General features: G+C 42.9%; 97 protein-coding genes and 2 riboswitches (2 of these 99 running past the window's edge). Of the genes, 42 read left to right on the top strand and 55 right to left on the bottom strand.

The genetic code is table 11. From position 1 onward, the window contains the following. Positions 1-647, top strand: partial view of a TRAP transporter permease gene (locus tag SJY28_RS12735; protein WP_238050775.1) — the end only. The gene continues 1,357 nt to the left of window position 1, outside the view; the window shows 647 of its 2,004 coding nt (coding positions 1,358-2,004); its start codon lies beyond the left edge, outside the window; the stop codon is at positions 645-647. Between the two features lie 144 nt (positions 648-791). On the opposite strand, the gene lipA is transcribed toward SJY28_RS12735, so the two are convergent. Further along, complete coding sequence (gene lipA, locus SJY28_RS12730; RefSeq protein ID WP_057760861.1) at positions 792-1,835, bottom strand: lipoyl synthase; 1,044 nt, start codon at positions 1,833-1,835, stop codon at positions 792-794. 148 nt (positions 1,836-1,983) lie between these two features. After that, positions 1,984-2,394 carry a carboxymuconolactone decarboxylase family protein gene (locus tag SJY28_RS12725; protein ID WP_379544741.1) on the bottom strand — a complete coding sequence of 137 codons (411 nt, stop codon included), beginning with the start codon at positions 2,392-2,394 and terminating at the stop codon, positions 1,984-1,986. A gap of 420 nt (positions 2,395-2,814) precedes the next feature. Here SJY28_RS12725 and acnB point away from each other — a divergent pair, with 420 nt between their 5' ends. The 3 genes from acnB to SJY28_RS12710 all read left to right on the top strand — a co-directional run bounded on the left by acnB (position 2,815) and on the right by SJY28_RS12710 (position 7,346). Next, a complete protein-coding gene (gene acnB, locus SJY28_RS12720) occupies positions 2,815-5,418 on the top strand; it encodes a bifunctional aconitate hydratase 2/2-methylisocitrate dehydratase (RefSeq protein WP_379544740.1) in 2,604 nt (867 codons plus the stop codon). A gap of 178 nt (positions 5,419-5,596) precedes the next feature. Next, on the top strand, positions 5,597-6,613 hold the full coding sequence (locus tag SJY28_RS12715; RefSeq protein ID WP_379544739.1) for a hypothetical protein: 1,017 nt from the start codon (positions 5,597-5,599) through the stop codon (positions 6,611-6,613). Between the two features lie 289 nt (positions 6,614-6,902). Next, positions 6,903-7,346 (top strand): PACE efflux transporter, encoded by a 444-nt coding sequence (locus tag SJY28_RS12710; protein ID WP_379544737.1) that lies wholly within the window; start codon positions 6,903-6,905, stop codon positions 7,344-7,346. Positions 7,347-7,465: 119 nt separating this feature from the next. On the opposite strand, the gene SJY28_RS12705 is transcribed toward SJY28_RS12710, so the two are convergent. Further along, the gene (locus SJY28_RS12705) at positions 7,466-8,263 is read right to left on the bottom strand and encodes an enoyl-CoA hydratase/isomerase family protein (RefSeq protein WP_379544736.1); all 798 of its coding nucleotides are present in this window, start codon (positions 8,261-8,263) and stop codon (positions 7,466-7,468) included. 339 nt (positions 8,264-8,602) lie between these two features. Here SJY28_RS12705 and SJY28_RS12700 point away from each other — a divergent pair, with 339 nt between their 5' ends. Beyond that, the gene (locus SJY28_RS12700) at positions 8,603-9,415 is read left to right on the top strand and encodes an alpha/beta fold hydrolase (RefSeq protein ID WP_379544735.1); all 813 of its coding nucleotides are present in this window, start codon (positions 8,603-8,605) and stop codon (positions 9,413-9,415) included. Positions 9,416-9,569: 154 nt separating this feature from the next. On the opposite strand, the gene SJY28_RS12695 is transcribed toward SJY28_RS12700, so the two are convergent. The 5 genes from SJY28_RS12695 to SJY28_RS12675 all read right to left on the bottom strand — a co-directional run bounded on the left by SJY28_RS12695 (position 9,570) and on the right by SJY28_RS12675 (position 15,390). Then, positions 9,570-10,634, bottom strand: a complete 1,065-nt coding sequence (locus SJY28_RS12695) for an HpcH/HpaI aldolase/citrate lyase family protein (protein WP_379544734.1) — start codon at positions 10,632-10,634, stop codon at positions 9,570-9,572. 65 nt (positions 10,635-10,699) lie between these two features. Further along, entirely contained in the window at positions 10,700-11,881 is a 1,182-nt protein-coding gene (locus SJY28_RS12690) for a cysteine protease StiP domain-containing protein (protein WP_379544732.1), read from the bottom strand. A 65-nt stretch (positions 11,882-11,946) separates the two neighbouring features. Continuing rightward, positions 11,947-12,777, bottom strand: a complete 831-nt coding sequence (locus SJY28_RS12685; protein WP_379544730.1) for an HAD hydrolase family protein — start codon at positions 12,775-12,777, stop codon at positions 11,947-11,949. Positions 12,778-12,819: 42 nt separating this feature from the next. After that, on the bottom strand, positions 12,820-14,121 hold the full coding sequence (locus tag SJY28_RS12680) for a phosphoribosyltransferase domain-containing protein (protein WP_379544729.1): 1,302 nt from the start codon (positions 14,119-14,121) through the stop codon (positions 12,820-12,822). A gap of 42 nt (positions 14,122-14,163) precedes the next feature. Beyond that, positions 14,164-15,390, bottom strand: coding sequence for a serine protease (locus tag SJY28_RS12675; protein WP_379544728.1), 1,227 nt, complete (start codon positions 15,388-15,390; stop codon positions 14,164-14,166). 724 nt (positions 15,391-16,114) lie between these two features. On the opposite strand from SJY28_RS12675, the gene SJY28_RS12670 reads away from it, so the two are divergent. Together SJY28_RS12670 and SJY28_RS12665 are read left to right on the top strand one after the other, a co-directional pair. Further along, complete coding sequence (locus tag SJY28_RS12670; protein ID WP_296211579.1) at positions 16,115-16,822, top strand: hypothetical protein; 708 nt, start codon at positions 16,115-16,117, stop codon at positions 16,820-16,822. A gap of 124 nt (positions 16,823-16,946) precedes the next feature. Further along, positions 16,947-17,687 (top strand): MHYT domain-containing protein, encoded by a 741-nt coding sequence (locus SJY28_RS12665; protein ID WP_379544726.1) that lies wholly within the window; start codon positions 16,947-16,949, stop codon positions 17,685-17,687. Between the two features lie 130 nt (positions 17,688-17,817). Here the strand turns inward: SJY28_RS12665 and SJY28_RS12660 are convergent, their stop codons facing one another. Beyond that, positions 17,818-18,969, bottom strand: a complete 1,152-nt coding sequence (locus tag SJY28_RS12660) for an ATP-grasp domain-containing protein (RefSeq protein ID WP_379544724.1) — start codon at positions 18,967-18,969, stop codon at positions 17,818-17,820. A gap of 288 nt (positions 18,970-19,257) precedes the next feature. Between SJY28_RS12660 and SJY28_RS12655 the strand changes: the two genes are divergently transcribed. Continuing rightward, entirely contained in the window at positions 19,258-20,532 is a 1,275-nt protein-coding gene (locus SJY28_RS12655) for a TerD family protein (protein WP_379544722.1), read from the top strand. 121 nt (positions 20,533-20,653) lie between these two features. On the opposite strand, the gene SJY28_RS12650 is transcribed toward SJY28_RS12655, so the two are convergent. The 12 genes from SJY28_RS12650 to queC form a co-directional block, all read right to left on the bottom strand. Continuing rightward, on the bottom strand, positions 20,654-21,262 hold the full coding sequence (locus SJY28_RS12650; RefSeq protein ID WP_057760836.1) for a TerD family protein: 609 nt from the start codon (positions 21,260-21,262) through the stop codon (positions 20,654-20,656). 76 nt (positions 21,263-21,338) lie between these two features. Further along, the gene (locus SJY28_RS12645) at positions 21,339-22,091 is read right to left on the bottom strand and encodes a TIGR00266 family protein (protein WP_379544720.1); all 753 of its coding nucleotides are present in this window, start codon (positions 22,089-22,091) and stop codon (positions 21,339-21,341) included. 206 nt (positions 22,092-22,297) lie between these two features. After that, the gene (locus tag SJY28_RS12640; RefSeq protein WP_057760832.1) at positions 22,298-22,873 is read right to left on the bottom strand and encodes a TerD family protein; all 576 of its coding nucleotides are present in this window, start codon (positions 22,871-22,873) and stop codon (positions 22,298-22,300) included. Positions 22,874-23,327: 454 nt separating this feature from the next. After that, the gene (locus SJY28_RS12635) at positions 23,328-24,248 is read right to left on the bottom strand and encodes a glutaminase (RefSeq protein ID WP_165596804.1); all 921 of its coding nucleotides are present in this window, start codon (positions 24,246-24,248) and stop codon (positions 23,328-23,330) included. Between the two features lie 296 nt (positions 24,249-24,544). Then, a complete protein-coding gene (locus SJY28_RS12630) occupies positions 24,545-25,612 on the bottom strand; it encodes a DUF475 domain-containing protein (RefSeq protein ID WP_379544718.1) in 1,068 nt (355 codons plus the stop codon). A gap of 227 nt (positions 25,613-25,839) precedes the next feature. After that, positions 25,840-26,415 carry a TerD family protein gene (locus tag SJY28_RS12625; RefSeq protein WP_057760825.1) on the bottom strand — a complete coding sequence of 192 codons (576 nt, stop codon included), beginning with the start codon at positions 26,413-26,415 and terminating at the stop codon, positions 25,840-25,842. A gap of 279 nt (positions 26,416-26,694) precedes the next feature. Beyond that, entirely contained in the window at positions 26,695-29,001 is a 2,307-nt protein-coding gene (gene rlmKL / locus SJY28_RS12620) for a bifunctional 23S rRNA (guanine(2069)-N(7))-methyltransferase RlmK/23S rRNA (guanine(2445)-N(2))-methyltransferase RlmL (RefSeq protein WP_379544717.1), read from the bottom strand. 148 nt (positions 29,002-29,149) lie between these two features. Further along, positions 29,150-30,334 carry a mechanosensitive ion channel family protein gene (locus SJY28_RS12615; protein WP_227673188.1) on the bottom strand — a complete coding sequence of 395 codons (1,185 nt, stop codon included), beginning with the start codon at positions 30,332-30,334 and terminating at the stop codon, positions 29,150-29,152. 161 nt (positions 30,335-30,495) lie between these two features. Further along, the gene (locus tag SJY28_RS12610) at positions 30,496-31,986 is read right to left on the bottom strand and encodes a dihydrolipoyl dehydrogenase (protein WP_379544715.1); all 1,491 of its coding nucleotides are present in this window, start codon (positions 31,984-31,986) and stop codon (positions 30,496-30,498) included. Between the two features lie 118 nt (positions 31,987-32,104). After that, complete coding sequence (locus SJY28_RS12605) at positions 32,105-32,602, bottom strand: peroxiredoxin (protein WP_379544714.1); 498 nt, start codon at positions 32,600-32,602, stop codon at positions 32,105-32,107. A gap of 176 nt (positions 32,603-32,778) precedes the next feature. Beyond that, on the bottom strand, positions 32,779-33,108 hold the full coding sequence (locus SJY28_RS12600) for a hypothetical protein (protein WP_057760815.1): 330 nt from the start codon (positions 33,106-33,108) through the stop codon (positions 32,779-32,781). A 343-nt stretch (positions 33,109-33,451) separates the two neighbouring features. After that, positions 33,452-34,228 (bottom strand): 7-cyano-7-deazaguanine synthase QueC, encoded by a 777-nt coding sequence (gene queC, locus SJY28_RS12595; RefSeq protein WP_114700304.1) that lies wholly within the window; start codon positions 34,226-34,228, stop codon positions 33,452-33,454. 434 nt (positions 34,229-34,662) lie between these two features. Between queC and ttcA the strand changes: the two genes are divergently transcribed. After that, positions 34,663-35,685: a tRNA 2-thiocytidine(32) synthetase TtcA gene (ttcA, locus tag SJY28_RS12590; protein WP_379545000.1), complete on the top strand. Its 1,023-nt coding sequence runs from the start codon at positions 34,663-34,665 to the stop codon at positions 35,683-35,685. A 125-nt stretch (positions 35,686-35,810) separates the two neighbouring features. Here ttcA and SJY28_RS12585 read toward each other — a convergent pair whose 3' ends face one another. The 6 genes from SJY28_RS12585 to ccoN form a co-directional block, all read right to left on the bottom strand. After that, positions 35,811-36,392: a FixH family protein gene (locus tag SJY28_RS12585; RefSeq protein ID WP_379544711.1), complete on the bottom strand. Its 582-nt coding sequence runs from the start codon at positions 36,390-36,392 to the stop codon at positions 35,811-35,813. A 214-nt stretch (positions 36,393-36,606) separates the two neighbouring features. After that, positions 36,607-38,016, bottom strand: a complete 1,410-nt coding sequence (gene ccoG, locus SJY28_RS12580) for a cytochrome c oxidase accessory protein CcoG (protein WP_191113888.1) — start codon at positions 38,014-38,016, stop codon at positions 36,607-36,609. A gap of 525 nt (positions 38,017-38,541) precedes the next feature. Beyond that, the gene (locus tag SJY28_RS12575) at positions 38,542-39,687 is read right to left on the bottom strand and encodes a c-type cytochrome (protein ID WP_201568027.1); all 1,146 of its coding nucleotides are present in this window, start codon (positions 39,685-39,687) and stop codon (positions 38,542-38,544) included. Next, on the bottom strand, positions 39,687-39,866 hold the full coding sequence (locus SJY28_RS12570) for a CcoQ/FixQ family Cbb3-type cytochrome c oxidase assembly chaperone (RefSeq protein ID WP_057760804.1): 180 nt from the start codon (positions 39,864-39,866) through the stop codon (positions 39,687-39,689). Before SJY28_RS12570 ends, SJY28_RS12575 begins: the two co-directional genes overlap by 1 nt. Further along, positions 39,866-40,504: a cytochrome-c oxidase, cbb3-type subunit II gene (ccoO, locus tag SJY28_RS12565; RefSeq protein WP_057760802.1), complete on the bottom strand. Its 639-nt coding sequence runs from the start codon at positions 40,502-40,504 to the stop codon at positions 39,866-39,868. The genes SJY28_RS12570 and ccoO overlap by 1 nt, the downstream gene beginning before the upstream one ends. A gap of 9 nt (positions 40,505-40,513) precedes the next feature. Further along, positions 40,514-41,995 (bottom strand): cytochrome-c oxidase, cbb3-type subunit I, encoded by a 1,482-nt coding sequence (gene ccoN, locus SJY28_RS12560; RefSeq protein ID WP_201567458.1) that lies wholly within the window; start codon positions 41,993-41,995, stop codon positions 40,514-40,516. Positions 41,996-42,860: 865 nt separating this feature from the next. Here ccoN and SJY28_RS12555 point away from each other — a divergent pair. Next, a complete protein-coding gene (locus SJY28_RS12555) occupies positions 42,861-43,250 on the top strand; it encodes an SCP2 sterol-binding domain-containing protein (protein WP_057760797.1) in 390 nt (129 codons plus the stop codon). A gap of 148 nt (positions 43,251-43,398) precedes the next feature. On the opposite strand, the gene SJY28_RS12550 is transcribed toward SJY28_RS12555, so the two are convergent. Beyond that, positions 43,399-44,373 (bottom strand): hypothetical protein, encoded by a 975-nt coding sequence (locus tag SJY28_RS12550; RefSeq protein WP_379544708.1) that lies wholly within the window; start codon positions 44,371-44,373, stop codon positions 43,399-43,401. Between the two features lie 443 nt (positions 44,374-44,816). Between SJY28_RS12550 and SJY28_RS12545 the strand changes: the two genes are divergently transcribed. The 3 genes from SJY28_RS12545 (at position 44,817) to SJY28_RS12535 (ending at position 47,265) form a co-directional block, all read left to right on the top strand. Then, complete coding sequence (locus SJY28_RS12545) at positions 44,817-46,052, top strand: lipoprotein-releasing ABC transporter permease subunit (protein WP_102092330.1); 1,236 nt, start codon at positions 44,817-44,819, stop codon at positions 46,050-46,052. A gap of 57 nt (positions 46,053-46,109) precedes the next feature. Then, positions 46,110-46,790 (top strand): lipoprotein-releasing ABC transporter ATP-binding protein LolD, encoded by a 681-nt coding sequence (gene lolD, locus SJY28_RS12540; RefSeq protein WP_057760792.1) that lies wholly within the window; start codon positions 46,110-46,112, stop codon positions 46,788-46,790. Between the two features lie 169 nt (positions 46,791-46,959). Continuing rightward, positions 46,960-47,265, top strand: a complete 306-nt coding sequence (locus tag SJY28_RS12535) for a hypothetical protein (RefSeq protein ID WP_379544706.1) — start codon at positions 46,960-46,962, stop codon at positions 47,263-47,265. A 58-nt stretch (positions 47,266-47,323) separates the two neighbouring features. On the opposite strand, the gene SJY28_RS12530 is transcribed toward SJY28_RS12535, so the two are convergent. Then, on the bottom strand, positions 47,324-47,899 hold the full coding sequence (locus SJY28_RS12530; protein ID WP_227522947.1) for a DUF2062 domain-containing protein: 576 nt from the start codon (positions 47,897-47,899) through the stop codon (positions 47,324-47,326). Positions 47,900-48,144: 245 nt separating this feature from the next. On the opposite strand from SJY28_RS12530, the gene SJY28_RS12525 reads away from it, so the two are divergent. The 4 genes from SJY28_RS12525 (at position 48,145) to SJY28_RS12510 (ending at position 54,416) form a co-directional block, all read left to right on the top strand. Next, positions 48,145-51,060 carry a ComEC/Rec2 family competence protein gene (locus SJY28_RS12525; protein WP_379544705.1) on the top strand — a complete coding sequence of 972 codons (2,916 nt, stop codon included), beginning with the start codon at positions 48,145-48,147 and terminating at the stop codon, positions 51,058-51,060. Positions 51,061-51,344: 284 nt separating this feature from the next. Next, positions 51,345-52,397, top strand: coding sequence for a signal peptide peptidase SppA (sppA, locus tag SJY28_RS12520; RefSeq protein WP_201547820.1), 1,053 nt, complete (start codon positions 51,345-51,347; stop codon positions 52,395-52,397). 271 nt (positions 52,398-52,668) lie between these two features. After that, the gene (locus tag SJY28_RS12515; protein ID WP_379544704.1) at positions 52,669-53,559 is read left to right on the top strand and encodes an alpha/beta fold hydrolase; all 891 of its coding nucleotides are present in this window, start codon (positions 52,669-52,671) and stop codon (positions 53,557-53,559) included. Positions 53,560-53,627: 68 nt separating this feature from the next. Then, positions 53,628-54,416 (top strand): CPBP family intramembrane glutamic endopeptidase, encoded by a 789-nt coding sequence (locus SJY28_RS12510; protein ID WP_379544702.1) that lies wholly within the window; start codon positions 53,628-53,630, stop codon positions 54,414-54,416. Between the two features lie 81 nt (positions 54,417-54,497). Here the strand turns inward: SJY28_RS12510 and dusA are convergent, their stop codons facing one another. The 3 genes from dusA to SJY28_RS12495 form a co-directional block, all read right to left on the bottom strand. Next, the gene (dusA, locus tag SJY28_RS12505) at positions 54,498-55,481 is read right to left on the bottom strand and encodes a tRNA dihydrouridine(20/20a) synthase DusA (RefSeq protein ID WP_379544700.1); all 984 of its coding nucleotides are present in this window, start codon (positions 55,479-55,481) and stop codon (positions 54,498-54,500) included. Between the two features lie 131 nt (positions 55,482-55,612). Further along, on the bottom strand, positions 55,613-56,920 hold the full coding sequence (locus SJY28_RS12500) for an MFS transporter (protein ID WP_379544698.1): 1,308 nt from the start codon (positions 56,918-56,920) through the stop codon (positions 55,613-55,615). 230 nt (positions 56,921-57,150) lie between these two features. Then, the gene (locus tag SJY28_RS12495; protein ID WP_379544696.1) at positions 57,151-58,785 is read right to left on the bottom strand and encodes a phospholipase D family protein; all 1,635 of its coding nucleotides are present in this window, start codon (positions 58,783-58,785) and stop codon (positions 57,151-57,153) included. 446 nt (positions 58,786-59,231) lie between these two features. Between SJY28_RS12495 and SJY28_RS12490 the strand changes: the two genes are divergently transcribed. The 4 genes from SJY28_RS12490 to SJY28_RS12475 all read left to right on the top strand — a co-directional run bounded on the left by SJY28_RS12490 (position 59,232) and on the right by SJY28_RS12475 (position 63,134). Next, positions 59,232-60,506: an O-succinylhomoserine sulfhydrylase gene (locus SJY28_RS12490; protein ID WP_379544695.1), complete on the top strand. Its 1,275-nt coding sequence runs from the start codon at positions 59,232-59,234 to the stop codon at positions 60,504-60,506. Between the two features lie 111 nt (positions 60,507-60,617). Next, positions 60,618-60,947 carry a YbaB/EbfC family nucleoid-associated protein gene (locus SJY28_RS12485; protein WP_045445429.1) on the top strand — a complete coding sequence of 110 codons (330 nt, stop codon included), beginning with the start codon at positions 60,618-60,620 and terminating at the stop codon, positions 60,945-60,947. A gap of 117 nt (positions 60,948-61,064) precedes the next feature. Beyond that, complete coding sequence (gene recR / locus SJY28_RS12480) at positions 61,065-61,658, top strand: recombination mediator RecR (RefSeq protein ID WP_057760773.1); 594 nt, start codon at positions 61,065-61,067, stop codon at positions 61,656-61,658. Between the two features lie 135 nt (positions 61,659-61,793). Continuing rightward, complete coding sequence (locus tag SJY28_RS12475; protein ID WP_379544694.1) at positions 61,794-63,134, top strand: ribonuclease D; 1,341 nt, start codon at positions 61,794-61,796, stop codon at positions 63,132-63,134. An 80-nt stretch (positions 63,135-63,214) separates the two neighbouring features. Here the strand turns inward: SJY28_RS12475 and SJY28_RS12470 are convergent, their stop codons facing one another. The 5 genes from SJY28_RS12470 to gcvT all read right to left on the bottom strand — a co-directional run bounded on the left by SJY28_RS12470 (position 63,215) and on the right by gcvT (position 69,867). Beyond that, on the bottom strand, positions 63,215-63,904 hold the full coding sequence (locus tag SJY28_RS12470; RefSeq protein WP_379544693.1) for an esterase/lipase family protein: 690 nt from the start codon (positions 63,902-63,904) through the stop codon (positions 63,215-63,217). Between the two features lie 209 nt (positions 63,905-64,113). Next, positions 64,114-67,011: an aminomethyl-transferring glycine dehydrogenase gene (gene gcvP, locus SJY28_RS12465; protein WP_379544692.1), complete on the bottom strand. Its 2,898-nt coding sequence runs from the start codon at positions 67,009-67,011 to the stop codon at positions 64,114-64,116. 64 nt (positions 67,012-67,075) lie between these two features. Beyond that, positions 67,076-67,834 carry a nitroreductase family protein gene (locus tag SJY28_RS12460; RefSeq protein ID WP_201547807.1) on the bottom strand — a complete coding sequence of 253 codons (759 nt, stop codon included), beginning with the start codon at positions 67,832-67,834 and terminating at the stop codon, positions 67,076-67,078. 353 nt (positions 67,835-68,187) lie between these two features. After that, complete coding sequence (gene gcvH / locus SJY28_RS12455) at positions 68,188-68,568, bottom strand: glycine cleavage system protein GcvH (protein ID WP_057760766.1); 381 nt, start codon at positions 68,566-68,568, stop codon at positions 68,188-68,190. A gap of 117 nt (positions 68,569-68,685) precedes the next feature. Then, entirely contained in the window at positions 68,686-69,867 is a 1,182-nt protein-coding gene (gene gcvT / locus SJY28_RS12450; protein WP_379544691.1) for a glycine cleavage system aminomethyltransferase GcvT, read from the bottom strand. Positions 69,868-70,035: 168 nt separating this feature from the next. Beyond that, positions 70,036-70,184: riboswitch (glycine riboswitch) on the bottom strand. Between the two features lie 66 nt (positions 70,185-70,250). Further along, a riboswitch (glycine riboswitch) is annotated at positions 70,251-70,390 on the bottom strand. Positions 70,391-70,639: 249 nt separating this feature from the next. Between gcvT and SJY28_RS12445 the strand changes: the two genes are divergently transcribed. The 6 genes from SJY28_RS12445 to SJY28_RS12420 all read left to right on the top strand — a co-directional run bounded on the left by SJY28_RS12445 (position 70,640) and on the right by SJY28_RS12420 (position 77,881). Next, positions 70,640-70,960 carry a YcgL domain-containing protein gene (locus SJY28_RS12445; RefSeq protein ID WP_102092317.1) on the top strand — a complete coding sequence of 107 codons (321 nt, stop codon included), beginning with the start codon at positions 70,640-70,642 and terminating at the stop codon, positions 70,958-70,960. Positions 70,961-71,221: 261 nt separating this feature from the next. Beyond that, complete coding sequence (locus tag SJY28_RS12440) at positions 71,222-71,818, top strand: hypothetical protein (protein ID WP_379544689.1); 597 nt, start codon at positions 71,222-71,224, stop codon at positions 71,816-71,818. Positions 71,819-72,119: 301 nt separating this feature from the next. Continuing rightward, positions 72,120-72,983 (top strand): MoxR family ATPase, encoded by an 864-nt coding sequence (locus SJY28_RS12435; protein ID WP_057760758.1) that lies wholly within the window; start codon positions 72,120-72,122, stop codon positions 72,981-72,983. A 13-nt stretch (positions 72,984-72,996) separates the two neighbouring features. Beyond that, on the top strand, positions 72,997-75,126 hold the full coding sequence (locus SJY28_RS12430; protein ID WP_379544688.1) for a nuclease-related domain-containing protein: 2,130 nt from the start codon (positions 72,997-72,999) through the stop codon (positions 75,124-75,126). A gap of 2 nt (positions 75,127-75,128) precedes the next feature. After that, positions 75,129-76,352 (top strand): VWA domain-containing protein, encoded by a 1,224-nt coding sequence (locus SJY28_RS12425; RefSeq protein ID WP_379544687.1) that lies wholly within the window; start codon positions 75,129-75,131, stop codon positions 76,350-76,352. A 311-nt stretch (positions 76,353-76,663) separates the two neighbouring features. After that, positions 76,664-77,881 carry a globin domain-containing protein gene (locus tag SJY28_RS12420; RefSeq protein ID WP_379544686.1) on the top strand — a complete coding sequence of 406 codons (1,218 nt, stop codon included), beginning with the start codon at positions 76,664-76,666 and terminating at the stop codon, positions 77,879-77,881. Between the two features lie 215 nt (positions 77,882-78,096). Here the strand turns inward: SJY28_RS12420 and SJY28_RS12415 are convergent, their stop codons facing one another. From SJY28_RS12415 to SJY28_RS12385, 7 genes are all read right to left on the bottom strand, one after another. Further along, positions 78,097-78,909 carry a phosphodiester glycosidase family protein gene (locus SJY28_RS12415; RefSeq protein ID WP_379544684.1) on the bottom strand — a complete coding sequence of 271 codons (813 nt, stop codon included), beginning with the start codon at positions 78,907-78,909 and terminating at the stop codon, positions 78,097-78,099. 106 nt (positions 78,910-79,015) lie between these two features. After that, positions 79,016-80,830, bottom strand: coding sequence for an FMN-binding glutamate synthase family protein (locus SJY28_RS12410; RefSeq protein ID WP_379544683.1), 1,815 nt, complete (start codon positions 80,828-80,830; stop codon positions 79,016-79,018). Positions 80,831-81,034: 204 nt separating this feature from the next. After that, positions 81,035-82,168, bottom strand: a complete 1,134-nt coding sequence (rtcA, locus tag SJY28_RS12405) for an RNA 3'-terminal phosphate cyclase (protein ID WP_379544682.1) — start codon at positions 82,166-82,168, stop codon at positions 81,035-81,037. Positions 82,169-82,332: 164 nt separating this feature from the next. Beyond that, the gene (locus tag SJY28_RS12400; RefSeq protein ID WP_379544681.1) at positions 82,333-82,557 is read right to left on the bottom strand and encodes a hypothetical protein; all 225 of its coding nucleotides are present in this window, start codon (positions 82,555-82,557) and stop codon (positions 82,333-82,335) included. 222 nt (positions 82,558-82,779) lie between these two features. After that, positions 82,780-83,355, bottom strand: coding sequence for a hypothetical protein (locus SJY28_RS12395; protein ID WP_379544680.1), 576 nt, complete (start codon positions 83,353-83,355; stop codon positions 82,780-82,782). 66 nt (positions 83,356-83,421) lie between these two features. Beyond that, a complete protein-coding gene (locus SJY28_RS12390) occupies positions 83,422-84,009 on the bottom strand; it encodes a hypothetical protein (RefSeq protein ID WP_197100070.1) in 588 nt (195 codons plus the stop codon). A 20-nt stretch (positions 84,010-84,029) separates the two neighbouring features. Beyond that, positions 84,030-85,262, bottom strand: coding sequence for an RtcB family protein (locus SJY28_RS12385; protein ID WP_379544679.1), 1,233 nt, complete (start codon positions 85,260-85,262; stop codon positions 84,030-84,032). Between the two features lie 235 nt (positions 85,263-85,497). On the opposite strand from SJY28_RS12385, the gene SJY28_RS12380 reads away from it, so the two are divergent. From SJY28_RS12380 to SJY28_RS12355, 6 genes are read left to right on the top strand one after another with little or no spacing between them, the layout of a single operon-like run. Beyond that, a complete protein-coding gene (locus SJY28_RS12380; RefSeq protein ID WP_379544678.1) occupies positions 85,498-86,502 on the top strand; it encodes a DUF4062 domain-containing protein in 1,005 nt (334 codons plus the stop codon). Further along, a complete protein-coding gene (rtcR, locus tag SJY28_RS12375; protein WP_379544677.1) occupies positions 86,492-88,165 on the top strand; it encodes an RNA repair transcriptional activator RtcR in 1,674 nt (557 codons plus the stop codon). The genes SJY28_RS12380 and rtcR overlap by 11 nt, the downstream gene beginning before the upstream one ends. 18 nt (positions 88,166-88,183) lie before the next feature. Further along, positions 88,184-88,990 (top strand): polymorphic toxin-type HINT domain-containing protein, encoded by an 807-nt coding sequence (locus tag SJY28_RS12370; RefSeq protein WP_379544676.1) that lies wholly within the window; start codon positions 88,184-88,186, stop codon positions 88,988-88,990. A gap of 33 nt (positions 88,991-89,023) precedes the next feature. After that, positions 89,024-89,845 (top strand): hypothetical protein, encoded by an 822-nt coding sequence (locus SJY28_RS12365; RefSeq protein WP_379544675.1) that lies wholly within the window; start codon positions 89,024-89,026, stop codon positions 89,843-89,845. Positions 89,846-89,880: 35 nt separating this feature from the next. Then, on the top strand, positions 89,881-90,693 hold the full coding sequence (locus SJY28_RS12360) for a Hint domain-containing protein (RefSeq protein ID WP_379544674.1): 813 nt from the start codon (positions 89,881-89,883) through the stop codon (positions 90,691-90,693). An 18-nt stretch (positions 90,694-90,711) separates the two neighbouring features. Further along, positions 90,712-91,710: a hypothetical protein gene (locus tag SJY28_RS12355; RefSeq protein WP_379544673.1), complete on the top strand. Its 999-nt coding sequence runs from the start codon at positions 90,712-90,714 to the stop codon at positions 91,708-91,710. 73 nt (positions 91,711-91,783) lie between these two features. Here SJY28_RS12355 and SJY28_RS12350 read toward each other — a convergent pair whose 3' ends face one another. Continuing rightward, on the bottom strand, positions 91,784-92,611 hold the full coding sequence (locus tag SJY28_RS12350; protein ID WP_379544672.1) for an IclR family transcriptional regulator: 828 nt from the start codon (positions 92,609-92,611) through the stop codon (positions 91,784-91,786). Positions 92,612-92,787: 176 nt separating this feature from the next. On the opposite strand from SJY28_RS12350, the gene SJY28_RS12345 reads away from it, so the two are divergent. From SJY28_RS12345 to SJY28_RS12335, 3 genes are all read left to right on the top strand, one after another. Next, on the top strand, positions 92,788-93,972 hold the full coding sequence (locus SJY28_RS12345) for an acyl-CoA dehydrogenase (RefSeq protein ID WP_298807265.1): 1,185 nt from the start codon (positions 92,788-92,790) through the stop codon (positions 93,970-93,972). A 197-nt stretch (positions 93,973-94,169) separates the two neighbouring features. Continuing rightward, positions 94,170-95,378, top strand: coding sequence for a CaiB/BaiF CoA transferase family protein (locus SJY28_RS12340; protein ID WP_379544998.1), 1,209 nt, complete (start codon positions 94,170-94,172; stop codon positions 95,376-95,378). 117 nt (positions 95,379-95,495) lie between these two features. Further along, positions 95,496-96,566, top strand: a complete 1,071-nt coding sequence (locus SJY28_RS12335; RefSeq protein WP_379544671.1) for a histone deacetylase family protein — start codon at positions 95,496-95,498, stop codon at positions 96,564-96,566. Between the two features lie 81 nt (positions 96,567-96,647). Here SJY28_RS12335 and SJY28_RS12330 read toward each other — a convergent pair whose 3' ends face one another. Further along, positions 96,648-97,409, bottom strand: a complete 762-nt coding sequence (locus SJY28_RS12330) for an IclR family transcriptional regulator (protein WP_201570037.1) — start codon at positions 97,407-97,409, stop codon at positions 96,648-96,650. A gap of 220 nt (positions 97,410-97,629) precedes the next feature. Between SJY28_RS12330 and SJY28_RS12325 the strand changes: the two genes are divergently transcribed. The 4 genes from SJY28_RS12325 to SJY28_RS12310 all read left to right on the top strand — a co-directional run bounded on the left by SJY28_RS12325 (position 97,630) and on the right by SJY28_RS12310 (position 102,324). Beyond that, the gene (locus SJY28_RS12325; protein WP_379544670.1) at positions 97,630-99,093 is read left to right on the top strand and encodes an NAD-dependent succinate-semialdehyde dehydrogenase; all 1,464 of its coding nucleotides are present in this window, start codon (positions 97,630-97,632) and stop codon (positions 99,091-99,093) included. Positions 99,094-99,294: 201 nt separating this feature from the next. Beyond that, positions 99,295-100,557, top strand: a complete 1,263-nt coding sequence (gabT, locus tag SJY28_RS12320) for a 4-aminobutyrate--2-oxoglutarate transaminase (RefSeq protein ID WP_379544669.1) — start codon at positions 99,295-99,297, stop codon at positions 100,555-100,557. 114 nt (positions 100,558-100,671) lie between these two features. After that, on the top strand, positions 100,672-100,821 hold the full coding sequence (locus SJY28_RS12315) for a hypothetical protein (RefSeq protein WP_379544668.1): 150 nt from the start codon (positions 100,672-100,674) through the stop codon (positions 100,819-100,821). 60 nt (positions 100,822-100,881) lie between these two features. Next, positions 100,882-102,324 (top strand): APC family permease, encoded by a 1,443-nt coding sequence (locus SJY28_RS12310; RefSeq protein WP_101205684.1) that lies wholly within the window; start codon positions 100,882-100,884, stop codon positions 102,322-102,324. A 79-nt stretch (positions 102,325-102,403) separates the two neighbouring features. On the opposite strand, the gene SJY28_RS12305 is transcribed toward SJY28_RS12310, so the two are convergent. From SJY28_RS12305 to SJY28_RS12280, 6 genes are all read right to left on the bottom strand, one after another. Then, positions 102,404-103,777 carry an NAD-dependent succinate-semialdehyde dehydrogenase gene (locus SJY28_RS12305; protein ID WP_379544667.1) on the bottom strand — a complete coding sequence of 458 codons (1,374 nt, stop codon included), beginning with the start codon at positions 103,775-103,777 and terminating at the stop codon, positions 102,404-102,406. Between the two features lie 97 nt (positions 103,778-103,874). After that, entirely contained in the window at positions 103,875-104,990 is a 1,116-nt protein-coding gene (gene aguA / locus SJY28_RS12300; RefSeq protein WP_379544666.1) for an agmatine deiminase, read from the bottom strand. A 68-nt stretch (positions 104,991-105,058) separates the two neighbouring features. Further along, a complete protein-coding gene (gene aguB / locus SJY28_RS12295; protein ID WP_379544997.1) occupies positions 105,059-105,931 on the bottom strand; it encodes an N-carbamoylputrescine amidase in 873 nt (290 codons plus the stop codon). Between the two features lie 132 nt (positions 105,932-106,063). Next, entirely contained in the window at positions 106,064-107,557 is a 1,494-nt protein-coding gene (locus SJY28_RS12290) for a Na+/H+ antiporter NhaC family protein (RefSeq protein ID WP_101205679.1), read from the bottom strand. 198 nt (positions 107,558-107,755) lie between these two features. Continuing rightward, the gene (locus SJY28_RS12285; protein WP_379544665.1) at positions 107,756-109,132 is read right to left on the bottom strand and encodes an NAD(P)/FAD-dependent oxidoreductase; all 1,377 of its coding nucleotides are present in this window, start codon (positions 109,130-109,132) and stop codon (positions 107,756-107,758) included. Position 109,133: 1 nt separating this feature from the next. After that, complete coding sequence (locus tag SJY28_RS12280; protein ID WP_379544664.1) at positions 109,134-110,477, bottom strand: glutamine synthetase family protein; 1,344 nt, start codon at positions 110,475-110,477, stop codon at positions 109,134-109,136. Positions 110,478-110,981: 504 nt separating this feature from the next. Between SJY28_RS12280 and SJY28_RS12275 the strand changes: the two genes are divergently transcribed. Both SJY28_RS12275 and SJY28_RS12270 read left to right on the top strand, forming a co-directional pair. After that, a complete protein-coding gene (locus SJY28_RS12275; protein WP_379544663.1) occupies positions 110,982-111,722 on the top strand; it encodes a gamma-glutamyl-gamma-aminobutyrate hydrolase family protein in 741 nt (246 codons plus the stop codon). After that, positions 111,697-112,449, top strand: coding sequence for a cupin domain-containing protein (locus SJY28_RS12270; RefSeq protein WP_379544662.1), 753 nt, complete (start codon positions 111,697-111,699; stop codon positions 112,447-112,449). Before SJY28_RS12275 ends, SJY28_RS12270 begins: the two co-directional genes overlap by 26 nt. Before the next feature lie 122 nt (positions 112,450-112,571). Here SJY28_RS12270 and SJY28_RS12265 read toward each other — a convergent pair whose 3' ends face one another. From SJY28_RS12265 to SJY28_RS12255, 3 genes are all read right to left on the bottom strand, one after another. Beyond that, complete coding sequence (locus SJY28_RS12265; protein WP_379544661.1) at positions 112,572-113,903, bottom strand: glycosyltransferase family 4 protein; 1,332 nt, start codon at positions 113,901-113,903, stop codon at positions 112,572-112,574. Positions 113,904-114,053: 150 nt separating this feature from the next. Continuing rightward, a complete protein-coding gene (locus SJY28_RS12260; protein ID WP_379544660.1) occupies positions 114,054-114,926 on the bottom strand; it encodes a TIGR03915 family putative DNA repair protein in 873 nt (290 codons plus the stop codon). Positions 114,927-115,002: 76 nt separating this feature from the next. Beyond that, on the bottom strand, positions 115,003-115,343 hold the end of the coding sequence (locus tag SJY28_RS12255; protein ID WP_057760729.1) for a putative DNA modification/repair radical SAM protein. Its footprint extends 928 nt past the window's final position; the window shows 341 of its 1,269 coding nt (coding positions 929-1,269); the start codon falls outside the window, past its right edge; the stop codon is at positions 115,003-115,005.

The raw sequence follows: 115,343 nt of genomic DNA, 5'->3' as shown, positions 1-115,343 counted from the left end.
CATCCTCTATCGTTACGCTAGGTGCAGGATCATTATTCTTTACGCTTATCTTAACGATGTTGGCATCAATGGTTTTGGGCATGGGACTACCCTCTATTCCTGCCTATATCATTACGGCGACGATGGCTGCGCCAGCATTGGCCGGTTTTGATATTCCAATCTTATCAGCGCACATGTTTGTTTTTTATTTTGGTATCTTTGCCAATATTACACCGCCTGTGTGTCTTGCAGCCTTTGCGGGTGCAGGTATATCCGGTGGAGATCCGATGAAAACAGGGTTCTTGTCCCTCAAGCTTGCCCTCGCAGGATTCATCGTGCCGTTTATGTTTATCTATAATCCAACGATGTTGATGATAGATCCAACCGGTTTAGCAGTTACGGCAAAAGATTTCCCGCTGCCACCTATTGTAGATATCATTACAGTGGTAGTGACTTCGGTGACGGGTGTCATTGCGCTGAGCTCAGCACTTGAAGGCTACTTCAGAGGCGGTATGAATACGGTGACTCGTGTCATCTTAGCTATTGGTGCTTTACTATTGATTTATCCTGAGATTACGACTGGTATTGCAGGTGGTATTATTGTCCTTGGTATTGCTGCATTCAATATAAAAACAGCTGGAAAGCCAACGCCAACTTTAACCGTGTAAAGCGTTAGGTTTAATCATTCTTAAATCTAACAAAGCTCAAAAAAAGGGTGAATAACAAATTTGTTATTCACCCTTTTTAATATTCTTAAGAAATGTTTTAGCGACTGCTGTTCGCAACTACTTTCACATCACTTTATTGCTAAATTAGCAGCCGAGTTTACCTTCAGCTTCTAATGCTTTTTTGCTACGGATAGGTGCTGGGCAGTCTTCGCCGTAGTACTGACGATCTGCAAAGTAGCTTGAGCGTACCATTGGACCTGCCCAAATGCTAAAGAAGCCAATCTTTTTACCGTAGTCCATATAGCGTTGGAACTCGTCTGGATGGACATAACGATCGACAGGCGCGTGGTTTTTACTAGGCTGTAGATACTGACCGATAGTAATCATATCTACATCATGAGCTTTTAGATCATCGAGTAGGGCATAGATCTCTTCTTCTGTCTCGCCAAGGCCAACCATAAAGCCGCACTTAGTGGCGATATCAGGACGACGCTCTTTATAAATCTTAAGCAAATCTAGCGAATGCTGATAGTCAGAACCTGGACGGAAGGCTTTGTATAGACGTGGCACGGTTTCGATGTTGTGGTTAAACACATCTGGTGCAGTCTCTGTCAGTAAATCCAATGCGATATCCATACGGCCACGGAAATCTGGTACTAGGATTTCAATCAAGCAGTTTGGGCTAAGTGCTCTTGATTCGTTTAGCACTTCTACAAAATGTCCAGCACCGCCGTCTTTTAGATCGTCACGATCGACAGAGGTGATTACGGCATATTTAAGCTGTAGACCTTGAATCGTCTCAGCAGTATGACGCGGCTCATCTTTGTCTAGCTCATTAGGACGACCATGGCCTACATCACAGAACGGACAGCGACGCGTACAGATATCACCCATAATCATAAAGGTGGCTGTACCATCAGCGAAGCACTGTGGCAGGTTAGGGCAGGCCGCTTCTTCACAAACGGTATAAAGCTTTTGCTCACGCAAGGTTGCTTTGATACGAGCGACTTCAGCAGGCGAGGACATTTTCACCCGAATCCAATCAGGCTTTTTCTTTGCCTCGACAGTCGGGATCACCTTAATTGGGATACGGGCAACTTTGTCATAGCCACGCAGCTTTTCGCCTTGGATGGCTTTTTTTGGTTTGGCCTTAGCAGCAGGTACATGTGTTTGTACGGCAGTTGTCATAATGGAGTTATCTCTTAACCCTTTATATTATAAGGGTTTATGGAATTATCAGAATGTTTTATGAGTGCAGATATTATAGCAGAAATTTGGTCGTCAATTTTTAAACAATATTGTTAAGATTACTATGATTGCTCGGACGACCATAGTTTTAAATATCTATATCGATTTCCAACTCATTCAGTATATCTATGGCGGCGCGAAACGCTTCTTGAGTGGCAGGTGCACCGCAGTACGGCAAGCTATGCATGAGCACTTCTCTAATCTCGGCGACACTAGCCCCGTTGTTAATGGCACCGCGTATATGACCTTTCAACTCATTTGGGCTTTTTTGGGCAATTAAAAAGGCAATAGTGATTAACGAGCGATACTTACGCGGTAATACTGAGTCATCTTGCCAAGTGCTGCCCCAAGCGTGTTCAATAATCCAGTCTTGCAGTGGCTGGGTAAATCCTGTGGCAGCATCAAGCGAGCGTTTGACATGCTGCTCACCCATGACCTCAGTGCGTACCTTGAGACCATTGCCATAGTTAGGATTGTTGTCCGTATTGCCATCAGTCATATCGTCGTCCTTAATATTTTTACCAAAATGTTTTCACCAAATCGACTACTAATCAATCGACTATTAATAAATCTAAGTTGCTACATTTTTTTAAGCGAGATTTTATCGAAGTTGTTTCTTACAAAAGCGTATATCAGTCATATGGTGTCTGCTCAGTCATAAAGCAAGTACTTATTGATAAGCGTATTCAGGCAAATGCCAGTTATAATGAGCGCTACAATCATATTATTGATGACACTATTTTTATAATAAATGTTCAATATGGCCTTACTATGCGCCTTTTCAGAGCTGAGCCATTAACATTTAAAGCGTTTTAAGCTATGATTGCACGGATAATTATTTCATATAGTATATAGACGCAGGCAGTCATGCTGACTACCCACGTAATGTGCTACACCCCAACTGACGAGGACGACTATTGTGTTAGAAGCTTATCGTAAACATGTCGAAGAACGTGCTGAGCTAGGAACTGTACCCCTACCACTAAATGAAAAACAAGTAGTAGAGTTGGTTGAATTATTAAAGAACCCGCCTGCAGGCGAAGATGCGTTCTTGATGAACCTATTAGAAAACCGTATCCCTGCTGGTGTTGACCAAGCAGCATACGTTAAAGCGGCATTTTTGGCTGCTATCTTAAAGGGTGAAACATCATCACCACTTATCAGCAAGCAAAAAGCCGTTGAAATTCTAGGCACTATGCAAGGTGGCTACAACGTTCAGCCATTAGTTGCTGCACTAGATGATAGCGAAGTTGCACAAGACGCTGCTGAAGCATTAAAGAAAACTTTGCTAGTATTTGACGCGTTCAATGACGTGACTGAAAAAGCAGAAGCTGGCAACACTATTGCTAAAGAAGTGATTCAGTCTTGGGCTGACGCAGAATGGTTCTTGAACCGTGCTGAAGTACCAAAGAAAACCACTTACACGACGTTCAAAGTAACTGGCGAAACCAACACGGATGACTTGTCACCTGCGCAAGACGCATGGAGCCGTCCTGATATCCCATTGCATTCACTAGCCATGCACAAAAACTCTCGCGACGGTATCAATGCTGACGAAGAGGGCGTTGTTGGCCCAATGAAGCAAATCGAAGCACTGAAAGAAAAAGGCCATCCGCTAGCCTATGTTGGTGATGTTGTTGGTACTGGTTCTAGCCGTAAGTCTGCAACCAACTCAGTATTGTGGTTGATGGGTGAAGATATCCCTAACGTGCCAAACAAACGTGGCGGCGGTTTAGTACTTGGTAACAATATCGCTCCTATCTTCTTCAACACGATGGAAGATTCTGGCGCATTGCCAATCGAAAAAGTGGCAGTTGATAACCTAAACATGGGTGATGTGTTTGACATCTATCCGTACGAAGGCAAAATCACTAAGCATGACTCTGATGAAGTACTATCAACGTTCTCACTAAACTCACCAACATTGCTTGATGAAGTTCGTGCTGGCGGCCGTATTCCATTAATCGTTGGTCGTGGTTTGACTAACCGTGCTCGTGAATACATGGGTCTTGGTCATTCAGACATCTTTGCTAAGCCAGAAGAGCCAGCTGATACTGGTAAAGGCTTTACGCTTGCCCAGAAAATGGTTGGTAAAGCTTGTGGCCTGACAGGCGTACGTCCAGGTATGTACTGTGAGCCTAAAATGACTACGGTCGGCTCTCAGGATACGACTGGTCCGATGACGCGTGATGAGCTAAAAGACTTGGCATGTTTGGGCTTCCAAGCGGATCTCGTGATGCAGTCATTCTGTCATACTGCTGCTTATCCAAAGCCAGTTGACGTTGAGACTCAGCACACACTACCTGACTTTATTATGAATCGTGGCGGCGTAAGCTTACGTCCAGGTGATGGTATCATTCACTCATGGTTGAACCGTATGCTACTTCCAGATACCGTTGGTACTGGTGGTGACTCGCATACTCGTTTCCCAATGGGTATCTCGTTCCCAGCGGGTTCTGGTCTAGTTGCTTTCGCAGCTGCAACTGGTGTAATGCCACTTGATATGCCTGAATCTGTCCGTGTTCGTTTTGTTGGTGAGCGTCAGCCTGGTATCACCCTACGTGACCTAGTACATGCTATCCCTTATCAAGCGATCAAAGAAGGTTATTTGACGGTTGATAAGAAAGGTAAAATCAACGAGTTCAACGGCCGTATTCTTGAAATCGAAGGTCTAGAAGATTTGACCGCTGAGCAAGCGTTTGAATTGTCTGATGCCTCAGCTGAGCGTAGTGCTGCTGGTTGTACCATCACTTTGTCTGAAGCGTCAGTGACTGAGTACCTAAACTCAAACATCACGCTGCTTAAGTGGATGATCTCAGAAGGCTATGGCGATGCACGTACGATCAGCCGCCGTGTTGAGCAAATGCAAGAGTGGTTGGCTAACCCAAGCCTCATGCGTGCTGACGACGATGCTGAATACGCGATCGACATCACTATCGATATGAGCGAAATCAAAGAGCCTATCCTTTGCTGCCCGAACGATCCAGATGATGCAAAAACGCTAGCAGACGTGGCTGGTGATACGATTGATGAAGTATTCATTGGCTCATGTATGACCAACATCGGTCACTTCCGTGCCGCTGGTAAATTGCTACAAGACGTACCAGCAGGTAGCCTGAAGACTCGTCTATGGATTGCGCCACCTACTAAGATGGATGCACGTCAGTTGATGGAAGAAGGTTACTACAACATCTATGCACAAGCCGGCGCTCGTACTGAAATGCCAGGTTGTTCACTATGTATGGGTAACCAAGCACGTATCGCACCGAAATCTACTGCGGTATCGACCTCAACTCGTAACTTCCCGAACCGTCTAGGTCAAGGCGCTAACGTATACCTAGCTTCTGCAGAGCTTGCAGCAGTCGCAGCGGTACTTGGTAAGTTGCCGACTAACGATGAGTATCAGCAGTATGCTGGCATGCTAAACAGCATGGGCGATGAAGTCTATCAATACATGAACTTCGATCGTATGGAAGACTATACTGAAGAAGCAGACAAGATCAATGTTGCTCAATTGAGCTAGTCTTGGTTGATGCTTAAGCCAAACGTTTTTGAATAAATAAAAACCCCGTATCGTGATGATGCGGGGTTTTTGTTTAAATTTTCTTCACGACATTTAGTGTCGTTTACCGACGGATGTTGGATTGTAACCCTTCTTATATTAATTGATAATTAACAAAATTAATTTTGGGGGAAGTGATATGGCGGATTCGAATGGTAGTGACAAAGAAAATGAAAAGTCAGAAATTAGTGACAAAAATATAAACGATAGTCTAGAAGATTATAAAGTCACCAATACTCATATTATTGGTATAGTGCATCATTATTTTTGCATATTTCATTCATGGTTGCCCGGTGATAAAGATATTAAAGGTAAATTCATATTTGAGCTAATAAAATTATTATTCTGTTCAACTTTAATGTATTTCTTGTTATTCATGCTCAATAACGCGACTAAAATTTTTATTGATTTTGATGTCACTCTATTTCTTCTAATATCAGCAGTAATTAGCTGGCTTTTTCAGATAGTTGCTCTATTTATCGGTTTCTTATTACTATCACCAAAAAAAATTGAAACTATACAAAATAGAATGAAGGCTGAGCTAAATATAGATACCAGTCACCTTGCTAACCTAAAAAGTAAAAATTTTTTCGTAGCTAGGTTTGAGCTTGAGAAAATTTGGCTTGAAATTGTTTTAACTGATAATGATATTGAAGGTCTAATTGAAAAAGTAGAGTCTAATATTAACAATAGAAAGCCTTCTACTAGAGATATAGATTCGATAATATTTTCGATCGTCAAAAATCCTATCCTCATAAGTTTTACAGCGGGGATTTTAGTTGCATTTGTGACTTTATTTTCTAAAGTTATTACGTCTTCTACAGAGAAATTAGTTACTAATGTAAATTCGGTTGGTGCAACACTATTTTTAATTTGGCTTACAGTTATACTGATAATTCTTGGCACAAAAACTTTGTTTATGACTTTTGTATGGTCTATTGAGAATAGCACTAAGAATAAAATGTTAGTTATATGGCGATATGAAATTTTTAGAGATATGCTAGCTAGACACCAAACAGTTATCATAAAAAAACCTAGAATACGTTATGTGCCAGTTCTAGAGAGCAAGAAGGAACAAGAAAAAATAGAGAATGAAAGTGAAGTTAAGGTTGTGATAGATATTGCAGAAAAAGTTGAATCCAGAAATAACAGATGAGCATTTTTCCTTTTATTAATTTCAAACTATTTTACGTTTATAAAAGTGAGTGGTGAAATAGCTATTTGAAAATAAAATAAACATAAATCTTATTAACTACTCCCTCTGAGAAACCAGTTTATGCTTCTCAATATAAGCACTAGCTGATTTTCTCAGTTATCTTCTGTATAATATAATTGCAGGCGGAAACCGTGGCTCTGCATTTCATCTCTCTTTTTTATCTCGGGACGGACCGATACTTTGATATGCACTTTGCTGTTTAAATACAGGTGCTTTGGAGTCTTGGTTGATGATTACATTATCACCGTTTAAACGTCGTATTGTCTACGTAATTGTTTTTGAGATTGTTGCAATTATTTCCTCTACCTTTGTATTGATGAAGCTCAGCAATAGCGATGCGTCAGAATCATTGCCCGTTGCGATGATGGTATCGCTGGCTGCCATCATTTGGAACTTTGTATATAACACCGCTTTTGAGACGTGGGAGGAGCGCAGGCAAATAGCAGAGCGTACGCTGCTTATTCGTAGTGTCCATGCGTTGATATTTGAAGTTGGTTTGGTTTTGATTTGCTTACCGTTATACATGGTCTGGTATCACGTTGGCTTGCTGCAAGCGTTTATGATGGAAGCCGCCTTACTGGTGTTTTTCTTAATTTATAATTTCGTATTTACCTTTATTTTTGACAAGATATTTACCTTACCGTATCACTATAAGTCAGCGTCTGCTTCTTAACCGTAGACATAAACGAAAAGAGGGCTACCTCATTGGCAGCCCTTTTTTTGATACTATAAATAGCGAATTATCTGGTTAGGAATACATTTAGCCGTCAAATCAACCAGCCTACTACCCAATTATTTACCTTGATATACAGGCTTACGCTTTGCTATAAAGGCGCTAACCCCTTCGATAAAGTCATCGGTTTTTGCCATTACGGTCTGCTGTTCTACTTCCGTATCTAACGCCGCGCTCAAACCAGCGAAGGCGTGTACGTTGAAGCTCTCTTTCATAGCGGCCAATGCTTTGCCTGGCAGTTGGCTCAATCGTAGCGCCAATGCTTGGACGGTGGCGTCTAGTTCTTCAGCACTAACCACGTTGTTCACTAGATTTAAGCGCGCCATATCTTCGGCTTTTAGTTTATCTCCTAGCATCACAAGCTCAGTGGCTTTTGCTGCACCAACCAATTGGTTTAATAAGTAAATACCACCTGCATCTGGAACTAGGCCGATATTAACGAACGCTTGTACAAACTTCGCATTGTCTGCGGCAATTCGGAAGTCACAAGTAAGCGCCAAGTTCATGCCAGCACCTGCCACAGCACCTTCTAATTTGGCAATAATCGGCTTATGGATATGACGTAATTTTAAGCTGACTTCGCCTGCACCTTCTACCATGCCTCTTAATTTGTTTGAAACAATATCCTTGTCTAATCCTTCAGACAACATCTCTTTTATATCGCCGCCGCTTGAGAAGTTACCACCAGCCCCTTGTAAAATAATCACCCGTACTTGATCATCTGCGGCCGCTTTATCTAGCGCTATCAAGACTTGGTTTTTTAAGGGTGTGCCAAAGGCATTTAAGCTTTTTGGATCGTTAAAGGTAATAGTAGCAATGTGCTCTTCAACTTGATAATCGACGAGAGACTGTGACATTTGAGATTTCCTTATATTAAATGACTGTTTTAATATTCTGTATCAATGACAATACTTTGAGATAAAGGTAAAAATGGTTCAATACTGATTACTATAGCAGCTTGCTATGATTATAAAAGCGTGTTTTTTGGGCGCTTAAGACACATCTATATACTGGTAAACTTTACTATTCTATCGTAAAAGCTGATGCTAGCTAATGGGACAAAACGACTGGCTCGTAAAAAGGCTATGACCTAAGGGGCTAATGGATTATGCTAATATGCCAGGTTGAGCGTAAAAGAGTCGTAAAAGACACAAGGGTACGCTCGAACTTTTCATTGATCAAACAAGGACGTGGTTATGCCAACTATCACTGTAAATAACGCTGATATTTATTACGAAGACAGCGCACCGAATGACACACAAAAGCCTGTTATCGTATTTGCTCATGGTCTACTGTGGAGCTCACAGATGTATGATAAGCAAGTAGAGCACTTTCAAACAGACTACCGTTGTATTGCTTTTGATTTTCGCGGGCAAGGTCAGTCGCAGGTTACTAAGTCTGGCTATGATATGGAGACGTTGACAGAAGATACGCTGAGCTTACTTGCAGCGCTTGGTATTGATAAATGTCATTTTGTTGGGCTATCTATGGGCGGGTTCGTGGCTCAACGTATCGCGCTCAAACGTCCTGAGTTATTGTTGTCATTAACGCTGTTAGAAACCTCTGCTGACCCTGAAGATCCAAAAAACATACCTCAGTATCGCAAGCTGGTCAAAGCGATTCGCTGGCTAGGTATGAAGCGTGTGAGTAATAAGGTGATGCCGATTATGTTTGGCAGTACGTTTTTGGCAGACAAACTGCGCAAATCTGACCGTAAGCAGTGGCTAACGATGCTACAAAGCAATCGCAAAGGCGGCGTGGTCAAAGCAACAATGGGCGTGATTGAGCGTACCGGTACTTATGAGCAGTTGGGTGAGATTACAACGCCGACACTTATTATGGTTGGTGATGAAGATGCCGCCACGCCTTATGCCAAATCTGAACGCATGCATTTTGCTATCGCTGGGTCCAAGCTTGCTATTATTAAAGGTGCGGGTCATACATCGACAGTAGAAGAGCCAGATCAGGTGAACCAAGTACTTCGTCAGTTTTTGGAAAGTTGTGCTTAATATATGTACTGTTCGAAAGCTTTGAAGCCTCATATCTATACAGAACCCTAAGCAAATATCTATATAAAAAAGCCGCTACCTATTATTTGATAGCGGCTTTTTGTATGGTGCAAGTTGTTAAACGGCAGATAGCTAGCTATGTCAGCGATAACAGTTACATTCGTGAGCTATACTGGCTATGTCCGTCATCAATGGTTCCAAAGGCTTCTGCACGATTGACAATTTCAGTCGCCCAAGCACGGTGCGTCGCAGGCTCTAGCATCGTATTATTGTACTTAAATACTGCTTTGGCCTCAGTGTGAAGGATCGCTTGTGCTTCATCCAGTGTACTCAGTGGCACACAGTAAGCTTGCTGTACTAGGGCGATTTGGCTTGGATGAATGACAGTTTTGCCCACCATCCCTAAGCTGACATCTCGGTTCAGCTCTTGCATAAACAGCGTCGGCTGATCTAAATACTCAAATACTGGCGCGGTAAGATAAAAACCATGCGGCACAAAACAGCCCAGCATTTGATAAGCCAACGTACCGATAGGTGAATCGTAAACAATACTGTTTTTTGGGCGACGTAAGCGCAATGCTGCGAATAAGTCATTGCCACCGATACGCAATGCAAAAACTGGCTGGCTAAACGCTTCTTTAAAAGCGATGGCAAGCTCCTGATTGTGATGCGGATTAAACAGCGCGGCGGTTTCGAGCGTCGGCATAAGTAGTTGATCTACTTTTAGGTTCTGACAAGCCATGCGCCAGTTAGATAAGCTATACATATCAACTTTCGGCATAACAAAACCATCGATGAGGTCAATATGGGTATAGTCAGCCAGTTGCTGTAGCATCATCGGGCTACGTGGACGTATAAAGACTAGTGGACGTGTCGGATGCTGAGCATGAATCTTTGCCGATTTAGATGGCGCATTGATGCTATTCACATGCTCAGCCCAAGTATCCAGTAGAGTGTGCAAACGCTCAAGCGCCAACTCTACATCCTGCTGACTGACCGCATCCTCTAGACAGATAATAATACTATTGATCGTCGGTAGTTTATCTCGCTTGATAACTTGCCAAATATCTTGGCGAGTCGCAGGCATGTACAAGCTAGCACCGAGCTGATATGGATGGTGCGTGTGCGGTTTGACCATCGCATGACGCTCAGTGATCAGATGCGCATAAGATTGGGTATCATTGTAAAGGTCTGACTCGGTTTTTAGCATATCTGACATAATTGGCATCATAAGTAGAGAGTATAAGAGAACGAAAAAGAAAGTACTTAATACCGTTAAATGTATTAAGTGTCTTGGGAGCGCTGCTTGATAAGCGTGATGGCTTGATAAGGCAGTATTTTATCACCTAATACACTGATAGTGATGTTTCGTTGCGCACATAAATGGCGTAGCAGTATGGTATCAGGGTGCTCAGCAGTGGCGAGCAATATACGCTCGGGATCACGGCGTAATATGGCACGTGTTGCCTCGGCAATAGTCGGCTTAATACGGTTGCGATTGACGATATGATAATCTGCTGCCAGCGTCTCTATCAGCGCCGCAGTCTGGTAGCGTGGCTGCTGGTAAGTCGGTAAACGGGCTGGAGTAGTAGCCAATGATCGTCTCACGGCATCGATATGATCGATAAATGCCAAGCTGTGATCTACCTCAATTAAATCATCATAAAAGACACTGCGATGCAGGCCTGATGACGGCTCTGTATATAAGCTACGTGAAATTAATCCCGATACGGTGCTATTCAACAAACCAGATGGTATTAACCAGTCTTCTTCACTTGCCGCGAGCCAAGCAACGCCAGCCGGATCAGCAAGGGTCAGTAACGGAATGACGTCAGCTCCTTGATGAAAAATGTTGGCAAAATTAACATGAGTAGAATCACTAAACGTCTCTAGACTGCGAGCCAACTCTTGATAAATAGCGCCTTTACCTGTCCAACCATCGACGAATACAATCGGACTATTTGGATAAGCCTCCAGTAGCATTTGCAGAACCACTGGATCAAGACCACGATCGCGAATGATACTGATGCCATAATGTACACTTGGCAGGTGATAGCTACTGTCTGTATCCGATAGCGCACGCTGCAATAACACCCCAATTGGCAGACCAGCTCGCACCAAGCTGACCAAAATCAGTGGATGTTCATCACTCACATTTTGCTGAAAAACATGATATAGCGTATGAGATAAATGAGCGATATCGGTCGCGGTTCTTGTTGACCCTTGCTCTAATGCCTGCTTGTATAGCTGCTCATGCATTGCAGTAGGTGCTTGCTCTAAAGTCAGCATGTCAGAGTAATGGCGTTGGCCGCTTTGGATAAGGGCTTCTTTTTGACTGACGGGCACATCGGCAACCGCGTCCTTATCCACCATATCGAGTAGGACAGTGACATCGCTTGCAAGATAGCTGCCTGAGCCATAGTTTTGCAGAGCAGCTCTTTTTGTCTGTATATTAGGTAAAGTCATAGTATGAATAATAGCACTCTTAATGATAACAGTGGATTTGCGTGGCTGCAGTTTAAACTGATGGTTTAGCCTGACAATTTAGACTGGTATTGCTCATGCAGTTGGCCATGATTGGGCATACCGTACCAGTCCAATAACTGCAAGAAAGGCAGGTCAGCTAAGCTATCACCAAAGCCAAAACTGGGACGCTGATGGTCTAAATGATGCTCTAATAAAAACTGTACCGCATGACGCTTGTGAACCGCATGGGGCAATATCGCTAGGTTATTAGCATTCACATGTACATAGAAATCTTGATCAAAATCACGTATCAGAGTGGGTAGTTTCTCAGCTAAATCTACGAGCGCTTGATGGTCTTTCTGCGCATGTTTGATAGCCAGATAAATGGTTAGCTCTTCATCATCAGAACCATTATTAAAGCTATCGATATGCGGTGTAAATAATAAATGACTTTGCTCGCTTTGACTATGACTGGTAAACAATTGACTTAACTGGTTAAGCTTATCTTGCAATGGCGCAAGCTTACTATACATATGCTGCTGCCAACTGTTCAGCAGTGCTCCGTCAGACGTTAAAATAATCGCTCCATGGGTTAATACTTGCCAACTGTCAAATGGCAGCTTAACGCGTTTGATTTCACTACGATCCCGCGCCGTTACTACGATTAATTCGGTGCTAGCTAACAACCAATTAAAAAAGTTTGCTTGGCGCTGGCTCATAAAACTCAAAGGCTCGTCTTGTTTATTGACCGTCGCACATACCAAAGATTCAGGTTCAGTAGTGGGTAAGTCCCATGCGTCAATTTTACGCTGGGTTTGGAATAACGTGTCATCCAAATCCATCAAGGCATAAGGCTGAATGATGTCTGGGCTAGCTTTAAAGAATGAGGTAGTCATGGCGTCGTCCGTAAATAATAGGTTTGAAAATTAGAGAGCAGTTTAATGACTAGGGCTCACCACCAGCACATTATCCAAACCTCGCCACATAGCATCCACACTATCAGCTGATGTTTCTATACACAACACAATCAAATCCCAATCACTAGGCTCAACGTTATAAGCAAAATTGGTCATACCAAGCCCGTAATTATCGCTAAAGCTCAGCATCGTGTTAATCGCTCCACCAAGCGCAATTGGTGAACGTGTTAATGCGCTAAAATTAACCATGGTAGCTGTATTTCCGCTCAGTTTTTTAGACTCTACTTCAAGCCATTCAGCCAATAGAAATGGTAACCACACAAACTCATTGCTACCCAAGACTAAGATTCTTTTTGGTAGCTGAGCAACATCAAAGTTTTCTTGATCATTGAAGCATGTGAATGTAGCCTGAAACCTCGAAAGATAGTTAGCAAACCCTTCTGTGCTGTCTAGTGTTGGAAACCTACCCCAATTACCCGTATCATCGAGCGCTTGACTACCAGCAGCAGTAGTATCAACTGATGGCATTATAATGGGTTCAGGATTAGGAGCATCTGTCCATTGCCATGCACCAGACAGTAAATGATGGCGATGAAACTCAATACCAGCGAGACGATCCGCCATACGTGCAGGCTTAGCATCTGACTGTGGATTAGGTTTTTCTTGATCTAATGACCAGTCGACCAATGTTGTTAGATGCACTTGCTCTAACTGGTTCAACCCTGATTCACGCAGCGCAGTGACGACATTAACGCAGGTATTACCCGTTGAGGCTTCATCATCGACCATAATCAGTGTTTTACTAACCAGTAGCTGCGCTTGAGTAACGCTATCTTTGCTCTGATAAATCAAATGCTGGCTAGCATGACTGTGGTCTTCACAAAATGTCGTCAGCAAGGAGTCAGTACCATTTGCATCACTACTTTCATCGTGCTGTGCATGACGCGTAGAGTTTAATAGCAGAGCTTGAGGATAGCGCGTTTGTAGTGCCTGATGGACGCCAGCAGATAGACCAACAGCGGTCTCTGCCATACCGATGACTAGTACTGGCTCAGGCAAGTCATTAGGCACTAAGTCAGCCAAATCAGTAAATGCGTTTCGCATAGTGCTTGGCGCAACGGGAATATGACGACCTAGCACTTTTGAGACAAACAAAAACGCCCGTTTTGGATTAATACGCTGTGCAAATCCTAGCAAATCTTCTAATTGATAACGGTCGCGTTGTTCTACGCCATTTTTATTGGTGGCTGAGTTGGTTTGATAAGTTAGATCTAGCGTACCACGGGGTAGGGTGATGGTCGTACTGTGTTGCTCATTTAACATTCATATTCCTTGGCGCTTTTAATTATATGTCGTCGTAGATTTTTAACCCTGACAGCCAACCAGCCATAAGGCACTGCGACTTTGCTTGCTTAGCTGAGGTGTTGTAAGAGGCGTAGTACTGGTCAAATCAGTCGTGTGCTCCAAACTGATGCCAGCGCTCGCCAGTAGGGCAGATAATAACTGAAATTTCACTGCATAGTTCATATTTTGTGCATGTTCATGAACCAGACTTGATGTGACCATACCGACTACCTCTCCAGTCGGCAATAATAAAGGACTACCACTAGATCCAGGCTGAATGGGTGCGGTGAATTGCATATGACGGATATCGTTATTTAAACCTGTCAATCCTGATATACAGCCTTGAGTGACTTGCAGTTGGCTACTCAGTCCTGACAACGGAAACCCCAGTGTGGTAATGGTCTCACCCAATATATCAACACACTGCTGCGCCAATGGAAGGTAGCTAGGCAAAGGATCACTAACTCTAATAATAGCTGAGTCGCTTCCGATATCGCTGAGTACGACTTGTGCCTCGCGATCAGGCTGACCTTGCTGACGTACGCCAACCATCGCTGCTGACTCAATCACATGATAGCAGGTGAGCAAATGATAGGGATCAATAGCAAACGCTGTTCCTGTCCAAGTTTCGCCTGCTCGTACATGACGAGGAGGGCGAGCTTCGTTGTTTGGTTGAGTACGCTGCTGCTGTTGCGCTTCTTGAATAAGCGTATGTGTGCTAGGTGGACGAACATCCAGACTAACCTGTACATGATGTTCAAGGCTCGCCAAGCCTTGCGTTGATGCCTCACCAAGCGCTCGACATTTAAACTGTCCATTACGCTGATATATTTCTAATATAATCGCCGCTTTGACATGCCGCTCGTTTGTTGTGAAGTTATAGAGAATATCTCCATTATTGAGCGTGAGGCTTACGTCATTTAACTCTACCGCTGGCAAGTTTAGGCTTGGCTCATGATAAACATAAGCAATCAGTTGTAAGAAACTAACATTATTTTTATCAAATAACTGGGGTAAATCTAACTGCCATGTGCTTGGATTGTCTTTGGTCTTGAGCTGAGCCCAGTCTTTAGACTCATGTAAATAAGCAGGACTACAAACTGCTTTACGATTGGCATCTAATGGCAACCACAATAGCCCAAGCTGCTGTCCGAACTCTAATGGTTTAGTAGTAGAAAATGCGATCGAACATTTGGTGTTTTCGATAACCGTATTGGCTCCTAGCACTAATTCGACTTGCTTCGACATCACATTTCCTTAGTTTATTTGCGCGATTATGTTTATTGTTATTATTTAATGATTCTATCCTTGAGACTAAAGTCTGACTACACAGAGGATTTTTATTTTGGACCTATTATTCTACAAAGAGAAAACAGTAATAGGTGTTTTAATAAATAGTTAAGGTTAATTGCATAATAGAAATATTAAGATAGATAGATATAAATAGGTGTCAAGATTTTTTAAATAATACATTATTTTTATAGAACAACGATGTGGCACTATATTCTAGCCATTTGTCGGCTAATGTAGCCATTTATCGGACAATACCTTATAGTGTATTGCTACAAAACAAAATTCCAGTAATAATACAATCAAAATCTATTGCTATTTAGTAACTTCACTGTGGGTAAGTGTTATCATAAGAATTTAAGAATAGTAGTTTATTTAAACATATTTATCTCAATCTTGTTTTCAAGCTCATTACTGCTTTAAGATTAATGAATTTCTAGTTGTTAAATCGTTTATATGCTTAATAACTATAAAATTGAAGTTTCATCTACTGAATATATTTCATTTCTTATAATATAAAAGATATACAAAAACTATTGTGTGGTTGATGTCTGAATATTTTTTATATTGTGAGAAAGTCAGTTGGCCGGATCTTTAAAACGTTATTCATATTTGTTAATTACTTTATGTAGAGAGCTTGATAGAAGAAAGCGTAGCAGTATTTTAAGAAAAGGAGTGCTCTATGAAATTCTCTTGTGCATTAGAAACGTCTTCTGAACGTATTCGTTTGGTCAATGTTATTTCGCCGCTTATCAAAGCAGGTTATCAGCTAGTCTCCCAAAGACAGGAGGCTTCAGAGAATGGTGGTAACATCATTCACGTGATCGCAAGAAGTCTGGGGTCTAAAACGCAGGAAGATTTAATCGATGACTTATCTTCGATCGAAGGATGTACGCTTTTTAATCTAGAAATAGATGATGAGGGTGGCTCGTCAGCTGCCCCCGCAAAAAAGACATTGGATGAGAAGAGCGTTCTATCAGCCATCGGCGCGTACTACCCTAAAATAGCAGATATTGTCGGTCAGTATGAAGATAGTTTGCCTAGTGATCAACGCATGACTGCATTGCACGAGTTGGGCCGTAAGGTTGGTGGCGGAATTTACCAACGTGATTATTCACTTGGTAGTCCGTTAAAGATGCCTACTACGATTACTCGCGAACTTGTGCCAGCACTAAAGGGACTTTCTAAAGTTAAAGCAAAGAACAATGTAATTTATTTAATCAAATGTCCATTTTGTAAATCGTCAGACCATAATCACTCAGGATGCCATTTTATTGTAGGTTATATAGAAGGCTTTTTAGCAAGCAATCCTGCTGTCGATATGGTTCAGGTTAAAGAAACTAATTGTGGTGCGGGCAGTACCAACATTTGCGAATTTACCATTGGGTAAAAATATTATGCATAGATAATCTAATGTCTGTGTAAAACAAATACTAATGAGCGAATGACGCACTGTGTTGTGATTGAAGTAACGTTATTTGGCTCAGTTTTTATGATAGATAAAAGGCAAAAAAATGATTGAAGTTGAATATAACTTACTTTTGGTGTTGGTCTCATACGCCATTGCAGTGTTTGGTTCTTATGTCGGCCTAAACCTAGCCATTCGAGTTCCTTCTGCCAAGCCAGGAACAGATTTATATTTTTGGGTTGCGCTATCTTCGATTGCAATCGGGGGTGCGATTTGGTCTATGCACTATATCGGTATGATGGCAGTTGATATGAAAATGCCTGTTACCTATGATCTAGGGTTAACGATTGTCTCAATGCTACTTGCAATTTGTTTCGTTGCTGTCGGTGTCCTTATCGTAGGTCGCGGTGATTCAAGCATTGGTAAACTGATCGGCGGTGGCGTGCTTACTGGACTTGGTGTCGCAGCTATGCATTATACGGGTATGGCCTCTATGCAAATGGACGCTACCATGTCATACAATATACCGTTATTAATGGTATCAATTGTGATTGCTATTGCAGCCGCTATCGCTGCACTATGGTTGGCATTTAATTTGCGTGGTTCATTACAGCGTTTTGGTAGTGCGTTTATCATGGGTCTTGCCGTTTGTGGTATGCATTACACTGGTATAGCCGCGATGGAAATGACAATGACTGATCATGTGATGCCGATGGACTATACACATGCAGGTGCCATTTCTTCATCTATTATGATTTTCATCGGTTCAGCCGTTGTATTGAGCTTGTTATGGTTCATTGCTTCTAAAAATGCACCTAAGCAAACAACACTAGCGTTTGGTGAATAATTCAAAGCGTTCGTTTTTAATACTTTTCAAGAATGAAGATAATAAAAAAGGTTTTTAGATATTAATCTAAAAACCTTTTTTTGTGCCTATTCAAATCATTTGCTAACCACGTGCATGCTTAGCGGACTATTTATTCATTATCCTTTTCAATTTTGACACTCATCATAATAGAGCGTACTTGGCATGGTTCAATATGCTGAATATTGGTCTCTAAGTTAGGTCTCTCTGATAATCCCAGCCAATAAGAAAATCCAACTTGCGTCAAATCAATTCCACTATGAGAAGTATAACCAATACCACCTGATGGGCGGCTATTAATCTCAAGAACTCGGTGCTGACCACTATCGTCAGCTTTGGTCTGTACACTGACGATACCATCACAGCCAAAAGCCCTAATCAATGGGATTACGACATCCATGACAGACTGCTCATAACCAACGTGTTGTATCTTCCCTGTTTTATGACGAGTGACAGCAGCTAGAACTTCGCCATATTCACAGACTACATCGATAGAGTACTCTTGCCCTGATAGATAAGGCATAAGCAACATTGGAATAGGGCGCTCGTGTACCATTTGACTGTTAGTATAGGCATTCACAAACTGAGCTGTATTTATCTTTTTCTCTTCAGTGAAGTATAAGTGCTCAAAGCTATCGTACGCAGTACTATCTGCTTTACCCGTGTCTAGTCGCCAAAACCCTTGGGCAAAAATACCGACAACAGGTTTGACGCATAGGGGTTGGTCACCATGCTCGGTGAGTAAAGCCTCAAGCTCCGCCGTATTGTCAAAACGCCATGCGTCTGCCACTGGGATATTATGAGTGTGACAATGCTGCATAAAAGCAAATTTATCATCGATTGATTCTAGTGCCGCTACGCTGGTTGCGCCCGTCAATAAGCGAATACCCGCAGCGTCAAATTTCTCACGATGCAATTCATAATCAATACCATTGCGTCCAGTCAGCAGTACTTTTACGTTATGCTTTTGAGCTTGTTCCAATACGAATTGCCAGCGTGGTATAGCAGTTTCATCAGTCATTTGGATATCAGTATCTACAATCGAGTCAGATGGCTCGCGATAAACCATATCGGCAAATTCGAAAATCTCAGGTCTATCATGACGGTGTGAGGCAATAACTTGAAAAGGGTTGTTTGAAGGAATGCTTGATTTGCTCTTTAGATTTTGTAAGCTCTCTAACATATCACGCTGGCTAGATTGGCCTTCAGCTAACCATGCCGCTACTGGTATTGAAGGGTTACTATTGTCAGCAAGATTATTCATAATTCTCTCAGCGTTATCGTTAGGTATCGGGGAATGGGCAAGTCAATATTGCTACTGTAAATCTAGTAGTAGTATTAGCAAAGGTATACGGTTCAATAGGACGTATTATATACAAATGATATGCGTTATAAACGCCTCTGATAAAATAGTCATAGGGATTTGTAAGGATGACTTTATCGCTTATATCTCGATTGTCTGGTTCAAAACTTCCATAATATCCATGCTACTATATGATGATAGTCGGCATGACAATGACAACAGCATAATAAATAATCTAAAGGACGTATGATGAGTCAAAACCAACCTCAAAAACTAATTGCAGGTGCCAATGCGCCACTACCAACTGACAATATTAGCATTCGTATTTTAAGCCAAAACGCCATTGATTGTGCCGCTTATCGCCTGACTACTGACGGCAAAGTACGCGGTGATGGAGACATGATATTTTATGGTCAAACACGTAGCGATGATGGTAGCGTTAGCTTTCGCGGTCATGACAGTGATGGGTTTTTTGATGTCAATTTGTCTGCACAGCCTGCAAGTATTGAGAAAATTGCCCTAGCGTTCTCTAGTGCGCAAACATTGTCACAAGTTGGCGATGTGGACATTCAAGTCTTACAGGGTAGCCAGGTGCTGATGACCTGTCAGCTGAGTAGCGCAGGTCGTAATGAAAAAGCCATTATATTGGCTGAATGCTATCGCAGACAAGGAAACTGGAAATTTCGTTTTATCGCCCAAGGATTTGAGGGAGGGTTAAAACCTTTATCTGAGCATTTTGGTGTGGAAATCGCTGATGACACACCTGCCCAAAATCATAACCCTGCACAAAGCCAGTCTCAACCTATCAACACTCAGCGACCAATCAATACGCAAAAAGTAGGCAGCAACTCTCAAACTAATAATCCGCCACCAATTCCTGCCAATCCTTCGATTAACTTAAGTAAAATAACCTTAACTAAAAACCAATCTAGCATTAATCTTAAAAAACGTGATGACTTTGGCAAAATTTCGGTCAATTTAGATTGGAACCAACGCCCGCAAAGTGATAAAGCAGCGCCCAAGAAAGGCATACTGGGAGATCTGTTTAAGCAGCATCAATCAAGTGGCATCGATCTAGATGTCGGCGCTATGATTCATCTAAAAAATGGTGAAAAAACCCTTATTCAAGCGCTAGGTAATCGCTTTGGTAGCTTGCAATCAGCGCCTTATGTTTGCCTACGTGCGGATGATAGAACGGGGCAAGTAAGTGGCGGTGAATGGCTGGATATTAATGGTCAACAATGGTCACAGATTGAAGAAGTATTTATCTTTGCGTTTATTTACGAAGGCGCACCTAACTGGGAAAAAACCGATGGGGTTGTGACTATCCATGTGCCAGAGCAATCACCGATTGAGACACGTTTGACCGAAGGGGCAGGTAATCTACCAATGTGTGCCATTGCGCGTTTGGTCAATCAGCAAGGCAGTATCAATGTTGAGCGTATCAACCAATACTTCAAAGGTCATCAAGAGATGGACAAAGCGTTTAATTGGGGCTTTAGCTGGAAACGTGGACGTAAATAGTATTCTTAAGTATAGATAATAAGCATAAAAGAGCAGCCCAGCTATTGATAGATGGGCTGCTCTTTTTTTAAATAAACTATTTAACTAGATTGGTAATAATCCAGTTAAAGTCTCAAGTCCATTATGCATGCGGTGTGATGGCAGGCATTAAATCGTGGAAGGTGCGGCCAGAAGCTGTCTCGCCAATCGCATGCATTTTCCACTCATTATTATGACGATAGACCTTTGCCATTACCATCGCTGTGTGTCCACCTTGCGCAGACAAGTTATAACGTGCTACTTCGCTATTATTATTGGCATTAACGATACGGCAAAACGCATTTTCTACGGTTTCAAACGTTTGACCAGTAAAGCTATTGACCGTAAATACCAATGAAACCACATTAGCAGGTACTCTTGAGAGATCGACGTTGATGACTTCATCATCACCATCACCGTCGCCAGTACGGTTATCGCCAGTATGCACGATACTGCCATCTTTCGATTTTAGCTGACTGAACCAAATGGCATCGACCGCTTGCTTATTGGCATCAAACATAATGCATGAAGCATCTAAATCGATAGAGTCGCCGCCAGAACCGCCGCCGAATAATTTTCCTAAGAAACCACCTTTTTTATCCTGTGGCCCTTGAGCGACATCCCAACCTAGACCCAATTTAACTTGTGTCAGCTCGCCACCCGCTTCTTTGCTTAGGGAGATTTTTTGACCTTTTTGAAGACTAACTGCCATGTGAGTATCCTTATAATAATTGTGAGTAAAACCGTTGAAAAATAACGCTAAAGAGTGTTATAAATTGCGAAAGGTGCTATAAGATATTGTCTAAAAAGCCGCCACTGCCGCCACGTCCGCCTGAGCTACTACCTAGGACGCTTTGTATCCAACCTTGATAACTGTCACGATTGCGCGAGCAAATAATGACTTTGCCACTTCCTGAGAAATTTAGGACCATCCCTTCGCCACTAGTGACAGAGTTGATAATATTGCTCATGATGCCTTTTTTCTTGCTGGTCGAAACGGACAGTTTGTATTCAAGATTTGAGTCCCAGCAGACCACATGACCGTTATCAATAATGACGTCTTTATCTGGTGTGACATCAATCTCAAACAACGAGCCAAAACCAGATACCACGACTTGGCCTTGGCCTTGAGTCTGCATCACCATAAAGCCGCCTGTATCACCAAACACTGCACCGCCTAAATTGCGCTGAATATTGGCTCTGATATCGACGCCAGTTTGGGCCGCGACAAACGCACCATCACTCAATGTATACTGCTGCTTGCCAACTTCTATGATTTGCATATCACCATCGAGCGTGGGCGCAAGCAGACAGTCGCCTTCACCATTAACCGCCTCAATCTGCTGTTGAAACAACGATTCATCGTTTGCAAAGCGGCGCATCAGTGACTGCATTAGGCCACCTTGTAGCTTACCTTTTAGCTCAAGATTGGACTCCATCATCACCATTGCATTGGCTTCACAATAAATTGAATCGCCTTTTTTAAGATTACAATGCAAAAAAGGTTCAATAGTACCGATTAAACTGAATGTTGCGGCCATGGCTTGCAAATCCTTATTCTAATATCTTTGTTAAATGCTCTTAATGTATGCGTGTGCTTTTAGATGCTTTATAGCTTTTAATGATAAGCCAATTAAATTTAAAGCCATCAAATGCGTTAAAGGGGCACACTTGATGGCTCATTGGATCATAACCAGACGTCTGATTATGATAATTGGCTTGCTAAAGGTTTACGTTGGTTTTAACGTTAAACATTTACGCCATAAGAGGCTGCTAATGGTCCAAGACCACCGCTGAAGCCTTGACCGACCGCACGGAATTTCCAATCACCGCTGTGACGATACAATTCACCGAAAATCATCGCTGTTTCAGTGCTACCATCTTCTGATAAGTCGTAACGAGCGATTTCAGATTCGCCATTGTCGTTTACAACGCGGATATAAGCATCACCAACTTGACCGAAGTTTTGGTTACGTGCTTGGCCTTCATAGATGATAGCGCAGATAGCTACTTTGTTGACATCAGCTGGAATGCTCGCAAGATTGATTTTGATTTTCTCATCATCGCCATCGCCTTCGCCAGTACGGTTATCACCAGTATGCTCAACAGCGCCGTTGTCTGATTTTAGGTTATTGAAAAAGATAAAATCTTGGTCGTTACGGACTTTGCCTGCTTCGTTAATCAAGAAGCCGATTGCATCTAAATCAAACTCTTGGCCGTCAGTGGCACGTGGATCCCAGCCTAGACCGACTGTAATGTTAGTTAAACCTGGCGCTTCTTTTGATAAGTTTACGTTGCCGCCTTTTGTTAAGCTAATAGCCATACAAATATCCTTTGGATTAATAGTTAAGTGGATTGAGTGATAAAAAATAAACTAAAAGTTGTGCAGTGACTGATATCTCAGAGCAAATAATAAAAACTTACCTGTACGCTATGCCCTGCATATCATTAGGTTTTACTATACTAAGCGTTTGCTCACTAAGCAAGGCGTATTTTGTGCGCTTACTATATGCTTACTAAGGGACATAATACTTCTGTATCTTTGATAATTTCTAATCAACTTAGCAATAGTCGTTAAGATATTGTTATGAAAAGTAATGTTTCATACAAAAGGGATTTAGCACAAAGGTAGCTTAGATAAAACAATCGCTTTAAAAAGCACCGACTGACTATATGGGCTTAGAATAAACCAACTCATGGCTTAGGTATGCTTCGCAACTAGTATGAGAGCATGGCATTATATAAAAAACCTATTTAGATAAATATACATGTATCTCTTATTCTGCAAAAACCGACCAGCCAGTTTTTTGTACGAAGCGCTCTAGTGCTTTTAGTCCAAGCTTAGAGTTACCTACATGGTCAAGCCCTGGTGACCAGACCGCGATAGAACCTTTACCGGGTGCTATCGTCAAAATACCGCCACCAACACCACTTTTGCCTGGTAAGCCCACACGGTAAGCAAATTCGCCAGAACCATCATAATGACCACACATCATCATCAATGAGTTAATACGGCGTGCTCTTTTTTCATTGATTACACGTACTCCTGAGTGCTTATCAACTCCGTTAGACACTAAATAAAGACCGGCACTGGCCAGCTGTTGGCAGTTCATTGCAATTGAGCACTGATGAAAATACGTACCTAATACATTATCCACATCGTGTCGTAAACGACCAAAGGATTTCATAAAGTGCGCCAGAGAGGCATTTCGGTCCTTGTGCGCCATCTCAGAAGCCGCTACTTTATGATCAAAGCGAATTGACTCATCATCTGCAATGAGGTGAACAAACTGTAGGATTTCACCCAGTGTTTCTTTGGGTTTATGTCCCATCATAATAGCATCCACCACGGCAATGGCACCAGCATTGATAAATGGGTTGCGCGGTCGGCCAGATTCATGCTCGAGCATCACAATTGAATTAAAAGGATCGCCAGATGGTTCGCGTCCGACGTGTGTCCAAAGTGTATCGCCTAGTTTGCCAAGACCAATGGTTAAGGTAAATACCTTGGAGATACTTTGGATGGAAAACAGAGTGCTTGCATCACCTGCTGCATACATATGCCCATCAGGAGTCGCTACGGCTATACCGAACTGATTAGGATCAATATGAGCCAATTGAGGGATATAATCTGCGACTTTACCGCGGTCAGTTTCTCTTGCCATCTCTGCGGCAATATCATCAAGAATTTTTTGCATATCGTTTATAGGGTCTTATTTCGACAAGTTATTTAAGGATGAAGATTTTAACTGAAGATAGGGTAATAGTAACAGGGCAAACGTAATTTTAACCATTGATTGTCTCAATTATTGGTTATTTCGATATTTTTGGGACTTCGATATTTTTGGGACTTCGATATGACCTGATAGGGTGGCAAAAATAGTATGACAAAAACAGTATGACAAAAAAACAGGCCATACCTGATGATATGACCTGCTTAGATGTATAACTAGATACAGACTACACTGAATACAGACTACATTGAGAACATGGCTTAGTTTAAGCTGGCTTTCTCAGCTTTACGATGCTGAAGTGACGCTAGCAGCGCCCAACCAATAAAGGCAATACCAATCAGACCAGTGATAATCTCTGGCACATGGAATTTTACTGACAATAGCATAATCAGTGCCAATGCACCGATGGCATAATGTGCACCATGCTCAAGATAGATGAACTCGTCAAGCGTGCCTTTGTCTACCAAGAAGATAGTCATAGAACGTACGAACATCGCACCAATTGCAAGACCTAACATGATAACAATCACGTCATTGGTAATTGCAAATGCGCCAATCACACCATCGAAACTGAATGAAGCATCTAGGACTTCTAAGTATAAGAAACCAATGATACCGCCCTTCATAATGGCACTGGTCGCCGCAGCGCCCGAACCATTTTCTTCGTTTTCTAGGTCTTCTTCCAGATCGCCCTCGAGCATACCTGATACAACCTGTACGCCAAGATAAACCAAGATACCCCAAACACCTGCGATTAGGACAGCGCTTGACTGCTCTGCATTGGCCCACGATACCGCAATCATCAAGACGATAAGCGCTACAAATACGCTCATGGCATCGACTTTGCCTAGCTTGGCTAAACGGCTCTCAAGCCAGTCAAACCAATGTACTTCTTTGTCATCAAAAATAAAGTTCAAGAATACCAATAGTAAGAAAATACCACCAAATGCTGAGATTTCTGCATGGTGTGCCATCAGTCTTGCTGAGTACTCTTCAGGGCTATATAAAGCCAAGTTGATAACTTCCATCATACCAAGGTCGGCAGTAACCGCGACGATGACAATAGGGAAGACCAATCGCATACCGAATACAGCGATTAGGATACCAACGGTTAAAAATATCTTTTTCCAAAATTCGTCCCAGCCCTTAAGGACTGAAGCATTGACCACCGCATTATCAAAAGATAATGAAATCTCCATGACGGCCAAAATAGCGGTAATAGAAAGAGTGGTTATCATGCCACCCATACCGCCATGTGAATATCCCCACCATGCTGCTATTGCCAAAGCAATTGCGGTAAAGATAAAGTCTAAATAAAAATGTCTCATGACACATCCTGTATGGTTGCGTAAAGCTAAGGTCTACCTAGTATAGGCATGAACCGCAAAAAAGCGGTTATTACTAACCACTTTTTATGCATAATTTTAAACGAAACGTAAAGCATTACTAGTCATTTGGCCATTAAAAATTGTGACTATTTGCAACGATGGCGGTTTGCTATTTTGGACGTGATGACAGTGACTAATAACTGACTAAATACCAGTAAATAATGGTTTTAGATATCGACACCGTATTGCTGACACATCGCTTGCAAGCCGCCTGAATAGCCTTGACCAACAGCACGGAATTTCCATTCGCCGTTGTGACGATATACTTCGCCAAACACCATTGCTGTCTCAACAGAATAGTCTTCTGCTAAATCAAAACGTACCACTTCAGTACCTGTTTCTTCATTAACGACACGGATAAAGGCATTGGCGACCTGACCAAAGTTCTGGCTGCGAGCAGCAGCGTCATGGATAGTCACTGTCACGACTACTTTATCTACATCAGCAGGTACTTGAGTGAGATTTACTTTAATAACCTCATCATCACCGTCGCCTTCGCCAGTACGGTTGTCGCCAGTATGCTCGACAGCACCATTGTCAGACTTCAGCTGATTATAAAAGATAAAGTCGTGATCGCCGCGCACTTTACCTGCGCCATTTAGCAAAAACACGCTAGCATCAAGGTCGAACTCAGCACCAGAAGTGGCACGCTCATCCCAGCCAAGACCGATAAGTAGCTTGGTTAAATTTGGGTCGGTTTTCGTTAGCGATAAATTACCGCCTTTATTAAGTGATAAAGCCATGGTGTTATCCTTTTTATTAGACGTTAGTGGTTTTATAAGGTCATCGAAAAAAGGCGATGCTTACGCAATAACTGCGCAAATCCATCGCCTAGTAACGCTCTATCATAGCAACAAAAAATGGCCCAATCAAAGCTGATTGGGCCATTGTTATATTTCATATACATTCGGCAAAAAACAGGAGTTTCAGGTACTTATATTGCCCTTATAAATCTACAACTTTATTTATCAAAATCCTGTTTACGGACTTTAGATTCTAAGCTTCAAATTTAAAACTTCGAATTATAGACTTTGACGATGACGAATCTCAAAGCTTTGATGAATCGGCTTTTTGATATTGAAATCAAAGCCAATGGTTTTTTGCGTGATATCAATGATGTCATAACGCTGAGTCAACTGCTCATCTAACTCAAAACGCGTAAAGTTGTTAGAGAAGTATAAGACGCCATCAGAGGTGAGGCGGTTCATGGCACGATTAATCAGTGCAGTATGGTCACGTTGTACATCAAAAGTACCTTGAAACTTCTTAGAGTTTGAGAAGGTCGGTGGATCAATAAAGATAACATCGAACTGTTCGGTATTGTCTTTAATCCACTCAAAGATATCGGCAGCAACGAATTGGTATTTATTGCGGCTAACGTCCAAACCGTTCAAGACAAAGTTTTGTTTGCCCCAATCTAGATAGTTCTGTGACAAATCGACGCTAGTGACTTTTTTCGCACCAGCAAGCGCTGCATGCACACTTGCAGTACAAGTATAAGCAAACAGGTTAAGTACTGCTTTACCGCGGCTGTTGTCCTTGATACGAGCACGCATATTACGGTGATCGATAAACAGACCAGTATCTAAATAATCTGTAAAGTTGACATACAGATAGGCACCATCTTCGCGCGCAACATGAAACTTACCACGTTTTTCTGTGGTGTTCTGCTTGCTGTACTGATCGTTGCCAGACTGACGGGCACGCGTTTTGATAAAGATCTGTTCACGGTTAATATCAAAGACTTCACGGATACCCATCAATGCCAAATTAAAACGTTTCTTCGCAGTTTCAGGTGGGATGGTCTTTGGTGGTGCATATTCTTGCACATGCGCATAATCACCATATAAATCAATCGCGACTTTAAAATCAGGTAAATCAGCATCGTATACACGAATATTGCTTACATTGTCTTTTTTGGCCAGTTTCTTAAGCTTAGCAAGGTTTTTTTGCAGACGATTAATAAAGTCTTGACCATCTTCTACTTCAATCTCGCGTTTCTCAAAACGACTAACAAGATTACCCGTTTGTCCAGCGATAAGCGTTCCGTAGCGGAAATAGACGGTAATAGCACCATTATGACAGCGTAAGGTTTTTGGTTCTTTAATCGGTAGAATATCTACTTGTTCGACATGAGAGGCCAATATGCCAAGCATCGGGTCAATGCCACTACCGGCAAAGCTGTCTTGCAATATCAGCCCAATCGCTTGATACAACGGCTTAATCATTTCTTCATCACCCAAACGCTCACCATATGGTGGGTTGGTAATGACCAAAGGATTGCTCAATTGACCATCATTGACTAATGGCTTGAGCACGTTACTAAGTTGGTCAAGCGCACGATGCTCGATATCGAGTAACGGTAAAAGGTCTTGTAAACCTGCGGCAATTAAGTTCTTTTCTGTGGCAAGAATCGCACCACTATCAGCATCAAAGCCCAGCATAAGCGGCAATGTATCAGGCTGCTCATTGGCAATCTCTAATGCTTCGCGGAAACGCGTTTGAGCATCATCGATCATCTCTTGCCATAGCGTCTCATCATGATGCTGCCACTGATAAAAGCCAAATTGATTGGCAGCTTTGTCGATACCCACGGCATAGTCGCAATGCATCAATAGCGCTTCAATAAGGAACGTTCCAGAGCCACACATTGGATCGATTAACGCATTATAGAAAGGTGCGTCGCCAGCTTCGTTTTTCTTGTGCCAACCAGCGCTATAGAGCAGGGCGGCTGCCAAGTTTTCTTTTAGTGGTGCTTCTGTCATGGCCACACGGTAACCGCGGCGATGCAAACTGGTACCAGATAAATCTAGATATAGCTCGGCTTGCTTATCATTGATAGTGGCAAAAACCGAGAAGTCTGGATTTTTGCTATCGACGTTAGGACGGCTGTCGTAAACTTCGTTAAACGTATCGGCAATAGCATCTTTGATACGTAGCATGGCAAACTGCTGACTGACGGCGACACGCTTATCGACAGACAGACGAATAGCAAAGGTTTGCTCTAGGCTAAACTGCTCAGTCCAATTGACCGATTTTGCCAAGCCGTATAGCTGCTCTGCAACGTCGTATTCTGCATTGATGTTTTTACGTTTAATCAGCATCAATACCCGCGAGGCCACGCGTGACCATAGGCAGATAGTATATAGCTCACGTAAGCCACCAGTTACGGCTAGACGGCCGGTACTTTTGATTTCGCTGTCAATGCCAAAACTGGTTAGCTCAGTCTGCAGTGGTGCCTCAAGCCCATCGGCACAGGTAATAATAAGATCAAGCGACAACTCTGGTGAAGCTGCTGTTAGAGATGCGGGCGCGGTTTGTTCGGTCATACGGGTACCTGTGGGCTAAATTGACAAAAAAGCAAATTATAAGATAATCGGTGTAACCGGCAATTTTACCATAATTCACAGTAGGATGGTTCAAAGTAGCCGTGTTTAAGATTTTAAGATGTGATAGTTAAATACGGGAAAAAATTCTCTACTCACCCTTAGTCAGTGGTAATTCCTCTGGGACGATTTGAGTGGTGGTTGCAAAGGGTTTAGTCGCAATAGGGTAGTCAACATCCTTTGGCATTAGCAGTCGCATATGCGGATAGGGCGTAGAGATATTGGCCGCGTCAAACGCGATTTTAATCTCTTCTTGTAGCACTTCTTTGATTTTGGGTATGCGGGCAACGGCTGCTGGTTTGACCCAAAAGCGTACGATAAAGAACACCCCGTACTCTCCAATTTCTGCCACAGTCGCTGACGTCTCAGGACGATTAAGCACCGCATCGGTATCACTAAGTACTTGCAAAATTTCCTTACGAGCCGTTTCTATATCATCTTCAAACGCGATACGTACACGAATATCAAAACGGATAAAGTTCTTGGAAGTCAGGTTGATCACCTCAGACGAGGCAACATTAGAGTTTGGGATAATGACAGTGATGTTGTCTCGAGTGAGGATGTGAGTGGTGCGTAACGCGATAAGTACCACCCGCCCTTCATTATCATTGATATGAATCCAGTCACCGACTTGAAAAGACTGCTCAAGCAGAATGGTGATACCAGCGATAAAATTAGCAAGGGTAGACTGAGCGGCGAAACCAACCGCCAAACCAACAATACCTAAACCCGCCACTAACGATACGATGTCAAAGCCAAATTGCGCCATGACGCTGGCAAGCCCAAGTACCAATAGTAGTACAGATAAAATATTTTTGAGTAGCTGCTCTATGGAAGCATTGAGACCATAGTGCTGTAGGACTCTGTGAATGATTTGTCCTGATGATGCCCAAAGTACGTAATAGATGCCTGCCCAAGTACTTGCCTTCGCGGTGGCTTTGATGGTTTCTGGCTCAAAGTTTATCTGACTCATGATTGCTATCAGACTGGCTACAATCCAGACATAGCGCAAAACTGAACGGACAATCTTGGTGCGGCGCTCATTTAACCGAATTTTGGCTCGGCTTTGTCTAAGGATATAATTGGCCAACCAATAAAAAAATCCCAATACCGCAAGCAGTATTAGGATTTTGATGCCAGTGCTCGCCAATTCTACTGCTTGAGAGGACCAATTAAGTGACTCTTCATCTATAGAGCCGCCGAGAGCAAGATATAGGCTAGTATGTAAGTCGCGAATGATCTCTTCAAAAAAGTCAGTAACACTAGCGATTGGCATTTTTTCGTCCATGCAGGGTGTGTTTGTACAAAAAGTTATAAAAGAATATCTATTTATAAATTACCTCAAGTCGTCAAAGCAATCAAATAGGAGCAGCGCTTAAGATCAATTACTGCCAGTTTGAAAGCATTGCTGACTTGAGGGCTTAGCTAAATGGTCGATTAAGAATTATCCTTTTGGGTATCTAGAGATTGGAAAGGTATCTCCATTTTGTACTGCACATCACGTAGCGCCGTACGTAGCCCCTCTAGTATCGTTGGATGATAAAAAGGAGTGTCGAGCATGTCTTTAATGCTCAAATCATTGGTAATCGCTGTAGCAAGTATATGACCGATATATTCAGCATCAGGACCGACCATACTGGCGCCTAAAATTCTGTCTGTCTTTTTGCAGCCATAGATATGTAGTAAGCCGCAGTTGACACCCATCACACGGCTACGTCCTTGATTATCAAAGCTCACACTACCGATAACAAATTCGAGTTCTGTATCTTTTTGAATCTCTGGTAGCGACATACCAACATTGACGATTTGCGGTGAGCAAAATACGATAGAAAACGGCGTCGCAGGTGGGCGAATATAGGCCGCTTCTGTGTTCTCGCAGACCATACTGCCCGCACTATAGCCTTCATCGCTGGCCACATGCAGTAACGGAATATTAGCATTGGCATCACCAACGATATAGACGTTTAAGTAACCAATTTGGCCTGTTTTTTTACTTAAATCTTTTGGACGGTTCTTATCGTCTAGCTCAACACCTAAGTTTTCGACACCTAGCTGCTTAATATTGTTGCGACGACCAGTAGCAACTAAGACATACTCACCTTGCCATTGCTGAGACTCACCAGCGCTGTCTTTATATTTGATAAACGCACTTTTATTACCTTCCTCTGCTGTTGTGCCTACATCGGTAATTTCGCTGCCTAGATGCATGGTTAGTTCATGACTTAAGCAATCCATGGCCTTATTATTGATATCATCATCTTTTAGACCAGCCACTTGTTTGGCACGGTTTAGCAGAGTAACTTCTACACCTAAACGTGTAAATGCTTGTGCAAGCTCTAGACCGATGGCACCAGCACCAACGACAGCCATAGTCTTTGGCAAATCTTCAAGCTCAAAGACACTATCAGACGTTAGCATGGTATCACCAAGCTTATCCGCCCATCCATCAGGAATAAACGGCGAGCTACCTGTAGCGACAATGATTTGCTCGGCAGCAATCAGCTCACCATTGACCTCGATTAGCCCTTGCTCATTGATACGAGCACGACCGTCGATTTTCTTATGATCAGGCCAGCTGTCTACTTGCTTTTTAATGTAGCTGGCAAAATGACTGCGTTCGTCACGTACACGCTCCATGACTCGTTTGCCATCGATTTGCGCGGTCGCATGGATACCAAATTCAGCAGAATGATTGGCATCATGTGTGCGATCAGCAGCTGCAATTAGCAGCTTACTAGGCATACAGCCGACCGCAATACAGGTCGTGGTCCAAAATCCTTCATTAATAATGACCACGTCATCTTTGATTTTACTCGCTTGGCGAAAAGCGTTTTGACCTGCGGTACCCGCGCCAATAATAGCGACAGATACTTTGCGCGTGACTTCTTTCGGCGTATCGTCGGTGGTCGTGTCAGATTGTTTATTCATATTATTCTCTAATAGGGGCAAGGTTATATTCAGTGATAGACTGAATGCTTGGCTTATATTTTTTATTCGGTTTTTATCGTTTTTATGATGAATATTGATTTGATTACAGAACCAGTGATTACGGCGCCAATATAGTCAGTAAACGACTGGTATAGTCTTTGGCACGTAGGTTACGCTGTGCATGAGTCAGCTCACTGTTTTTATTGAATACAAATGCCGAACGTACAAGGCCTAGCGTAACTTTGCCGTACATATTTTTTTCTTTGATAACACCAAAATACTGGCATAGCTTTTCATCAGCGTCACTGATGAGTGGAATCTGCAAGTCATATTTGTCGATAAATTTTTCATGAGATTCAACGCTATCACGAGAGACACCGATAATGTCGTAGCCCAATTCATCGAAGTCATGAAGGTGCGAAGTAAACTCTGTTGCCTGTGTGGTGCAGCCTGGCGTGTTATCTTTGGGATAGAAATAGAGAATAAGGCCTTTATCGGTATTGGCGACCATTTCTTTTAAATTGATTTCATCATGGATAAAGTTACCAGCAAGCTTGCGTACTATGGTTACTGGAAAATCAGGTAGGTGAATGGTTTCTGTTGTTGGCTTGGCCATTATAAAATCCTTATTAATTTTAGTTATGTGTACTGGCTTAATGATGGTTCTATATTATAGTGTTCTTATTATAGGCAGATTAGTAGAAATAAATAATCAGTTTTACACTTTGCCCATTCATTGGCAACAAAAAAGACTGGCAATAGCCAGTCTTTTGTATATCAAACGATTAGAGGTTACGCAGGTTTTTGTGGCTTCTTCAAATCCAAGCCAACCGTGCACTGCTGCAAATCTTTTTGCATTGCCTTCACATATGGCAGATTAGAAGGGTCTTTCTTATCTTGTGCGTAGCTTTCGATTTCCCACATTTGACCGATAGTCATGTTGCTGCGCACACCAATAGTACAGTTACATAGTTTGGTTGCGTTGCTTTTGTCAGCGACTTTGTATTTGACTGCGCCATTGACACATGAATTGATATTGTCTTGCTTAATGTCAGCAGCGTTGGCTTGTGGCATGGCAAACAGGGCCGCTAAGGCTAGGGGTAGTACTGGCAACAACTTCATAAATTTCCTCTTACGGGTAGCGTCAATTTTTATCTTTTGCTCAATGCAAAGTCAACTCATCAATATATGAGTGACCGATATCGTCATGTACATCTTTCGATAAATATAATCGTTCATACGATAGCAAGTATGTCGATTAGAATACAAGAACGACGTGCTGTGTTAATGCAAGCGAATGTTGCGCGAATGTTGATGGGTGTCACCATTCCATGCAACATTTAGCGCTAATACATAGTTAGCTTTATATGATTTGGGTACAAGATAGGCGAGTAAACGTAATACAAGTAGTAGACTAAGCGCACCTGATACCGTACCCAACTTATATAGGACTGACTAAAATTAATTAAGACTGATAATGAGTAGGGTCGGTTACGCCAGCTTGGGCAAAGCCTTGACGACGTAATGCGCAGCTATCACAAACACCGCAAGCAAGACCATTGGCATCTGCGCGATAACAAGAAATCGTCTGTCCATAATCGACACCTAATGACAGACCAAGCTCAATGGTTTGGGCTTTTGATAATTGCTGCAATGGCGTTTGAATCGATAAGCGATGACCAGTAACGCCTGCTTTTGTCGCAAGGTTGGCCATATGTTCAAAGGCAGCTATATACTCTGGGCGACAGTCAGGGTAGCCAGAATAGTCAACTGAGCTGACACCAATGACGATATGGTTGGCATCAGCGACTTCGGCGACTGCTAACGCGTATGATAAGAAGATAGTATTACGCGCAGGCACATAGGTATTTGGGATAGCGTCGTTATCGATTTCGTCGCGCTTTTTGCTAGGGAATTTATCCGAATCACCGTCTGGCACAATCATGCTGTGATCTGTTAGTGATGAACCACCCAGTTGTGCGATATCAATATCGATGATTCTATGATTGACACCTGCTGTCTCAGCGATGGTCTTTGCGGCCACAAGTTCACTATTATGACGCTGACCATAGTTAAAGCTGACTGCTGTCACTGATGCATAGCGCGCTTTTGCCCAATATAAGCAAGTCACCGAATCGAGACCGCCTGATAAAAGGACAACCGCATTTTGGCTTTTGGTAAGAGCAGCTAAGTCAGCATCGGATGCTTGATTGGAAGTGTTTTGCAAAGTAACGTTAGTCATAGTGATATCTATTATTGGTTTACGAAAACAGCTATTTTAGCAAAAATACGTCTACTACAGAACCACGAAGCGACCAATCACCCGTCACTAAGCTACCAAAGCAAATTTAAACAGCATCGTAATAAAATAAAGTCGGTATTACTGTCATCTTTTCAATCTGTTAGCAATATTTGTTATAATCGCAGCTTTTAAAGTATCAGTCACCTGACGCCGGTGCTAATGCTTTAAAAGCCTTATCGCAAATCGCTTTATAGTAAAATCACCCTTATAAAGATATTGAGTAACTTATGACCGCAGCAACCTTATTTACGCCAAATATTCCTTCTCAAGCTGATGATGTATCTGATGCAACGAGCTTTGATAGTCAGGCTTTGGAGACCGGTACTGATAGTAGAGAGTACGATGACGTCTCTGAAGATGGCAATGATGAGGACATGATTGACGCGCAGTTTGCCGATGCGCAAGCACCTACTGAATCAGCGTACTTTCGTAAATTACAAAAGAAGCTGCGTCGCCAAGTCTCTTGGGCAATCCGCGATTTCAACATGATTGAAGATGGCGATGTGGTGATGGTCTGTGTTTCGGGTGGTAAAGACAGCTATACCTTACTTGATATTTTATTGCTGTTAAAACGCATTGCACCAATTCATTTTGATATCGTCGCAGTCAATCTTGATCAGAAGCAGCCAGGCTATCCAGAAGATATCTTACCTGCGTATCTAAACGAGCAGGGTATTGCTCACTATATTTTAGAAAAAGACACATATAGCATCGTCAAAAGCGTAGTGCCAGAAGGCAAGACTTACTGCTCTGCGTGCTCTCGTCTGCGCCGCGGTTCACTATATGGCTTTGCCAAACAAATTGGCGCGACTAAGATTGCCCTTGGTCATCATCGTGATGATATGCTGGCGACCTTCTTTTTGAACTTATTCCATGGTGGTGCGCTCAAATCAATGCCGCCCAAGCTACTGAGTGATGACAAGCAAAATATGCTGATTCGCCCATTGGCCTATGTCGAAGAGAAAGATATTATTGAATATGCCAAATTAAAGGAATTTCCAATTATTCCTTGTAATCTATGTGGCAGCCAGACCAATCTACAACGCGCTATTATCAACGATATGTTACGTGAATGGGATGATGCTCACCCGCAGCGTTTGGCTTCTATCTTTAAGGCAATGCAAAACGTTGCACCATCACAGTTAGCTGATCGTGAGCTTTTTGATTTTGAAACACTTAGTCTTGACCGTGATAATGATGAGCGTTTATTTGAGGGTGATAATATTCAAGCTGGGCAGACGGATAGTTTGGCTGAGATTGGTTTACCTGTATCGCCAAGGACGCAAACGTTCAATCCTAAGTTCGCTAGTGACAAGCCTTATTCGACAGAGACGGATAAAGCCGCGCAAAACGAGCGTAAAGCACAGAAAATTCCAACGATTAATCCTGTGATTTAGTAATTGAAAAATTAATACGATATTAAATAGTACCTATTAATTAGTAGAATACTAAATAGCTCAAAAAAACCAGCCGATCTCTGACGAGTGGCTGGTTTTTTTATGTCTGGATGCTATTAACAGCATTAACTTTTAGCAAAAACTGGTAGTGGGTCAAAGCTGACCTTTGAACGAGGCAGTTTTGCGACATCTTGCATACGCCAATCATCTTTACCGTCGTTGCTAACCTGTAGGTAGTACTTGGCTTTTACAGGATCAATATCGACTTGTGCGCTGTATTTATTGCCCTCAACATGCTTAAGGACAACATCGCGGTCTTTTTTGATATCCGTTGCATGAGAAATAGAAAGTTCTAACGTATTGGGATAGGTAAGTGGCGTACCATTTAACAGCTTGCCTGACTGGACGCTTTGTTCAGGGTAGTTAAGATAAAACACAATATCGCCATTTTCTGCAAACTGCATTTGTCCATGCAAGTCTAAATCATACGTGAGCTTGTCACGAGAGACATCATGATAGAGCGTTTTGCCATCCATATACCAGTCGTCACGTACCACGCTATCACGGATCTGGTAAGAGTAATAAACAAACCAAATACAAGCGATCACGACCGCAGCAGGCATGCCAATCACAAAGATAACGACCATGTAATTTTTATACCATGGCTGTTTATCTTGATGTTTAAAGTTCGGTGCTGGAGTAGACATAAAATACCTATGCATCAGATACGCAATCAATAGATAGCTGTTCGTTAGACATCTACAAATGGTATCAACGGATAATTTGGCGGCTAAGCGCTACCAGTTTAATGGTAAAACATTTATTCGATAGTCTTTAGCTAGAATAGTTATTTAACTACTTGCACTAACTACAGACGACCGAATGATATACATGAAATTAAACAATAGGTCTGCTAATCATTTACTGACCTTGGGTTGTAAAGATATTTTGCTTACTTACCTTGTACTTACCATTTTCGCTGCTCACATTTAGCGTGACAGGCGTTTGGCCAAACTCTATCACATCAGGATCACCATAAATACTAACTGGCATATCAAAGCTTTCGCCCGCTTCTAATGGTACATCATTAAAGCGTAGCTCTAAGCTCAGCCCTTTTTGCGGTGCAAGCGTTATCGTATAGGTATGAGCATCCTGTGTCTTATTGGTTAGCTTGACGATATAGCTGTTTTCGATCATGCCTTGACTGTTGATAGACGATAACTGATTGCGGTCACGGCGGATATCAATTTCCAAGGGCACGCGATCGGTTAACGCATATATAACGCCGCCACATAGTACGGCTAATAATGTCAAATAAGCAAATAGTCGTGGGCGCAGTACGCGGCTTGGCTCTTTTTCTGCTAGCTGACGTTCGGTCGTATAACGAATCAGGCCACGCGGATAGCCGACCTTGTCCATCACTTCGTTACAGGCATCGATACAAGCCGCACACTGAATACAGGCAACTTGCAGACCATCACGAATATCGATACCAGTAGGGCAGACCTGCACACACATGGTGCATTCAATGCAGTCGCCTAAGTGCTCTGGGTTTGTGCCTTTTTTACGGGCACCGCGCGGCTCACCGCGTTCATAATCATAAGATACGATTAATGTGTCTTTATCAAACATCACACTTTGAAAGCGGCCATAGGGGCAAATCTGTACACACATTTGCTCACGCATGTAGCCTGCGTTGGCATAAGTAGCAAAGGTAAAGATAAACATTGAGACCCATACCCACGTTGGCCAGTCAGGGAATGGAATTACTCCTATTGACTGCCAGCTGTGATATAGAGAATCTGTACCTGCTACATAACTAACAAAGGTCGCTGCGGTAATCACAGAAAGCAAAAACCAAATTGAATATACCACTGTGCGCTTGAACACTTTGCTCGCACTTAACGGTGCTTTATCAAACTTGATACGCTTATTACGATCGCCAATCACCCATTTTTCAACATATTGGTATAGATGCGTCCATATTGTTTGAGGACAAGCATAACCGCACCAAACGCGCCCAGCATATACCGTCACCATAAACAGCGTAAACGCGGCAATAATGGCAAATGCAGCAATAAAATAAAAATCTTGCGTCAAAAATGTCATGCCAAAAATATAGTAATGCTGTGATGGCACATCAAACCATATTGCTTGTCTATCATTATAGCGCAGCCATGGCAAAAGTAAAAAAGCCGCCAAAAGAGCATACATCGTGATGACACGAATATTTTGATAAAAACCTGTGACAAACCTCGGATGCACACGATGCTTGGTTGCATCAAGATCGACTTGTTGTACAGGAATTTTATTGGATTGTTGTGCTGACATAAACGTGCCTCTTTAAAAAAAGAATCAGTCTGCTGGCATGATGAACAAACACCTCTAGCGTCGAGGTATATGAGTGTATGATGTTATCAATGTCAGTAAATAGCGGATAGAAAATTCAATAAAAACCTTCTAATCTGCTTACCAAATGATCGATTGTAAATATAGTCGGTTCAACATAATCTTGATACAAGCAAAGGGGAGTAAAAGTACTACAAGTAGTAGGCTAAACGAGCCTGTATCTAATTATGTGAAGTTGACTATCGTGTTATGTGATTGAGTCAGAGCGATATCAAGCCATGACCAATGGACTATTTCAAAAAATAGCTATTCTAACATTCTCCCTACTAATAATGGGGTGATAATCGTAAAAAGCAACGAATATATGAGAACGTTTTCTAGTGTTTATAGCCGTTCATCATTGTCATTTCTAAATGAAAATCAATACTGCTATACGCAAAAGGGAGAACTGCACTAACAGTTCTCCCTTCATTAAATCTCATCCATATTCAGTACAGTAGCAACGTCTTAGTTAGCAGTTGCTTCTTCAGTTGCTACAGGCTGAGTAGCAGCAGTAACTGGTGCTGCTTCAGGTGATTTGCCTGTTTTATCTGATAGTGAGTAGATATAAGCAGCAAGTAGCATGATACGCTCGTTACCTAGCTTAGTTTCCCACTGAGGCATAACGCCAGCACGGCCATAACGTAATGTATTACGTACAGTCTCACGCTCACCGCCATATAACCAGATATTGTCAGTCAAGTTCGGTGCACCTGCTGAAATCATACCTTTACCACTTTCAGAGTGACATAGTGCACACTGCTGCTTAAAGATAGCTTCGCCTTGATTAACCAAGGTTTGATCAAGTTCACCGTTACTCTTACTACCGTTGTTCGGAGATAGTGATAATACATACTCAGAAGCTGCACGTACACCGTCTTCGCCGATCTGATCGCGCCAAGCAGGCATACCGCCGATACGACCATTGTGTAGCGTGGTCAGAATATTGCTAGCTTCGCCGCCATATAACCAATCATTATCCGTTAGGTTAGGGTAGCCTGTCGCACCTTTAGCGTTAGAGCCATGACATACAGAACAGTTCTGTAAGAACAAGCGGCTACCAACTTTTAAAGCATTTGGATTTTCAGACAGTTTTTCGACATAAGGAGCAAGTTCTGCAACTTTTTCGTCAATTTTAGTCTGTAGATCTGCTGGTGGGTTTTCGCTACGACGCATGGTCGCTTGTAACTCATTCAACGACCCTAATGTCGCAGTCGCGCCTGCAGCATCTGCTTTTACCAAAATGCTTTTTTCAAAGTTATCAGTAAATACTTTGTTGTTACTTTCAAGCTCACTGAACAACTCGTTTTTAGAGGTCCACGGTACAGTCTCACCGTCAACTTCTACGGTGGCGATGCCTTTCCAATGTGCTGGGAACATAGCTGGGAAGAATACCCAGTACGCCACACCCCAAACGATTGAACCAAAAAATATCACCAACCACCATTTAGGAAGTGCTTTGTCGTATTCTCGGATACCATCGTATTCATGACCAGTGGTACCGTCTTCCTCAACGTCTGGTTTGTATTTTAGTACAAACAGCAGAACGCCAAGAATAAAAAGCCAGCAACCGAAACTGATTAGCGTGATCCAAGAACTCCAAAAAAATGTCATCATTTATCCTTATTGCGCTGCTCTTCAGACAGAGATTTTATATCCTCGTCATCAAGCGCAAGTTGTGCATCTTCTTCGAAGCGTTTTTTGTTTTTTGGCGAATACGCCCACCATGCAACGCCTACGAAGGCAATAAAGGCAGAAACGGTCGCAATTGTTTGTAATTCACCAATACCCATTAGCGCTGTCCTTCCATTGCGGTACCTAACTGCTGTAGATAGGCGACCAAAGCGTCAAGCTCAGTAGCGCCAAGCACTGCATCTGGAGCGCCTTCAATGTCTTCTTCAGTATAAGGAACACCGAAGCGATCGCGGAATAGACGCATTTTAGCTTGAATGTTTTCGCCATCTACTTCGTTAGTCGCCAACCAAGGGAAACCTGGCATAACTGACTCAGGCACTAGCGAACGTGGATTGATCAAATGTTGCTTTTGCCAATCTTCAGAATAACGGCCACCAACACGTGCTAAATCTGGTCCAGTACGTTTCGATCCCCATAAGAATGGATGATCCCACGTCGACTCAGCGGCACGTGAATATGGTCCATAACGTTCAACTTCTGCACGTAATGGGCGAACCATTTGAGTATGACAAACGTGACATCCTTCACGGATATAAATATCACGACCTTCAAATTCAAGCGCTGTCCAAGGCTCCATAGCGGGAAGGGGAGCGTTCACCCCACCTTCTTCAGGACCCTTGTTGTCATAGATCAATGGCACGATTTCAACTAGCGTTGCAAAACTAATAGCAATCACGATACCAATGACTAACAAGCCTGTATTTTTTTCAATAATTTCATGCGGTGTACCAGCCATGATCGCTCCTTATACGTTAGCTGTCGAAGGTTTTTCGACACTAGGTTCATGATCCGTTGGATCAGCGACATCTACAGGCTTACCTTCTGGCATTTTGAGTGTTTTATAGCAGTTATAAGCCATTACAAACATACCCGATACATATAAGAAGCCACCAAATGCACGGCCAATATATGGGAAATGCGAGAATTCAACAGTATCAACGAAGCTATATACCAAAGTACCGTCTGGGTTAGTAGCAAGCCACATCATGCCTTGGCCAATACCTGAGATCCACATAGACACGATATAGAAGATCGTTCCTGCAGTCGCTAGCCAGAAATGCGTGGTGATTAAGCTGATAGAGTACATCTTCGGTTTGTTATAAATACGTGGTAGCAGTACGTATAGCGAACCAATAGTAATCATACCAACCCAGCCAAGTGCGCCTGAGTGTACGTGACCAACTGTCCAGTCAGTGTTATGCGATAGCGCATTCACTGTTTTGATAGACATCATTGGGCCTTCGAACGTCGACATCGCGTAGAACGACAATGCAACAATCATAAAGCGAATGATCGGATCGGTACGCAGCTTATCCCAACTACCTGATAGCGTTAGTACACCGTTAATCATACCACCCCAAGATGGTGCGAATAGGATGATTGAGAAGACCATAGCAAGAGACTGCGTCCAATCAGGAAGCGCTGAATAATGCAAATGGTGACCACCAGCCCACATATATGAAGCAATCAATGCCCAAAAGTGAACGATAGACAAACGATAAGAATAGATAGGACGGCCAATCTGTACAGGAACGAAATAATACATCATTCCAAGGAAGGCTGCCGTTAAGTAAAAACCTACCGCGTTATGCCCGTACCACCACTGCACCATCGCATCAGTTGCACCGCCAAATAGCGAGTAAGATTTGAACGCACTAACAGGAATCGCCATGCTGTTTACGATGTGTAGTAGTGCAATCGTAATGATGAAGGCGGCAAAGAACCAGTTAGCCACATAAATATGTGAGGTTTTACGTTTGATGAGTGTACCGAAAAATACGATGGCATAAGAAATCCATACCAAGGCAATTAAGATATCGATGGGCCACTCAAGCTCAGCGTATTCTTTACTTGAAGTCAAACCTAGTGGAAGCGTGATGACGGCAGCAACAATGACTGCCTGCCAACCCCAAAAGGTGAACCAAGCCAAGTACGGCGCAAATAAGCGCGTTTTACAGGTACGCTGAACGATGTAGTAAGACGTTGCGAACAGGGCAGAACCACCGAACGCAAAAATCACCGCATTGGTATGCAGTGGTCTTAAATGACTAAAGGTCAGCCATGGAATGTCAAAGTTGAGTGCTGGCCATGCTAACTGTGAAGCAATGAACACACCAAGACTCATGCCGACGATGCCCCAAACGACAGCCATGATCGTAAAAAATCTTACGACAGTAATTTCATACTCACGGTCAACTGGGGCGACTGCTGTGTTTTGTAAACTCATTGGATGATTCCTTTACAGCCCGAATTATCAACAGAATTAACCAACAATCTATGCTGTCTGCACTATAAATACTCTCAAATTCATATTTATACTGGTGCCAACACATGTTGTTTTTTGACTTACTTAGCGCAATGACATCATTAAATATCGATTCAGGCCCTTGCTGTCTATCAGTTAATACTAATAAATAGAAATAGGCACTTCATGCACCTTACTCAAGGTCAATCGATAATAGGATTGTTAATAGATCATCAAGGTAAATAAGAAGACGCGCCGTTTTGAGCATCAAACATCTCATAAGGCTAAATATGTATCTTAATTATTACGAAAAAATCTGTACTAATGAAGATAGATACCCATATCTATAGGGCTATTAAAACGCATTGACCATAGATGTATGCTAGCGGCGGCTGACAAAAAACACGATTATGTAATGTTTGGTTAAAACTCCCGACTCTGTTTAAGGGTATTGTAACGCAATCCTAATTAAATATCATCAGAACTATGCGCCAAAATACAAACTCTTTGGTATAAATGTTAGCGAGCAACTTATTATTGCTGTGCTACTCCTCTATTTTATACACAATTTTGTCACTATTCTAGATGCTCATTTTGATTGAATAGGGGAAGCGCTCGCTAGACATAAGCGTAGCTTGCAAAGAAGTTTTGTAACAATAACATTGCTGAGCCGATAAATAGGTTTTACTTCTTATCAAGTCGCCCTTTATAATGAGGCTGAACGTCATTAATGGCTATGTATTGCATAGGTCTATTGATAGCAATCATTTTAATAATTCTAATAGTTAGGCCAATAGTGCCTCAAGAGATATTGGTCTGACAGAATATCAATTAAGGATAATATAATATGGCAGTTTTTTTGACAGATGAATGGTTTGAGCAAGTAGAAAAAATGGGCAACGAAGCAGGTGAGTTAAATTTACCGCCAGTACTTGCCAATATGGTCGTCAACTTAAAAGTGGCTGAAGCTGATAAAACTATCGAAGCCAATTTTGCAAATGGTCTACTGCATCGTGGCTTAAACGATAATGCAACGACGACGCTGCTATTAGATCGCGATATCCTACAGTCTATCATCACTGATTTTGATACCAATCAAATCATGGGTGCGTTTATGAGTGGTAAAATCCGTGTCGAAGGCGATATGTCACAGTTGATGGCAGTACAGACTGCACGTCCAAGCGCAGAGCAAAAAGAGCTATACACTCGCATCAAATCAATGACGACGATGGCTTAATCGTATATTTATACGTTTTTTACGTTACGTTTTTGGGTTGTAAGAATCCATAAGACACAAAAAAGCCCCTAATTCATATTAGGGGCTTTTTTATTGCGTAACGAAATAAGTAATAGCATAAAAAGCTATGGAAAGCCTTTCAAAAAGACTAGCTAGCTTTTGATTGCTGCGTCGCATTTGATTGGTTTTCTTTATATATTGCTGCTTGCAGCCATACGTTTGCTTGGACGTAGTCATGTACTTTAATACTATTGGTTTCAGTAGTATTGAGCGCACCGATACGCACTACAAAAGGATCCGCATCTTGTTCACGTAGTGTCACCACATCGAACAAAATGATAGATTTACCATTGAAGACGGTTTCTTGCTTGCCAAGCACTTGACCCTGACACCAAGCTTCATCTTCTTGTCCTAGCGTATCGCCAAACAAGTAAGCGCACATATGGCCTAAGTTGATCTCGACAGGTGCCATTTGCTCTTTAGTTTCAGGCTTCCATTCGCTGATTTGCTCTTGTAGGTCATCAGGGATTTTTCCGTCATTTGCCGCCACAATATCGTTAAAGGCACGATGATAACGGATAGACTCTTGGTCTTCGACCATGATGACTTCGTTTTGCTCGCTTAGCTTAATTTCGTGCGCCCAAGCACTAAAGTTCACATAGTAAGAGGTGTCGCGTTGATAGAGATGGCGGTTGGTCGTATAGAGTTGATCAAACGCATAAATAATGCTGCCATCAGCAGTACGTAAACGCAACACGGCATCGTGCGAGTTGTCATTGGCGATGACACGCTCAATTTTACAGTTCAATCCGTAAGGACTATCGACACAAGGGTAGGCATTGATAAAGCATTCTGGCTTACCATCCTTCATCGCGAGCACTTGATTAATATGGCAAGGCTGATCTTCTGATAAAAGCAGGCAGCTGTCTTTTGCACTGACGTTGTTGTTCAAGCCTTTAGGCATCGCTGCGACTTCAATCATTTTTTGTAGCCACTCAGGCACATCATGACTCATATCATCGGTCAGAATACGCCAGTGATCGGCGTGACCTGCAGACTGCTCATCGGTCAACGTGATCTTGGTAGGAGATTGAATGTTTTTGTATTGATAATTTATGGTCATGAAAATACTCAAAATTAAGTCAGCGTGAGGTTTATATCTAATACTGTGTTTGCTTGTGTACCATCCAACATTTTAAATGATTGGTTTATGATGGTCAGCAGCCTAGCCAGTAAAAGATCAGAAACCTCAATGAGGGGTTAATGACAATTGTCTTTAGCATATAATATATAGGTATTGGTACAGCTAATAGCAAGCCCCCTATAAAAAATAATAACAAAACCCAGTTTTTTGGTAAAAAATACTCTCAGTTGTTGCTAATGACTGGCACATATCAGCTAGTTTGTGTCAAACTAGCTCCCTTTTGACAGCTGTTATTGGCTCGTCTGACACCCTGTTTTTGTGTTTGATTTATATGTGAGTAGTAGCAACTGTATGATGCATTTACTACTGCTCGTTATGCAACCTATATAAAGTCGCACGTAGATAAGATAAAGAGTTTGAATATGTTTCGTCCTTTAGCGTTATTTATCGGCTTACGATATACCCGAGCAGAACGTAGTAATGGCTTTATCTCCTTTATATCACTCATCTCGATGATTGGTCTGACGCTTGGGGTTGCCGTATTGATTACGGTGCTATCAGTTATGAACGGCTTTGACCGTGAACTGAAAACCCGTATTTTGGGAATGGTACCGCAGGCTACTGTGGTCTCATCAGAAATTATTGGCGACTGGGAACAGCTCGCTGATCAGATCAAAGAAGACCCAGAAGTGGCCGCTGTGGCACCATTCATTCAACTGCAAGGGATGCTGACATCAAATGGTCAGGTCGCAGGTATCATGGTGACAGGCGTTGAGCCTGAATACGAGAAAAACGTCTCCATTATCAATGAGCACATGATTGAAGGCAGTATTGACACCCTGAAGAGTGGTGATTTCAGTATCGTGTTGGGCGAGGAGATGGTGCAGTCCTTGGGTCTGCAAATAGGGGATAAAGTGACGCTGGTATTGCCAGAAGCGTCGCCATCACCAGCAGGCGTGATACCGCGATTTAAGCGTTTTACTCTGACAGGCATTTTTACGATCAGCCCAGAAGTAGACAGTCTCATGGCGTTTATCCCGATGGGAGATGCGGCAAAGTTACTGCGTCTGCCAGAAGGCGCGCAGGGCGTACGCATGAAGCTTAACGATATCTTTACTGCGCCGATAGCTGCGGAAAAAGCGGCTGCTATCGCACCTGAAAAGCTGTATCCAAATGATTGGACACAGACTCATGGGAATCTGTTTGGGGCAATTCAAATGGAAAAAGCCATGGTCGGCCTATTACTATTTTTGATTATCCTAGTTGCCGCTTTTAATATTGTCTCAAGTCTAGTCATGCTAGTAACCGATAAAAAAGCAGATATCGCAATCTTAAAAACCTTTGGTGCGTCTCCTCGTTTGATTACGCAAGTCTTTATGGTCCAAGGTGTGGTTATCGGGGTCATCGGTACTATCGCTGGTACGATACTGGGTGTGATATTTGCGCTTACAGTTAGTGATATTTTAGGCTTTATTAACCAAGCTTTTGGTCTGAACCTGTTTGATGCGTATTTTGTCAATTACTTGCCATCGCAGTTGCGTTTGTTAGATGTGGTATTAATCACAGGTGCATCGTTTGTATTGAGCTTTTTGGCAACGATTTATCCAGCGCGCCGAGCGGCTAAGATTCAGCCTGCTCAAACGCTACGTTATGAGTAATCGCAAACGCCTAAACATCGAAATAAATACCGAAATAAATAAAATAAAGGAAGCGCTATGTCTGCCATTTTAGAGGCGACCAATATCAATAAGATATATGATGAAGGCGCGGTCAGTACGCAAGTATTGACTGGTCTTGATCTGACTGTTCATGCGGGTGAGCGCATCGCTATCGTTGGAACTAGCGGTTCAGGTAAAAGTACGTTGCTACATTTGCTTGGTGGTCTAGATACGCCAACCAGTGGTGAAGTTTGGTTACACGGTCAGTTATTAAATAGCATGAATGAAACTGAGCGCGGAGCTATGCGCAACAAGCATTTGGGCTTTATTTATCAGTTTCACCATCTATTGGCAGAGTTTACAGCAATCGAAAACGTAGCTATGCCATTGCTGATGCGTCCAGAAGTATCAACAACTGATGCTCGTAAGCAAGCGGTTGAGATTTTGGAAAATGTCGGTCTTGAGCATCGTTTGATGCATAGACCAGGTGAGCTATCAGGTGGCGAGCGTCAACGTGTAGCAATTGCACGCGCGCTAGTGACTAAGCCATCGCTTATTTTGGCAGATGAGCCAACAGGTAACTTGGACTACGACAATGCACAGAGCGTATTTGGCCTGTTGTCAGAATTACAAAGCACCATGCAAACGGCGCTACTTATGGTGACGCATGATCGCAATTTAGCGGCGCTTGCTGACCGTCAGTTGTTGCTACGCAATGGGCATTGGGAACAGTATTAATAATTTTTTATATTAGGTCGAAAAACTGACCGAAACGCCATCTGTTTGCGTTTTTCAGGGCTGTTACGTTAAAGGTTTATTGTTGTATTATTAAGAAAATATATCATAGAAACTAGCGATTAAGCGGTTGTGAGCCAGCCGCCTTATCTATTTTATAAGGATGCGTAAAATGCGTGAAGATGATAATCCAATTGCGGCTTTTGGTAGTGCGGAAGAGGGTGATGAGCCGTTAAAGCCTTACATCGATCCAACGTTGTTTGAAACGCTCGATAGACAGGCACAAACTGAGCTACTGACACCTGTGTTTGATGCCATCACTTTGGCTGGGGTTGATTACGACCTAAAAGTTCAAGACAGCGCGACAGGTAAGCGTTATACGCTCTGTAAAAATGATGAAGTCATTGAGGTTGTACCGATGGATAGGGATTTCACTGATAAAGTTTTGAATGCTATAGAGAACAGTAAAGAAGAATAAACTGTGCTTGCTTAGCTAGGGCGTAAGCGTTATAGCCATATAACAAAGATAAATTGCCTTATAACTTGTCAGATTCGTCAGAAGGTTTTTGCTGACGTTTCTGCCAGCTCGCCACGGTTTTATAACGCCAAATGGCCTTAAATGCCAAACCGCAAATAAGACTGGTGACTACGGCTAAAATCGTTAGCCCGATACAAAATGCAGCAAGTGATACGGTACCGCGATAAGTAATGAACGGATTGGCACCGTTTGATAATGCCCATAAGCTAAAATCAGCAATCATTCTACCGATGAATCGCAAGCTAATCACAGGTGCATCAATGATCTTTGCGCCGATATAGTATCCAGCATAAAATATTGGCAAGCTAGTGACTGGGTTGGTAATCCATGTCAAACCAAGCGCCATAGGAACATTGGCACGAAAAATAAGCGAGCCAATGAGCGCCAGTAACATCTGTCCTGGCAGCGGAAAAAATGCACTCAGTACACCGATATAGACAGCCTTATTTAGGCTATGTCGATTGAAATGCCATAACCTTGGATCAGCCAAGTGCGGTGCAAACAGCTTTAAAGTGCGACTTTCTAATATTTTCTCTGGTGTAGGAAGTAGGTCTTTTAGACGTTTTTGGGGCACAGGATCGCCTTTAATCATTAACTACAGTCTACTCAATGATATTGAGAAGCTGGTATAAAGTAATATATGGTGAGTAGGATAAAGGTTAGAACACACAGAATGGTGGTGTCAGATAGTTACCACCTAATACGTTGCCTCAGTATAGGGTAATATAAATATAAATGCTATTGCATCGCGTGCCATTTGCTATAGTAAGTAACCATATTTGGCCGAATAATATTTAAGTCATCAAGCAAGGAGTGCTGGTGTACTGGTTGATTGGTAGCCTCATAATTATAGTTATGATGGGCGTATTGGCAGTCGCAGATAATGTGATAATGCCAACCGACTTATCTTTGCTAGATATGATTGATCCGTCCAATCTGTTTTTGGCGCTGATTGTATTTGCTATATTTCTGTTGGCTTCTGCTCAATTCAACATACCCTCGATAGACAGCCACAGCGCTGATAACAACACCTCTAACAACGCATCTCGTCATACTAAACTTCCTTTCCGAATTATTAGACACTTGGTCTTAGCTTTGTTAGCGACTGCGTTAGTGATAGGCAGCGCATTGCAAGCTTTGGTTACTCATCAACAAGCAGAAACCACTGAAATAACTGCACCGATACGAGTACATGCATTCGTGCGTATCGAAGGGTTGAGCGACAGTGTTTATGATGCTGCTACAGATAGCGGTTATAGACAAGTAGCGGTGATAAAGAATATCGCTCCGTTAGTCGCTGAGCTAACGCCCCAAGAGTTAGCAACTAAAACATCCGACTACTTAGATGTGAATAGAAATAGCCTAAGCAACAATTACAATACTAATTCCAATGAAGTTAGTATCGCAGTCAGCGAACACCGAATCTTACTTAACGCTTATCCAAGAAAGTCTGCGAATAAGAGCCAGTTTGCATCCTTAAATGAATTGCAGCCCGGTGATGAGATATTCATGAGCCTAGCACTGGCGCCGTTGGCTACTTCTGAGCAAGCAGTCAATAACCCTACTGGTTTTGACAATTATCGCTGGTTGAGAGGTCGGCATATTGATGGCGTTGCGAATATTTTGGCCATTAGTCCTACATTGGTAAACAGTAACGAAATCAGCAATAAAATCAGCGATGAAAAATATTCGAAGCAGTCGCTAGATTCTGACTCATATCTTCAGCGCTTTCGTACTCGTATCGATCAGGGGCGTTGGCGATTACGACAGCATTTCTATCAAGACTGGTCAGCACAAACGACAGCAGAGCAACAAGCAAAAGCCGTGACATTAAGTCTGCTTACGGGTGATCGTAGCTTGATTAATCGTGATACTAAGGATTTATATCAACTGGCGGGTATCTCACATCTGCTCGCTATTTCAGGCACGCACGTACTGTTTTTAGCTATTGTATTGGCAGGCATAGTTTTACTGCTGTTTGATCGTAATTATTCAGCGATTTATCGGCGTATTCCGCGTTGGCAAGTGCGCTGGTGGGTAATGATTGGTGCCGCTTTTATTTATGCGCTATTTACTGGTTTTGACGTGCCTGCTGCTCGTACGGCTTGGATGTTATTAGCGATTGGATTCGTCAGATTGATATTGCTTCCTATCAGTACGATGCGCGTGCTATTGGCGCTAGCTGTATTGATGGCTTGGGGTGACCCTTACGTATTATGGCAGGCAGGGTATTGGCTGTCTTTTATCGCAGTGGCGTTATTACTCAAGTATGACGATACGTCGTATCAGCACCAGACTACTGCTGTAACGAATTTATACGATAGTAAGCAGCATACTCATATCAGTAACGCGCTATCTGGCCGTGTTTGGCGAATGGTCAAGCGTGTATTTAAATTACAGTTTTGGCTGTTTCTTACTTTATTACCCGTTACGTTGCTTTTATTCGGTAAGGCGTCGTTATGGGGGCTTTTTATCAATTTATTTGCTATTGGACTATCTGGTTGGGTGATTGTACCGCTCAATTTATTAGCCGGGTTGTGTTATCTTTTGGTGCCAAGTATCGCTGATATTCTTTGGGTAATTATTAGTACGATAGTTGGTCATCTACACGATTTGATGAGTTGGCTGACGTCATTGCCAGCGCTATCGGATGCGTGGCTCTATACACCAGTTAATATAGCGATACTATCGATGGCTTTGCTAAGTGCATTGCCTTGGCTGTTGCCACGAGGTTTACTCAGTCGTTGGTTGATGTTACCACCATTAACGTTACTGATGATGACGGTGTATGCCAATCAGCAGTCACTGGTAACTGTACCGACCCTATATATTTTGCCAACGGGTGATTCGTATATAACGGCGGCATTGCTACAATATCCTACCGTCAACGAAGAAAATACCAATTGGTTGTTCTTAGCTGATCATAGACCAGCCTCTACACGAACGATGCCAAGCAGCCTGACAGCAGACAAATTATCTGAAAATTTAAAGCAGCAATTGGGCAGTTTATCTGTCGATAAGTTAGAGAGCATTGTCATACAGAGTAGCAGTGTTAGCCTGACTGATACGTTAATTCCTGACAATAAGAATATTGCTAATACCAAAATTTCTGAATTACTACCGATGACCGTTGCTCAATTAAATGGCCGCTTAGCCATTAGCCAATATTGGCAAGCAGGGCGCTCTGATCGTTGGTCTACATTTCAGCAAGCCTATAAAACAATTAGGCAATCTGTAGATACGCCTACTATCAGTGCCCGACGTTGTGAGCAAGGCAAAATATGGCAGTCGACTAACGATGAGTTGTCAGTACAAGCCATCACTGGTTGGACCAAGATAGGTGACACCAGCGTTTGGGATTGTACGATTGCTCTTGATACTAACTTGTCTATACGCGTTCTGAGATACAATGCGGCAGATCCACTCAATTCGTTACCTGCCAATTCACCTGTTAGCCCTCAAGTACAAATAGCATCTAACCAGTTAACTGGCAAACAATCAGAGTCCCAGTCGCGTTTGATTTTAAATGCTGATACTCATCAACGCGTTTGGCAAATGTGGTCATTACTATGTTCAGTTGAATCGAATAATGATGACATGCTATTCGAAAATACACGTTGGCTTGGTCATAGTGCCTCGCAAATTACAGGCGATATCATAAGTCGTCAGAGAGTTGATGAAGTTATAACCTATGATAATAAGCCGTTAGACACGGCATTATTGCTAAACAACTAAATCGCTAAATAACATTGATAGTATTCCCAATGCCGAAACTACTAACTCTGAAAAATAAGGCTTATATTATCAGCGTTACAATATAGTGATATTTCACAGTTATACTATTGAACCATTATCGAAATACCACCATACTTAGCAGCCTATCAATACAGGTCACTGACTATTAATACAGGTCACAGATACTGTGAGACAGTATCAGTCAGGTATACACTACCGCTTTAACTGTATTTCTCGACAACCTCATTTTATTGTTTTAGATTGTTTCTAACTTAGGAAGTTATATGCCCAACTGGCCACCAGACCCTAACAAACGTCCTGATAATTCGGCAAATCAGCCAACGCAACTGCAGCAACCAAGCCCGCCAAGTGGACAAGAATGGAAGGTGCTGGAAAACACGTTATTAGCGAGTGTGGTTGAGCAGCGCCGCGCTCGTCGCTGGAGTATCTTTTTTAAACTACTGACCTTTGGTTATATCTTATTGATATTTTTGACTCTTGGTCGTGGTTGCAGCAGTGCGCCAACAGGTATGGACGCAGTCGATACTAGCGATCCACATTTGGCAGTGGTTGAGCTACAAGGTGTCATCAGTAATGACGATGTGGCTAATGCGTATGATGTTAATGAAGCATTGAGAGACGCTTTTGCAAACAGTAACTCAAAAGCAGTGGCCTTAGATATCAATTCACCTGGCGGCTCACCGGTACAGTCTGATGAGATTTGGCAGACCATGATGGACTTACGCCAAGAGTACCCAGACAAAAAGCTTTATGCGGTGATTGGTGATATCGGTGCGTCAGGTGCTTACTATATTGCATCTGCCGCAGATGAGATTTATGTCAATCCGTCAAGTTTGGTCGGCTCTATCGGTGTCATTATGCCAAGCTACAACGTTAAAGGTTTGATGGATAAAGTTGGCGTCGAAGATCGTACGATTACGGCTGGTGAGTATAAAGATATCTTAAGTTTATCTCGTCCGTTGACTGATTATGAAGAAAATCATGTCGAAAAAGTACTGGCAAACACGCACAAGCATTTCATCAACGCTGTCAAAGAAGGTCGCGGTGACCGTCTGAAGAATCCTGAGCAAAACAAACTGTTCTCAGGATTATTCTGGACAGGTGAGCAGTCTATTGAGCTAGGTTTGGCAGACAAAACAGGTAGTATCACAAGTCTAAGTAAGCAACTAGATCTTGATACGATCATTAGCTATAGCCCAACCGATCCGTTCCAAATGTTTATGGATCGTTTTGCAGTGAAGTTAGGTGCAGGTATTGGCTCTAGCGTTAGTCTTGATGTATTGCCACAAGAAAGCAACACTGGGCAGATGCGTTAAGCGTTTTATGTTTTAGATATAATGTGTATGATTGTTAAGGCTGAGCATATAATTGTGCTCAGCCTTAATTGTATGCAATACCAAATAAAAACCTTGGTCTGAGTGATAGCCTGATTAAATTAGCTATAAACATCAAACACAGTCGTCAAACTTGTCATATAAACATGATTGGTTTTGATTAGGGTAGTTTTGATGCTGTTGGTTTTGATAATGGTACAAGGTTCTATCATTAAAATAATATATAACATAAACGATCCCACGAGAGTCTGTCATGAGTGATGAAATAAATTTGCAGTCCTTTGCTAAACTACCTATCTCTAAAATAACCAATAAACCTGTGCTGCATTTTGCTCATGCTAATGGAATGCCAAGCGCGGTATATGAGCCGTTTTTTGAAGGTTTATCAGAGTTTTTTACGATTGAATATATTGCGATGTTGGGCGATACGCCTGATTATCCAGTAGATGATCATTGGCGCAGTCTGACGCAGCAAATCATTGATAGCGTAAACAGTACCTGCGAAAAGCATGACGTTGCACAGGTAGTAGGAGTGGGGCATTCGCTTGGGGCTATGTGTACGTTGCAGGCCACGTATCGTCAGCCTGAATTATTTGCACAAGCAGTACTTATGGATCCGCCTTGGATTTATGGCAAAGTCAGCTTGTTATGGCATTTGGCAAAGACAGCAGACAGGTTGCCGCTTATGAATAATCGTCTGATGGACAAACTATCACCGGCTGGCGTGTCCAAGCATCGCCGTGATGTGTGGGATAGCCGGGATGAAGCATATGAGAAAATGCGACATAAAGGGTTTTTTAAGAATTTTGATGAGCGTAGCTTTCAAGGGTATATCGATCATGGCTTGCATGAGCGTGCTGATGGCAAAGTGACATTGGCTATCCCTAAAGCCAGCGAAGTCGCTGTGTTCCGTACCAATCCATCTTGGTATTGGCTGGCACCGAATCGTGGCCCCAAAGTACCTGTAACTTTAATCATTGGTCAAGACAGTATTTTTTTGAAACGTCGCTTTCCGCAGCAGATAAAATCGCGCTTGGGTATTCCTTATGAAACTCATGAAGGAGGGCATATGTTCCCACTTGAGCATCCAGAGTCTGTCTCAATGCAGGTGCTAGGATTGATTAAGCAGCAACTGTCCACATAAACGCGACATATCATTAGTCATGTTTGTAATGGATATGAGCTGCCAGAGTATTTTTAAGTGATATCTTTATGCCAAAAAACCTAACTGTGCCATCTAGTACGACTGTCTCACCTAAGTCTCTGCCGCTATTTTCGCGCGTGGGTACATTCGTGCTAACAGTAGGAATGGTGCTTGCATTTTTTATCAGTCAGTTGGTAGGTGTTTATGTCGCTGGCAAGCTGGTATTACCTGCCGATGAAAGGACATCGATAGGGCGGATATTCTATTTTGGTAGTAATGATGGAACAGTCGTGAGCCTGTCTATACTTATCGGCTGTGTATTGCTAGTGGCAATTAGCGTGCTTATCATTCGTTTGAAAGGTGGCAGTCTGCGTCAATATTTAGCACTAAAGCCGTTCTCACAGTCGGTGGGTATAGGGATGCTTGGGCTACTACTGATATTTATGATTGCCAGTCAGGCATTGACGTATGTACTTGATATGGCGCCACTGGTGTTTGTTGACCCTCTTTATCAGTCAGTCAGTTCGGTTTGGCTATTGGTCTTTGCTATGGTCGTCATCGCACCAATTTATGAAGAGGTTATCTTTCGTGGTATATTGTGGTCAGCCATCGTAGAACAGTTCACAGCACCTTCATATTCAGCGAATCATGGGGCGATTGTCGCCAGCATTGTGACAAGTTTGATATTCGCTGTTATCCATGTGCAGTATGGTATCTATGAGATTAGTACCATCGTAGTGTTGGCATTGATATTTTGCTATGCACGGATTAAGTCAGGCTCGCTATTACTGCCAATCGTACTGCACATTGTCAATAATGGTGCAGCGATGTGGCAGTATATTGCGCAAGCGGCATAGATAAAATGCTGACCACCACGATGGCTGGCATGCGAATTCTATCGAGACAGTTAGATATGAAAATTTGGCTACGCGTTAGGATTATGCATCAGGATTTAACGATAGCACTTCATCGGCCGCTCGCTTAATATCATCAATCGTAAGCTGAGGTTTGCCGCTCAATGCTTGACGCCATTTACGCGCGCCCATCAGACCTTGGAAGAGTCCCAAATAATGCCGTGTCATCGTTGGCAACGCTTCGCCTTTTGCAATTTGTTCTTCGAGATAGGGATATAGCTGCGCTAAAATCTCTGAGCGCTTAGGTATTGTCTCAGGAGTTGCCTCATCCCATAAGCTATTGGCCTCTGCTAATAGATACGGGTTGTGATAAAACGCCCGACCAATCATCACGCCATCGATATGCTGTAGGTGCGTTCGGATGTCCTCAATTGTATCGATACCACCATTGATTTCAATATCTAGCTCAGGAAAGTCCTGCTTTAGACGGTACACATCATCGTAACGCAGCGGTGGTATCTCGCGGTTTTGCTTAGGGCTGAGACCCTGCAACCATGCCGTACGCGCATGTACGATAAAGCGGGTACAACCTGCTGCTGCCACTGTCTGCACAAAGTCCACCATAAACTCATAACTATCAAAGTCATCGATACCAATACGATGTTTGACCGTCACTGGGATATCGACTGCAGCTTGCATGTGCTTGACCAAATCAGCAACGGTCTGAGGTTCTGCCATCAAACAGGCACCTATCTTATTGTGCTGTACGCGATCTGAGGGACAACCGACGTTGATATTGACTTCATCATAGCCATACTGCTGAGCAAACTCTGCGCATTGTGTCATCTCACTGATGTCTGCTCCGCCGAGCTGCAATACAAGAGGGTGTTCAAGTGTATCGAAGCGCAAATGCCGTGCTCGATTGCCATGAATCAATGCACCAGTACTGATCATCTCGGTATAAAGATAAGTATGTGGATTAAATAATCGCGCAAAATAACGATAATCTGTCGTAGTCCAGTCGATCATTGGCGCAACTGAGAGGCGTTTGTTGGTCATATCAACCATGATGATTAAGCCTTAATATTTGTGTCTTAAATAAATGGAGAAGGTGCAATGGATGAGACAACCCATTGCACCTTAATTTCAAGCGTTTCCAGAGCTTCAAGCGTTATGCTAAGCGGCGATTAACTATTTACTTATACAATAACGTGGTCAATCTTTTTCAACTCGGGCAAATTATAAAAATAAAGCCCCATGATAATACCGATAAAGCCAATAAAGGCAATGTACAGTGCTGGTGAAAAGCTGATTAGAGTCGTGGCGTATCCAAGACCAAAAGGTATCAGTACACCCACGATACCCTGTGTGACATTGTTGCAAAAGGCAACGCCAGTCAGACGTACATTGGTCGGAAACAGCTCTACAAGGATAGCAGGGACCATACCAATCACGCCAGCACAGAAGCCCAAAATCGCATACATAATTAATATATAATCACCGCCCGCCTGTAAATGGTAAAAGAACGCCAGCATTTGGGCAATTAGTAAAATTGAACCGATTGCCAACACTTTACCAAAATTCTCGTGATTAGAAATCATCCCATAGAATATACAGCCAAAAATTATAAATATGATGCCCAAGCTATGGGAAAATCCGAACAAATCACTGTCCAACGAAAAGTTTATCTCTATCAAGTCTGGTAAGAGCAAAATGATGACAGTAGAAATACTAGAGATTACTAACGTCAGCACCATACCGATAAAAAGAGAATGTTTGCAGTGTTTAAAAAGCAACGTAAGCGGCTTGCCTGCATTTTTACCTGTCTTCGTCGGTTTTACGAGTGCCAAGAAGAAAGGCGTCTCTCCAACCAATCGCCACACCAATAACGGCAAAGCACTTAGTACAGCGGCCACTAAAAATGGCAAGCGCCATCCATACTCGGTTAACTCGGCTGTGGTCATAAAGCTAGAGAGCCACATAAAAAATGCATTTGAAAATAGCACACCTACAAAGAAGCTGGCAGTCACGTAGCTACAAGCCACAGATAAATACTGTCTGGGCACATGCTCTGCCACAAATACCCAAGATAAGGGAACATAAAGTCCGTATGCCATACCCTGTATGATTCTTAACAAAATGAATAAAGCAGGTGCAAAGATGCCCCATTGTGCATAAGTGGGCAAAAATGCCATTGCTAGGAGACTACATGCGGTAACTATTATACTTAGCAATAAAACGGGTTTTCTACCTTTTATATCACCATAACGACCGATGAGAACACCTCCGATTGGACGTGCTAAATAACCGATAACAAAAAGCCCCATTCCTTGCAGTTTAGCAACTCTAGGGTCAGCATTAGCAGGAAAAATCGCCGCTGAAACAATATCTGAGATATACAAGTAAATCAAAAAATCAAAAAATATCACAGCGCTGATGAAGCTAATGAACATCACTATGTTTTTGTCTTTAGTAGACATTAGGGCGTATTGAGAACGAGACGGCATAATAGATCACATATCCACAGAGTAAAGTGGTCATTAAGACGATCATCGTTTGGATAACCGGCCATGGTAAAAACGGCAAATCAAGATATATAAAAGATGATTTGCCGAAACAATAAGTTGGGTGTTTAAAATAAAAGTGTTTGAATGGTACTTTGTTTACTTAATACAACTGAGTCGCAAAACTAAATATTCTAGTGGTCTAGAACTGTCGAAATTAATAAGTTATGTATTTACAACAGCCAGTCAATGGGCAACCAAGACATAATGGTTAGCCAAACATGGTCACCCATGTCTACTCGTGGCTCGGAGTCATAGACTACTTTTTCGCCTTTCTCCATGGTGTGCCATTGCAGGTTGCCATTTTCTAGTAGCTTGACTTCATACGCTTGATTTAATAGGTCGTCGCTCAAAGCACCATGCAGCTGCCTTGCTAGTTCATCATCATTAATGATTACACCCATTTCGGTATTGATATTGGCAGAGCGTGGGTCAACGTTGTATGAACCGATAAAGACTTGATAATCATCTACTGCGAATGTTTTTGCGTGCAAACTGGTTGAAGATTGACTACGTGCTCGCCACAGTTTGTTATCACGTTTTTCTTCAGCAGCGGTCGATTTAAGCTCATATATTTTGACGCCTGAACGAAGCAGGCGAGGTCGCCACTGGCTATAACCAGAATGAACGGCAGTCACATCGGTCGCATCAAATGAGTTGGTTAATATCTTAATATCGACACCAGCTTCAGCCAGTTTAACCAACGTATCGACGCCATCTTTGGTCGGTACAAAATAAGAAGAAATAATCGTCAATTTCTTGGTTGGGCTACCAAGCAAGTTACGCAGCTGATGAACCAGGTTGGTATCGGCAGGAACTGTTTTACTTAGTTTGCCCACATCATCACTTAAGAACTGCATGTCGGTCCAACGGAAAGGCACACGCTTATTAATCAAGTCACTATCAATCGTAGAGTCTTTGATCGCAGCCTTATAAACCGTCAAGCTGCTGCCTTCGTTGTTTTCTTCATCCAGACCGAGCTTATCTAAGGCCTTTAAAAAATCAGGCGTAACGTCATCATCAAATTTTGCTAAGGTCTCGATATCAAATGATAAAGGCGATGACCAATAGTCATAAAAACTGTTATCAATATCTGCGACGACTTTACCAATAAGTAAGACATCCAAATCTGCAAATTGGCTGCTTTGATCATTACTAAGGTATTCGTTGCCGATATTACGCCCACCGATGATAGTAATCTGCTTATCAAAGGTCATGCTCTTATTGTGCATGCGGCGATTGATACGTGGCAAACCAGTCACATAGTTCAACGTCGGAAACTTACGATGCATCAAAGGATTGATAATACGCACCGCGATATTGGGATGACTGGCAAAACGTAATAAATGCTGGTCGAACTTGGCACTATTATTAAAATCATCTAGCAGTAAGCGCACGATTACGCCGCGTTCAGCTGCGTCCCATAAGTCTTTTAACAGAAGCTGCCCAGCCTGATCGTTATGCCAAATATAGTACTGCGCATCAATATTGCGCGTGGCCATATCTGTCAAGATGCTACGAGCAGCAAAAGCATTCGCTCCGGTCACGATCGGATGATAACCAGATAAGTCAGGATGAATATCGTTCTGCGCACTAATAGCAGAGACCAAATCAGTGCTGCTGGTCTTAATCGTCTCACCTTGCGTCGTTTGCTTATCTGAATATAGCGCCTCTACACGTGCTGATAGTGCTTGGCTTTCCGGTAAATGTGGCTGCTTTGGCAAACTCTGGCAAGCACTAAGCCCTAAAGTCAGTCCTAGGGTTAGGCTCAACGATAAGCTGCTTGGTTCTATACTGAACATCGACATAACGAATTTACCTTAATGAGCCTAAGTGTACTGATAAATAATGATTCTGAGTGCTTGAAACACTCTTGTTAGATGAATTACCAAACTGTTGTTGTATTATGCGTGGCAAAATCTAAATCGTCGCTAAGCTTAGCAGCTGTTGTGATATCTGCCTATTATAAATACGTTATTTTTGTTAGATTTAGCGCACAAAATCATTGTTTTTTAAGTAGTGTTTAATTATATATGTGGTAGATTTTAAGCATTAAAATTGATACGTCTTTAGTATTCGAAAATAATATTTAGTGGCCATTTGAAACCAGCTGTGCGGAATAAGTCGACATGATATGATAACGCTGATGAATTCGGTCGATAATCAGAAGAATAAGCAGTCATTTTATTTCAATTAAAAGACCAACCAATAAAGTATTAACCAATAAAATACCAACCAAAGTAACGGAACGTTTATGAGTCAGTCGCAAAACCATGATGAGAGCAGTTTGAACAAGTTAGATCCAAACTGGCGCAACGATGCCTTAGATTTAGGGCTTGATTATGGCATGCAGACCATCGCAGTGCGGGCAGGTCAACACCGTACGGACGAAGGCGAGCATTCAGAACCTATTTTTACCACCAGCTCTTATGTTTATCGTTCAGCCGCTGATGCTGCTGCTCATTTTGACGGTACAAAAACAGGCAATGTCTACTCTCGTCATACCAATCCAAGTGTACGTACTTTTGAGCGTCGCTTGGCTGCACTAGAAAACGGTGAACGCGCGGTTGCAACGGCCTCTGGTATGGGCGCTATTTTGACCATGTGCTTGGCATATCTAAAAGCGGGCGACCATTTGCTAGCGGCCAACCAGTTATTTGGCTCATCTATCGGCCTATTTAATAATTATATGGCCAAGTTTGGTGTTGAAGTCAGCTACGTTGATTGCTTCGACAATGAGGCATGGGCCAATGCGGTTCAACCAAATACCAAGGTGATTTATTGCGAAAGCCCAAGTAATCCATTGGCACAGATTTGCGATATCGGTTATTTGAGTCAGCTATGTAAAGCCAACGACATATTACTCGTCGTTGATAACTGCTTTGCAACGCCAGCATTGCAGCGCCCGTTAGATTTGGGTGCGGATGTGGTCATTCACTCTGCGACCAAATATTTAGATGGTCAGGGTCGCGTGTTAGGCGGTGCGTTGGTCGGCAGTGATAAACTGATGCAAGAAGCGTTTACCGTAGTGCGCTCAGGCGGTATCAGCATGAGTCCGTTCAATGCTTGGGTATTTACTAAGGGGCTTGAGACGCTCAAATTGCGTATGCAAGCGCATTGCCAAAATGCCAATCAAGTGGCAGAATTTTTGGTCAATCATCCTAATGTCAGTACTGTGCATTTCTCAGGCTTGAGTGACCATTCTGCGCACGAACTTGTCACACGTCAGCATCATATGAAGGACGGTTACGGTGCTATTATGGGTTTTGAAGTCAAGGCATCTGATAGCCGTGATACCAAAGAAGCGGCGTGGCATGTGATTGATTCAACCCAAATGGTCTCTATCACCAATAACTTGGGCGATGCCAAAACCACGATTACTCATCCTGCAACCACGACGCATTTCCGCTTAACTGCTGAGGCTCGTGCCGAAGCTGGCGTTAAAGACGGTCTGATTCGTCTGTCAGTAGGTTTGGAAGATGTGGAAGATATTATCAAAGACTTGGCACGTGGTTTAGACAGTTTGTAAAGATAACGGTATAATCTGCACTAACGCATTGCATTAACTTTACGTTATTAATTATTCATTACTATACGCACTAGCATAAAATACAAACCATAAATAACAAAAGAGGCAACTATGAACATTCAAGCATTGATGCAACAAGCACAAACGATGCAAAAGAAAGTAGAAGCGAACGTTGAAAACGCTAAGAAAGAACTTGCTAACAAAGAAGTGCAAGCAGAAGCGGGCAGTGGCCTAGTTAAAGTAACGATGACTGGTCGTCATGTGGTTAAGCGTTTGACTATTGATCCAAGTCTGTTAGAAGATGAGCCAGATATGATTGAAGATCTTATCGCTGCTGCTATCAATGATGCGGTTCGTCAAGCAGATGCACTGTATGAAGAAACGATGGCTGGCGCGACTTCAGGCATGGGTCTGCCACCAGGTATGCAAGGCATGTTTTAAGCATTAAATACTTCATACTAAAGATAAAAATGGGGTTGTTATCGATACGATACGACCCCATTTTTATAGCTACGATTTATAAATTCAGTTAGATAAAGTCAACTAAAGGAAGCTACTTTGCTTACAGCCAAATTTGATCAGCTGGTCAAACAGCTGCGTATATTGCCAGGCGTCGGTCAAAAAAGTGCCCAACGAATGGCCTTACATCTGCTCAGTAAAAAACGCCCACAAGGCATGGCGCTCGCCCAAGCACTAGATGAAGCCATGCGTGATATTGTTGAATGTCAGCGTTGCCATAGTTTTAGTGATGAGGCTGTATGTCCGCTTTGCCAAGATGTTAGACGTGATGACAGTCTGCTATGCGTGGTCGAGACAGCAGCAGATGTGATGGCGATTGAACAGACAGCTGGTTACCGTGGTCGTTATTTTGTGTTGGGCGGGCATCTATCGCCAATTGATGGTGTCAGCGCCGATGATTTAAATATTGATCAGCTAGTATGGCGAGTGAAGCAAGAACCTGTCGAAGAGCTAATACTGGCAACAGGTACGACTGTCGAAGGTCAGACTACGGCGCACTTTATCAGTGAGGCTGTCAGTCGTCATGTCAATAAAGTGACGCGTTTAGCACAAGGTGTCCCGATGGGCGGCGAGCTTGAGTATTTGGATAGTATGACGCTTGGTCAAGCCATGCAAAATCGTTCTTTTTTATAATGTTTTGATTGCTTCAAAGTCTTACCCAATTCATTTCTTGGAATTGCTATAATTACTTTATTATCGTTTATCTTTTAATTTTATTAAGGCGCGGTTTAGCGTTTTATTTTCTCCTATTAATGCAGGTATCTGCCCGTGTCCAATAACGTTTCAAACGTCTCAGCTCAATCAAATGCTGCTGATATCAATGATGGCTCATTACAAGAAGCCGCTAATACTGAGCCAATGTCAGCAGCCGCTTCATCTGAGTCAGTGTCTAACACTCCAGATGCTGAGGTGCTAGATATTGATGCACTGTTGGATATTGCCGATGACGTTGCTATTACTTGGGTACGTAAGCAAGGCGATTTAGATGAAGTTATTGATGCCTTAGCAACTTGTGGACGCGTGGCCTTAGACACTGAGTTTATTAAGCGTGATACTTATTATCCGCGCTTGGCACTCGTGCAGCTGAATACTGGCGATCATGTTTATTTGCTGGATGCACCACAGTTGCAACTGGCTGATCTTTGGGAAGCGCTACGCAAAGTAGATGTGGCTATCTGGCATGCCTGCGGCGAAGATTTGGGTATTTTTTATCTATTGTCTGGCTGTCCACCGTTGACCAATATTTTTGATACGCAAATTGCATTGTCTTATCTGACGGGTCAATTGCAAATGGGGTATCAGCAGGCACTGGCTGATCAGCTAGATATGCATATTGATAAAGAACATAGTCAGTCTGATTGGCTCCAGCGCCCGTTGACAGATGAGCAAGAGCAATATGCCATCGACGATGTGCGTTATTTGCCAGCACTGTATCTCAGTATCGAGCATGCGCTTAAGGCGCAAGGGTTATATGATTATGTTTGGGCCGACTGTCAGCTCTATGCCAGTGATTTGTATGACACGCAGCACGTCGAAGATGAAGCGATGTATCTCACGATGGCAGATTATCGCTATAACTCGCAGCAAATGGCGATACTCAAAGGGGTGGCTACGTGGAGAGAAGAGCTGGCTCGTGCGACCAATCAACCCCGCACCTTTGTGATAAAAAAACAAGCAGTACGTGAAATTGTCACTGAAAAACCAAACAGTATGCGCGAGCTGGCACACAAAACGACCATGCACCGTAGTATGCTGCGACTATATGGCGAAGAGCTGCTGAAAGTAATCAGAGATGCCAAAAGTCTACCGCCTACAGAGCATCCAGACTGTCTAGTGCCACCATATCGCTCAAAAAATAAAGTATTATCAAAAGCAGTGCAGCAAGCAATTGATGAGCATGCGCGCGATATCGGTATACCTGCCAGTGTATTGATGCGTAAAAAATGGCTAGGACAATTATATGAAGTGGTTGCTCTTGCTAAAGATGTGAGCGAACTACCGCAAGGGCTAAAAGGTTGGCGTAACGACTGGGTCATTAAAACCTTAATTCCAGTCATTAAAAAGCATAAAACAGAACTACAGCAGGGCATGGGTATCCGTGTTCAATAAGGAATCGTTCGATAAGGCAGCGTTCGACAAGACTGCAAACTGACACTCAAGTATTCATACAGCTCTTATTCATACAGTTCTTAGCGTTTAAATCGTCCATGCTCTAAAAAGTATTGAGTCTGCTCGGCGACCTCTGGGTTCACTAGCATGCCAGTATGTGAGACTGGCATGACGATATGATCAGCTGCAGACTCTATTTTCGTCTCTTCTATATATACTGTCCCGTCATGTGCAAGCTGCTCGTTAAGGGGTGGCTTGTCAGATTTACGCAGTTTGCGATTATGATATTGCAAAAATAACTGACCTAGACCATAAGGACGGTTGCCAGCGATAACGCCTAACGTTACGTGTTTGGGCAATGGCGCGACTGTGCCGTCGAGGGCGTCGACATATGAAAGACCTACGACAGCAGGAGTCAGTCGCCAGATATAATCTGCACAAACACTGCCTATATGCGGTGTCCCTAGAGTCACGCAACGTCCAATTTTCCATTTTGGATACTGAGCGACAAAATCACGAATGATTAAGCCACCTAAACTATGCCCGACCAAATCTATAGGTTGATCTGGGTGATGATTTGTTTCTAGCCAGCTATTTAGGCGAGCGCTATTGGTTTTGATACCATCACGCATACTACGGTAGCCATACTGATGGGTATCAAATCCTGCTGCTTGCAGGCGCCTGGCTAATGGCCGCATGATCCATGGGGTTTGATGCAACCCATGAATTAGAATGACGCGAGTTTTTTGTTTAGGCGCTTTATGTTGCATAACAGTATCCAAATGATTGCTTCAGAAATTTAAGATAAATAGCTTATTATCAATATAAGCTTTTACTGCATTGAGTTTTTATCGTTTATTTTATTTATAATATTACCTGCTAACGTAGTAGATAAAAAGTTAGCAAAATAAAAACCTCCAAGTCAGCTGCTGACTTGGAGGTTTTTTGACAATAAACGAGCTGTTATCAAAAATAATAATTACATATAGTTTTCGATACTTGGGCAAGAGCACATTAGGTTCTTATCACCATATGCATCATCGACACGCGCGACACTTGGCCAGAACTTGTTTGCACGAATGTACGGCAGTGGGAATGCAGCAGTCTCACGGCTGTAAGGATGCGTCCACTCTTCGCCAGTAATCATAGCAGCCGTATGCGGTGCATTGACTAATGGGTTGTCTTCTAGCGTCCAGTTATCTTCACCAGCTTTGGCTTTCATGGCTTCAGCTTTGATAGATTTTAGCGCACTGATAAAGCGATCCAACTCTTCTTTTGACTCAGACTCTGTTGGCTCAATCATAAGAGTGCCAGCGACTGGGAAGCTCATCGTCGGTGAATGGAAACCATAATCCATCAAGCGCTTAGCGATATCGCTTTCCGTGATGCCAGTTTCTTCTTTTAACGGACGAATATCGATGATACATTCGTGAGCTACGCGGCCGTTTTTGCCAGCATATAGGACAGGGTAGTGACCTTTTAATTCAGCAGCGACGTAGTTGGCGTTCAGTAATGCCAGCTCCGTTGCTTTTAATAGACCATCACGGCCCATCATAGCAATATACATCCACGAAATAGGCAAGATGCTCGCTGAACCGTAAGGTGCTGCTGATACTGCTGAGCAGTCTTTTTGTGCATTGTGTACAGGGCTCAAGGTATGGTTGGCCATAAATGTTGCCAAATGCGCTTTCATACCGATAGGGCCCATGCCTGGACCACCGCCGCCATGCGGGATACAGAAGGTTTTGTGCAGGTTCATGTGTAGTACATCAGCACCAACGTCTGCAGGCTGCATCATGCCTACCTGAGCATTCATGTTCGCGCCGTCCATATAGACCTGACCGCCATGTTTATGGGTCAAATCACAGATATGACGGATGCCTTCTTCGAATACACCGTGCGTCGATGGATAAGTGATCATTAGCGCACCTAGGCGATCGCTGTATTCTTCACATTTGGCGGTTAAGTCGTCGATATCAACGTTGCCGTTTTCATCAGTTTTGACCACGACCACTTGCATACCCATCATCATGGCAGTAGCAGGGTTGGTACCGTGCGCCGACATAGGAATCAGGCAAACATCGCGATTGGTTTCGCCTAGTGACTCATGATAACGGCGAATCGCTAACAGACCAGCATATTCACCAGAAGCACCAGAGTTTGGCTGCATAGAGACATCATCAAAACCAGTAATGGCTTTTAATTGATCTTGCAAGCTATCGATCATTGCGATATAGCCAGTGACTTGGTCACGCGGTGCAAAGGGATGCACGTTGGCAAACTCAGGCCAAGTAATCGGTAGCATTTCACTGGTGGCGTTTAGCTTCATGGTACAGCTACCCAGTGAAATCATGCTGCGGTTCATCGCCAAATCTTTGTCTTCAAGCGACTTTAGGTAGCGTAGCATTTCATGCTCGGTATGATGCGAGTTGAATACTGGATGAGTCAAGATATCATCGGTACGCAGGTGTGCGCTATCTAGAGAGACGCGAGCTGTTTCAGGTAGATCGTGTGACTTGTTGACGAATAGCTGAGTCAAGGTGTTGAAGTCTTGCTGATCGCTGGTTTCACTAAAGGCAACGCTCAATTTGGTGTCGTTTAGACGCCATAAGTTATAGCCAACGTTGTCTGCATTTTTGAAAATTTGAGTAGCAAGCTTCTCTGAACCACAATCAACCACGACTGTATCGAAGAATTGATCATGTACCACGCTCAAGCTGCTGTCGTTAGATTCTGTGATAGCATCAGCAAACGCAGTGGCAAACGCATGAATACGAGTAGCAATACGGTTCACGCCGCCTGGGCCATGATACACAGCGTACATACCAGCGAGGTTGGCCAGCAATACTTGTGAGGTACAGATGTTTGAGTTGGCTTTTTCGCGGCGGATATGCTGTTCACGCGTTTGTAGAGCCATACGTAATGCAGTATTGCCTTGAGCGTCTTTTGATACGCCGATGATACGACCAGGTGCTGAACGTTTGGCTTTGTCAGAGAATGCAAAATAAGCGGCATGTGGGCCACCAAAGCCCATTGGAATACCAAAACGCTGCGTGCTACCTAGCGCTACGTCAGCACCCATGTCAGCTGGTGATTTCAATAGTACCAAGCTCATGATGTCACTGACGACACTGACGTAAGTCTTGTTTTCTTTTACTGCACTGATGACGTCTGTTAAGTCTTTAACGTCACCTTCAGCACCAACATACTGGAATAGTGCACCAAAATAGTCGCCAAATTTAGCGGTTTCAAAATCACCAACAACGACTTCCCAACCGAAGTATTTAGCGCGAGTATTAATAACATCTAGCGTTTGTGGATAGACGCGCTCATCGACGAAATACTGTGTTGATTTACTTTTGCTTACGCGCTTTGACATCGCCATCGCTTCTGCCGCTGCGGTCGCTTCATCAAGCAATGACGCACCAGCCAGCTCAAGACCAGTTAAATCGATACATACTTGTTGGAAGTTCAGCAATGCTTCTAGACGACCTTGAGCGATTTCCGCTTGGTAAGGCGTATAAGCGGTATACCAACCTGGATTTTCGAGCACATTGCGCTGAATGACAGCTGGCATACGAACTGGAGAGTAGCCTTGACCGATATAGCTCTTATTAACAGTGATGTCGTCTGCCATTGTGCGTAGTTTGGCAAGTGCAGCGTGCTCACTCATTGCTACTGGCAAATCCAATTCTTTGTGCAAACGTACTGGCTCAGGCACAGTGTCATTGATAAAGCTTTGCATATCTTTATAACCAACAGCGCTGAGTAGGTCAGCTTGCTTGGTCTCATTTGAACCTAAGTGGCGATAGACAAATTCAGCTTCGTTGAACAATCCTTGAAAGGTATCAAATGATGGGTTTTGAGAGATAGTCATGACAATCCTTGGTTAAGGGAGTAATAAACAAAATAGCAATTAAGGGAATAGTGTGAGCGATACGTTATACGTAATGCACAAACTGTTTTTGATCAAAACGGAACTGGGTGTTGTAAACGCCATTGTCAGCACGTTCACCTGCGCCAATCATCATAATGATATGCTGATCGTCGCCTAGGCCTAGTAATCGCTTCATAGCAGGCTCATCGAAGCCGCCCATAGCACAGCTATCAAATCCATGAGCACGTAATGCTAGCATGAGGTTTTCGGCGGCAAGTGCGGTGTTATTGGTTGCCCAGTTTTTGGTGTCTTCAAACGTATAATAAGGCGATTTGATCGGGCCCTTTACGCGTCTGACCACTTGCGTAGCACCCCATTTCGCAGCCGAAACCACGTTGGCTGGGCCGCGCAAGAAGTCCATCGTGACGACTTTGTTGTAGTAGTCTTTCACTTTCTTTGGCACTGGCTGATCAGGGTATTCGCGCAATACTTGCTGAGCGTGATCATGCCAAACATCAGTACGAGCAACGATGGCAATCAAACGGGCTGATGTTTTTGCGGCGTTTTGATTCATGCAGTTTTTGACAGCGCGTTTGCGATTGTCAGCATCATCGATAACATAAAATTCCCACGGCTGTAGGTTGCTAGAGTTTGGCGCTAGCATGGCCAAACGCAGACAGTCTGCCAATACGTCGTCAGGGATGGGCGTGTCAGTAAAACGGCGCACGGAACGGCGTGACTCTACGATATCGCGAAAGGCTTGTAGCTGCGGCGTATGGTTTGGCGTGGCGATGGGGTCTTTATTATCGGTGTTGGCATTCATATTAGGATCCATGCTGAGAATTGGGTTATCAGTTTGCGTCGTTATTGATAGCACGTATTCATTGGGATTCGAATAGGTGATCAATACGAGTCAATGAGATAACGCTTGGTAGCAATAACATCGGACGATAATGATTGTTGGAGATCTATATATAAAGCTACTTTCAAATAACAAGCATGGTCAATGAGCCAATACTTTCAATGAGAAAGGTTGTTCAAACAGTTTAAATAGAGAGTATAGATACCAGCTGTTGCCAGTATCTATGATGTTTAGTCGGGGCTAGTGCTTTGTACGAGCTAAAGTCTTACAAGTGCTAATGTCTTGCGAGAGCATGCTTAGCTTACGTGCTTAGCTTATAAGTCGCTTTCGTACTCGTCAGCAGTCATTAGTGCTTCGTAATCAGCGATGTTGTCAGGCTTCATTCTGAAGAACCAACCTTCACCGTATGGGTCAGAGTTGATGATTTCAGGGTCATCTTCTAGTGCTTCGTTGATAGCGATAACTTCACCTGAAATAGGTGCATAAACGTCAGAAGCCGCTTTTACTGATTCAACAACTGAGATTTCATCATCAACAGCGATGATATCGCCCACATCTGGTAGCTCAACGAATACCACATCACCCAATAGATCTTGAGCATGGTCAGTGATACCAACAGTGATCGTACCGTCGTCTTCTAGGCGTAGCCACTCGTGACTCGCAATATATTTTAGCTCTGCTGGGATGTTGCTCATGGTATCTCTCCTAAGTGATAGAGGTTAATTAACAAAAATAATGGAGGCTAGGCGTGTCGTCATTTTTATACTCGCGTGCAAAATGACAACGCGCTCTAATGATAGAATTTATAAGACCTAAGAGTCAAACTGTTGCTTGCCGTTACGGACAAAAGGTAGCTTTAATACGCGTACATCGACGAACTTACCTTTGCCGCGTAGATCGACTTGTACACTGTCATCGTCTGATAAGCTGGCAGGCACACGAGCAATCGCGATTGAATTTTTTAGGCTAGGGGAGAATGTACCACTGGTGATAATGCCAGTTTGCTCGTTATCAGTGCCTTGATTGATAGTCACTGTCATGCCTTCACGCAATACGCCACGCGTGGTCAATAGCAGACCCACTTGTTTCATGGCAGTGTTGTCTTCTTTTGACTGCTTACGTTTGCTGACCAATGCTTCACGGCCGACAAAGGCGCGGTCGTCTTTTAGTGCAAGCGTCCAGCCCATGTTGCACTCGTAAGGGCTGATGGTTTCGTCCATGTCATGGCCATAAAGGTTCATGCCTGCTTCCATACGTAAGGTATCGCGTGCGCCAAGACCGGCAGGTTTGATGCCATTTGCTTTTAATTGCTCAAAGAAAGCATGGGCATCATCGGCATGCATAATGACTTCAACGCCATCTTCACCAGTATAGCCAGTACGAGCTACAAACCAATCGGTGCCTTCGATATCGGTCAAATCAGCACCAACGAAAGGTTTTAGTGCTGCTAAGGTATCTGCCCAACTTGGTTTGGCTTGAGCCAGTTTTGCAATAGCATTTGGACCTTGGACGGCGAGCATGGCAAGCTCAGGACGCTCGGTAATCTCAATATTGAAACCTTCAGCGACCTTATTAAATTGTGCTAAATCCTTGTCACGAGTGGCTGCGTTAGAAACGATACGGTACTCAGTTTCTTCTGCGTTCATGAGGTAGACGATCAAATCATCAATGACGCTGCCTTGCTCATTGAGCATGCCAGAGTACAGCGCTTTACCAGCGGTAGTGAGTTTATTGACATCGTTTGCGAGCAGTTTTTGTAGCCATGCTTTGGTATCAGCGCCTTTGATATCAGTCACAACCATATGTGAGACATCAAACATACCTGCATCTGTACGTACCGCTTCGTGCTCTTCGATTTGTGAACCGTAATGAATTGGCAATTCCCAACCAGAAAAATCGACCAGTTTGCCCTCACTATCAATATGAGACTGGTAAAAAGGGGTGCGCTGAGGAGCTTGGTTGCTGCTAGAGTCTTGAGAATGGGTATCAGTCATAACAAATCCTTATGTGTACATCAGTCGTACTCGGCAGAGTAAGGAGTGATGCGCAACGTAAAAGTAGCGAGAAGCAATATTGCAAGGCGCAAATATCACATCAAAGGGTGATACAGAAAGCAAAGATGAAGACGTAAGCCAAACAGACGCTATACGTCAGTTTAAGCTAAAGCCCTATCTGTCCTGTGACCTGAGATTTTCAACACGAATCATCATTTTTGGGCAGTGATATGAGCCCTATCATCGATGATAGCGTATTTTCTCCCCTTCGGTGGGTAAGACGTCGTCCGTGCTTACCACTCTCCAGATTTGTTATGCCTTAGGTTTGATAAGGTAGTGCGCTATGAGCGTCATATTACTAAACACTATCAAACAACAGTGACATGCGTTTTTCAGTCCTTTTACCTGAGCGATTGGCAGGGTGGATGCGCCTTCGGTGGTTATCTAGCAATTGCGATAGTTGTATAACCAATAGGGTTCAATACAAAAACGATGCTGATAAACTCTCTCCTGAAAAACGCTTTTATTATGAAAGGTTCAAAGCGCTTTTACAAGTCATCAAAGCCATTAAAATAAATAAATTTGGCAAAAATGATGTTTTAATAGGGCAGTCTGTTAAATAGGTTATGTTTTACAACGATATTTTTATCGCTCATATCAGCGTTTTATCTGTGTGTTTTGACAAAAATTACGATAGCAAAACGCAAAGCGACTACTGGTATTTGCCTGAAATATGCTAACCTACGCCCATAGTTTCTGATAGGTGGTTTTTATGCATTGCGATATTTATAAATTTCCCAAACACGACGACATGTATATCTACATTGCGCGTCCTGATTATCCTGATGATACTGATGAAATCAAAGACTGGCTTGGTGTATTACCAAAAGATTTCCGTGCAGGTTTAGGCCGTAGTAAGTTCGTCATGCATTTGGATTTGGCGACTAAGGATAAGCTCGCCCGTGTCGATAAAGAAGAAGTACTGGCAAAACTGCAGTCTCAAGGCTACTTTGTGCAGTTGCCGCCGCAAGACGTGATGCGCCGCCAAGCAGAGCTGCGTGCTCGTGAATCGCAGGACAGCATCTACAATTAATAAATTTGTCAGCAAGTAAGTGTGGTAGGACATATCAGTGTGCTACCTTGAAAACAGCGTTGATAAAAACCTACGACACATTTGCTCACATGCATTTGAGTAGAGAGTCGTGATAAACTGACACCCTACGCAACGTACATATAAGCCTACATAATGCATAAGTTTATTATGTAGTTGGCCTCATTCTGGTTCTACAGAACGCACATATACCGCTAGACACAGATTGTGTCACCGGCGATAAACGCAGGTAAATAAACACGCATGGACTGGTTAAAAAATATCTTACATAGCTTACCGCTAGAGTCTATCAGTGACATTCTCGGTGAGATTGCCATTTGGTGGGGCCAAATGGTAAAGGATGTCCCGCCCGCTGATTTGCCGATGTATGCTTATCTGGGCGGTGCTGTTTTGGTACTAGTGCTATGGATACTCGTTGCTCGTGTATTGCCAAAACCATTGGGCGGTATGAGCTGGATGGTTCTGTTTGCGGTATTACTAGCACCAGGTACAGCGCTTGGCGATCCGAGCGAGCTTGCACCAGCCAGTATCAGCGTCGTCTATGCTGTGATGATGAAAGATTACGCAGGCGCGGTTGCCAATATGCTGCCGATATTGGTGATACTGGTCGCAGGGTTGTTTGTTGGTTTTGTATGGCAGTTGATACGCAGCGCATTTGCATCAAGTTTGGACAAAGCCCGTAGCCGCAGCGCAGAAGATACACAGGCCACATTGCAAATGACCACAGGCAGCTATTTGCCAGAAGGCGTTACCGTAACCGAACAGCCTGAGACTAACGTGAGCTCAAAAAAAGACAGTACATCGGCTAAGAAAACGGCTAACGATACATCTGACAAGTAATAAAAATAGGCTAGGCATTAAGATAGTACTATTGTTTTAGAATTTATTTGATACCCGAATAAAAAGACACCGCTGCGTGTCTTTTTTTTGTGCTCGACTGTTTATTAGGAATATAAATAATAGCTCACTATACATTGCACATAACAATTGTTAATAAATGCGAACGCATGAGTATTTTGGCAATGCATCAGGCTGTGCTAATCTAATTTATTCTTTACTAATTTATTCTTTACTAATTTATTCGTTATTATTCATTTATGTTTTAGACCTATCCATCTATAACAACAATCGAGATCTGATTATGACCACAGCTGACAATACTAAGCAAAACTTTACTGGTACCAGTAGTTATATTGCTACCGATGATTTGCAACTGGCCGTAAATGCCGCCATGACCTTACAAAAGCCATTACTGATCAAAGGTGAGCCTGGCACAGGTAAAACGTTGCTTGCCGAAGAAGTTGCTGAGAGTTTGGGCATGCCACTGATTACTTGGCACGTCAAATCGACGACTAAGGCGGAGCAAGGACTGTATGAGTATGATGCAGTATCGCGCCTGCGCGATTCACAGTTGGGTGATGATAAGGTCTATGACATTGCCAACTATATCAAGCCGGGTAAGCTGTGGGACGCTTTTACCAGTACAGAGCGTAGCGTACTACTGATTGATGAGATTGATAAAGCCGATATCGAGTTCCCAAATGATTTGCTACATGAGCTTGATAAGATGTCTTTTTATGTTTATGAGACGGGCGAGACTATAACAGCGGCGCAGCGTCCAGTAGTTATTATTACCTCAAACAATGAAAAAGAGCTGCCAGATGCGTTTTTGCGTCGTTGCTTTTTCCATTATATTGACTTCCCAGAAGAAGAAACCATGCGCCAAATTATCGAAGTGCATTTTCCAGATATTCAAGAAAAACTGGTCAATGATGCATTGGATATTTTCTATAAGCTGCGTGGTATTCAAGGTCTTAAAAAGCCGCCATCAACGTCTGAGTTGGTCGATTGGTTAACCTTGTTACTTGCTGATGATATGGCTCAGGACGAATTAGAAGAAAATCTGCGCGGTGAGAAATCTATCCCACCTCTATACGGTGCGTTGCTCAAAAACGAGGCCGATGTGAGTCTATTACAGCGTTTTGCCAATATGATGCGTCGTTAAAAGGAAGAGTACATTGTATTTCGATAAACAGTTTAGCACTTTCTTTTTAGGAAGTAATAATGATGAAGCATTATTAAAGACGCTTGAAGTATCACTTTTTAAAAGCAGTACTTCAGGTAAGTTTAATAGCGTATCTGATAAGCTAAATGACTTTTGGACATCTAACTTTATAGAAAACGTGACAACGGAGCAGATGAATAGTGAGAATTTCATTCTTGCTCTAAGTCAATATATTCGTTCAAAATCAATTAATAAAGATATAGTGATCAAGTTATTAGAACGCAATCGAAACAGTGTAGTCAAAGCAATACGTCAGTCAGGCATCATTGCGAACGCTGACCATTGTTCTTGGGTAGTTTTGAGAGAGATAAACAATCAAGTTGATTTTTTAGAGTTCAAGGATTTTCTACTTACAGTGGAATACATACAACTACAGTATCAAGAACGTTGTAACGCTTATAAAGAGCTTAAGAATCAAACACAGTTTGACCAAGTAACTGCTATGATATTTAGCAGTTTATATGCTTGTGAGTATTTGATACTAAGTCCAAAAAGTATAGATAGTCTTTATACCAAAATCCCTTATCAATATGGTGTTGAAGAATATATACCAGTTGAAAATGTATGGAAAGCGTTCAATCACATTATTACTAGTGCTAACATTCAAAAAAAGGAATTCACAGAAAAAACATTAGCGTTAATTTTTAAAGGTACTATGATGCCTTTTGTATTAGGTCAAAATTTAAATGATAAGCTTATAAATAGTTATGATAGTTTTAAAAGAATGGTAGCTTGTCAGATTGAGATTAATTTGTATCGAGATCAAGTTATAGACTCTTATTGTTTTGATTTAGAGAAAAATTACCATTTAGATAATAATCAACTAAAGCTTAAATCTAGTAGTAAAGAACCTGATTTATTTTCAGATAAGCTAACTATTTTATCTATTTATTGGTTATACAGAGGTTTTAATTCTTTAGAAAAAAGCCCTTATCTTATTCAGTTAGATAAAGGAGTTAATTTCAAAGCAAATCTAGAAGCTTTAGCAAAAACGCAAGGTATTATTTTACAGTTAGAAGAAGTGTATGGAATTAAGAAAGCTGACTTTGGCGAAGTATATGATTTATCTACTTTGATATTCACTATGCTAATGATTCAGGCTCATTTTGAATATAATTTTGTTCAACCATTTAAAGATATGGCTCGTAATGCCGAAATGCATCCTTTCATAGCATTGGAAAGGTTAGCTATAAAAGGATTCTCTGAAGGTAAAGATAGAATACCTTTAAATCATGCAAAAATGAAAGATAAAGCTATTAGCATGTCAGATTGGATATTAGAAGGTAGCGGAAATTCAAAAAAGAGAGAGATGAGCCGTATTTTGGATTTTTGGTCGCAAGATTTGCGAGAAGGCAAAAGCTCTTCTTATGGGGAAAAATCTTTTTATAAGCTTGATGGTTATATGTTTTCACTGCCATGGGTGACTTTTCAAAAGAACTTCAATACAGCCACCATAAATACTTTTAGAAAATTATATAAAAACAGAGCCAGTTTGAAATCTGAAACAGACTTAATGGAGCAAAATTTAGCTGGGTTATTAGCTAAATGTAAAGGCAGAGTCTACAGTCAGTATGAGCCTTCAGAGTCTGGAGTAGGTGAAATAGATGCGATCGTAGTATCGGAAGATAAGATTTTAGTTATTGAGCTTAAATCTACTTATGTAAAAATTAGCGTTAAAGAGATATATGAGTATAGAAATTTTGTATTGAAAAAAGCTGCGTACCAATTATCACGCAAGTCTGAATATGTTAGAGATGTTTTTTTGCCTAGCTTAGGACTCGATAGTTCTCAATTTAGTATTCATTCGTGGATTGTAGACACTACTTTAGAGTTTGACCATGAATATATTGATGGTTTCTTAAAAGTATCTTTTGAGGAGTTGGTGATTATTCTAAACGGACATAAACAGTATCTTTCAAATATGATGGATAACGATAACACTAATAAAAATCCTCTTAGCGGTTATGAAGAGAATTTAGAGGCACTGATTGAAAGTGTTGAGGGTAATACTTTTTGGACTACTAATTTATCGCTTATAAGTTCAATTCAAGAGTCAAATAATGCTTCTCCACTAAAGGCATAATTATGTTCATAAAATTATTCTATACCTTGCGTACTTACGGCGTGCCAGTCAGTACGCGCGAGCTGCTCGATCTCAATGCCGCGTTAGATAAAGGGCTGATGATGCAGTCGCATCCTGAAGATCCAGCACTGACTACTTTTGCTAGCCGCGAAGATATGTATCGGCTGATTCGACTGTGCATGGTCAAAGACGAGCGCCATTTTGATAAGTTCGATCGAGCCATGGCGGATTATTTTGAAGGTGTCGATAGTCTCGATATGGATGAGCTATTAGCCAAGCTAACGGACGTGCCCAAAGAGTGGCTAGATTTAAAGCTCGATCCAAAGAATCTGACCGAAGAGCAAAGACGATTACTGAAAAAGTACGGCTCGCTTGAAGAACTGATGAAGGCGTTAGAGGAACGGTTAAAAGAGCAAAAAGAGCGTCATCAAGGTGGTAGTAAATGGGTAGGAACGGGCGGGACTTCGCCGTTTGGAGCCTATGGTGACCATCCAGAAGGCGTGCGTGTCGGCGGCGAGTCTCGCAAACGTAGTGCGGCAAAAGTCTGGGAGCAACGCAAATATCGCAATCTCGATGATGATAATCAGCTCGGTACACGCCAAATTCAAATGGCGCTACGCAATCTGCGTCAGTTTGCACGGACCGGTAGTGCTGATGAGCTCGATATTCATGAGACCATTAAGCGTACTGCTAAAAAGGGTATGCTCGATATTCATATGCAAGCAGAGCGCCGTAACCGAGTCAAAGTGCTAATGCTGTTTGATGTGGGTGGCAGTATGGACATCCATGTCGAAGCGCTCGAAAAACTGTTTTCTGCGGCAAAAAATGAATTTAAAACATTAGAGTTCTTTTATTTTCATAACTGCTTGTATGACTATGTGTGGAAGGACAACAATCGTCGCCATAGTGCACCGATGCCAACGTTTGAGCTACTCAATAAATATGGCCGAGAGTATCGTGTTATCTTCGTCGGTGATGCATCGATGTCACCTTATGAGCTGATGACAGTCGGTGGTAGCGTAGAGTATATGAATAATGAAGCGGGCATCGTATGGCTGAAGCGAGTACTTGAGCATTTTGACAAAGTAACTTGGCTCAATCCTGAAAACCCGTCATATTGGCAATATACACAAACCATCGTTGAGATTAAAAAACTGTTTGAAAATAAAATGTATCCGATGACGCTACATGGTGTTGAAGAAATGACTCAGTATATGGCACGGTGATTTTGATATTCAGCCCGATTGATGAATAAGTAAGACCTGTTGACGCAGCTTAAATCCTTGTAAAAACAGCCGTTATGACAACATAGCGGCTGTTTTTTTGTCGATGCGAATAAGCTCGATATTGATTGTATATTGGTATGCCTAGTAAAGTGTGTTAACATTCATTTTAAATGAATGTTATAAATATTCTGAATTGGTCGGCTAACAATTTTGATGACTACTGTAAAAAGGTCTGCTCATTATTGTCAGTTTAGACGGATTATTTTTAACATCTCAATTTATCAATGAAGTTAATGACTAAGAGAAACAACATGGCCTCACCAAAAACGTTAGAAATCGTCACCGCAACTGTTCCTGTACTCGAAGAGCATGGCGTTGCGATTACCACCGTATTTTATAGAAACATGTTTAACGAGCACCCTGAGCTGTTAGATATTTTTAATGAAACCAATCAAAAATTGGGAAGACAGCAGACGGCGCTAGCGACGACAGTATTAGCCGCTGCCAAGCACTTGGACAAGTTGGCTACGCTATTGCCACAGGTTACCCAGATTAGCCATAAGCATAGAGCGTTACAGATATTGCCTGAGCATTATCCTATCGTCGGCAAACATCTAATTGTGGCGATAAAAGAAGTGCTAGGAGAGGCAGCCACTGACGACATCATTATTGCTTGGACGGAAGCTTATGATGAAATTGCCTCAGTATTTATCCAGATTGAACATGGTATGTATAAAGAGGCGATGTGGCAGGGGTTTGCACCGTTTAAGGTAATTAAAAAGGAAGCGGTCGCTACAGATATCGTAGCCTTTACCGTGGTACCAGTCGATAAGAGTGAGAACAATAAAGGCAATGATTTAGCAAACGCTCAAGAGATTGATTTAAGCAAGTTGACCTTGACCGCTGGTCAATATATCACGGTGAAAACAGACCCAAAAGACAGCGATCATATAGCCTTACGTCATTATTCTCTATACTCTGCAAGTACCGATACGGGCATTCAGTTTGCTGTTCGACGTGACAACCGTAATGAGCATCATGGGTTGGTCTCTAACTATATGCATGATCAATTAGAAGTAGGTGACACGGTTTTATTATCGGCTCCAGCTGGTGACTTTGCGCTCAATCAAGATTTGGTACAGCAAAATGATATTCCGTTAGTATTGATGAGTGCAGGAGTCGGGGTGACGCCTGTACTGTCTATGCTAGAGGCGCAAGTATTAGCCAATCCTAAACGTCCTATTATCTGGGTTTACGCCTGTCAAAATGTCGCTCATCATGCTTTTTCTGATCAGGTAGAGGCATTACTTGCTAAGGCTGAGAACGTAGAAAAGCATATATTTTACTTTGAGTCTGGGCAAATATTAGATGAGACGTGGCTTGCTAGCTTGCCTAAGCCTGCTGATATCTATGTGTGCGGCTCGATGCCGTTTATGGAGAGCATGATTGATGGTTTGGTAGCATTAGATCATGGTGTCGATAGCGTTCACTACGAACCGTTTGGCCCCAAAATGAGTTTGGGTGGCTAGTTTTTAACATATAGTCGGTGAACTACTAAACCGCTACGGCGTTATCCTCCTTAGATGTACTGTTTGTACAATCTGCAGTCGGCTGCCTTGTACCCATTTTAGAGTTCTTTAACTACAATATTCAAAATAAACGTTTATAAAAAAGCACTTAGCATGAAATAATCACGCTAAGTGCTTTTTTAATCTTAGTTGAAAATAAAGAGTATCAGGGCACATTACTCTTTATTTTCAACCAATCCAATCATCACACCCATCTCTTTTTTATCCTGCTTATCGATACTGGGCGCATATAAAGCTGAGGCAATACCACCATCCAAAAACAGCGCGTTTGAACAACCTAGCTCATCTTTAAATAGTTCTGCAAACTGATAAAAGGTCACAGGCTCATCGCTATTAACGAGCTGTATACTGCCATCACGGCAAACGCCTGCACCATTACGCAGTTTGATTGAGCTGCTGTCAGGGTTGAACTGTGGATGTATCTCGTCATTGATGACCAGCATAGGACCCGATTGCGTCGCATACCAAGGCTGCACATCACCATTGTTTAGCTGCTCATTTAACGCATTACTTTCGGTGATTTGCACTGTGCCAGCTTTGTCCCACCACATAACCCCATTAGGTAATAGATGAAAATTACCGCCACCTTCTTTTGTATTTAGCGATTTGAGTTCTTTGCCTTCGATGACTGTATAGCCAATCGGCGCATAGTTTTCATTATACATGCCTGCATTCATCGCAAAGCTGAGACTCTCATTGTTTGGTAATGTGGCCAATAACGCATCAAAGGTTAGCAAAGGCTTATTGTTATCAGAGGATTGCCAAAACAGTTGTAATGAATAACGCTCGCTCGCTAACGCGGTAGCATCCACACGGCAGACACTGTAAGCAAAAGGCGTGTCTTCAGTCTGACATGACCAGCTATCGGTATTGCTACTAGCCGCATTAGTATTCGTCTGCTGGCAGGCGCTCAGACCGAGCGCAAGCACTATCGTTGATAGGGATAAGGTAAAAATAGAACTTGGCATCAATCACGCATCTTTTTAATGTATAAATTATTTAAATTTGGTCACTATCTACTGCTTAATTACACCTTCATTACTACTTTTTAAGGACAACGATTTAGGCGCTGATTCAGTCGCTAGTAGGCGGAAAGTCACGGATTGTATTATTCACATTACCAATTAATCGTCCACCATCGGTGATGTTGGTTAAATGCTCAGAATTATATCCAGCGCTGTGTTCTGTTGGCGCGCCAGTTTCTTTGCCCTTATCGCGCGAGTCTTTGTTATAAGCAATGAGCGCATCATTATTAGCTAAGAAGCTATCAGGGTTTGCCATGACCCACATCTGGTTAAATACGTCAGCACGGGCACTATGATCTAGCAGCGCACCTTTATCAGCAAAATAGAAAAACTTGGATAACAGCTTAATCTGCCCATCGTCTAAGCGGCGTGCGATATGATACGGCTGTAATTGGCTAGGATGCTGTAAACCGACCGCGCCTACGATACTGGCAAGCGATTTTAGCGTGTTTTTGTGGAAACTTGCAACACGCTCAGCCTTACTAGGGACGTCGAGCGCCTTTTGACGGTAAGGGTCTTGAGTTGCCACACCTGTCGGACAAGTGTTGGTATGACAAGAGCGCGACTGAATGCAGCCGACTGCAAACATAAAGCCACGTGCTGAGTTACACCAATCGGCACCTAGCGCAATCATGCGAGCAATATCAAAGCCTGATACGATTTTTCCACTAACACCAAGCTTAATTTTGTCACGAATACCTGCACCGACTAAAGTGTTATGAACCAATAAAAACCCTTCAACCATGGGCATGCCGACATTGTCCATAAACTCAACGGGCGCTGCACCTGTGCCGCCTTCTGCACCATCGATAACGATAAAATCAGGATAGTTATCCGTCTCTATCATCGCTTTTACAATCGCCATAAACTGCCATGGCTGACCAATACATAGCTTAAAGCCAACTGGCTTGCCGCCTGATAAATCACGTAGCTGCTGCCAAAAGGCGACTAACTCGCGCGGGGTGCTAAATGCAGTATGCGAAGAGGGCGAAATGCAGTCTTGACCCGTCGGCACTTGGCGCGTGTCGGCAATCTCTTGGGTGATCTTGCTAGAGGGTAGGACACCACCTTTACCAGGCTTGGCACCTTGTGAAAGCTTGATTTCAATCATTTTAACTTGGGGATCGACGGCTTTTTCAGCAAAAGACTGTGGATCAAAGTTACCATCATTATCACGGCAACCAAAATAACCCGTACCCAATTCCCAAATCAAATCGCCACCGAATTTGCGATGGTAAGGGCTGATCGCACCTTCGCCCGTGTCATGGGTGAAACCGCCGAGTTTTGCGCCTTGATTGAGTGCCATGATGGCGTTGGCTGACAGACTGCCAAAGCTCATCGCAGAGATATTAAATACCGACATATCGTGCGGCTGCTGACAACGCTCACCGCCGACCATGATACGGAAGTCTTTGTTCTCTAGTGGTGCACTGATGGTGGATTGCAAAAACCACTCTTTACCATGAGTATATAAATTATCTAGCGTACCAAAGGCATTGGTATCACTAACGTTCTTAGCACGTTGATAGACCAAAGCACGCTGCTGGCGCGAAAACGGTACTTGTTCTTTATCATCCTCGAGCAAATATTGACGAATCTCTGGGCGAAAGTCCTCTAATACATAGCGGACATGACCTGCGATAGGGTAATTATTCAAGATGGCATGCTTGGATTGAATGACATCGTAAATGCCCAAAGCTACCCCAAATCCACCAATGAGAATCAGCCACCAGTTCAATAATAATAACCCTGCTAAAAACAGAAAAACGGCGGCGGCAAAGGTGCTATAGCGCAACAGTACACCGATTAAATAGGGCGAATTACTTTTTGGTTCAGGATTTAGATTGGTACGAGATTGGGGCATAGCGAGGCTCGGTAATAAAATATGGAAATTAAAAAACGCGATAATTATATATAACAGATAAAAATAATTTGCCTCAAGCATCAATACGTATGATGTTGAGAGCAAATAATATTTATCTTAACTTATAATTAACGCGCATATTGTACGGTTATGATATCACGGCTTAGAGATAATTGAGTAAGGTATGATTGTGCCATGACTTTCTCAACAAACCACTCGCACCAAAATTTTTTGCTCATCAACCGCTTCAAACTTAAAGTCAACGGGCAAAAACTGCTCAATCAGCCATGCTTGGGTTTCGGTATGTTGGCTGATGGTTCTTGCGGTAAACTCGCCACCACCAGATAAGGCTAATGGCAATAGCAACTGGTCTGTTAAGTACTCATCGACTAGCGCATCAGTTTTAAAGAGATAACGTTTAACCAAGCCTGCCAGTCTATTACCCATTTTCTCAGCTGAGCTGCGTTTTTCACCCAGTAGGGTAAATATTTCGTGATGCAGATGATCGCCACATTCATGAGTAACCTGTGCATAGCAAGTATTGCCTTCACCGATACCGTCCAGCTTATTTGCTTTGCTGGTAATAAGTGAGTCATCCACTCCGCTTTCAAGCAGTACGGATTTAGCGCTGGCAAGTTCACGTTTGCCAATGTCATATTCTAAATTTAGGACGCTGGCTACTAATGCGATATTTGTCAGCACTCCACGTTCGGTTAGCATTAATGGCTTGGAGTCAGCACGGCGCATGAACGGTGTAATGGTCGTCTTAATCAGGCCGCCACCGATGGGCGCAAAGCCTGCTTGCACACATCCAATATCTACTTGCATGCCTAATTTCGCCAGTGCAGGCACAAATGCGTGCTGCAAAAAGTCCGTGGTGGGCGCTAATGGATTATGCGTACCGCCTTTTATACTCACTGTTGAATGAGATCTTTGTTCTGTATTGGCAAAAAGTAGGGCAGGGAGTAGCGTTTGTAGCACGAGACTGGTACTGCCAGCCGAGCCAATATCAAAATGGTACTCACCAGATTGAATCGCATTAGGCGCAAAGCGAAACGATGAACTGCCCAACGCTGCGCCTGTCACGCTAGCGTTCGATATCTGTTGTGACGCTTGTACGCACATCAAGTGCTGACGCATTAGCCCAGGCTTGGCTCGCCCAGCGCGAATATTGGTGATTTCAATCGGTATACCTGTGAGCATCGATAATGAGAGAGCGGTACGAATGATTTGTCCGCCACCTTCGCCTGTGCTGCCATCTATTTTTAAGGTCGCGCGCTTAGTGCTCGCAGTATGGCTACTGGCAGTACTGGCGCTATGGTTAGGTATAAAGCTCATCGGTACACTCTCAGGTTTAATTTGTTGTAGTGTCACACTTTTGTTGTATTTGGTCGTGCTTAACGCGCCATAAAATAAAGAGCCTAAAAAATACGGTATGACGCATATTTTTTAGGCCCTGTTCATCTATCAATTTATCAAGGTTTAGCTTTAGATATCAACGTTTAGCCGTTGAATTTCTTCGCTATTAGATCTTTGATAAATACCACAACAGCAGCGCTGTGCTCAGAGTTTTTGATCTCATCTAATAGCTCAGTTTTTGACATGCTTTGGTATCTTTGGATATCTTCGCTGCTGATGTTTTTTGCGCTGTCGATCAAGCCTGATAGGCCATTTTCATCGTTATCACCACCAGTTACGGCGCCTAACATATCGTTCATGTTCATCATGGTTATTTCCTCGTATAAAAGTCATTATCAAGTTTTTCAATGTGAAAGTGCTTATAAATCTGCGCTGTGGTCACATACCACACACACTTTAGTTTACCGCATCTATATTCGTTTAGGGGTATTAAAGTCGCTCATGCAAATGATTTGCGCCAACTTCTTTTGCATATCGCTACGGATAAGTAGAGTCTCTGCGAGTTTCATTTTGGTTCTCTCTTATTATAATCAGGATTCAATATCGCCCCAAAAATCAATATGATTTGGTGCATCGATTATTGGAAATTTATCTGACAATTCAAAACGAAATTCATGAGCAAAATAGTGTGCTAAATCGTATCCATAGTAAATGATGTCTGTCTGATAAATAGAAAAGACAGGGTTGCCAGTTTTATGTGGTTCACTAGGAATGTATCGGTGCGAGTAAATGGGTATCATTTTAGGATAAGTCTCATAATAAATTTCAGCGACCATAATATTTTTATTAAGATCATTAGACTTTTCACCCCATTCTTCCATCCAGAATGCATTATGCTCTATATCAAACACTATGCCACTAAATGGCCAATCTATTCTTTTACGAATATCCATGGCCTCAATTTTTGACTGTAAACCTAGTCGCCAGTTAACAAAACCATTAGATATGGGCAGCTCTTTTTGTAAAAAATATTGTAAATCAGGTGGAAACCTTAAATTGAATTTATTTTCAATTTGTTGAACTTCTTCATCAGATAGCCCATGTTCAAATTTGACTTTTTTTGCTTTGATTTTTCGTATGATTTCTATAGTTTGAGCATGTTTCATGATGTTTTCTTCTAATTTTAAAAGCTGATTTCAAAATAATTAAATGAGGCACTTATTACCAATATTTTAATCTTCCCAATAAAAAAGCCCATCGTAATAAGAGAGATAATTATCAACCAGTACAGAAGGTATTTTTTCAGCTATTTCCAATGGTGTAGTCAGTGCAAGTGTATTCAAACGAATTAAGCCTTTGCGAGTCAAAATTTTTTCTACTTTCTGAGCAAGATTCTTCACCGCACTATTGGTCAAGTTATCTAGCATTTTACGGCTTGGTAGATAATGAGAACACATTGAAGGGTCATGAATAGGCCATGACTTTGAACCTTGCATAAAGACATAGTAAGGTAGCATTCGATGAAATAGAATTATAAGCCCTTCATAGCTCTCAAGACTTTCGAGAGGATTACTAGTAAAGTCAGAAGTCTGCTGGTAAAACCATGCATCACAGTAAGAGGCATAACCTGAACCATAATGATCTACTTCTAGTTGAAATAGAGTTTGAGTATGACTTTTTATCTCTTCACAGAGGCTTCTATAATAACCTTCTATCGTAGACTCTTCTCCTGTATTGAAAGGATGCCCGTGCCAAACAATCTCTTTTTTTTCAACATGAATTTGGTGGATCAAATCATATAGATTAATAGTTTGTTTCATAACAATCTCCTTTTAAAAATTTAGCCTTTAACACAAACCACCTGACGCAAAGTATGTACCACTTCTACCAAATCGCTTTGCGCTTGCATCACGTCATCAATATTTTTATAAGCCGCTGGAATCTCATCAATCACATCCGCGTCCTTTCGGCATTCTACGCCAGCAGTCTGTGCAATTTGATCGGCGACCGTAAATACCTTTTTCGCCTCAGTACGTGACATGATACGACCTGCACCATGCGAGCAAGAGCAAAACGATTCTTCATTACCTTTACCGCGTACGATGAATGACTTGGCACCCATTGATCCCGGAATGATTCCGTATTCACCAACGCGAGCCCGTACTGCGCCTTTACGGGTCACAAATACTTCTTCGCCGTAATGTTGCTCTTTTTCTACATAGTTATGATGACAGTTCACCGCTTTTACGGCTGCATCAAAAGGCTTAGGTATGATTTGGCGTAGCGCTTTGATGGCTTTTTCCATCATGATTTCACGGTTTTTAAAGGCAAAACGCTGCGCCCAACCAACCGCAAACCAATAATCATCAAAATGTTCTGTACCTTCGGCAAAGTAGGCCAAATCTTTATCTGGCAAATTAATAAACCACTTGCGCATGTCCTCACGTGCCAGCTCAATAAAGTAGCGACCGATGGCATTACCCACACCGCGTGAGCCTGAGTGCAGCATGATCCAAACTTGGTTGGTCTCATCAAGGCACACCTCAACGAAATGATTCCCCGTACCCAGCGTACCCAAATGATTAAGGTTATTGGTGTTTTTTAGGCGAGGGTGCTTTTGGGTTATATAGTTAAAATCATCAACCAGCGTTCCCCAACCATTCATGACGGTGTCGTCAGGATTTGCCCACGCACCGACATCACGGCGTGATCCGCGACCACGCGTTTTACTACGACCATGTGGAATGACTTTTTCTAATTCGGTACGCAGGCCAAGCAAGCTATCTGGCAAATCGTTTGCGGTTAGGGTGGTTTGTACGGCCATCATTCCGCAGCCGATATCGACGCCAACGGCTGCTGGAATAATCGCTTCTTTGGTTGGCAGTACCGTACCAATAGTTGCACCAATACCGACATGCACATCGGGCATTACTGCAAGCCATTTATATACAAACGGCATTTTTGATGCTTTGATCAATTGCTCGTGTGCTTTTGGATCAACGGGCACGCCCTTGGTCCAAAGTCTAATAGGCGTTCCACCGTCTTGAATAATATTATGAGTAGTTGGTTGCATGTCGTATTCCTTAGCAGTGCAAAGTTTGTTTATTATGAAAGATGATTCTTACTTTATATAATGCTAAGGGTGTGCCAAGTTTTTAAAATACTCAAAACCTAATAGTAAGTAATTGATATATTTAAATAAATTAAAAAATAAAAGTAACTATTAATATGAGATATAATTAAACCAATTTCTGAAAATATGATATTTTATAAAAATATAGAAAATTAACTATAAAAGGTCAGCGTATATGGATAAGAGATATCAAGTATTTGTGAGTTCTACATTTGCAGATTTAAAAGATGAGCGAAGTAATGTTATTCAAACACTTATGGAAATGGACTGTATACCCGCTGGGATGGAATTGTTTCCTGCCCTAGATGAAGAGCAATTTGAATTCATTAAAAAAGTGATTGATGACAGTGACTACTACCTACTTATTGTAGGTGGTAGATACGGTAGTCTGTCCGATGAGGGTGTTAGCTACACAGAAATGGAATACGATTACGCTATCAGTAAAGGCATTAAGGTTATCGCATTAGTCCACGGCAGCCCTGAAAAACTAGCTGTTGAAAAAGTGGAAATGGACTCCGAGGCTCAACAAAAACTACAAGCATTTAAGCAAAAAGTGACTACTAATCGTTTGGTGAAATTTTGGGATGATGCAAAAGAGTTATCTGGTTTAGTTGCGCTTAGTTTGCCCAAAACAATTAAAACTTATCCAGCTGCGGGGTGGGTAAGAGGAAATGAAGCAACGGACAATACTGAACTATTAAAACAGTTGAATGATCTTAGACAAGAAAATAGTAAGCTTGAAAAACAGATTCAGGTTTTACAAGCAAATAATACTGAAATATTAGACTTAGCTCAAGGTGAGGATATTTTGACTATTAGTATTAGACATAACGTTAACAGAGGAGGTAAAAGAGAAAAAGTAAAGTTAGAATACTATATTTCGTGGAATGAAATACTAAAGTTTATTGTTCCTAAAGTTTTACAGCCTTATCCTGAAAGAGCTATTCATGCAAATTTCACAAATTATATAGCTTCTAAATATCCGGATGATTTTGATATTGTTTCAATAGATACAATAGACTTTGAGAATATTAAAATTCAATTATTAGCTCTTGAATATATAAGATTATTAGGCGATCCGATGGATATATTCTGGGAGATTATGCCTAGTGCGCGAAAAAAAATAGTCAGGTCATTGGCTTTTAAAAGATATGAGAGTGACCTAACTAATGATGAATAAAACAGCCGTCATCGGCTTCCTCGGCACTACCTTAGACAATGGCTTTAATGACAAGCGTTGGCAACGTTGGCGACCAACCGTCAGTTTGGGTCTGCATGATGAGCTACTGGTCGATGAGCTGCATATCTTATATAGCAAGCGTGATAAACGGCTGTTTAAAATAATTGTCGATGACGTGGCACAAGTTAGTCCGAACACTACCGTTATTGGTCATCATGTGGCGTTGAGCAGTCCGTGGGATTTTGCCGACGTTTATGCTGAGTTGTATGACTTTGCCGCAGGGTTTGATTTTCAGGACAATACCGATTACTTACTGCATCTGACCACAGGTACGCACGTGGCACAGATTTGCTGGTTTTTATTGGTAGAAGCGGGCTTTATTCCCGCTGATTTGATTCAGACTTCTCCTTGCCCAAGACCCGACCAAGCTGATCCACAAGGGCGCTATCAAGTGATTGACTTGGACGTCTCGCGCTATGATGGTTTACGTGAACGCTTTGAAGCAGAAAAACAGCAACATTGGCAAACCTTGCAAGCCAACCTAGTCACACAAAATGCCGCTTACCAAAAGCTCATATCCGATATCGAAAAGGTCGCCACACGATCAACCGCACCCATACTATTGATGGGCGCAACAGGGGCGGGCAAGTCGCAACTGGCAGGCCAAATTTACGCGCTCAAAAAAGCCAAAGCCAGCAGTACGCAAGGCAAAAACACGCTTGAACAATTCATCGAGGTCAACTGCGCTACGCTGCGTGGTGACACTGCCATGAGTGTGTTATTTGGTCATGTCAAAGGGGCATTTACGGGCGCTGCGACGAGTCGGGATGGGCTGCTAAAATCAGCCGATGGTGGTTTATTATTCTTAGATGAAATCGGTGAGCTTGGGCTTGATGAGCAAGCGATGCTATTAACCGCACTGGAGGAGCAGCGCTTTTATCCGCTCGGTAGTGATACGCCGATTAGCGTGTCGTTTCAGCTAATGGCAGGCACCAATAAAGACTTGCGGCAAGCGGTCGCTAATGGCGAGTTTCGGGCAGATTTATTTGCGCGTCTTAATACATGGACGTTTTTTTTGCCATCGCTGAAAGATAGGCTAGAGGATCTACCTGCCAATATCGATTACGAGCTGGCGCGCTTGGGTAGCGAGCAACAGCAGCAATATCGCTTTACCCCAGAAGCAAGGCAGTTGTACGAAGCTTTTGCGATGAGTGCGGATGCGACATGGCAGGGGAACTTTCGTGATTTGACTGCCAGTATGATTCGTCTGACCACACTGGCTGAAAGTAAGGTGATTCGCAATGATGATGTACAAGCGGAGATTGAACGCTTAACGCATCTTTGGGAATTGCCTGATAGTTTGAATGGTTCGAATAGTTTAAGTAAGAAAAGTGCTACTTTAGATAGCGAAACCATCGAACAGGGTAGCCATAACGTTTTACGCCAATACCTCGATGAGGAAACTCTTGCGACTATTGATCCGTTTGATGCGGTGCAACTGGCGTATGTGATTGAGGTATGTATCAGCTATAAAAACCAAGCGGCGGCGGGGCGCTATCTATACGCGAATTCGCGCGATAAATTAAAAAGCCCGAACGATAGCGATAGATTGCGTAAGTATCTAATGAAATTTGGGCTGAGGTTTGATGAGTTAAAACGATAATATAAAAAAGGATAGGACATGAATAATGCAGGATTTGCAGCAGGGACACTTATCCATACGGATCAAGGTTTAGTACCGATTCAGGGTATTAAAGTGGGCGATAGGGTACTCTCCAAGCCTGAAGATGGTAGCGGTGACATAGAGTATAAGCCTGTGGTTAAGACCTTTGTGCATGAAGACAAAGAGATGTGGATCGTGCGTTTAGAGAAAAATCTTGAGAAGTTTAATAAAGATCGAGAGATGGTTGATTATCAAACATACAAGTCAGCTAGTCGCTTTAGTAGTTTTCTAGCGACGCCCAATCACCCTGTTTGGGTAGTCGGTGCCATGGAAAACCCACAGGAAGATATTGAGTTCTATGACCAGCCTCACTTTAAACGTGTGGATGAACTACAGCAGTATGAAATTGCTGTGAATACCGATGGCGTAATGTATACCGTTGAGCGTGTGCAACCTACCTATCAAGTCGCTAATGATAATTTAGAATTCAATCCAAATTATTACTGGTATCAAAAACATTATCATGAAGACTACTACGATGATTATGTACAAGATGCCGAAGCGCATATGCTCGACTACAGCGAAGTAGAATATAAGGGTATGGGATATGTTGATGACATTAGCTTTTATCAGGAGAAAGGCTATTTGGGCCAACATATTGAAGATAATGGAGGCACCATGCGGATGTTCAATCAATTGACCAACGCGCAAGGTGAACACATTTTATATCAGGCAACCGTCTATAACTTTGAGGTGGCAGACAACCATACCTACTTCATTGGTCGAGCTGGACTATGGGTACATGATGCGAGTTTAAATAACTAACCACATCAATAATAAAAAATGAAAGGAAGATTAATGAACAACACAGGATTTGTGGCAGGCACATTGATTCATACGGATAAAGGGTTAGTGCCAATCCAAGATATCAAAGTGGGCGACTTAATTTTATCAAAGCCTGTGCTCTCCAAGCCTAAACATGGTAGTGGTGACATAGAGTATAAGCTTGTGGTCAAGACCTTTGTGCATGAAGACGAAGAGATGTGGATCGTGCGTTTAGAAAAAAATATTGAGAAGTTTAATAAAGATCGCGAGATGGTTGATTATCAAACATACAAGTCAGCTAGTCGCTTCAGTGATTTTCTAGCGACGCCCAATCACCCTGTTTGGGTCGTTGGTGCCATGGAGAATCCACAGGCGGACATTGAGTTCTATGACCAGCTTCACTTTAAACGTGTGTATGAACTACAGCAGTATGAAATTGCTGTGAATACTGATGGCGTAATGTATACCGTTGAGCGTGTGCAACCTACCTATCAAGTCGCTCATAAAGATTTGGAGAGTAATCCAAACTATTTTTGGTATCAAAAGCATTATCACGAAGACTATTACGATGATTATGTGCAAGATGCCGAAGCACATATGCTCGACTACAGTGAGGCAGAATATAAGGGTACGGGCTATGTTAATGATATTAGCTATTATCAGCGACATGGTTACTTTGATATTGGCATCCTAGATAAAGAAGGTAATCCACGAATACTAAATCATCTAACGAATGATCAAGGCGCGCCTATCCCTTATAACACAACCGTCTATAACTTTGAGGTGGCAGACAATCATACCTATTTTATTGATCAAGCAGGACTATGGGTGCATGATGCCAGTTCAAATAACTAATTGCATCAATAATAAAAACAGTAAAAGGAAAGCTAATGAATAACAAAGGATTTGTGGCAGGCACATTGATTCATACAGATAAAGGATTAGTACCTATTCAGGAGTTAAAAATCGGTGATAAAGTACTGTCTAAGGATGAAAGTGGTGAAGGAGAACTGGTCTATAAGCCTGTGATAAGAACCATCAAGTCTGCTACTAAACAAAAGATTATAACGCCTGTTGAGGGTATTTACTGTACTGATAATCATCCATTCTGGACGCATGTCAGTGATGAGGAAAAACCAAGATGGGTAGCTGCAAAGTTCATTACATCTAACGATATTGTTAATTATATTTTTCCAGAAAGAGGCCATCAAGGTGAAATACTTGACATATCTGGTAGATATCACGAAGAGGTGTATGATCCTTATCAAATTGGAGGAAAGTATGTCATAGCAACTAGCGATCCAAAGGTTGGGTTGTATATGCACAGCTGTCAAGATAAGCATGCAGATCCAGGTGAAATTGATATAGGGGTGATTGACTTTAGGAATGGTGAAGCTGTAGAGGTGTTTACTAATGATGACAATAGTCTTTTAGGTAGGGACTTACATTCGGAGGATGGTTCTGAACCTTATGCGAAGTTTCATAAGTTTTTAGACAAAGACAATCCTGAGAATCGTGTTGAGATAGAGTACTATAGTAAGTTAGTTGCAGCCTACAGAGTGCCAGATTGGGAGAATGACTCCAGAGCTACATCCAATGCCTTCACTGATTATGTCTATAACATTGAAGTCGCCGATACTCATACTTATTTTGTAGGAAAAAAAGGCATTTGGGTGTATGACGGTGAATTTTATAATAAATAATCTCAGTGAGTTGATAATATGAATAAAAACGTTCCAGGATTTGTCGCAGGTACATTGGTACATACGGATAAGGGTCTAGTGCCAATCCAAGATATCAAAGTAGGTGACTTAATTTTATCAAAGCCTGTACTCTCTAAGTCTGAAGATGGTAGTGGTGATATAGATTACAAACCCGTACTCAGCACCTTTAAATCACCCAATAAGAAAAGTATCTTTAAAGTTGAGTATTTTAATGAGACCGCTGATGCGCGAGGAGAAAAGGGTAGCAATTATATCTTTTGTACCAGCAACCACACATTTTGGGTAACTCGTCAGCCTGACGATACGGAAGGTGAATGGCTGTCGGCGGAGCGTTTACCAGCTGGATATCTAACGTCTGCTCATGGTGATACGATTGCACTTGATGATTACTCGTTTATCCCTGTACGCACCTTACCGAACTTCCCTGAAGGTACAGCGTATACTCAAAGTATTGAGGAACATGACTTATGGAAGACAAACGGTCTGGTTCAGTTTGTGAAATTTACGGATGATGGCTACCAGTTTGTCAGTTTTGCTAATACAGAAGAAGCGTTCAGAGAAGAAATCAAAACTGTCAATCTGCAAACTTCTGATGCCAAGTTGCTCATCAATGAAAAGGCACCCTTTATTATAGACCCTGATCTTTATAAAACATTGAATGTAAGATTACGTCAAGACATAGCGCCTAAGACACATAGTGCAGAAAGGTTTGTAAGAGAGATGCACTCACCTCTAATCTTTGAGGGAAAAATAATCAAAGAAAATAGAATTGGTGATGAAGGTTTATTCAAAAAAGCTTTAGCCAGTATCAAAAAGTATGGCGATTCAATGGGATTAACAGATGAAAGTATTCATAAGCAGATGCGACGCTATAACGATATATGCCCTAACCCTTATGAGGACCATGTCTATAACATAGAAGTCGCGGATCATCATACGTATTTCGTCGGGCATGACGCGGTGTGGGTGTTGGATGCTAAAGAGCCAGCCAATTAACCAGCTCTTTAGTTTATATCAATAGAAAAATTATGACTGGCTGGAAGGCTTATATCTTCACCATATTACTGTTTTAAACCCCACTACCAATCCGCTCAGCCAACGCCTGCAATTTTGGCACTATCATCGCCGCATAGTCATCCGCTTCCCAGTTAGCACTTGGTACACTGGCATTCAGCGAATACGCGTATTGCCCTGTTGCGACATCATATACGCCAACCGCGACTGCCAATATGTCAGTAGAAAACTCCCCATCAGACACGGTATAGCCATACTTTTCATAATGCTCTGCCGCGCTAGCTAGGGCAGTTTGTACATCGTTATATTCTTCAATAGATAAATTCTCTTGTAGATTGCTAATGATGACCGCCTGTCTCGCTTGCGTACTTACCGCATAAAAAGCACGTCCGATAGCAGTGCGTGCAACAGGTACAGCGGAGCCAACCTGCAAGTTGACCGATAGACGAGCAGGACTACGGCAACAGGCGTGATAGCGCATTTCTCCTTCAACTTCGGTTGCCAAATTTACCGATACTTCGTTTTCACTAGCGAACTGCCGTAATAGTGGCTCAGCTGCTGCCACCATATCGTGGCGACTCCACGCGGTCGCACTGAGACGTACAGCACTACTGCCCAATTGATACTGGCCATAATCATTCGTTCGTAAAAAACCAAGCGTAGTCAAAGTGTGGATAAGGCGAGTAATGGTTGCTTTCGGTAGTTCGGTCATTTGACATAGCTGTTGATGGGTGAGCCGCTCATTATGTTCAAAAGCCGCCAGTATGATCAGTCCGCGACCCAATGCCGTCACAAACTGTCGGTCATTCTCTTCCTTATTTTGACTCATTGTTGCATGCATGCGTTCGAGTAGTGGAGTAGCTGTTGATAAGGGTTTCGTCATTTTATACTCATCTTTTTTTGATAAAGGTTTACAGCGCAGCGAAAGTTTGGTTAAATGGTTTTAAATTATGAAACTAAGTTTCGCACAGCGGAATAACGAAGTCAATGACTTGTTAGACCAAATGATGTATCAATCACTATTCGTCAGTCAGGATGACTGATACCAAGGAGATCCACATGGCAACATCTACTAGCCCACGCTTTGATTGGGAAGATCCTTTTTTACTACGTGACCAGCTCACTGAAGAAGAGCGCATGGTCACCGACAGCGCGCGTCAGTTTTTTCAAAAAGAGTTGATGCCTGGCATTATCGAGGCCAATCGTAACGAGAATTTTGACCGTAATATCATGCGTCAAATGGGTGAAATGGGTCTGCTTGGTGTCACGATAGAAGGCTATGGCTGTGCTGGTTTATCGAGTGTTGCCTATGGTCTGATTGCTAAGGAAGTAGAAGCGGTTGATTCGGGCTACCGTTCAGCGATGAGCGTACAGTCAAGCTTGGTTATGCATCCTATTTGGGCGTATGGCACAGAAGAGCAAAGAGAAAAGTATTTGCCAAAGCTTGCTTCGGGTGAGTACGTAGGATGCTTTGGTTTAACTGAGCCAGACTCTGGGTCAGATCCTTCGTCGATGTCGACTCGTGCACGCGCTGTGGATGGCGGTTATGAGCTGACTGGTAATAAAATGTGGATCACCAACAGTCCTATCGCAGACGTATTTGTCGTCTGGGCAAAAGATGATGCTGGCGAGATTCGTGGTTTTGTTTTAGATAAAGGTATGAAAGGATTATCTGCGCCGAAAATCGAAGGCAAGTTTTCACTACGTGCGTCAGTTACGGGTGAGATAGTCATGGACAAAGTATTCGTTCCTGAAGCCAATGCTTTCCCAGATATCCGTGGCCTAAAAGGACCATTTGGCTGCTTGAATAAAGCCCGTTATGGTATCGCTTGGGGTTCGATGGGAGCGGCTGAATTCTGCTGGAAAGCCGCCCGTCAGTACACGCTCGATCGTAAGCAGTTTGGTCGTCCGCTTGCCGCGACACAGCTGGTGCAGTTGAAGCTTGCCAATATGCAGACAGAAATTACCTTGGGCTTACAAGCAGCGCTACGTGTCGGTCGTCTGATGGATGAAGACAATGCAGCGCCTGAAATGATCTCACTTATCAAGCGTAATAACTGCGGCAAAGCGCTTGATATCGCTCGCATCGCTCGTGATATGCATGGCGGCAACGGTATCTCTGATGAGTTCCATATCATCCGTCACGTGATGAACTTGGAAGCCGTCAATACTTACGAGGGTACACATGATATTCATGCGCTTATCCTAGGCCGTGCACAAACAGGCATTCAAGCGTTCTTCTAAGCGTTTTTAGCTAATAATTTTTGGTAAAACTGTATTTTATGACGTACGTTACTGCTTGGCTTTTTATCAAAAGAGCATTAACAGTAGCGTACGTTTTTCAGTTGTTCTTCATGATTTAGCTATTTAAACGCTAAATTATGAAGAACAATTTTATGATTAAAAAATATGCGACAGAGTAAGGGAATCTCATGACAGATATGATTGATATGGCTAATATGCCAAAGGGCGCATTGCATGGCATCAAGGTGCTCGATTTATCGAGAGTGCTGGCTGGCCCTTCTTGCACACAAGTACTTGCTGATCTTGGTGCCGAAGTCATCAAGGTTGAGCGTCCTCATATCGGTGATGAGACGCGTCATTGGGCGCCGCCAACATTCAGTGATGACACCTCCGCTTATTACGCTACGATTAACCGCAATAAAAAATCGCTGACGGTTGATATCACTACGCCGACAGGGCAAACCATCATTAAGCAGCTAATTGCTGAGAGTGATATTTTGGTCGAAAACTTTAAAGTCGGTGGTCTGAAAAAATACGGCTTGGATTATGACAGTCTCAAGCAAGACAATCCGCGGCTAGTTTATGCGTCATTGACAGGGTTTGGGCAAACTGGTCCTGACGCCAAACGCCCCGGTTATGATTATATTATCCAAGGGTTGTCAGGGCTGATGAGTATCACGGGTCCAAGCGATGGCGAACCGCATAAAGTTGGCGTCGCAGTGGTTGATTTGTTTGCAGGGTTACAGCTGACGATTGGTATTCAGGCGGCACTATTGGCGCGTCAAAATACGGGTGTTGGTCAACATGTCGATGTGGCGTTGCTCGATAGCGCGCTTGCCATGCTGGCCAATGTCGGTATGAATCATCTGGCATCCGATAAGATACCGCCAAGGCTAGGCAATCAGCATCCTAATATCGTGCCGTATCAAGTATTTGCGGGCGAGGGCGAGCAGCACTTTATTTTAGCCTGTGGTAATGACAGTCAGTTTGCCAAACTGTGTGACGTGCTAGCAGTTGATTGGCATACCGACGAGCGTTTTACGACCAATCCACAACGCGTTGCCAATCGCGAACTGCTGTGCGGTGAGCTGACTAAGCAATTTTCTAAGCAGCCACGAATTTATTGGCTAGAGGTTTTAGATCAAGCAGGTATTCCATGCGGTGCGATTCATAACGTGGCTGAAGCCTTGGCTATGCCGCAAGCGCAAGCAAGGAATATGATTGTTAATTTCACCGAGCAAGGCAGTCCAGTACGCGCACTTGGTAACCCTATTAAATTGTCCGCATCACCAGTCACTTATCGTACGCCGCCACCGCAGTTGAGCGAACATACTGATAGTACGCTTGCTGATTTGGGTTATGACAGTGAGATGATCGCAAAGCTAAAAGCCGATGGGATTGTTTAAAGTAGCGTCAACAGCCTTATATTTACAGTGATAGAAACTAAACACAAAAGCTAGGAAATGGAATTTCTTTAATAAAATAATGTAAAACCAAGTAGTGTCAAACAAGGAATGTGATGCATGAAAATATACAGCCATGAAAACCTAAGTCTGCATAGACCGTTACCTTATTTTTCTTATGGGAAAATGCATGAGCCGTTAGAAATACCAGAACGTATGGTCGAATTTTTGAAAGCGCCAGTGGCTTTGGGTCTAGAGGTCACTACTGCCACCGATATCGGCATCACGCCAATATTGGCAGTTCATGATTTTGGTTATGTTGAGTTTCTTAAGCATGGCTATGATGAATGGATGGCAGTAGGGGAAGACTTGGGTGCGCAGGTGCAGACAGGGATTTTTGTACCGTATGATAATCCTGGTATTGGCATCATGGCAAAAGCAGCTAAGTATCAAGCAGATGACAGTGCGCCCATCAGCGAGCATTCTTGGACCTCTATCTATTGGTCGGCACAGACCGCGCTCAACGCTGCCGAAGCACTGTTAAATGATGAAAAGTCAGATACCGAGCGTGCCGAAAGCAAGATACAGCTTTGCTTTTCACGGCCGCCTGGTCATCATGCTCGCAAAAGCGCCGCGGGTGGGTTTTGTTATTTGAATAATGCCGCCATCATCGCTGAACATCTACGGCAGAAATACGCAAAAATCGCCATTATAGATACGGACATGCATCACGGACAGGGTATCCAAGAAATATTCTACGACCGCAAAGACGTGCTTTATACTTCAGTACATGGTGACCCCGTTAATTTTTATCCAGCAGTGACAGGGCATGCGTTTGAAAAAGGCATAGGCGAAGGTGAGGGCTACAATATCAATTTCCCAATGCCACATGGTACTGATGAAGCGGGTTTCTTTGAATATATTGATAAATCTATTGAGGCGGTGACATTATTTGATCCTGATGTGATAGTTCATGTATTGGGCTTTGATGTTTATGAAAACGACCCAGAAGCGAGATGTGCCGTCAGTACCGAAGGATTTAAAATATTGGCACAAAAGATGGTAGCCTTAAACAATCCATTGATTGTCTTAGTGGAAGGTGGTTACTACCTTCAAAAGCTCAATGACAATCTGCAAGCATTCCTATTAGGACTGATGGAAGAGAACAGCAAGAGCAGCAGTAATATTTAAATTAAATTAAAAGTAATAAAATAGGTCGTAGAGTATAGGAGTAAACACTGCGACCTATTTTCTATAGATTCTTACCAATTATCAATTTGCCGTAAAACCTAAATGCTGCTCGATTTGTTCGGCCAATTCAATCAATACCGCACTGACCTCAGCCCGTTTAGACTCATACTCTCCTTGCAAAAAACTCACGGCCATACCAGCGACCGCATTGCCTGATGCGTTACGAATATAAGTGCCCAAGCAGTACATCCCATCGCGCAACTGTCCATCATCGAGAGACACTCGGCTTTCTTGTATCGCTGCAAGCTCAGTGGCCAAATCGGTAAAATTCTTGACCCCATGTTGGGTCATCGGCGTCGGAAAAGTATCTTTATACAATGATTTGATACTGTCCAGCGACAACGTCGATAGCATGGCTTTGCCTGTCGCAGAAAATACGGCAGGTACACGAACGCCTGCTCGAAAAGTAAAGCCAAGCGGTGCAGGTGACTCATGACAAGCCAAAAATACCACTTCGCCCAAATCAAGTTTTGACAAGGTAACCGTATGCTGAAGAAGTACCGGATACTGCACAATCAAATCTTTAAACAACTGCACTACGCCTTGCTGCTGCTCATACTTGCCTGCCCAATACATCAAATATGAACCCAAATAAAAACGGCTTTCAGGGTCTTTGTAAATGACGTGCTTGGTTAATAGACTCTGCAAAATATTGTGAGTGGAGCTACGCGGTAGCCCAAGCTCTTTTGCGATATGAGCCGCTGTTAAAGGCTGTGAGCTATCAGTAATCAAGTCCAAAATCTGAAACGTTTTGTCTAGCGCAGGCACGGCAGTCGAGCTCATAAATAACCTATAAAGTGAAATAAAAGAAAGAAGTACAAGATAATTTTTAAAATAATGAGATTAAGGGTTGCAAATCGCGTCATATCGTTCTTATAATGACGTTTCGTATATAGAATACGTGTTCAGTATATTGAACAAATAATGAATTATCAATAATTATTTACGACTTACTATTTTATCCATTCTTATAAATACATCCTATATGACAAGGAGCGTCAACATGTCACACGCGCTGCAGTTATCAAATCCAGATTTACTCAAACAATCTTGCTTCATTAAAGACGGCTGGCATGCTGCTAGTGATGAAGCTTCGCTCGATGTCAACAACCCTTTTAATGGCGAGCTCATTGGTACTGTACCAAGTCTGACCACAGAAGATGTCAACGAAGCCGTTGCTTATGCTCATGACGTCCAAACAGACTGGGCAGCAAAAACAGCCAAAGAGCGTGCAGAGTTATTGCAAAAGTGGGCGGATCTAATTGATGCCAATAAAGAAGATTTGGCCATCATTATGACCGCTGAGCAAGGCAAGCCACTAACTGAGTCACGTGGTGAAGTAGGTTATGCCAATAGCTTTATCCGCTGGTTTGCCGAAGAAGGCAAGCGCGTCTATGGTGATGTGATTCCTGCCAATAGCACACAGCTACGTCATGTTGTACTCAAGCAGCCGGTTGGTGTTTGTGCCGCTATCACGCCTTGGAACTTCCCAGCTGCGATGATCACGCGCAAAGTTGCTCCTGCGCTCGCTGCAGGCTGTACGATTATCGTCAAACCTGCTACCGAGACACCGTACTCTGCATTGGCACTTGGCGTATTGGCAGAGCAAGCGGGTATTCCAGCTGGTGTTATTCAAGTCGTCACTGGTAAGTCTTCTGTCATCGGCGACATTCTAACGGGTGACGCACGCATTCATAAACTGTCATTCACAGGCTCTACAGAAGTAGGCCGTACGCTGATGGCACAATGCGCGCCAACTATTAAGAAGCTATCGCTAGAGTTGGGTGGCAATGCGCCATTTATCGTCTTTGATGATGCTGACTTAGAAAAAGCCGCTACAGGTTTAATCGCTTCTAAATATCGTAACGCTGGTCAGACCTGTGTCTGCGCCAACCGTGTATATGTACAAGATAGCATCAAAGATAAATTTTTAGACGTCTTTGTCAAAAAAGTCGCTGAGTTAAAAGTAGGTAACGGCTTAGAAGAAGGCGTGGATATCGGTCCTCTTATCAACAAAAAAGCGTTAGATAAAGTACAAGCCTTGCTAAAAGATGCGCTAGATAAAGGCGCAAAACTGGTCACTGGTGGTAGTGTTAATGACGCCTCAGAACTGACTTATAACCCGACGGTTATTACAGATATTAGTAGTGATATGGACATCGCTTCTGAAGAAATCTTCGGACCGATTGCGACCATCTTTACCTTCAAAGACGAAGCGGAAGTTATCCGTGCTGCTAACGATACGATTTATGGCTTGGCCGCTTACTTTTATAGTAGCGACTATGCACGTTCATGGCGCGTTACCGAAGGTCTTGAGTACGGCATCATCGGTCATAATACTGGTCTAATTTCTACAGAAGTTGCCCCATTTGGCGGTGTGAAGCAGTCTGGCTTTGGCCGTGAAGGTTCAAAATACGGTATCGAAGACTATATCACGACCAAATACTGGTGTTCTGATATCACCTAATAGCCATAACGTAATGAGTTGGCTTAATGGTTAGCAAAGTAACAATTAACAAAGTATCAATTAGCAAGAATTTTTGGATATCTATGGTGTTTTGAGTCAAACAAGCACCATTTGATATCTACTGAGTACAAAGACAGACATCAAATAAACCGCCAATCTCTAGATGGCACTTATGTTACGAACAAAGAAAAGGACATTCCCATGACGACTACCAATCAATCATTACTTGAGCGCCGCAAAGCTGTTTTACCAACAGGACTTGGGGTTGCCTTTCCTATCTTTGCAGAAAAAGCAAAGAACTCAGAAATCTGGGACATCGAAGGCAAGCGCTATATCGACTTTGTCGGTGGTATCTCAGTATTGAACACGGGTCACAGCCATCCAAAAATCACTCAACGTGTCCATGAGCAGCTAGACAAATTTACGCACACTGCGGCGCAAATGATTAACTACGAATGCTATGTGGACTTGGCTGAAAAGCTATGCGAAAAAGCGCCAATCAGCGGCGATACCAAAGCATTCTTTTTGACCACTGGCGCAGAAGCGGTTGAAAACTGCATCAAGATTGCTCGTGCTAAAACCCGTCGTCCAGGCGTGATTTCTTTTGTTGGTGGCTGGCATGGTCGTACCATGATGTGTATGAGCCTGACAGGCAAAGTATTGCCATACAAAAAGAACTTTGGCCCGATGCCAGGACCTGTGTTCCATGCGTTGTTCCCTGCAGAAGAGTTGAACGTAACAGAAGCGCAAGCGCTACATAGCCTTGACATGATCTTCCAAGCAGATATCGATCCTAGTGAAGTGGCTGCAATGATTATCGAGCCAGTCCAAGGCGAGGGTGGTTTCCATCAGGTCACGCCATCATTTGCTAAAGCACTACGCGAAATCTGTGATGAGCATGGCATCGTGCTTATTTTTGACGAAGTACAGTGTGGTTTTGCTCGTACAGGTACGTTGTTCGCCACTGAACAGCTAGGTGTTGAGCCTGATCTAATGACTGCTGCGAAGAGTTTGGCGGGTGGTTATCCTATCTCTGCAGTTATCGGCCGTGCTGACATTATGGATGCACCGCAAGTCGGTGGCCTGGGCGGTACTTACTCTGGTAACCCACTGGCTTGTGTGGCCGCACTTGCTGTCATGGAAGTTATTGAAGAAGAAAACTTACTTGAGCGTAGTGTGGTGATTGGTGACACCATCGCCGCGTTCTTAAAAGGCTTAAACCTAAGCAGTATCGGTCATATCCGTTATAAAGGCGCGATGCTAGCGTTTGAATTGATTGATAGCGAAGGCAAACCTGATGCAGCAGCTGCAGCCAATCTAAAAGCAAAATCATTTGAGCAAGGCTTGTTACTAGCGTCTTGTGGTATGTATGGCAATGCCATTCGTGTGATGGTGCCATTGACGGTTGAAGATGAAGTGCTACAAGAAGGCCTTGATATCATCAAAGGTATTCTAACGGCATAAGCAATACTGAGTGTTATTTACTTTAGCGATGGATCGCTTTTAACCAAGTACAGCTAGTTTAAGTACCGATATTGGTTAAAAGATTGTATGAAAGATAACGGCAAGGTTGCCCTTATGACGCTCGCTTTGAGTGAGTTTTTTAACGGCGCCTTGCAAGTCAAGACGCCGTTTTTGTTTTTGCTGTTTGAATACTATACCGATAGCAAAGCCAAACTTTGCGGCGACGCGACAGACACAACAAACAGGATGGGTATGATCCCATGAAACAAAAATAGTGTAGCTGTAACAGGCTCACACGGATGAAACACAGACAAGGAGTAGGTTATGTCTGAATTAAAAAAGTCGCTAGGGGTATTCGATATCATTGCACTGGCATTCGGTGCAATGGTCGGTTGGGGCTGGGTTGTACTGGCAGGTAGTTGGATCATCTCGGCAGGTATATGGGGCGCAATTAGCGCCTTTTTAATAGGCGGTCTGGTAGTCGTTTTGATTGGCGTGACGTATGCTGAACTTGCGGCTTCTATGCCAATTACTGGCGGTGAGCATACCTATACCCACCGAGCACTAGGGGTCAATGTCTCATTTATTTGCTCATGGAGTATTTTGTTCGGTTACTTCTCAGTCGTCGCTTTTGAGGCAGTAGCGCTGCCCACCGTCGTCGAATACATTATTCCCAATTATAGCCAAGGGTATCTTTGGAATGTTGCTGGCTGGGATGTTTACGCCACTTGGGTAGGCGTCGGGATGCTAGGCTCAGTGATTGTTACTTGGCTGAACATACGCGGTATGGAAGTCAGTGCGTGGTTCCAAAAAACAGCAGTCGTCGGTATCTTTCTAGTAGGTATATTACTGTTCGTAGGGGCGTTACTGTTCAGCCCTGAAACCTCTAATACCGTACAAGCGCCTAACTTTATTGGCGGTATGGGTGGCATCATGACGGTGATGGTAATGGTACCGTTCTTATTCGTTGGCTTCGATGTTATTCCCCAAGCTGCAGAAGAAATCAATCTATCTCGTCCGAACATCGGTAAGTTTTTGATTGTCTCTATTATTATTGCCGTGCTGTGGTATGTAGCAGTCGCTTGGAGTGTGGGCAAGACTTTACCGCTATTACAAGCGCAAGACTCAACATTGGCAACGGCTGATGCGATGACCAATGCTTGGAATGGTAAATGGGCTGGTACGTTACTGGTTATTGGCGGCGTGCTAGGTATTTTATCGAGCTGGAATGCGTTTCTTATCGGTGGTAGTCGTCTGCTATATGCTATGGGCAAAACGCACATGTTGCCACAGTTTTTATGCAAACTGCATCCGAAATATAATACGCCCGTCAATGCGATTTTATTAATCGGTGGTCTCGCGACACTTGCGCCATTATTTGGTCGTAAAATGCTGGTGTGGATTGTAGATGCTGGCGGGTTCGGTATTGTTATTGCCTATACTTGTGTGGCTCTTTCATTCTTAGTGCTGCGCTACCGTGAGCCTGATATGGTACGTCCGTTTAGAGTACCAGCAGGTAAATTGGTTGGTATTATCACTATTATCTTGAGTCTTGGTATGTTGGCACTATATCTACCAGGTATGCCATCAGCACTTGTCGCTATTGAGTGGTGGATTTTCCTTGGCTGGATCGTACTTGGTGGGGTATTGTACGGTTATGCTACGATGAAGAATCCTGGTAAGAGTAAAGACATTATGGATCATGAGCTGCGTGAGCTAAAAACGGCTAACCAGCAATGGTTAAAAGAAAATCCATATAAAAAGTAGACTTACTTTAATTACCTTCACCATAAAAAAGCCTAACGTCAAACGTTAGGCTTTTTTATTTCACTAAGGTTTTAATCTATTAAGACTTATCACGAATCAGCTTATAATTTAAGAACTCAGTGATACCAAGGGTGCCAAGCTCACGGCCAAAGCCTGAACGTTTAACACCGCCAAATGGCGTATTGGCCTCAGAGCCAGAAGGTGCATTGATAGTGACCATACCCACTTCTAATTTGTCAGCGATTTCAGCAGCCAGTGCCGCATCTTTCGTTTGGATAGACGCACCCAAACCGAAAGGCACATCGTTGGCAATCTTGATAGCATGGTCGATATCATTTGCTTTATAGACGACTGCTACAGGACCAAACAGCTCTTCACGATATACGTCCATGGATTCAGTCACATCAGTCAGTACCGCAGGCTTAAACCAAGCGCCAGGCTTGTCTTTGTCCATGCCGCCTTCTACCAATACAGTTGCACCTGCTTGGATAGCGCTGTCTAGCTGCGCTTGCAAGTTGACCGCAGCGGCTTTTGATGACATTGGGCCAATAAACGTATCTTCCTTAAGCGGGTCAGCCAAGGTCATATTACTGACCGCATTGGTAAAGCCTTCGACGAATTTATCATAGACTGATTCAATGACGATCAAACGCTTGGCTGCATTACAGGCTTGTCCAGTATTACCAAAACGACCAGAGATAGCGCCTTGTATCGCTTGCTCGATATCGGCATCGGCTGCGACGATAAAGGCATCTGAACCGCCCAATTCTAAAACGACTTTTTTGAGTGCGCCGCCAGCTTCTTTTGCCACGGCTTGTCCTGCGCGTTCAGAACCTGTTAGCGAGACACCTTGTACGCGTGTGTCATTGATAATGGTCGCTGATTGCTCATTGGTCGCAAAAATATTGTTATAAACGCCTTCCGGTACGCCTGCATCTTTAAAGATATCAACGATAACTTCTGCTGTATTTGGACACTGTGGTGCGTGTTTTAGAATAATTGTATTACCCGCCATAAAGTTTGGCGCGACAAAACGGGCTACTTGGTAATGTGGATAGTTCCACGGCATGATACCTAGCAGCGCGCCTACAGGGTGTTTTTCTACCGATGCTGATCCTGAGTCTACATCAATGGTGCTTGGCGCTAGTAGCTGCTCAGCGTTGTCTGCATAGTAGCGATAGATATCAGCAACCAGACCGATCTCGCCTTTTGCTTGGGCAACAGGTTTGCCCATCTCATTTGCAACGATACGTGATAGCTCGTCTTGGCGCTCAAGATAGATATCAGCGATTTTATGCAGTAATGCACTGCGCTCATTTAATGGCACTTTACGCCAATCTTGATAAGCAGTGTCTGCTTGCTCAATGACTTGTTGGATGTCTTGTTCAGTGGCGGTAGGGTAAGTGGCTTCTACTTCACCAGTGGCTGGGTTATTAACTTGATAATCGCTCATATTATGTCCTTTATTTTAAAATATTATTGGGTTCAAAATCCATTTGGGTCTATATTTTTATGCTGCTACTTTTAATTAAAGCTTTTGATTAATGCTTTTAGTTATTGCCTCTGATTGATGGTTCTGGTTGCTGCTGCGTAATACAGTGAATATTACCGCCACCAAAAACAATCTCTCTTGTTCGTACTCCCACTACCTGATGCTGAGGAAAGACTTTTTCAAGCTGCTCGATGGCGAGTGCATCATTTATATCATCATATTGCGGTACGATGACCGCGTCATTACAAATCAAAAAATTGGCATATGAGGCGATACAAACATCACCCGTTAGGCGAGGTTTGGCATCATCAGACTGCACAATGTCATAATCATCAGGCAAGGTCACTGGCTGTTGGGTACAGCACAGCTTATGGACTGTTAGTCGTCTGCCTTTTGCATCGGTCATATTTGAGAGCTGCTCGTAGGCTTTTTGCGTTGCTTCATAAAACGGATTCTCAGGATCATCAGTGAATAAGCAAACCACTTCACCAGGTCGTGCAAAGCAAGCGATATCATCGATGTGACCTGTAGTCTCATCAGGGTCGATACCATCATCAATCCAGAGCACTTTTTGGACATTGAGATAGGCTTTTAGCTTGTCCTCGATTTGCTGCTCGCTCAGATGTGGATTGCGCCCCGGGCTTAGCAGACACATACGCGTGGTCAGAACCGTGCCTTCACCATCGACATGAAACGCGCCGCCTTCCATGACAAAGTCATCCGTTCGATAACGCGGAATATCTAGATGCTCACATAAGCGTTCTGCGAGTTTATCATCGTCATCCCATGGCGAGTAGAGCCCATCATAGTCTCCGCCCCACGCATTGAATGTCCAATCACAAGCGCGTAGCTCGCCTGCGTCATTGATTAAAAATGTCGGCACAGTATCACGCGCCCACGCATCGTTGCTAGGCATAGAGATAACATCGATATCATCAGGTAAGCTATCGCGGCACTGTTGATAATCCTCAGGATTAACCAGTACGCCGACTTCACAAAACTTGTTAATTGCCAATGCAACATCAGCATAAGCCTTCTTGGCAGGGATTGCTTGTTGTCGCCAGTTATCAGCACGGTATGGCCAGACCATCCATACCTTTTGTATTGGCTCAAACTCTGCTGGCATATAAAAGCCATCTTGCTGCGGGGTTGAGTCTGTCAGTAATATAGACATAAAATCACCTTATCGTACACGAGCGACTATAAAAATAGTGAGAGTAAACTAAAGAGACGGAAATCAAATTAACCGTGAGTGAGCAGCGTGCCATACATCGATGGACGACGGTCACGGAACACACCCCATTGCTGACGATCGATAGCCAGTTGATCTAAGTCAAAGGTGGTACTAATCACTTCGCTAGTATTTGCTGAGGCTTCTTTTATGATGTCGCCGCGGCCGTCGGTAATGAACGAGCTACCATAAAACTGCATCGTGCTGTCATTGCCATTTTGGCTGATGGTTTCTGTGCCAATGCGATTGGCTGCAATAACTGGCATTAAGTTGGCGGCGGAATGGCCTTGCATACAGCGCTGCCAATGGCCTTTTGAGTCGATACCGAGTGTTGGCTCATCACCGATGGCAGTCGGGTAAAACAGCAACTCGGCACCCATCAATGCCATGCTACGGGCGCATTCAGGGAACCACTGATCCCAGCAGATACCGACACCAATCTTAGCGTATTTGGTTTGCCAAACCTTAAATCCTGTATCACCAGGGGTAAAATAGAACTTTTCCGCATAAGGAATACCATCTGGTATGTGCGTTTTGCGATAAGTGCCCAGTATCTCGCCATCGGCATCGATCACAGTGATGCTATTAAAGAAAGTATTGCCTGATTTTTCATAAAAGCTAATTGGCAATACCACTTCTAACTCTTTTGCCAGATTTTTGAAGTGATTGATAGCTGCATTGTCTTCGACTGAAGTTGCCAGTTTAAAATAATCAAAGTCATGAACTTGGCAAAAGTAGGGCGTCTCAAACAATTCTTGTAGCAAGATAATATTGGCACCCTCGTTGGCCGCTTTTTTGACCAAGTCAGTCGCGGTCGCAATGTTTTGCTGGATGTCCCAGCCGCATGTCATTTGCGTGGTCGCCACAGTAACGTTTCGCATGATCTCAATCCTTTTATTGATAGATAAGTAATACTATAGGTAGATGATGATTCGTATTTGCTAACGAACAATTTCTCATCATTCGTTAGTGTATAGCGACAATAGTTAAGCTCATATTGGTCAAGTTTTATCGGCTTAAGCCATCATATAGCCCAATCCTAAGAAGGTCACGACGGACAGTCCTGCACCTAACATCGCATACGGGAACTGGGTAAAGGCATGCTGCATGGGTGAGCAGCCAGCACCTTGCGCGGCAAGTAATGAGGAATCACTAAAGAAACACGCATGACTACCGAATGATGAGGCTGATAACAATGCGCCAATCATAAGTGGTGTGCTTACGCCAAGGGCGAGCGATATTGGGAACACGATAGGCATTGCCAACACGTACAGACCCCAGCTTGATGAAGTAGCAAAGGTTAAGAAGGCCATGACCGCAAAGATAACCGCAGGAAAGATAATAATGGTCATATAAGGCGTGATAGCCTCAATCACATACATGGTCATACCAAGCTCATCGTTGATTGCTTTTAAGAAAAAACCACCAATAACGGTTGAGAGGGGATAGAGCATGACTTTAAAGCCTTTAAAAATGGCTTCAACTTGTGTCTCAAAGCTCAAGATCCCTTGCATCCAGTAGACAACGACAGTCACAAAACAGGTTAGTAATGCCCCGCGTAACAGGTCGATTTCAAAGTAAACGGTTGAGACAATCAATAGAATCATTGGAAAAGCAAAGTTAGCGATGTTGGCTTTGAATGACAGCTTGCGCTTGGCTTTGACGTTTGAGATCAGTTGCTCTTCGACAAACGCTTCAGGAACAGGGTTGCCAGCCTTGGCGCGTTTCTCTGCTTTTTTCATCGGTCCCCAATCGCCCAATATGCCATAAGCGACCAAGAATACAATAAGTAAGGCAAACCAAGCATAGGCCATATAAGGAATAGCGCTGATATAAAGTCCAATGCCTTCGCCATCTGCTGCTACGCCGTTTTCTTCTAGCAGACCTGCAAAGTAAACGGCCCAAGTCGAGATAGGCACGATAATACACATAGGGGCAGCGGTCGAATCGACGATATAGGCGAGCTTTTCACGAGAGACGTTATAGACGTCAGTGAGCTTTTTGACGGAAGTTGATACAGCTAAGCAGTTCAAATAATCATCGATAAAAACCACAACGCCCAAAGCAAAAGTGGCCAACAATGACTGACGACGCGACTTGATAATTTTTTGTAGCCATTCACTAAAACCATCTAGGCAGCCACTAATTTCAAGGAGCTGAATTAACCCGCCCATTAGACCACAGACGAGGACAATCCAGATAATGGTCTCGTTGCCCAAGACCATCGACATATTGTCTGCAAAGGGGGAAACCAGATCAAAGGGGTTGAGCATCACAAGTCCAGCGACGCAGCCTGCGATCATAGACTCAAACGGTCGCCTAGAGACAATGGCGGTGACTAATACTAATAATGTGGGTAATAAAGATAAAGCACCCCAAGATTCATCTGGTCCACGGCTCATGGATAGCCAAGCAAAGGCCAGATAGATGACGACGGCTACTATTACGGTGAGAAAGACTCGCTTGTTATGATAGTGCCCTTCGACAGCATCATTGAGTTTCATGTTCATACTTACGCTCCCTGTAGAACCTCATTTTTTAAAACAAACTCTATTCGGTGGTTGATGCTCGACAGACAGTAGCGAATCAACTTTCTATCGAGCTTCCTATCACAGCAATCCATTACTGTGATAGGTCAAGGCAACAGTAGTTTTTATGATAAAAGCGTTGTCTATGTCGACCGCTTTTATGCACGGTTGGTCATATATTTACATGCCGGTGGTGTCTTTTAGTGCATACCACCACGAACCCATGACCGAGTAAGGAACTCGTAGAGCCCTGCCACCTGGGAATGGAATCCAAGGTATCTGTGCAAAGGTGTCAAACTCTTTGGTTTTGCCATTGATGGCATCAGCCAAGATTTGCCCGAACAGATGAGAGCCTGTTACGCCGTGTCCACTATAGCCGTGGGCGAAATATACGCGCTCATGTAGTTTGCCCATTTGCGGGACGCGAGAGAAGGACAGGGCAAAGTTACCACTCCACGCGTAGTCGATTTTTACATCGCGCAGCTCTGGGAAAATCTTATTCATATTGGGTCTGATTTTGGCGGTGATATCAGCAGGATCTTGACCGCCGTAAACCGTACCGCCGCCAAACAACATGCGTTTGTCTGCTGAGAGGCGATAGTAGTCAAGAATGTAGCGCACATCTTCGACACAGACGTCAGTAGGGAGTAGTTGATCGGCCAAATCACCCAATGGCTCGGTCGCGATAATCTGTGTCGATACTGGCATTACGCGATCAGTCAGCTTAGGAATGACTTTATTGAGATAAGCGTTACCGCATAGAACGGCTTGCTTACAAGTCACCGTACCAAACTCAGTAATGACTTTGATAGAGTCGTCAGCGTACTCAATATCTACGACTAAGGTGTTTTCATAAATCGTGCCGCCATTTTTTTCGATAGCTGCCGCTTCACCCAATGCAAGGTTCAATGGATGGAAGTGTCCACCTGAATGGTCGATGACACCGCCCACATAAGCATCTGACTTGATATGTTCTTGAATGCCATTTTTGTCTAGCATCTCTCGGTCGTGCATACCGTGGCTTTCCCACAGTGCATGCGTTTCTTGCAAATCTTTTAGCTGTCCGTTATTCAATGCTGCAAAGATGTTTTTTTCTTTCAAATCGCAGCTGATATCGTAGTCACTGACAAAGCGGCGAATGATTTTGCCACCGCGAGTCACGAGCTGCCCGACGAAGTCTGCGCTTTGCTGACCATAAGATTTTTTGATTTTTTGCAGGCTAGCATTTAGACCATTGACGATTTGACCGCCGTTACGACCTGATGCGCCCCACCCAATCTGTGCGCCTTCAAGCACGACGACCTCATGATCTGTTTCGATAAGGTGCAAGGCAGTTGATAGGCCGCTGTAACCGCCACCGACCACGCAGATTTCTACTTGAATATCGTTTTTAAGCGTTGGTCTGTCAGGCTTAGGGTTACGACTGGCTGCATAATAGCTATCAGGGTATTGACCCTTATCCGAGTAATGCGGGATATTGCGCGTGTTGTTAGAAGGTGGGTTTTGGTTCGTTGCCATATTGCTACTTTGATTGCTATTTGGGTTGCTATTTGACATATCAAACATCCTGTAAATAGGTGAGGTATTCAAGGTTGGTCACTTGCTGAGCAAAGCGTTTGGCCTCTTGCTTTTTGACCGCAATCAATAGCTCAATCATCTCGCTTGGAAATAGTGAGTCAACCACATCGCTGCTCTCAAATTGACGAATGGCTGAGAGCCAGTCCAACGGTAAGGTTTTTAGTTCTGCTGCATCATAAGTAATGCTATTAATCGGCTCAGGTGCTTCAAGCTTGTTTTCGATACCATACAGCATACCCGCCAATACTGCGCTACAAACTAGATAAGGGTTGGCATCTGCACCAGATACACGGTGCTCGATACGGCGTGATCTGGTGTCACCGCCAGGGATACGTACAGCTGCGGTGCGGTTCTCATAACCCCACGATACGTTGTTTGGGGCCAATGTACCGGGGGTAAAGCGGCGGTAAGAGTTGACATGCGGTGCAAACAATAAGGTGCAATCTGACATGGTCTTTAGTAGACCAGCAACGGCATGACGCAACATATCTGAGCCTTCATCTGACCCATCATCGAAGACGTTGTTGCCATCTTTATCTAATAAGCTGCAATGCACATGAAAGCCATTGCCAGACTGTAGGCCAAAAGGCTTTGCCATAAAGGTCGCGGTAAGCTTACGACGAGCTGCCACGGCCTTAACCACTTGTTTAAACAAAATCGCGTCGTCAGCGGCTTTTAATGGGTCATCGACGTGTAATAAATTGATCTCAAACTGACCACAACCATTTTCTGCCAATGCTGCATCGACAGGAATGTCGAGCTTTTCACACTGCTCGTAGACTTCATCTAAAAATTCATCAAATTGTAATAGGTCATTGATACTTAAAATGGATGTCTTATTTAGTCTTAGGCCGCTCTTGGGGCGGATAGGCGGCTTGGGTGTCTCACCCTCGGTATAGTCAACCAAATAAAACTCTAGTTCGGTTGCCATCACTGGCGTCAGCCCCAGTGCTTTGAACTTTTTACTGATGTAGTCCAAAACATGGCGGGCATCACCGTAATAAGGCTCATTGTCTTCGGTATATAACCATATAGGTAGTAGCGATGAAGGGGCACTGGTATTGAGAAGCGGATAAGCAGCGCGACCAGTTGGACGGGCAATGGCATCGATATCACCATTGCACTGCGAAGACTCGATGACATCAGCGCCCCATATATCGACACCTAAGATTGACAGAGGTAATCGGATTGCGCCGTTTTCTGCTTTTTCCATTTGATCAAAAGGGATGCGCTTACCACGAAGTAAGCCATTGATATCTCCTGCGGCAACATAGACGTACTCTGTGCTGTTTGCAGATTTGACCATTCCATTGGTTGTCATCATGTCTGTTCTTCCTATGAATTTGTAGAATTACTGGGTTTGTTACTGCTACTACGTTTTGGCTGCGGTGTCTAAATTCTCTGCTAGTGGCATTTATAACGAACACTTAATAGATAAGTATTTGATAAATGACGGGTTGAATCTGGATTGTTTTTATTAAAGCTAAATTTTTTATCAATGATATTAGTGACTCATAGACTGTGCTCTTAGGCGTTTTTATTCAGGCTAAAAGCTAAACTATCTCTTAGGCGTTTTTATTCAGGCTAAAAGCTAAACTATGTTGGTTATCATTACTGCTGACTTTTAATATATGGATGAAAACTATAATTGTCAATTTTTATTTAAAATTATCTTAAAATAACTCAAATGCGGATTTTTAGTAAAAATACCGACATTAATGAAGTTTATAGTTTACATTTTACGAGGCGTTGTGTTAAATTTTAGCTAAATAAGAGATTAGACAACATAGACAGCTTAGGTCTAGTTGTTATAACGAGGGAAAATGAGATGAAAAATTCCAGACCTATTATTGCTATTGTGTCTTGTCATAAGATGGTTGACGGACAGCCAGCACAGGCGGTATATCAAAAATATATCGATGCAGTAAATTTTTATGGTGGGAATCCTATACTGCTGCCAAACACAGCTGCTGACAGCGAAAACTTCGATGCGCTGCTCGAAATAGCAGATGGAATCTTATTGACCGGTAGTTATAGCAATGTCGCCCCAACTCGTTATGGCGCGACACATACCGAAGCCAAACAAGATCTAGGCCGTGATGAGCTGAGCTTCAAATTATTGGCTTATGCAGACGAAAAAAACATTCCGCTGTTTGCAGTTTGCCGAGGCTTGCAAGAGATGAATGTTCATTTTGGGGGCACGCTATATCCTGATTGGCGTGATATTGGTGAGTTTTATGAGCAGCATTTAGAAGACAATACCCAGCCGCTTGAGGTGCAGTATCAGCCCATACATGACGTCATCATTCAACCTCAAGGAAGGCTGGCAGCATTTGGTGAAAAGTGGCACGTCAACTCATTGCACAAGCAAGCCATCAATAAAGTAGGCGAGCGTTTATTCGTCGAAGCGTTAGCGCCTGATGGTCTGGTAGAGGCTATCAGCTTGTTACAACATCCATTTATGATTGGTGTACAATGGCATCCTGAGTTAAATTATGCGCAAGATAGCTTGTCCAAATTTCTATTCACGGAATTTATTCACCATGCCAGAGAACCACAAACCGAGTAGCACGACTAAAAGTAAGGCAGAAACTGCTGTCACTGATAGTGATAACATTGAAAACGATGTTGATAGTGTCGATGACAAAGATGTAGCTGATATTAATATTGAAATAGATGATATCGACGATGATGAACTGAATGATTCTGAAGCAGCGTCGACTTCTGAAGCAGATGAGTCGTTGAAAGAAGACATTGGTAAAAAGATTAACCAGTTGCGTCTAGCAAAAGGTTACTCGCAACGTAAATTGGCAAAACTGTCAGGGTTGACAAACACGTCTATCAGCTCGATTGAGCGCAATAAGGTCAGTCCAGCGGTCAATACGTTAAAGGCGATTTTGACAGTGTTGGGTTCTGATCTGACTACGTTTTTTAGTGACGAGTGGAAAGAGCCAAAGGCTAGAGTGATTGTAACGCCAAAGGATCTATTAGAGCTCAATGAACCCAATAGCAAAGTGTCGCTAAAGCAGGTCTATAACTGTAGCAGGACAAGAAACTTGGGGTTCTTAATCGAGACCTATCAGCCAAATAGTTCAACAGAGGAAAAAATCGCTCACGAAGGTGAAGAGATTGGTACGGTCATCGAGGGTAAGATTATTATCCGTATCGAAGACAGTACCTATTTACTAAATCAAGGCGATAGCTATGTGATTGATACCATTCAGCCGCATACTTTTATTAATCCTACCGATAGCATCACCCGTATTGTAAGTGCCCATACACCGACGACTTATTAAACCTAAGCTAAATTTCGTTAGGTTTGATATTGCCCAGTGATGATTGAACAAAAAAGGCTACTTCCATTTTAGAAGTAGCCTTTTTTTAATTAAAAAATTACGTAACGAATAAAACGCTTAGTTTATGGTTGATGATTATCTTCAGTTGTTTCTACCGTATCGACATTATCCGTTGTCTTCGATTTTTCTTTAGTCAGCTTTATTTTTGGATTTTTAGCAACAGGTTCGATGTTTTTTACAGCGACATTTAGGGCGGGTTTAGATGCTTTTTTTAGACTGCGTTTGATGCGTCGAACTGCGATAGCATCTGCTTCTGCTTGTTCTTCGGCAAGCGCCGTATCATGTAAGCCTTGATAGACTTCAAGCGTTTTTTCAATCATTTCACGCATGGTAAATTTGTTGGTCATTTCAGGACGCGTCACACTCTCCAGCTGATTTCTAACCGCTTTACAAAGCGCGTTGGCATTATATTTTTTTACCAGTCCTTGCGGGTAGAGTGGTTGTAAAATCTCGCTAAAGGCTGCTTGATCCCAACCAATAACTGGCGTACCTAGATGTATGGCTTGTAGGGCATTGATACCGATTGACTCGGGCTCATTGGCAAGTGCCATGACAATATTGGCCGCTGATAGCCATTCTCGCATATCATTACGTTTGCTGCCCACATAGGTAATGCGCTCCGCCAATCCTAAGCTGTTGGTGCGTTGGCGAAAATCTTCATGAGCGACATCGCCGTCTTTATAGTCTTCATCCATAATAATGACATGAATATTGGGGAACTGCTCTTGCAGGTTACCCAAGATATCGATGAGCCATTCTTGCCCATACTCGTTACCGATTACGGTTGGGAATACGAGCCATTTTTTGTGCTCAAGCTCAGGGTATTCAGCAAAGGTATGACGTAACCAATAGACCGACGGATTATGACGATAAGGGTAGCGCCGAGTATCGATACCACGATAGATACGCGTGATGACCTTAGGATCTACGTCTTCGATGCGCAGTCCTTTTTTTAAGTATTGAGTGACACTATCAGATACGGTGATTATCGTATCAACATTGAGTAGAGCCTGAGAGTATTTATTGATTGGATAAAAACCATACATGGTCGAGACCAGTTTGGGAAAACGTCTGACACGTGCGCGGCGCAGTGCCAAATGCAATATCCATGCAGGGGTACGCGAATGTACATGAATGACATCGGGTTCGTACTTTTCTATCAAATGCCGTAGTGCAGAGACTTGCAATAGCGATAGCCAAGACTTTTTATTTACGTGCAGCTGATGGTAAATATTGCCATCGCGCTTGAGACGTCTAACCAAGTCATTGTCTTCATCGGCACTCGAGACAATGATAGAGGTATGCTCATTTTTGACCAATGCCCGCCCAAGATGAAAAATGCCGCGCTCGGACTCATCATGCTTTAGAGACGACAGTAAGCGCATAACTTTCATAATAGCGTTGGTCACCGGTTAGTAATATCAATTTGCTATTGTCAGTTAAAAGCGATTAAAACTCAACCATCAAGATAAAAAGATAAGGTCAGATAGGTAGTTTTTAGACTATATAAGCGTAAGACGTGGATTAATAAACACCAAAAGCCATTAGCGTCGTTTTTGTAAATGCTCAGCATTGGGCAGTACTTGTTTTTCACTCAAGTATTTCCAGTAGCGCTGCGGGAAATATTGTTTATGTAGCTTGGGATTTTTGCGCTCTTTGATATTGACGTTGGTAAAGTAGCCTTGCCAGAATTTTTGATAGCGCTGCTCATCAGGACTATGGATGCTAGCAGGGTTGCGTAGTACCGCATCATCGAGGTCGGTGATGGTTTGCAGCTTTGCTGGACGTGATGGCGTGCTATTACTTTTATCATAATAGATGCCATAGCCTCGCGTTAGATCATAGATCGCCCAGTGCTGATCCTGATAACGTTGCCGAAAATGCTCTCCGATGAGTGGCAGTACATTAAAATCAGGCTCTACACGTGCAAAATAAATATCATCAGTCGTATGCTCAAAACGTACAAACGCCTCCATACGGTGTTTTTCGCGCCCAACAGATTTGACTGTTTGGACTAATTCGAGAACATTTAAATTACCCAAATCCTGCATGATTTGACGATTGGGATAGTCGATGGCGTATTTGACCACGCGGAACAATGTCGTACCGATATCGTCTTTCTCTGATAAAAAACCCCACAAGATATTTCGCATGCCTGAGCGACCCAGTAATGTATTTAATTTAACCAACACGCGCTCGGCTTTATCCTCATCGGTTGCCACGTTAGTCGCCTGAGCGATGAGTGATGGCACATAGCAATCTTGAGCGGTTAGCTTCAGTGACATATCGTTTTGTAGACGATTGGCATAGACATAAAACACCGCACTCAGCCAACCTTCAAAGCTAGGCTCATACAGTACAATGCTAGGCGTCAATTGACCAACAGCGTAAGAGTCGTTTTGCATAAGTGCTGACATGTTTTATCCTACATTTCTATCATAAATACAGTAGCGAGATAGCGACTTTCTCTAGCGCACACTATCTAGAGCCATTCTAGAATAAAGCCAACTGCCCAGTACGCTGATCGTTAAACTTGGTTTGTGTTTGAGCCAACACATACTGACGGAAATTATCGCGCGTTAAATGAGCAAGGTGTTCGTTTTTGCCAGTAGTCGCGATGAAGTATTTAGCACGGTTGACCGCAGCGCCCATCTTTTTTAGATGGTATAGCGTTAATTGATTGAACTTACGTGCTTTGACGATTTTCTTAGCAGTCTTTGTACCGATACCTGGGATGCGTACAATCATCTCATAAGTCGCTGTCTGGATATTGACTGGGAAATGCTCACGATGGCGTATTGCCCAAGCCAGTTTTGGATCGCAGTCCAAATCTA

It is taken from the genome of Psychrobacter sp. R86515, from assembly GCF_042466315.1.
Lineage (GTDB): Bacteria > Pseudomonadota > Gammaproteobacteria > Pseudomonadales > Moraxellaceae > Psychrobacter.
This window is presented reverse-complemented; position numbering and strand designations above follow the sequence as displayed.

Excerpts from the sequence above, each read along its gene's own strand:
- SJY28_RS12390 (WP_197100070.1), bottom strand. The coding sequence starts at position 84,009 with ATGAAACAAACTATTAATCTATATGATTTGATCCACCAAATTCATGTT.
- SJY28_RS12500 (WP_379544698.1), bottom strand. The coding sequence starts at position 56,920 with ATGCCGTCTCGTTCTCAATACGCCCTAATGTCTACTAAAGACAAAAAC.
- aguA (WP_379544666.1), bottom strand. The coding sequence starts at position 104,990 with ATGTCTATATTACTGACAGACTCAACCCCGCAGCAAGATGGCTTTTAT.
- SJY28_RS12340 (WP_379544998.1), top strand. The coding sequence starts at position 94,170 with ATGATTGATATGGCTAATATGCCAAAGGGCGCATTGCATGGCATCAAG.
- SJY28_RS12290 (WP_101205679.1), bottom strand. The coding sequence starts at position 107,557 with ATGAACATGAAACTCAATGATGCTGTCGAAGGGCACTATCATAACAAG.
- SJY28_RS12585 (WP_379544711.1), bottom strand. The coding sequence starts at position 36,392 with ATGTCTACTCCAGCACCGAACTTTAAACATCAAGATAAACAGCCATGG.
- SJY28_RS12600 (WP_057760815.1), bottom strand. The coding sequence starts at position 33,108 with ATGAAGTTGTTGCCAGTACTACCCCTAGCCTTAGCGGCCCTGTTTGCC.
- SJY28_RS12665 (WP_379544726.1), top strand. The coding sequence starts at position 16,947 with ATGATTGAAGTTGAATATAACTTACTTTTGGTGTTGGTCTCATACGCC.
- SJY28_RS12280 (WP_379544664.1), bottom strand. The coding sequence starts at position 110,477 with ATGATGACAACCAATGGAATGGTCAAATCTGCAAACAGCACAGAGTAC.
- SJY28_RS12305 (WP_379544667.1), bottom strand. The coding sequence starts at position 103,777 with ATGAGCGATTATCAAGTTAATAACCCAGCCACTGGTGAAGTAGAAGCC.
- SJY28_RS12645 (WP_379544720.1), bottom strand. The coding sequence starts at position 22,091 with ATGGCCGCAACATTCAGTTTAATCGGTACTATTGAACCTTTTTTGCAT.
- SJY28_RS12310 (WP_101205684.1), top strand. The coding sequence starts at position 100,882 with ATGTCTGAATTAAAAAAGTCGCTAGGGGTATTCGATATCATTGCACTG.
- SJY28_RS12275 (WP_379544663.1), top strand. The coding sequence starts at position 110,982 with ATGAAAAATTCCAGACCTATTATTGCTATTGTGTCTTGTCATAAGATG.
- ccoN (WP_201567458.1), bottom strand. The coding sequence starts at position 41,995 with ATGAGTTTACAAAACACAGCAGTCGCCCCAGTTGACCGTGAGTATGAA.
- SJY28_RS12615 (WP_227673188.1), bottom strand. The coding sequence starts at position 30,334 with ATGCCAATCGCTAGTGTTACTGACTTTTTTGAAGAGATCATTCGCGAC.
- SJY28_RS12460 (WP_201547807.1), bottom strand. The coding sequence starts at position 67,834 with ATGAATGCCAACACCGATAATAAAGACCCCATCGCCACGCCAAACCAT.
- SJY28_RS12350 (WP_379544672.1), bottom strand. The coding sequence starts at position 92,611 with ATGACGAAACCCTTATCAACAGCTACTCCACTACTCGAACGCATGCAT.
- SJY28_RS12425 (WP_379544687.1), top strand. The coding sequence starts at position 75,129 with ATGTTCATAAAATTATTCTATACCTTGCGTACTTACGGCGTGCCAGTC.
- gcvH (WP_057760766.1), bottom strand. The coding sequence starts at position 68,568 with ATGAGCAACATCCCAGCAGAGCTAAAATATATTGCGAGTCACGAGTGG.
- SJY28_RS12385 (WP_379544679.1), bottom strand. The coding sequence starts at position 85,262 with ATGCAACCAACTACTCATAATATTATTCAAGACGGTGGAACGCCTATT.
- SJY28_RS12640 (WP_057760832.1), bottom strand. The coding sequence starts at position 22,873 with ATGGCTATTAGCTTAACAAAAGGCGGCAACGTAAACTTATCAAAAGAA.
- SJY28_RS12285 (WP_379544665.1), bottom strand. The coding sequence starts at position 109,132 with ATGTCAAATAGCAACCCAAATAGCAATCAAAGTAGCAATATGGCAACG.
- SJY28_RS12325 (WP_379544670.1), top strand. The coding sequence starts at position 97,630 with ATGTCACACGCGCTGCAGTTATCAAATCCAGATTTACTCAAACAATCT.
- SJY28_RS12515 (WP_379544704.1), top strand. The coding sequence starts at position 52,669 with ATGAGTGATGAAATAAATTTGCAGTCCTTTGCTAAACTACCTATCTCT.
- SJY28_RS12415 (WP_379544684.1), bottom strand. The coding sequence starts at position 78,909 with ATGCCAAGTTCTATTTTTACCTTATCCCTATCAACGATAGTGCTTGCG.
- SJY28_RS12675 (WP_379544728.1), bottom strand. The coding sequence starts at position 15,390 with ATGTCGAAGCAAGTCGAATTAGTGCTAGGAGCCAATACGGTTATCGAA.
- gabT (WP_379544669.1), top strand. The coding sequence starts at position 99,295 with ATGACGACTACCAATCAATCATTACTTGAGCGCCGCAAAGCTGTTTTA.
- SJY28_RS12420 (WP_379544686.1), top strand. The coding sequence starts at position 76,664 with ATGGCCTCACCAAAAACGTTAGAAATCGTCACCGCAACTGTTCCTGTA.
- SJY28_RS12555 (WP_057760797.1), top strand. The coding sequence starts at position 42,861 with ATGGCAGTTTTTTTGACAGATGAATGGTTTGAGCAAGTAGAAAAAATG.
- SJY28_RS12265 (WP_379544661.1), bottom strand. The coding sequence starts at position 113,903 with ATGAAAGTTATGCGCTTACTGTCGTCTCTAAAGCATGATGAGTCCGAG.
- SJY28_RS12695 (WP_379544734.1), bottom strand. The coding sequence starts at position 10,634 with ATGTCAGATATGCTAAAAACCGAGTCAGACCTTTACAATGATACCCAA.
- SJY28_RS12685 (WP_379544730.1), bottom strand. The coding sequence starts at position 12,777 with ATGACTACCTCATTCTTTAAAGCTAGCCCAGACATCATTCAGCCTTAT.
- SJY28_RS12380 (WP_379544678.1), top strand. The coding sequence starts at position 85,498 with ATGGATAAGAGATATCAAGTATTTGTGAGTTCTACATTTGCAGATTTA.
- ccoO (WP_057760802.1), bottom strand. The coding sequence starts at position 40,504 with ATGGCTGGTACACCGCATGAAATTATTGAAAAAAATACAGGCTTGTTA.
- SJY28_RS12575 (WP_201568027.1), bottom strand. The coding sequence starts at position 39,687 with ATGACATTTTTTTGGAGTTCTTGGATCACGCTAATCAGTTTCGGTTGC.
- SJY28_RS12715 (WP_379544739.1), top strand. The coding sequence starts at position 5,597 with ATGGCGGATTCGAATGGTAGTGACAAAGAAAATGAAAAGTCAGAAATT.
- SJY28_RS12655 (WP_379544722.1), top strand. The coding sequence starts at position 19,258 with ATGAGTCAAAACCAACCTCAAAAACTAATTGCAGGTGCCAATGCGCCA.
- SJY28_RS12330 (WP_201570037.1), bottom strand. The coding sequence starts at position 97,409 with ATGAGCTCGACTGCCGTGCCTGCGCTAGACAAAACGTTTCAGATTTTG.
- SJY28_RS12535 (WP_379544706.1), top strand. The coding sequence starts at position 46,960 with ATGCGTGAAGATGATAATCCAATTGCGGCTTTTGGTAGTGCGGAAGAG.
- SJY28_RS12495 (WP_379544696.1), bottom strand. The coding sequence starts at position 58,785 with ATGTCGATGTTCAGTATAGAACCAAGCAGCTTATCGTTGAGCCTAACC.
- SJY28_RS12335 (WP_379544671.1), top strand. The coding sequence starts at position 95,496 with ATGAAAATATACAGCCATGAAAACCTAAGTCTGCATAGACCGTTACCT.
- sppA (WP_201547820.1), top strand. The coding sequence starts at position 51,345 with ATGCCCAACTGGCCACCAGACCCTAACAAACGTCCTGATAATTCGGCA.
- SJY28_RS12605 (WP_379544714.1), bottom strand. The coding sequence starts at position 32,602 with ATGGCCAAGCCAACAACAGAAACCATTCACCTACCTGATTTTCCAGTA.
- dusA (WP_379544700.1), bottom strand. The coding sequence starts at position 55,481 with ATGGTTGATATGACCAACAAACGCCTCTCAGTTGCGCCAATGATCGAC.
- lolD (WP_057760792.1), top strand. The coding sequence starts at position 46,110 with ATGTCTGCCATTTTAGAGGCGACCAATATCAATAAGATATATGATGAA.
- SJY28_RS12345 (WP_298807265.1), top strand. The coding sequence starts at position 92,788 with ATGGCAACATCTACTAGCCCACGCTTTGATTGGGAAGATCCTTTTTTA.
- SJY28_RS12270 (WP_379544662.1), top strand. The coding sequence starts at position 111,697 with ATGCCAGAGAACCACAAACCGAGTAGCACGACTAAAAGTAAGGCAGAA.
- SJY28_RS12660 (WP_379544724.1), bottom strand. The coding sequence starts at position 18,969 with ATGAATAATCTTGCTGACAATAGTAACCCTTCAATACCAGTAGCGGCA.
- SJY28_RS12355 (WP_379544673.1), top strand. The coding sequence starts at position 90,712 with ATGAATAAAAACGTTCCAGGATTTGTCGCAGGTACATTGGTACATACG.
- SJY28_RS12470 (WP_379544693.1), bottom strand. The coding sequence starts at position 63,904 with ATGCAACATAAAGCGCCTAAACAAAAAACTCGCGTCATTCTAATTCAT.
- rtcR (WP_379544677.1), top strand. The coding sequence starts at position 86,492 with ATGATGAATAAAACAGCCGTCATCGGCTTCCTCGGCACTACCTTAGAC.
- SJY28_RS12315 (WP_379544668.1), top strand. The coding sequence starts at position 100,672 with ATGACGCTCGCTTTGAGTGAGTTTTTTAACGGCGCCTTGCAAGTCAAG.
- gcvP (WP_379544692.1), bottom strand. The coding sequence starts at position 67,011 with ATGACTATCTCTCAAAACCCATCATTTGATACCTTTCAAGGATTGTTC.
- gcvT (WP_379544691.1), bottom strand. The coding sequence starts at position 69,867 with ATGACTGATACCCATTCTCAAGACTCTAGCAGCAACCAAGCTCCTCAG.
- rtcA (WP_379544682.1), bottom strand. The coding sequence starts at position 82,168 with ATGAGCTTTATACCTAACCATAGCGCCAGTACTGCCAGTAGCCATACT.
- SJY28_RS12410 (WP_379544683.1), bottom strand. The coding sequence starts at position 80,830 with ATGCCCCAATCTCGTACCAATCTAAATCCTGAACCAAAAAGTAATTCG.
- SJY28_RS12545 (WP_102092330.1), top strand. The coding sequence starts at position 44,817 with ATGTTTCGTCCTTTAGCGTTATTTATCGGCTTACGATATACCCGAGCA.
- SJY28_RS12260 (WP_379544660.1), bottom strand. The coding sequence starts at position 114,926 with ATGTCAGCACTTATGCAAAACGACTCTTACGCTGTTGGTCAATTGACG.
- ttcA (WP_379545000.1), top strand. The coding sequence starts at position 34,663 with ATGATTGACGCGCAGTTTGCCGATGCGCAAGCACCTACTGAATCAGCG.
- SJY28_RS12700 (WP_379544735.1), top strand. The coding sequence starts at position 8,603 with ATGCCAACTATCACTGTAAATAACGCTGATATTTATTACGAAGACAGC.
- SJY28_RS12365 (WP_379544675.1), top strand. The coding sequence starts at position 89,024 with ATGAACAACACAGGATTTGTGGCAGGCACATTGATTCATACGGATAAA.
- SJY28_RS12670 (WP_296211579.1), top strand. The coding sequence starts at position 16,115 with ATGAAATTCTCTTGTGCATTAGAAACGTCTTCTGAACGTATTCGTTTG.
- SJY28_RS12650 (WP_057760836.1), bottom strand. The coding sequence starts at position 21,262 with ATGGCAGTTAGTCTTCAAAAAGGTCAAAAAATCTCCCTAAGCAAAGAA.
- SJY28_RS12400 (WP_379544681.1), bottom strand. The coding sequence starts at position 82,557 with ATGATGAACATGAACGATATGTTAGGCGCCGTAACTGGTGGTGATAAC.
- SJY28_RS12570 (WP_057760804.1), bottom strand. The coding sequence starts at position 39,866 with ATGGGTATTGGTGAATTACAAACAATTGCGACCGTTTCTGCCTTTATT.
- SJY28_RS12710 (WP_379544737.1), top strand. The coding sequence starts at position 6,903 with ATGATTACATTATCACCGTTTAAACGTCGTATTGTCTACGTAATTGTT.
- SJY28_RS12690 (WP_379544732.1), bottom strand. The coding sequence starts at position 11,881 with ATGACTTTACCTAATATACAGACAAAAAGAGCTGCTCTGCAAAACTAT.
- ccoG (WP_191113888.1), bottom strand. The coding sequence starts at position 38,016 with ATGTCAGCACAACAATCCAATAAAATTCCTGTACAACAAGTCGATCTT.
- SJY28_RS12360 (WP_379544674.1), top strand. The coding sequence starts at position 89,881 with ATGAATAACAAAGGATTTGTGGCAGGCACATTGATTCATACAGATAAA.
- lipA (WP_057760861.1), bottom strand. The coding sequence starts at position 1,835 with ATGACAACTGCCGTACAAACACATGTACCTGCTGCTAAGGCCAAACCA.
- SJY28_RS12370 (WP_379544676.1), top strand. The coding sequence starts at position 88,184 with ATGAATAATGCAGGATTTGCAGCAGGGACACTTATCCATACGGATCAA.
- SJY28_RS12610 (WP_379544715.1), bottom strand. The coding sequence starts at position 31,986 with ATGAATAAACAATCTGACACGACCACCGACGATACGCCGAAAGAAGTC.
- SJY28_RS12680 (WP_379544729.1), bottom strand. The coding sequence starts at position 14,121 with ATGTTAAATGAGCAACACAGTACGACCATCACCCTACCCCGTGGTACG.
- queC (WP_114700304.1), bottom strand. The coding sequence starts at position 34,228 with ATGACTAACGTTACTTTGCAAAACACTTCCAATCAAGCATCCGATGCT.
- SJY28_RS12705 (WP_379544736.1), bottom strand. The coding sequence starts at position 8,263 with ATGTCACAGTCTCTCGTCGATTATCAAGTTGAAGAGCACATTGCTACT.
- SJY28_RS12490 (WP_379544695.1), top strand. The coding sequence starts at position 59,232 with ATGAGTCAGTCGCAAAACCATGATGAGAGCAGTTTGAACAAGTTAGAT.
- SJY28_RS12395 (WP_379544680.1), bottom strand. The coding sequence starts at position 83,355 with ATGAAACATGCTCAAACTATAGAAATCATACGAAAAATCAAAGCAAAA.
- SJY28_RS12445 (WP_102092317.1), top strand. The coding sequence starts at position 70,640 with ATGCATTGCGATATTTATAAATTTCCCAAACACGACGACATGTATATC.
- SJY28_RS12725 (WP_379544741.1), bottom strand. The coding sequence starts at position 2,394 with ATGACTGATGGCAATACGGACAACAATCCTAACTATGGCAATGGTCTC.
- SJY28_RS12440 (WP_379544689.1), top strand. The coding sequence starts at position 71,222 with ATGGACTGGTTAAAAAATATCTTACATAGCTTACCGCTAGAGTCTATC.
- SJY28_RS12625 (WP_057760825.1), bottom strand. The coding sequence starts at position 26,415 with ATGGCTTTATCACTTAATAAAGGCGGTAATTTATCGCTAACGAAAACC.
- SJY28_RS12435 (WP_057760758.1), top strand. The coding sequence starts at position 72,120 with ATGACCACAGCTGACAATACTAAGCAAAACTTTACTGGTACCAGTAGT.
- rlmKL (WP_379544717.1), bottom strand. The coding sequence starts at position 29,001 with ATGACCGAACAAACCGCGCCCGCATCTCTAACAGCAGCTTCACCAGAG.
- SJY28_RS12630 (WP_379544718.1), bottom strand. The coding sequence starts at position 25,612 with ATGAGACATTTTTATTTAGACTTTATCTTTACCGCAATTGCTTTGGCA.
- SJY28_RS12550 (WP_379544708.1), bottom strand. The coding sequence starts at position 44,373 with ATGACCATAAATTATCAATACAAAAACATTCAATCTCCTACCAAGATC.
- SJY28_RS12485 (WP_045445429.1), top strand. The coding sequence starts at position 60,618 with ATGAACATTCAAGCATTGATGCAACAAGCACAAACGATGCAAAAGAAA.
- SJY28_RS12635 (WP_165596804.1), bottom strand. The coding sequence starts at position 24,248 with ATGCAAAAAATTCTTGATGATATTGCCGCAGAGATGGCAAGAGAAACT.
- SJY28_RS12510 (WP_379544702.1), top strand. The coding sequence starts at position 53,628 with ATGCCAAAAAACCTAACTGTGCCATCTAGTACGACTGTCTCACCTAAG.